Raw genomic sequence first — 97,390 nt, 5'->3', positions numbered from 1 at the left:
ACACCACGATCGACGGCACGCCGACCTGACGGGCAAGCAGGATGTGCTCGCGGGTCTGCGGCATCGGGCCGTCGGCGGCCGACACCACCAGGATCGCGCCGTCCATCTGCGCAGCACCCGTGATCATGTTCTTCACATAGTCGGCGTGGCCGGGGCAGTCGACATGGGCGTAGTGGCGCGCTGCCGTCTCGTATTCGACGTGCGCCGTCGAAATCGTGATGCCGCGGGCCTTCTCTTCGGGCGCCGCATCGATCTGGTCGTAGCGCTTGTATTCGCCAAAATACTTCGTGATCGCCGCCGTCAGCGACGTCTTGCCATGATCGACGTGGCCAATCGTGCCAATGTTCACATGAGGCTTGTTACGCTCGAATTTACCTTTTGCCATAGTCTCTTTCCTTGGACGGCCTTGACCTTCAGTTCAGTCGAATGCGGGGCGATTAGCGACTACGGCCGAAAAACACAAGTGCCTTGTGGCCGGGTGCGCTGTCCACTCGGTCTCAACCGATGATCCGATTGCGGGATGTGGCGCTGATATAGGAACGCGCGAGCGGAAATGAAATGGGGGCTGCGGGCTCCAGCACCTGTTTGCTATTCCCGCCCATGTCCTGTCCCGCCCATGTCCTGGCCTTTGCCTGCCGGATGTGCAGCCGGCGCCTGGCCCATTGCCGCTACGGCGGCGGTCTGATTTGGTTGCCCCATGCAATTCATACCGACCTCCATACGCGGCCCGCTGTTCATGATCGTTTCGACGGGGTCGTACCTCGTCAACGACACGATGATGAAACTCGCGACCGCGGGCTTGCCGTCCTATGAAGTGCTGTTCCTGCGCGGGGTCGCGGCCACGCTATGGGGCATGCCGCTGCTGTTCCTGCTGGGCTATGGCAGGCAGATTCCATTGATCTTCGACAAACGCGTGCTGCGCCGCAACCTGCTCGAGCTGGCGGCCATCCTTTGCTACGTCGTGGCGCTGGCCAACATGCAGATCGCCGATTCGACCGCGCTCGGGCAGATCACCCCGCTTTTGATGCTGGTCGGCTCCTCCATCCTGTTCGGCGAACGGATCGGCGGCGTGCGCATGGCGCTGATCGGGCTCGGCTTCATCGGTGCGCTTATGGTGGCCCAGCCGACCATGCAGGGCATCTCGGTCTATGCGTTGCTGGCGCTCGGCAACGCGGCATTGGCGGCGGCGCGCGATCTTGCGGGCAGGCGGGTCGCGGCCGAGGTGCCGGGCATGATCGTCGCCATTTCCGCCGTTGTGGTGGTGCTGATCGGCGCGGGCGCCGCGCATCTCGTTTCCGAGCGCTGGGTCATGCCGGAAGCCCGGCACCTGCTGCTCATGGCCGGCGCCGGATTCTTCCTGATCTTCGGCCATTTCTTCATCTTCATGGCCTATCGCGTCGGTCCGACCGGCGTGGTGGCGCCGTTCTACTACTGCTTCACCGTCTGGGCGGTCATCTCAGGCGTTCTGGTGTTCGGCCAGTTCCCGAATGCCCTGGCGGTCTGCGGCATCCTGCTGGTGGTCGCGAGCGGGCTGACCATCGTCTCGCTTGATGAACGCAAGCGCAGGCTGACCGTCGTCGCCTGACCTTCAAGTCAACGCGTCGAAGCAGGTTTGGCCGTCCTGCGGTCAGCCAGTCGGCAGACTGGTGCCTAAAGCGTTCGCTTGCCGGAGAACTGGTGATAGGCCCACAGCACGACCACCGCGCCGATGATGGCGACGATCAGGCTCCAGATGTTGAGGCCGGTCACACCCGTGGCGCCAAAGGCGCTGAAGATCAGCCCTCCGACGATGGCGCCGACAATGCCGAGCACGATATCCATGATCAAGCCCTGGCCGGTCTTGTTGACGATTTTGCTGCCGATAAAGCCGGCGATGACGCCGAGGATGATCCAACTGATAATGCCCATTTTTCCTCTCCATTCCCCGCCCGCCGATCATGGTCACATGATTGTCAAAAGCTCAAGCCAACTTGAAATTCCGCCCGCATGGTCCATTGTAGCCGGCGGGACGGGCTTGGCCGTTATGGAGGATTGACCTATGGGACTCTTTGACAACGCCGTACCCGGCGGCAACATCACCAAACCGCTGATGATCGCGCTCGGCGCGCTGCTGGTCGGAAAGATGCTGAGCGGCAGAAGCGCCGAACAGACGAGTGACGGAGAGACGGGCGAGCCCGCCCCACCTCAAACGCCAGCCCCCACCGGCACCACGGCCTCAGGGGATGGCGGCCTGCTTGGCGGACTGGGCGGACTGCTCGACAAGCTCAAGACTGCCGGCCAAGGCAATGTCGCTGACTCCTGGGTCGGCACCGGACAGAACCAGCCGATCAACGCCAATGATCTGGGCAAGGCGATCGGCCCGCAGGTCATTCGAGAGATCGCGCAAAGGACCGGACTGGACGAGCAGGAGTTGCTCAAGCAATTGTCCACAGCCCTGCCAGGCATTGTCGACAGACTGACGCCGAACGGACAGGTGCCGCAGCAACACCAGGTCGCGTCCGCCTTCAACAGCTAGACTTCTGCGCCTGCATCACGCGCAAACACGCCCGGCACCGCCTTGCGGCTGTCGGGCGTTGCTTCGACCAGCGCCGCGAACCGCCTGGCAGTCGACGCATCGACCGGCGTGTAGAGGGAAACCGAGAAATCACTGTCGCGGCCGCCCGGCTGCAGCGTGGCGAAATCGAACGCCATTGCGCCGACGAGAGGGTGCCGGATGGATTTCCGCCAGATCGGTGGCTCGGCGATGTCGTGGCTGTTCCAGCACGTGGCGAACGCTTCGCTTGCCGCTTCCAGTGACGAAACCAGGGCGGCCAGCACCGGATCGCGAGTCATGGCAACAGTGGCAAGCCGGAACTGCGCGACCGCCGAGCGCGAAACCTCCGGCCAGTCGACAAAGCGCTGCCGCCATTCCAGGTCGAGAAACAGCCGGGCGAGCAGGCTGCCGGACCACTCATCATTCGTCTCGAAATCCCCGAGCAGCACCGCCGCGGGGTGGTTCCAGGCGACGACCTGCCAATAGCGATTGACGACATATGCCGGGTGCGGCGCCAGCCCGTCGAGCAGGCTGAGCAACGGCGCGCTGGGCAGGCCTTGCTCGCCGAGCCGGTTTCGCCAGTCGAGATCGGGCCGCGCCAATTGGAACAGATAGGCCTGCTCGGACCGGCTCAGCTTCAGCACCCGCGCTAGCGAGCGAAGCACCTGCGGCGACGCGTTCACCTCCCGTCCCTGCTCGAGCCAGGTGTACCAGGTGGTGCTGATCCCCGCCTCGGCGGCGACCTCTTCGCGCCTGAGGCCCGGTGCCCGGCGGCGGCCATTGGCGCCATCGATCCGCGGCAAGCGGTCCCGCCGCTCGCGCAGGAAGCGGGCAAGCTCGTCGCGCCGTGGGCCGTCATACGTCATTCTGTCACCGTCAATACCAGTATAAGCGGTAGTCTTGTACCCCTTTAAAGGCAAGCTAGATTGCGGGCGATCGCCTGAAAGGATCGCCCATGCACCTCACCCGACGCTGGCTGTTTCCGCTCGCCGTCACTTGCGTCGTGTCCGGAAAGGCGTGGGCCATCGAGGCCCACAACGCAACCCAAAGGACACCACCAATGAACGCGCTCAATGAAATCCGTCAGATCGACTACACCGTCATCTTCGCCCGCGACATGTCCGCCATGCGGCACTTCTACGGGGATGTGATGGAATTTGAGCTGAAGCGCGAGCTTAGCGAACGCTGGATCGAATACCGAGTCGGCCTGAACACGCTGGCCTTGACCAGCCTCGGCATGATGTTCAACGACACGCCGCAGCAGCGGGATGCGCTGTCGCTGCAGCTGGCATTCCGGGTGGCGCCGGAGATGGTCGCTGCCTGCGCCGAGGCGCTTCAGGCCAAGGGCGTGCAGCCGGTCCTGCCGCTCACCGACCAGGAATGGGGCCACAGGACAGTGTTCTTCCGCGATCCGGATGGCAACGTTGTCGAGATATTCGCAGAGATCTGATGAGTGTTTGGAGCGGGTAGCGGGAATCGAACCCGCATATTCAGCTTGGAAGGCTGCTGCTCTACCACTGAGCTATACCCGCATCGTCCTCAAGGTTCGCGGGCTGGCAGTGGTGGAGAGGGTTGGATTCGAACCAACGTAAGCTAAGCTAACGGATTTACAGTCCGTCCCCTTTAACCACTCGGGCACCTCTCCAGCCTGCCGTCGAAGCCTTGCAACGAGGCATTCTCGCCGATCAGGTCGAAACCAGGGTTTTGTCCGAAATCAGCGAAGCGCCTTATGGCGGCAAGGCCAGTGGGTGTCAACCGCACCGCAAGGCAAAATGCGCTGAATTTGACAGCCTGCCCGGCAAGCCGGCTTTCTGCCTGTATCCATGGCCCGGCGACGCGGCTATAGAAGCCGGCCATGAGCAATGACAACACGCCCAAGACCGCCAAAGACACCCACTACGCCAAGCTGCGTCGCGCCCATCGCGACGAGAAGGCCGGCGGCGCGCCTGCCTTCCGGCCGCGCCAGCCGGTGCCGCCGGGCGAGAACGCCGCCGACGGGCTGGTGCGGCTTTATGGCCTGCACACGGTGCGCGCCGCGCTCGACAATCCGCGCCGGCGGATCAGAAAGATGTTGGTGACGCGCAATGCCGCCGAGCGGCTGGCGATCGCCGACCTCGCCGCTTTGCCGTTCAAGGCCGAACTGGTCGAGCCGAAGGACATCGACAAGATCACCGGTTCGGACGCCGTCCACCAGGGCGTGCTGATCGAGGCCGAGCCGCCGAAGCCCAAGCGCCTTGACGCGCTCGGCGATACCAAACTGGTGCTGGTGCTCGACCAGGTCACCGACCCGCACAATGTCGGCGCCATCCTGCGCTCGGCGGTCGCCTTCGGCGCCGGTGCGCTGATCACCACGGCCCGCCACAGCCCGCAGGAATCCGGCGTGCTGGCCAAATCCGCCTCCGGCGCGCTGGAACATATCGACCAGGTCGAGGTGAAGAACCTCGCCGACGCGCTGGAACAGCTGCACGAAGCCGGCTTCCAGACCATCGGCCTCGATTCGGACGGGCCGGCCGAACTCGAAACGAGTTTTTCAGGCGAAAAGATAGCCCTGGTGCTCGGCGCCGAAGGCAAGGGCCTGCGCCAGAAGACGCGCGAGACGGTGACGACACTCGCCCGCCTCGACATGCCCGGCGCCATCCGCTCGCTCAACGTGTCGAACGCCGCGGCGGTGAGCCTTTATGCGGCACGGAAGTTCCTTGGAAAGTGAATAGTGAATGCTGAATGGAAAGCGTTCTTACCGTCACCGTTCACTATTCACCCACTTCATGCCCCGCCATCCGCTCCAGCGCCCGCACCAGCGCCGAATGATCCTCTTTCGCCCCGCCATTCGCCGCGCACGAGTTGAACAGCTGCTGCGTCGTCGAGGTGTTGGGCAATGAGACGCCGAGCGCCTTGGCGCCTTCCAGCGCCAGGCTGAGATCCTTCTGGTGCAGTTCGATGCGGAAGCCCGGCGCGAAGGTGCGCTTTATCATGCGCTCGCCATGCACCTCGAGGATGCGCGATGCCGCCAGCCCGCCCATCAGCGCCTGCCGGACCTTGGCGGGGTCGGCGCCGGCTTTTGCGGCAAAGACCAGCGCCTCGGCGACCGCCTCGATGGTCAGGGCCACGACGATCTGGTTGGCAACCTTGGTGGTCTGGCCGACGCCGTTCGGGCCGACAAGCGTGACGTTCTTGCCCATCTTTTCGAACACGGGCTTGGCGCGCTCGAACGCCTTGTCCTCGCCGCCGACCATGATGGTCAGGGACGCCGCCTTTGCGCCGACCTCGCCGCCCGACACCGGCGCGTCAAGATAGTCGCAGCCGAGATCGTTGATTTTCTTGGCGAAAACCTTGGTCTCGATCGGCGAGATCGAGCTCATGTCGATGACCAGCTTGCCCTTGCTCAGGCCGGAAGCGACACCGTTCTCGCCGAACAGCACCTCGGCTACCTGCGGGGTGTCGGGAACCATGGTGATGATGATATCCGCGGCCTTCGCCACTGCCGCGTGGCCGGTGATGCTTCTCAAGCCCTTGGCGACGAGATCGGCCGGCGGCTTCGAGCGGTGGTCGCTGGCAATGACGGCGTAGCCGGCATCCAGGAGATGCCCCGCCATCGGCGCGCCCATGATGCCAATGCCGATGAAGCCGATGGTTTCCATTGTTTTCTCCTTTGTTGAGGCTGAGTTCCTTCGCGCCCCCTCTGGCCTGCCGGCCATCTCCCCCACTTGTGGGGAGATTGGCAGTTTCGGCGCCTCGCTCACCCTGCAATGTTGGGGAGCGAAAGCCGGGATGACGTCCGATCTCCCCACCTGTGGGGGAGATGGCCGGCAGGCCAGAGGGGGGCGCGAAGGAACGCGACTTCAATCGTAACAGCTAAGCCGCGGCACTCCCCTGCCCGTTAAGCTCCCGAAACCACCCCAGCCCAGCCTCCGTCCCCGCCTTCGGTTTGTATTCCGCTCCGACCCAGCCGGAATAGCCGATCCTGTCGATATGCTCGTAGAGGAAGGGATAATTGATCTCGCCCGTCCCCGGCTCGTGACGGCCGGGATTGTCCGCAAGCTGGATATGCGCGATGCGGCCGAGGTTGGCCTCGATGGTACGGGCGAGATCCCCCTCCATGATCTGCATGTGATAGATGTCGTATTGCAGGAACAGGTTCTTCGAACCGACGCGCTCGATCAGCGCCAGCGCCTGCTCCGAATAGTTCAGGAAAAAACCCGGTATGTCGCGCGTGTTGATCGGCTCGATCAAAAGCCGGATGCCGGCCTGCTCCAGTTTCTCGGCTGCAAACGCGAGGTTCTCGGCTAAAGTATTTTCCAGCACCGAACGATCCACGCCCTGCGGCGCGATGCCGGCGAGGCAATTGACCTGCTCGCAGCCGAGCGCATGGGCATAGCTGATCGCCTTGGCGATGCCTTGCCGGAATTCCGGCGCGCGGTCGGGCAAAACCGCGATGCCGCGCTCGCCGTTGCCCCAGTCGCCGGCCGGGAGGTTGAACAGCACCTGTGTCAGGCCGTTCTTCTTCAGCCGGGCCGCGACCACGTCAGGCGTATGATCATAGGGGCCGATATATTCGACGCCCTTGAAGCCGGCGCGGGCTGCGGCATCGAAGCGATCGAGGAACTCATGCTCGCCAAAGAGCATCGACAGATTGGCTGAAAAACGCGGCATTCTTTTTCTCCTTCTTCTGCTTGGCCCTAGGCGTGTTGAGATTCAGGTCGGGCAGAGTCGAAAACGGTGACTTTCGAAAACCGGAGCGGAACGTACTTTCTGTACGTGAGCACCGGACGCGCAGGAAGGCGCCGTTTGCAGGCCTGTCTCACCTGAATATCGGCGCGCCTAATCGAGCAACACAATCGCCGTTGGCGCATCCTCATGGCTTTCGGCAAGGTCCTCGAATTCGGTGATCTTGTCGATTTCCGTGCCCATGGAAATGTTGGTGACGCGCTCGAGGATGAATTCGAGCACCACCGGCACCTGGTATTCCTTCATCAGCCGCTGCGCTTCCTTGAACGCGCCGGCGAACTCTTCCGGTTTGCGCACCCGGACCGCCTTGCAGCCCATCGCTTCTGCGACCGCGACATGATCGACGCCGTAGCCGGCCTCCGGATCGTTGGCGCGGTTGACGTTCTCGAAGGCCAGGCTCACCTCGAAATCCATCGCAAAACCGCGCTGCGCCTGGCGGATCAGGCCGAGATAGGCATTGTTCACGACGACATGGATATACGGCAGTTTGTGCTGTGCGCCGGCCGCCAGTTCCTCGATCATGAACTGGAAGTCGTAGTCGCCCGACAGCGCCACGATGGAGCGATCCGGATCGGCGGCGCGCACGCCAAGCGCTGCCGGCAGCGTCCAGCCGAGCGGGCCGGCCTGGCCGCAATTGATCCAGTTGCGCGGCTTGTAGACATGCAGGAACTGCGCCCCGGCGATCTGCGAGAGGCCGATCGTGGTGACGTAGGTGGTGTCACGGCCGAACGCCTTGTTCATCTCCTCATAGACGCGCTGCGGCTTCAGCGGCACCTGCTCGAAATGCGTCTTGCGCTTCATCGTCTTCTTGCGGGTCTGGCATTCCTTCGCCCAGCCCGACCAGTCGCGCAGCTTTCCTGCCGTCTTCCATTCGGTGGCGACGTCGAGCAGCATCTTCAGTGCCGCACCGGCGTCCGAGACGACGCCGAGATCCGGCGCGAACACCCGGCCGATCTGGGTCGGTTCGATGTCGACATGGATGAATTTCTTGCCCTTGGTGTAGACATCGACCGAACCGGTGTGGCGGTTGGCCCAGCGATTGCCGATGCCAAAGACGAAATCGGCTTCCAACATCGTCGCATTGCCGTAGCGATGCGAGGTCTGCAGCCCGCACATGCCGGCCATCAGCCGGTGGTCGTCGGGGATCGCGCCCCAGCCCATTAGCGTCGGGATGACCGGCACGCCCGTTATCTCGGCGAATTCGATCAACAGATCCGACGCATCGGCGTTGATGATGCCGCCGCCGGCGACGATCAGCGGCTTTTCCGCGGCATTGAGCATCGCCAAGGCCTTTTCGGCCTGGGCGCGCGACATTGCCGGCTTGAACGGGACCAGCGGTTCATAGGCATCGATATCGAATTCGATCTCGGCCAATTGCACGTCGACCGGCAGGTCGATGAGCACCGGGCCCGGTCGCGACGAGCGCATCAGGTGAAATGCCTTCTGCAGCGCCATCGGCACGATATAGGGCTCCATGACCGTGACCGCCCATTTGGCGACGGGTGCGGCTATGGCGGCGATATCGACCGCCTGGAAATCCTCCTTGTTGAGCCGTGCCCGCGGCGCCTGACCAGTGATGCACAGGATCGGGATGGAGTCCGCCGCCGCCGAATAGAGCCCGGTGACCATGTCGGTGCCGGCCGGGCCCGACGTGCCGATGCACAGCCCGATATTGCCTGATTTAGCTCTCGTGTAGCCCTCGGCCATATGCGAGGCCGCCTCGACATGGCGCGCCAGGATGTGGCGGATCGAGCCCCTCGCCTTCAGCGCCGAATAGAACGGATTGATCGCCGCGCCCGGCACGCCGAAGCCGCAGGAAATGCCTTCCTTTTCGAGAACGAGAACCGCTGCATCGACAGCGCGCATCCTGGCCATGTCCAGCCTCCTCAAGATTGTTGGTTGGTTGACAATGCCAGTGTCGTTTTCATTTTTCAATTTTTTCAGAATAATTTTTCATTTCGAGAAAACCCCTTCTATACACTGATCCCATTGGCTTTTTCGTTTTCCATGAATCCGGCCATCAAAATTGATGAAAAAGTTTTTCATTGCGATTTCGGCGAAACCGGCGACAATGCCGCCATGGAAACCAGCGAAAAACGCCAGCGCGGCCGGCCGCGCGCTTTCAACGGTCCGTCCGAGGCCGGTTCTGTACAGTCGCTCGACCGGGCCTTGCGCATCTTGGCCATCGTCGCCGAAGGCAGCGGCCTGTCGCTGAGCGAGATTTCGGCGCGCAGCGAGCTTGCGGCGTCCACCGCCTATCGCATGCTGACGACGCTGCAGAGCCACGGCATGGTCGAATTCGATACATCGGACCAGCTGTGGTCGATCGGCGTCGAGACCTACCGCATGGGTGCCGCCTTCCTGCGCCGCCGCAAGCTGGTCGATCGCGCCCGCGTGGTCATGCAGGAATTGATGGAGAAGACCGGCGAGACAGCCAATCTCGGCGTCGCCGAGGACGATTGCGTCGTTTTCGTCAGCCAGGTCGAGACGCATCAGGCAATCCGCGCCTTCTTCCGCCCGGGCACGCGCAGCTCGTTCCATGCCTCCGGCATCGGCAAGGCGGTGCTGGCGCAGCTCGAGCCGGAACGCGTCGCCGCCATCCTGCGCAAGTCGGGCCTGCAGCGCTTCACCGACAAGACGCTGTCCGACATTTCGGCGCTGGCCCATGACCTGGCTGTCATCAAGCACCGCGGCTGGTCGGTCGACGACGAGGAGCGGCATCCCGGCATGCGCTGCGTGGCCGCCGCCATTTTCAACGAGTTCGGCGAGCCGATCGGCGGTGTCTCGGTCTCCGGACCGACGGTGCGGGTGACGATGGAGCGGCTGGACGAGATCGGGCCGCTGGTGCGCGACGCCGCCGCTGAGGTGACGAGGATGATCGGCGGGTTCCGATCATAATGCGGAGAACGCTTCAGCTTTTGCTCGCCGCTTCACTGTGCGGATGCGTGGCGACGGCGCCCGAGCCCGCCCCTGTCTCCCAGCAAGTCAGCGAGATTCCGATCTCGCTCGCTTTGGAGGAGACAATCACGATCGGAATTCGCCAGCATTTGCAGGATCCTGCGTCCGCCAAATTCGGGACGATGCGCGCCGGCGAGCGGACGCTCAACGGCCGCCGGGAAATCGTGGTCTGCGGCCATGTCGCCGCGAAGTCATCGTCCGGTGGTCATACAACAGACCAACCGTTCGCCGCCAAGATCTATCCGGATGAAGGAAGCAGCTTCGAACTCATCGCCATGGGCGATCAATCGCTGAATGCGAGCGGTGGTGTTGTCGGCACCTGCCATGCAGCCGGATTACCGATCTCCAAACCGTAGCTGACACTGCCACGCGCTCAAATGTAGGAAAGAGGGGCTGCGTACAGCCCCTCCTTCTTGTGGGGAGCCTCCTCTTAGAGGCGGCAATAGTGGCGGTAGCCGTCATAGCCGACATAGGTGTCGGAGTACGGATCGTAGCTGGCGTAGCGGTTGGCGCAGCGGCGGACGTGCCAGGAGCCACCCTCGTCGTCGACATAGACGGTGCGGGGCTGCTGGTTGAGTAGGCTGCCGAGCACGAACCCGCCGACGCCGGCGGCGATGCCGATGCCGATTTCGCGGTTGTGGTGATGGCTGTGGGCGGCCGAGGGCTGGACGGTGCCGACCAGCGAGGTGGCGGCGACGGTGCTGGCGATGAGGGCAGAAGCGATTTTGCGCGTGAACATGACGATCTCCTTGTTTCGTTGCGAGAGGCGATCCATCCGCCTCTTGATCATCTGTCGTTTCGGCGCGGAAAAAGGTTCGAAAGAATTTGGGATTTTCTTGAAGGCCGGAAATCAGCCGATGGAAACCAAGATCTGATCGATCGAGCGCTCAACGCAAAAAAGGGCGGCCGAAGCCGCCCTTCCGCGAGGCAGGTCGTCTCGCTCAAAGGAAGATGATCACCTTGCCGTGGTGATGATGATGCTTGTGGTGATGGTGCTTGTGTTGATGGTTCCACCACCAAGAGGGCTTGTCGTGGTGCTTGTGATGGTGGTGATGATGGCTGTGAGCGGAGGACGACTGCACGGTACCGGCGAGCGCGCCGGTGGCGACGAAGATGGCGACCAGGCCCGAAGTAAGACTGCGCTTCAACATGATGATCTCCTTGATCGAGGCGACCATTCGCCTCTGGAGATCAGTCGCGGTGACGTGGTGAAAGGTTCGAGGTTTTGAGCGAGTAGTGAGTAGTCAATGGTCCGAAAGGCGTTCGCCCATTCACCATTCACCATTCATCCCCATCCCAGTCACATGCCGCAGCCAAAACGCCATCGCGATAAAACCGACGATGGCGGCGATGCCGGTCCAGTCGACATTGGCGCTCTTCACGTCCCTGATGAGCTTTACCGCAAGCAGCCAGGCAATGACGACAAGCGGCAGGATGATGACAAGTCTGATCATGCGACACCCCGTTCGATGCGTTTGCACCTGAGAGATATGTAGGGATCGCATTGGCGGTTTTCAGCATGGCGGCCCGCCCACCTCGGCGGGGTCCATTAGCGATCGAAAACGGAGTTTTGTCTTTACTGGCGCACGAAATATGCTAACCGGAGCGCCGTGCCCTTGTAGCTCAGCTGGTAGAGCAGCGGTTTTGTAAACCGAAGGTCGGCGGTTCGATTCCGTCCGGGGGCACCACCTTTCGCTCTTCGAGCTTCGGGTGGCAGGCCACTCGAAGCTCGTTAGTCGAAGGAGGACTGCCGACGGTTCTATTCGGCGGAGCTGGCAGCACGACATCAGGCCAACTCGCAGCCGTCGGACCTTCTAGGAAAATGTGGCAGCCTGTATGGCTGCCGTATCGCCGAACGTGTTCCTCACCCTAACCGACCTGTAGACGTAGGCGGCCCAGATCCCTGTGACTATGAAGGATGCCAAAGGTGTAACCAGAGCTCCTCCGGCAAGCAAACGGTTTACCGGGACACCCAGAACAGTCGATATCCAAACTGTGTCCAGTACGAATAAGAGAGGGATCGCGAACCACAGACATATGAACAGCTGCGGAAAGCGGTGGCTTCGCCGCAGCATCGAAACAAGCACGACCAGCTGAAGCACCAGAAATGCCAGATTGAGGGCTGCCTCGCCATAGATGGCCAAGGCCCCGTTGGGCACTGTAACAAGCTGTTGGTAGGTTTTGACCAGACTGGCCATATCGACAAGTGTGCGCAACGGCGAAAGGGACAGGCTGATCGCCAGCAGGATCAGCCAGCCGCCGAACCCCACGAGGTCATCTGGGCTCTGTGAGGATTTGCGCGACGACCGGACGGCGAAGAAAACCGGCACGCCAATCAGCAACAGAAGTATCGCCCAATGCCACATTTACCCACCCTCGAATGCATCCCTGGGTTGTTTAGCTCGCACCTCTGGATTGTGCAAGCGTTTTTACAGAGATCAAGGCATCGTAGAGATTTTCGGGTTTAGGTTTGCAGAGGACGCTTTCGTCGCTCGCAATGGCCGCATCTCACCCCAAGTCAAAATGCCGCGGAAAGGCCTGGTGCAGCAGGAGCAGCATGGTCTTGCGCAGCACGTCGGTGTCGCGGCTGGACGGGTTGAGATGGTCCCAATACCAGGCGCCGTGAACCAGATAATTCAGGCTCTCCGACAGCGTGTCTATGTCGACGCCGGTGTAACCGCCGCTGCGCGAAATCTCGATCAGCAGTTCGCGCGCTTCGGCCGTGTAGGCGAGATCGCTGGGCAGGCCTATCTCGTTGTAGAGCTGCATGCTCTTGCGGTCGCTGGAGAACACGACGAAGACCGACACCCAATTCGGATGCTGGCGGGCAAAGCGTTGCGCGCAATCGACCGCGCCCAACACCCGCTCGACCGGCGACAGGCCGGGCGCCCGCACCAGCGTCAGCCACAGCGCGTCATATTGGTCGCTGAGATATTGCAGGACGGCTCGGAACAGGTTCTCCTTGCTGCGAAAATGAAAGACCACCAGTGCGTTGGACGAGCCGACATGCTCGGCGATGCGCTGCATGGTGACGCTGGCCAGCCCCTCCTCCGCGATGAGCTCGATTGTGGCGTCGATGATGCGCTGGATGCTCGCTTCGCCGCGCTCGCGCCGGCGGTCCTTGGGCGCAGCGTCGTTCGCCGCACCCTTGGCCGCCTTGCTTTTTCCCGCATCCGGAGTGGCTATGCGTTGCGCCATTGTCGTCAGGCCTTTCCCCGGCGGCCGAAACATCCCGCCGCTGCCTTGGCATGCCGGCGCCCTGCGGACTCACAGCGCCGGGCGTGTCCCGGCATTCGTGTACCACTGACCACGAGCCGTCTCATAGGCCATACCCGCCCGGAACACGTCAGCGTCGCTATAGGTGCGGCCGACAATCTGGATGCCTGTCGGCACGCCGTTGGCGGCGCGGCCCGACGGGATCGACAGAACCGGGCAGCGGCTCAGCATGTTGAACGGCGTCGTCATCACCCAGCCCAGCGACGGGTTCACCTCTCGTCCATTGATCTCGACCTTGCCTTTGGTCTGATCGAATTCCGCCGGCACTGCGGGAAGCGCATTGGTCGGGCAGATCAGCACGTCGTATTTTTCCAGCAAAGGCCCCAGCGTCAGGTACATCCTGGCCGCCACATCGAGCGTCGCGACAAAATCCGTCGCCTTCGACTTCTGCCCGTCCTGCGCGAACTGCCTGGCATAGCTGGTCATGTCCTTGCCGTTCTTGGCGAGCAGCGGCGACAGCGAGGCGCCGAAGAGATGTTCGAGATAGGCCATGCCGGCCTTGAGCACCTCGTCGCCCCAGCCGAGGTCCACCTCCTCGACGGTGGCGCCGAGCGAGCGGAACACATCGCAGGCAGCGAGCGTGTTCTTGCGCACGTCCGCATCCACCTCGAAGGACCCGAGATCCATGGAGAATGCGATCTTCCAACCCTTGATCGGCTTGTAGTCGAGCGGCAGGCGCAGTTTCGGGCGCAGCGTGGCGATGTCGAGCGGGCTCGGCCCGGCCATGACGTTCTGCAGCAGGATCGCATCCCCGACGTTTCGGGCCAAGGGCCCGGTGTGGCAGAAAAAATCGAGATTGAACGGCGGCTCATCGGGATTGCGGCCGTAAGGCGGCTTGAAGCCGACCAGGCCGCAGGCCGAGGCAGGGATGCGGATTGAGCCCGCTATGTCCGAGCCGGTTGCGATCGACGACGTGCCGGAGGCCAGCGTTGCCGCCGAACCGCCCGACGAACCGCCCGGCGTGAAATCCGGGTTCCAGGGGTTGCGCGTGACGCCCCAGCGCTTCGACCAGGTATAACCGGCGCAGCTGAATTCGGGCGTCGCGGTGCGGGCGTGGACGATGCCGCCGGCCTTCATGACACGCTCGTTCATGGTCGAGGTATGGCCGCCAATGGCGTCCCCGGACAGCAGCGAGCCATGCGAGGTCGGCTTGCCCTTGATGTAGCTCTCATCCTTGATGCCGATCGGCAGGCCCTCGAGCGCGCCGGTCCTGGCGCCTCTGGCGTATTTCGCCTCGGCTTTTCTGGCGAGATCCATCGCCTCGTCGAAATGCGTGAAGGTGAGGCAGTTGATCGTCGCCTTGGTTGCCTCGGCGCGGCGGATGGTGGCCTGCATCAGTTCCAGAGGCGACAGTTTCTTCGCCTTGAACAGCCGCAACGCCTCGCTGGCCGGCATGTAGCAAAGGTCGAGATCGGACATAAAAAATCTCCCGCGGCGGCTTTACGGCATCTGGCATTGGGGATGGCCGAGCCGCGATGCGCGGCCCGATGTTGGTCAGCTTCGGCCGGCGGCGCTGCTATTTCTGCAGATCGGTCCAGATCCTGGTGTAGAGCGCCTGGACGTCGGCGGGACAGGCCGACATGAATTGGCCCTTGTCGGCAAATTCGGCCGGAACATCCACTTCGGGCGCGCCCTTCATATCGGCCGGCAGGAAGGGCTCGGAGCCCTTGATGCCATTGGCGTAGTGCGCGAAGGCCGAGATCATCGCTGCATTCCTGGGGTCCATGATGAAATTCTGGAAGAGCTTGGCGTTCTCGACGTTCTTGGCATCCTTGAGCACCGCGACATTGTCCATCCAGATTGGAAAGCCCTCCTTGGGATAGCCGTAGACGATCTTGTCGTTCTCCAGCCGCTCGCGCAGCGATATGCCGTTCCAGTTGACGCCGGCGGCAATGTCGCCCCTGCCGAGACCGTCGACGGCCGCATAGTCGAGCGACAGCCATTTCGCTTTCGCCTCGATGAGCTTGTCATGCACCTTTTTCAAAAGCACCTTGTCGTCGGTGCAGTACTTACCGCCCTCATAGGCAATGGCGAGGAACATGATGTCTCCCATTTCGGGCACGACATTGATCTTGCCCACGAGTTCCGGCGGCGGATCGAGGAAAATCGCCGAGGTGTTCGGATCGCCCGCATAGACCGATTTGTTGACCGAGATGCCGGTCGTGCCCCATTGCCACGGCACCGAATATTTGCGGCCGGGGTCGAACGGCACGTCGACCCATCTCGGATCGACGTTTCTAAAGTTCTCCATCGTGTTGGGATCGGTTTCCAAGAGCAGGCCTTCGCTGATCCAGATCGGCATCACGCTGGCCGATGGAACGACGATGTCATAGCCGGAAGCGCCCTGGCGGACCTTGGCCAGAGCCGTATCGTTGGAGTCGTAGTCGGTGACGGTAACCTTGACCTTGTAGGTTTCCTCGAACTTCTTGATCAGGTCCGGGCTGGTGTAGTTGCCCCAATTGTAGATTTGGAGTTCGCCCTCGGCGCGGGCAATGCCGGTCATCGCCAGCAGCGACAGGCCGAGCGCCGTGGCGGTCGATTTCAACTGCATGCTTGTGTCTCCCATTGTTGGGACCGGCGGGATTGCGCCTCGAGTCCCTAAGTTCCCTTCGTCCTGGTGATCATTCACCGGCGAATGCCGGCTGACCAACTCGGTATCTCGGGCAACGGTATTAATTACTAAACATACAGTCAATATCTTTTAGCGACACAACTGCATCATCGGCACCGGCAGTGCGCCGGCGAAGCCGACATGATATGGTCAAGGTTGGGCCATTGATGAATTGGGGCAAGCCGTGGCGTGAGCGCCGCAGCCTGCAGGGCTTGGATCACGGTCATGCGCCTTTTTCTGGCGGTCGTGCTGCTGATGACCATGGCGCTCTTCTCCGCTGCGCGCGGCGAAGAGCGGATAGCGCTGGTTGTCGCCAATCCGGCCTATGAGGGCTCACCGGCAATCGCCAACGCCGACCTCAGTGCCGAACTCGTTGCAGCGACACTACGATCGCTTGGCTTCACCGTCCGGCAGGTGTCGGATGGCGACCGCGCCGATGTCGCGCGCGCCATGCATGATTTCGCCCAATCCCTGGCCAAACCGGACTCCGTCGGCATCTTCTACTATGTCGGCCACACCGCGCAGGCCAACGGCAGGAACTATTTACTGACGCGCGGCACCCGGATCGATTCAAAGGAAACGGTCGACCAGACGGCATTGCCCCTCGATCTGTTCATGCAGGCGCTCGAGGCAACCCCGACATTGAAGGTGGTTCTGCTCGACAATCCCGGCGATGGCCACAACCCTACTTCCGGCGTGATGCAGGGTCTGGCGGCGGTCGATCCCCTCACCCACGCCATCGTCGCTCTGTCGGCCAAACCCGGAACCGTTGCACTGGACGAAGCCCGCCCCGTCACCGTATTTGCCGATGCGCTCACCGCTGCGCTGGTCAAGCGCGGCGCGGACATAGCCATCATCCTCGCCTCGGTCAGGCAAACCACTATCGACAAAACGTCAGGCGCCCAGTGGCCATGGATGGCATATGGCCGCTCGGCAGACGCTGCCTTTGTGCTGACGCCGGACCAGGTGGCCGGCGCGGCACCGGCGCTGCCGCTTGTGCCGGAACCGGCACCGCCGGCGATGGCGAGCGGCGGCTACATCTCCGGGAGTGGCGGTTGGGAGCCTGATGGCAGCGACTACGCCGATGGCAGCGGTCAGGAGCCCTACCCCATGGACGTTGCACCGGGCTCCGGCAGTCCCGATGCCGCGATGGGCGACAGCGCCAAGGAGGCGGCGCTCTACGAGGAATACAAACGCCAGGAACAGCAGCGCCAATTGCAGGAAGAGCAGGCTCGGCAACGATACGAAGAGGAAAAGCAACGTCTTGAAGACGCAGCTGCGGCCGCTGCCCAGAACAATCTCGGCGGGACCTATCCGCAGGATGGCGGAGCCACCGGCGCCGAACCGCCCCCCGATAAGGCAGGGATCCCCCCTGAGGACGGCATGACATCGGCCCCGCCACCCGCGACCGGCGCCGAAAGTCCGCCGGAGGCGCAGGCGCCACCGACACCAGCGCCGCCGCCCATCGACCAGGCGCAAAGCCCTCCTTCCGGCGGCGCCCTTTCACAACCCGAGACGGGCGCTGTCGAGGTGGTGCGCCATCCAACCATCGATGCGCCGGATGAGATTGTCGCCGGCGAGACGGTGACCGTTTCGATCGCCCTCACCGAAGAGCAATTCACGCCCGAAGTGAAGGTGAAGGCAGCGCCGGGCTCGTCGGTGACGGAAGATGGCGCCCTGGCCATGGCGATGCCGGCGGGAACCGAGCAATGGCCGATCGATATCGATCTGTTCGCCTCCGGCTTCGATCTCGCTGACGGCGGCAAATGGAGCCGACGGACGACGCTCTACCGCCAGGGCGACAGCGACTTCGTCCGCTTCGACGTCAAGGCGCGGCCGATCGCCAAGGACAGCAAGCCGGCCCAGTTCATCGCGCGCATCTACAGCGCCGGGAGGTTCCTGGGATCGGCATCGCGGTCGGTTATCATTCGCCGCACCGCGCCTGTCGAGGCAGCCGCTCTGAGCGCCACAGCCGAACGCTCCGCAGCACCTGCCATGCTGATGCTGGCCGCAGCGGCGCCGCAGCCGGCGGTAACTGGCAATGTGACGCTCGGCGGCGCAGCCGGCGATGACGTCCCCGATCTCGACGTGACCATCCTCTATGACGATCCGAGCGGGCTGGGTTCGGGGCAGATCATCATCCATTCGCCGCATCTGGCCGGTCCGGTGACCGATACGTTCTCGACGCCACCTGAGATGGCGGCATGGCTGGACTCCGAATACCGCCGCCTGCTGCAGCTCGGATTGAGCCTGCGCGGCGCCGTTTCGCTGCAGCAGCCTGCCGCAAGCAGCGATACGGGGGCGCAAAAGCGCTTTGTCACGCTCGCCGCCGAAGGTTTTGGCGATGCGCTCTACCGCGACTATGTGCCGAAAGCGTTCAAGGACGTGTTCTGGTCGCTGCGCGGCAAAGGCGAGCTGCATTCGATCCAGATCACCTCGAACAGCCCGACACTGCCCTGGGAATTGATCCGCCCGCGCAGCGTCGACGGCGCCACCGCCGACGGTTTTCTCGGCATGGGCTATCGGCTGGCGCGCTGGGCTCCGCGCAGCAGTGCCTCACAGGTCGACAACCCGCTCGACCGCATGACCTTCACCGGCGTCGCGGCTGTCGCGCCCTCCTATGTCGACAAGCGCTCGCTGCGCTTCCAACAGGACGAGATCGCGGCGCTGAGCAAGCTTTACGGCTACCGCCGCTTCGATGGCGATTTCACCTCTTTCGAGAAACTGGTCGGTGAAGTCTCGACCGGTTTCATTCATTTCTCCGGTCATGGCGCGGTCAACCAACCGGGCAGCGGCCGGCCGGTCTTTGCCATCGATCTCGTCGATCAGTCGCTCGACCCGGATACATGGGCTGCGTTGGTCGCCACCGCGCATGGCAAGGGCAATCCGTTCTACTTCTTCAACGCCTGCGACACAGGCCGTTCCCAGATGCTCGGCGGCTTCGTGCAGGGCTGGGGTCCGGCGGTTCTGGCGGGCGGCGCTTCCGGCTTCATCGGCGGCATGTGGCCACTGACCGACCGCGCGGCAGCGGCCTTCTCGACCGATTTCTATGGTGGCATCAGCACGCGGATCAAGGACAGGCCGGTCTATCTGGCCGAGATCCTGCAGGATGTCCGCAGAGAATTCTACCAGACCGGCGATCCGACCTATCTCGCCTACACATTCTACGGCAACGCCAATCTTCAGATCGTCGCGCAGTGAGCGATGGATCGTCGTTGGCAGATTGGCTTCAGCCTACAACGCGTTTTGCGGGCATGGCACGCCGGCGTCGCCGCAGCGTGAGGCCGTCGGCCTGGAGCTCATGTCTTCGGAATGCCGTACAAGCTCAGCAAAGAGAAGGGCGAAGCTTCCCAGCATCAGGAAGACGATAATCAGGCGTGTCACCGGCAATATACAGGTCTCGACTGGCTAGCCCCCCAGCCACCCATCCTCTGTCGGCTAACATGATCGATCAGGCTTTACGAGTGCTTAAGCTCGCACTTAACCATCACATTCGCCGTTCCGGCGACATGAAGCGCGAGCCGCCGATTTCGTTTCGCCGCGGCCGCAACTGCGCCGACGATGCCTCCCTTTGCAGATGCGCTTGCCCATGCTACCCCACGCAACCGCCGCCGACCGCCATCGGCCGACCGCCATCGGAATGTCATGAGCAAAGCCAATTTCGCCTTCGTCTCCTCCGACACTGCCGATGCCAAGGCGGCGATGGAGAGCCTGTCGGCCCGCTATGGCCAGGCATCCTTCGACGACGCCCAGGTGGTGGTGGCGCTGGGTGGCGACGGCTTCCTGCTGCAGACCTTGCGCGACACGATGAGCACGGGAAAGAAGGTCTACGGCATGAACCGTGGCACCATCGGCTTCCTGATGAACGAGTACCGCGTCGGGGGCCTCACCGAGCGCATCGCGGCCGCCGTCGCCGAAACGATCCGCCCGCTGGAAATGCTGGCGTTGACGCATGAGGGCGAGACGGTTTCGGCACTCGCCATCAACGAGGTGGCGCTGTGGCGTCAGTCCTACCAGACGGCAAAGATCCGCATCACCGTCGACGAGCAGGTCCGCATCGAGGAACTGAACTGCGACGGCGTGATGATCGCGACGCCGGCCGGCTCCACCGCGTACAATCTTTCGGCGCACGGGCCGATCCTGCCGCTGGATGCGCCGTTGCTCGCGCTGACCCCGGTCAGCCCGTTCCGGCCGCGCCGTTGGCGGGGTGCCTTGTTGTCAAACAAGGCGACCGTACGCTTCGATATTCTGGAGTCGGAAAAGCGCCCGGTGAACACCGCCGCCGACCACACCGAGGTCAAGGCGGTGGCTTCCGTAACGGTCCGCGAATCGCCGACTGCGACGGCAACGCTGCTGTTTGATCCCAACCATTCGTGGAACGAACGCATTCTCGCCGAGCAGTTTCGCTATTGAGCCGGCGCAAAGAGTGACTACCTAATTAAGCATCGCGATTAAGCTTACGTTTTCACAATCGTGCCAATCCCGCCCGTTTCTGTTGACAAATCGCGGGCTTGCGCCTAATCGCAATACCAATCTTGCAGGCACGCTGTGCTTGCCGCGACGGATGCCGTTGCGCTTCCCCGAACCAGCCAAAGACAGCAACTCTTGTCCTCAGACACCACGACCGCTCTAGAAGCGTTGACCTTTTCAGACCTCGGCCTGTCGCCCAAGGTCCTTTCCGCAGTCACCGATGCGGGCTACACCGTGCCGACGCCGATCCAGGCTGGCGCCATCCCGCATGCCTTGCTCGGCAAGGATATTCTGGGCATAGCACAGACCGGCACCGGCAAGACGGCTTCCTTCGTGCTGCCGATGCTGACCCGCCTCGAAAAAGGCAGGGCCCGTGCCCGCATGCCGCGCACGCTGATCCTCGAGCCGACGCGCGAGCTCGCCGCGCAGGTCGAAGAGAATTTCATCAGATACGGCAAGAACCACAAGCTCAACATCGCGCTGCTGATCGGCGGCGTCTCCTTCGACGAGCAGGACAAGAAGCTGGAGCGCGGCGCCGACGTGCTGATCGCCACGCCCGGCCGTCTGCTCGATCACCGCGAGCGCGGCAAGCTGTTGCTCAACGGCGTCGAGATCCTCGTCATCGACGAGGCCGACCGCATGCTGGACATGGGCTTCATCCCCGACATCGAGCGCATCTGCGAGATGATCCCGTTCACCAGGCAGACGCTGTTCTTCTCAGCGACCATGCCGCCGGAGATCACCAAGCTCACCGAGAAGTTCCTGCATGCGCCGGTGCGCGTCGAGGTTTCCAAGGCGGCATCCGCTGCCACCAACATCATCCAGCGCCTGGTCAAGTCCGGCTCCAAGCCGTGGGACAAGCGCGAGACGCTTCGCAATCTGATAAAGGCCGAAGACGCCGAGCTGAAGAACGCTATCATTTTCTGCAACCGCAAGGTCGAGGTCGCGGAGCTGTTCCGCTCGCTGCTGAAGTATGATTTCGACGCCGGCGCCCTGCATGGCGACATGGACCAGCGCGCCCGCATGCAGATGCTGGCCAATTTCCGCGATGGCAAATTGCGCTATCTCGTGGCGTCCGACGTCGCCGCGCGCGGCCTCGACATTCCCGACGTCAGCCACGTCTTCAACTACGACGTGCCGATCCACGCCGAAGACTATGTCCACCGCATCGGCCGCACCGGCCGCGCCGGACGCTCGGGCAAATCCTTCACCATCGCCACCAAGTCCGACACCAAATACATCGACGCCATCGAGCGGCTGATCGGCAACAAGATCGAGTGGCATGACGGCGACCTGTCGACCGTGGTCGCCAGCGAAGGCGGCGAGGACGAAGCGCCCCGCCGTGGCCGTGGCGCTCCGCGCCGCGCCGGCCGCAAGGACGAGGACCGCAAGGCCCATGATCGCAAGGAGAGTGGCGAGCGCAAGCCGCGCGAACGCCATGCCAAGCGCAGCGACGACGCGCCAGCGGCAGATGCCGCGCGCGAGGAACAGCCGGTGGTAGCCGAGGCCGCGGTCGCCGACATCGGCGAACGGCATCAGCGCAAGGAAGCGATCCGCTCCGAAAACAGCGACCGCAAGGTCTCCGATCGCAACAACGAGAACCGCGCCCCGGAACGCGGCGACACAAGGCCGCAGCGCGCCAGCAACAGCCGCCCTGCCCGCGGCAACAACCGCGGTGAAGACAATGACGGCACCGTCGGCTTCGGCGACGACATGCCGGCCTTCATGAAGATCGTCGCCAAGGTCTGATTCCATGAGCCGCGGCGTCCCGAGGACGCGCGGCTTTCCTGGACGCGATTGGGATGCGAGATCTGGAGCCCGCTCAGGATCAATCAGCGCCATGCGCGGTAATCGCAAGACAGGCTCGATCTGCCCGATCTCTTCCGGCCTGGAGCGCTTCAAATACCCGTCGATGCTACAGGCTTTTGAGTTCCAGGCGGGATGCCAATAAATCCAGAAATGCCCGAACCTTGGCCGAAGATGACCGGCCTTCCTGCCACAAGGCATGGATCGGCACCGGTGCCGGCTCGAATTCCGTCAAAACCAGTTCGACGAGACCGTCGTCGACCAAATGTCTTATCTGCCACAGAGGCGAGAAGCCCAAACCCAGTCCGTGGATTGCGGCGGCATAGACCGAGGTCATCAGATTGGAGCGAAAAGCGCCTGCGACCTTCACGGTCCGGGGTTTCCCGTCGATCTGAAACGTCCATTCACCTGGACGCTCGTTAGCGGTTCTGATGATGCAACTGTGCTCACTCAGCTGGAAGGGATGGGCCGGCCGGTCGCACCGCGCGAAATAGGAAGGCGCGCCGAACACAACGCGCCGCAACGCTCCCAGGCGTTTGGCTTTCAAGTTGGAATCCGGCAAATCGCCGATGCGTATTGCCAGGTCGAGACCTTCGGCGCCAAGATCGGCAAATCCATCGGAAAGTTGAAGATCGACCTCGACCCGGGGAAATGTCCGCATGTATTCCGCGATGACAGGCATCAGGACGTTCGGGCCAAACAGAACCGGCGCCCCGATGCGCAGGACGCCTGCCGGCTCCGATCGTTGATTGATCGCCTGAAGTCTTGCGTCGTTTATTTCGTCGACCGCGGGTTTGATCCGGTTGAAAAAGGCTGCTCCGACTTCACTTGGTGTCGAGCGACGCGTTGTCCTGTGGATCAGCTCGACGCCGACTGATTGCTCCAGTGCCGCCAGGGACCGGCTGACCGACTGCAGCGAGCGGTTCAGCCGATGTGCGGCAGTCGTCAGACTTCCATGCTCGACGATCGCGATGAAAGCCTCGAAATCGTCCATCCGGCTCATGCATTCTCCCGACATTCGACATAATATATCGCAAAAACGGGTAATTGTAACGACAATTGCGACGTCGTACCTCTCTGCAAGTTGTCCCGCGAGGACAGGCTTGATGGAAGGAAATCGTCATGCAAGTAGCCAATCCAACTGTTCTGGTTGTTGGTGCCACAGGCCGAGTTGCGGGACTTGTCGTGCCTGAACTTGTCCGCCGCAATGCCAATGTTCGAGCGCTCGTTCGCGACCCTGCGAATGCCGAAAAGGCCCGGAAGGTGGGGGCATCCGAGGTTGCGACAGGAGATTTGCGAAATCGTCAGAGCCTCGAAAGGGCGGTCGCGGGCGTCGACGGCGTCTTTCACATTGGGCCGGCTTTTGCTCCCGATGAAGCAGCCATGGGCGTTGCCATGGTTGAGGCCGCCACGCGAGCAGGAGTTCGAAAGTTCGTCTTCTCGTCGGTGATCCAGCCTACCAATACGCGACTGAAGAACCATGCCAGCAAGGTGCCTGTCGAGGCTGCTCTCTACTCGACGACGATGGAATATACGATTCTGCACCCTGCCAATTTCATGCAGAACCTCGCAGCGGCCTGGCCGTCCGTCGTTGAACATGGTGTTTTCTCGGAACCGTTTCCAAAGACGGCGAAGCTGGCCCGCGTCGACTACCGCGATGTCGCTGAGGTGGCGGCGATCGCCCTAACCGAAGCGCGATTGTCCTACGCGACCCTCGATCTGTGCGCTGACGGCATGCACAGCCGGGAAGACATCGTTGCGATGATGAGTGAGGAACTTGGCAGACCCATCTCTTCTGGTGAGCCGACATTTGGCGAGTGGGCGGCCGAGGCACGCCTTCCCTACAATGACCGCCAAATGCAGGTGCTGGCCAAAATATACGCCCACTATGCCCACTATGGCCTTGGCGGAAACAGTCTGACATTGCGCGCCGCCCTGGGCCGCGAACCGCGTTCGTTGCGCGGCTTTATTCGAAACCTTGCCCAGCAAATGGCGCAGGCCGCCTGACTGCGCCCAGCCGCGCATACTTCCACTTTTCGAGAAGGAGATAGGTGATGCGACCGTCATCGCACAAGGTTTTGAAATCGAGGAAGCTACCGGCCTCCTACAATGCGCTGGTAATGCCATTCGTACTTTCCATCCTGATGTCGTGCATTGTTTCCGCGGTAGCGACGCTGATCAATGCGGGCTGGACAACCGGTTTCGTGGCGACCTGGCCGTATGCATGGGGAGCATCATGGCTAGTGGGCTTTCCAAGTCTGCTGCTGGTCTTGCCGATCATGCGCCGTATCGTTGCGGCAATTGTCGATCAGCCGACCTCGTAGGCCTTGATTACGGAGTCCGACATGCCAAACAAGAACGGCCCTTGCGGGCCGCTTTTACCTTCGACTGACGGCTCGCAGCGCCATTGTCGACTTCCGCGACCAGATACCTGTCTTCATGCGGGCAGCCTTCATGCGCGCCGGCCCTCATGCCGATCGTCGTCCGAGCCTGACTCCCGAGCGCTCTCAAATGCAGCCGGCCAGCTTGCACCCTTGGCAAGCTTCTATCCTGGCCCGTCCGTCACATCGGGCCGGGCATCATCTTGGTCGGTTTTTCCAGCATCGGAAACTCTGCCTTGCTGCATTTCACGTTCGGGTTGGTCGGACTGAACATGCCGTTCGGATTGTCTCTGAACAGCCAGGCATGAAGGTCGTAGTGGACGAACTCCCTCGGAATGAGCGGATAGTGCCCTTCCATCGGTCCCATGAAGGTCTGGCCAAATAGTTTTGGAGGTTCCTTGGTGTCTGGCGTCAGGGGCACCAGCCATTCCACGCCAACCAATTTCAAGCCTTTCTTGGTCGGCTCGTAGATCAGCACATTGGGGCGCATCGGATCGAGTTTCTGACCGACACTCGGGACGTTGACGAAATGGATGCCCATAGCGCCCTTCGGATAGTCCATTGCGCCCTCGATCCTGTCCCCGCTGTAATAGACGCACCCGACAGTCGACAGATAAAGGTCGCGGACGGCGACCGTGTAGTCTTCATATTTGGCGAGCGATTCCTTCAAAGCTTCGATGTCGGCTTTGTTGGCGTCCTCGGCTCGAGCCGTGGCCGCTGCGCACCAAGCGGAGACCAGACCTGTCAAAATGAGGACGCCGCAACGCCCAAGACGAGCTGTTCTTGTCATGCATTCCTCCCAGATTTCCTATCTGGCCGTGCAGGACCGGGGCCGACTAAGTGACTGCGCGGCCGTTTGTATCGCCCCATCCCCTCTGGAACCGCACCAATGCTAATCCCTTCCAAGGCCTCCGGAAAGGAATTATTAGAAATCTCTAATGCGTTAGACCTTTTGACGGACCACAGGAGCCCAAAAAGAAAGCGGCCCCTTGCGGGGGCCGCCTTCGCATTTCGATGCCGAACAATTCAGGTCAGCGGCGAAAGCTGGATCTCGACGCGCCGGTTCTGCGCACGGCCGGCCGCCGTTCCGTTGGACGCGATCGGACGGGTCTTGCCGAATCCGGTGACGGCGAAGCGGCGCGAATCGACACCTTGGCCTGAGAGATAGTTGGCGACCGCCAATGCGCGGCGCTGCGACAGATCGAAATTGTGTTCGTCGCCGCCGGTCGAATCGGTATGGCCGAACACGTCGACCGTGGTCTGCTTGAACTTCTTCAGCACCAGCGCAACCGAGTTCAGCACCTGGTAGAAGCCGGGCTTCACCGCATCCTGGTCGACGTTGAAAGTAATGTCGGACGGCATGTTGAGGATGATCTGGTCGCCGGTGCGGGTGACGCTGACGCCGGTGCCTTCGAGCTGGCGGCGCAGTTCAGCCTCGTTCTGGTCCATGGTCGCGCCGATGGCGCCGCCGGCCAGCGCGCCGATACCGGCACCGATCAGCGCGTTCCGGCGGTCATTGCCGCCGGCAAGCAGGCCGAGGCCCGCGCCCGCCAGGGCGCCAAGGCCGGCGCCGGCTGCGGTGTTCGAAACCTTCTGCTCCCCGGTGTACGGATCGGTCGTGGTGCAGGCACTCACCAGCACAGCCGTCGCAACGGCGACGAGCACAGTCTTTTTCATAAGGATCGTCCCTCTCCAAAGCGCGGCCTTTGCGGCTCGCGCATATAAGCCCTTCTCCGGTCTTGTAACATGAAATGCGGCGAAAAACCGAGCGGCGAAAGCGGCTTTTCCCCGCTCGCGCACACTTCTGCTTCGGCGGTTGGCGCTGGCCTACCAGAGGTTCTTGCCGTCAATGACGACCACCTCGACCTTATCGAGGTCGAAATCGTCGAACAGCCGCGAATTGACTGAGATCTTGGGATTGTCGAAGTCCGGTTTTCCGGTCGACCAGTCCGGCGTTTCGGTGAAGGTGCCGCAGCCGCAAATGGCGCAAAACCCGTGTTTGACGGTCTTCGATCCCCATTGATAGAAGGAGACGTTTTCCGGCGAGCTGGTGAGCTTGAATTGCGACGGAACGTAGTAAGCCCACAGCGAACCGCGCTTGGAGCAGAACGAGCAGGTGCATTGTGTTACCGTCTCGGGCGCCTGCGAGACCTCGAACGTCGTCGCCTTGCAATGACAGCTGGCCTTGATGGTCATGAAAAGCTTTCCTCTCCGTTGCCCGCCACCCATGCGGCAAGGCACCATAAAGGAAGGCTCCTGACAACTGTCTGTCAGCAGGCTCCGGTCGATCGAGCCGAGCGGCGCTCTGGCCGAAGCGGACCCGTCGTCACCTCCCAATCGTCGTCACCTGCCGATATAGGCGGCCAGTTCGTCCGGCGTCCCGTTTGGGAAAGCCTGTTTCAGAAAATCCAGGAACGCCGACACTCGCGCGCTGAGCAGCCGTCGGGAGGGGTAGAGCGTCCATAGAGAAATTTCGGGGCCGTCGATATCCCCCCAATTCACCAGTGTGCCGTCAGCCAGGTCGTGGGCCACCAACGAAATGGGAAGCCGTCCTGCGCCGATTCCGGCTCGCACCGCATCGCGGACCATGATGAGTGTCGACAAGGCGAGGACCGGCTCGATTCTAAGTGTTGCCCGGCCACCTGGTGTCTTCACCTGCCATGTTTGCCGCTCGCCTGTCCCGCGCGCAACGCCAGGAGCGGCGAGCCCATCGGTCGGGCGAGGAAGGTCCGGGCTCGCGACGACGACCAGGCGGTCGCGGAGAAACGCCCGTCCGACCAGGCTTTCATCGGGATCCGGATTGACCCGGATTACCAGATCGTAGCCTTCCTCGATCATGTCGACATGCCGGTCTTCGGTGGTCACTTCAAGCCTCACCTCAGGATACCTCAGGGCAAATCCCGCAGCGATCCTCCCCATTGCAGTCTGCGAAAAATGCAAAGGCGCGCTGATCCGCAATCTGCCCTTGGGTCTCTGACCGCCCGAGGCAATCGCCGATGCCGTCTCGTCCAGCTCGGCAAGCAACGCCCCCGTCCGCTCGAAGAGCGCCCGTCCTTCTTCGGTCAGCTTCAGGTTACGCGCACCCCGTTCGAACAGACGCAGATCGAGACTGCTTTCCAATTCGCCAACGCGCCGGGACAACGTTGCCTTGGGCCGGCCGGTGGACCTTGCCGCTTTGCCGAAGCCGCCATGGCGAGCCACGAGGTTAAAATCGGCAAGGGCTAAAAGATCCATGACTGTCCCACCAGTGAGACGACGTGTCTAAAATTGGCGTCTACTGGGCTCTTTGTGAGCCACACATATTGGGACTGTCAAGCAACCCAACAGGAGAAATTCCATGACCATTCTCGTTACCGGCGCCACCGGCAATATCGGCCGCCAAGTCGTCGAACAGCTCGCCAAGCGCGGCGCCGATGTGCGTGCTCTCGTGCGCGATCCGTCGAAAGCCAGTTTTCCGGCAGGCGTATCCGTCGTGCAAGGCGACTTTCTCGATGTCGATTCGCTGCGCAAAGCCATGTCTGGCGTTTCCACGCTGTTTCTCTTGAACGCCGTGGTGCCGGACGAATTCACCCAGGCTTTGATCGCCTTGAACGTCGCCCGATCGGCCGGCATCGAGCGGATCGTCTATCTCTCGGTAATCCACGCTGACGTCTATGTGAACGTGCCGCATTTCGCGGGCAAGTTCGGCGTCGAGCGAATGATCGAACAGATGGACTTCAAAGCTACGATCTTGCGCCCGGCCTACTTCATCCAGAACGATCTGACGGTCGAAGACGTCATCACCGGCTACGGCACCTACCCAATGCCGATCGGACCCAAGGGTCTCGCCATGATCGACGCCCGCGATATCGCCGAGATCGCCGCCCTTGAGCTGCTGCGTCGCGAACGGTCCAAGGAGCCGCTTGCGTTCGAGCGGATCAACCTCGTCGGTCCGCAGACACTGACCGGGACGGACATTGCCGCAATCTGGTCAGACGTACTCGCCCGCCCGATCAGCTACAGCGGCGACAATACGGAGGGTTTTGAGCAAAATCTCAAGCAGTTCCTGCCCGCCTGGATGGCCTACGACATGCGCCTGATGGGCGAGCGTTTCTTCACCGACGGGATGCTGCCCGAGGCCGGCGACGTCGAGCGCCTGACGGCACTTCTGGGTCGCCCACTGCGCCCGTATCGCGACTTCGCCTCGGCACTCGCTGCTTCCGTCTGACGCAAGCGCCTTCAGCACCACCAAGGCCGGCCTTCCGATGAGAACTGCCAACAGAACTCAGTAGGAACGCGGTGGCACGAACAGGCAGATCGTCTTGCCTGCGTCGAGGCCGGCCTGATGCGCGCACCAGTGGAAATCGCCGTCGGGTGAGTCCTTGACCCGCTTGTCGCTCATCGGAACGACCTCCCCCGTTCCGGCGATGACATAGCCCTCCGGCTTTTCCAGCACCTCGCCGGTATGGGTGGTGCGGCAGTCGTAGTTTGCGCAGCAGGCGAAGGGATAACTCCAGCCTTGCGGCTTCGCCGCCGTAGGCTTGGCGTCATGGGCGAAGGCGGGTGCGGTCAGCACCGCCGCAAGCATCGCGATTGCAAAGATCGGGGTCACGAACAAGGAAAACAGGAGTCGGCCAGCCGGTTGAACGGCTCTGGCCGATCGGAGAGTGGCAGCAGACATGGAAGCGTTCCTTTCAAACGAGCATCAAGCGTTTCGCTTGCCCGTTCCCGGAACGTGTCTTCCCAGTGGCCGGATCGTCAGGTCGCAGATATGCCGCGTCCGGCCATAAATGCTTTTTCTCTTCCAGCCCTCGGATGCTGGGCTGATTCCTAGGCTGGCGCAAGAAGTTGCTGCGCGAGGCCGCACATCTACGCCGCTATCTGCAACCGCTGACGAGATCCAAGGCCAGGCTCAACTCCCGGCAGACGGGCAACGAAACAACGGGATTGGCCGTATGTGGTTCCAGCCTATGCGTCGCCTGGACCGGCGATCACATGCCCTTCATATTGCGGCAAGTCGTCGGCGATGGTGAACCATGGCGCCTTGGAGCCGACGAAGATGTGCGCGGTCGGCCGGATCGTCGGATCGTCAACCAGCGTGCCCATGGCGACATGGACATAGGCGCCGTCGCGGACCAGCGAATACAGCAACGAGCCGCAGCGGCTGCAATGCGCATCGTGGCCGCTGTCATCGCCGAAATGGATGAGTCCGTGATGCCCTTCGGCAAGGGCAAGTTTCTCGCGCTCGATGCCGGCGAAAGGCTTGAAGGCGGAACCTGTGGTGCGCCGGCAGTTTGAACAATGGCAGTTGGCGGCATAGACGAACTCGTCCGCCACTTCATACTGGACCGCGCCGCAAAAACATTTGCCGGTGAGCCTGCGACTCATGGTTCCTCCTTCGCTCCCCGCCCAGGGATATGTCAGAACAAAGTCAGGCCGAGTCGAAAGTGGCGAAAGCGCAGGAATCAGCCATTCGCAGCCCGGCCTCAGCTGAATATGGACATATCCTAGTCGAGGTCGGCCACGGCTTCACCGGCACCGCCCTCGATGCGCTGCGACAACGAGGCTTCCATGAAGTCGTCGAGGTCGCCATCGAGCACGCTCGACGGGCTGGTGCTCTCGACGCCGGTGCGCAGGTCCTTCACCAACTGGTAGGGCTGCAGCACATAGGAACGGATCTGGTGACCCCAGCCGATGTCGCTCTTTGACGCTTCTGTGGCATTGGCCACCGCTTCACGCTTCTTCAGCTCTTCCTCGTAAAGGCGCGAGCGCAGCATTTCCCAGGCCTTCGCCTTGTTCTTGTGCTGCGAGCGTTCGGCCTGGCAGGCAACCGCGATGCCGGTGGCGATATGGGTGATGCGAACCGCCGAGTCCGTGGTGTTGACGTGCTGGCCGCCCGAACCGGATGAGCGGTAGGTGTCGATGCGTACATCCGATTCCGAGACGTCGATCTCGATCCTGTCATCGACGACCGGGTAGACCCAGACGCTGGAGAAGGACGTGTGGCGGCGCGCATTGCTGTCATAGGGTGAAATGCGGACCAGGCGATGAACGCCCGACTCGGTCTTCAGCCAGCCATAGGCATTGTGGCCCTTGATCAGGAGCGTGGCGGACTTGATGCCGGCTTCTTCGCCGTCATGTACTTCCAGCACCTCGACTTTGAAACGACGACGCTCGGCCCAGCGCGTATACATGCGCAGAAGCATCGAGGCCCAGTCCTGGCTCTCGGTGCCGCCGGCGCCGGCATGGACTTCGAGATAGGTGTCGTTGGCGTCGGCCTCGCCCGACAGCAGCGTCTCGACCTGGCGGGCCTTGGCCTCGCCCTGCATCGAGCGGAGGGCTGCTTCCGCCTCGGCGATCACGCTCTGGTCGCCCTCTTCCTCACCCAGTTCGATCAGGCCGATATTGTCTTCCAGCGCCTGAGTCAGGCTTTTGACGCCGGCGATCCCGTCTTCGAGGCCCTGGCGCTCGCGCATCAGCTTTTGCGCTTCCAGCGGATCATTCCAGAGGCTGGAATCCTCGGCGCGCACGTTCAGGTATTCAAGCCGCTTTATAGCCTGATCCCAGTCAAAGATGCCTCCTCAGCAGGGTGATCGCCTGCCTGATCTCGTCGACAATATTCTGCGTTTCCGCGCGCATGGCTGGTTGTTCTGTCCTGTTTTCGAAGTGGCGCTTGGGTCGGCGCGATACATAGGCACGGCATTGCTGCCTGTAAAGCGAAATGGGCCGGCTCAACAAGCCAGCCCATTCGACGTAAAAAATCAGGTCGTCAGTAGAGTCCGCCGCCGGGTGCCTGGATGGCTTCCGTTGCCTGCGGCGATAGCGGTCCGCCGGCGCCGTTGGACCCGTCGGCGCCCATGCCGATCACCCAATAGCTGTCGGCTGGGCCGGTGCCGGGCTTGAAGGCTTCGATGATGGTGCCGGGATCGCCCGACGCGGCACGCATGCCGGTCTTGCGGTTGATCGCGACCAGGTTCATGCCTTCCGGCACCTTGAAGTCGACATTCGGCGTGCCGTCCAGCGCAACGCGCATGAAGTCCTTGAAGATAGGTGCCGCCAGACCGCCGCCAGTGGCGCCATGGCCGAGACCGCGCGGCGTGTCGTAACCCATGTAGAGGCCGACGACGAGGTTCGGCGTATAGCCGATGAACCAGGCGTCCTTCTCGTCATTGGTCGTTCCGGTCTTGCCGGCGATGTGGCGGCCAAGCTCGGCGATGGTGGCGCCGGTACCGCGCTGGACGACGCCTTCCATCATCGAGGTGATCTGGTAGGCGGTCATCGGATCGAGCACCTGCTCGGAATTGTCGACCAGTTCCGGTTCGGGCTGGTTGTTCCATTCGGGCGCGTTGCAGCCTTCGCAGCCGCGCTCGTCCTGCTTGAACACGGTCTTGCCGTAGCGGTCCTGGATGCGGTCGATGAGCGAGGGTTTGATCGACTTGCCGCCATTGGCCATGATCGAATAGGCCGACACCATGCGCATCACCGTCGTCTCGCCGGAGCCCAGCGCCATCGGCAGATACGGCGCCAGATGGTCGTAGACGCCGAACCTCTCGGCATATTCCACCACCAGCTTCATGCCCATGTCGTTGGCGAGCCGCACCGTCATCAAATTGCGCGACTTTTCGATGCCGGAACGCAAGGTCGCGGGGCCTGCCACCGTGCCGTCATAGTTCTTCGGCGTCCAGGTCGTAGTGCCGCTCTGGATGGTGATCGGTCCGTCCATGATCACCGAGGCCGGCGTATAGCCATTGTCGAGCGCGGCCGAATAGACGATCGGCTTGAAGGACGATCCCGGCTGGCGCATCGCCTGCGTGGCACGGTTGAACTCCGACTGCGCATAGGAGAAGCCGCCGACCATGGCCAGCACGCGGCCGGTATGTGGATCCATGGCGATCAGGCCGCCCTCCACTTCCGGCACCTGGCGCAGCGTGTAGGCGCCTTCCGACCCTTCGTTCTTCTGCACGAAGATGACGTCGCCGGGCTGCAGTACATCGGCCGGAGACTTGGCCTTGACCGTCTTGCCATCGACCACATGGCGCATGGCAAAGCTCATGTCTTCCTTGCTGACGGCGCCTTCGATGCGTTCCTTGACGATATCGCCCGAAATCTGCCGCGTCGGCTGCAGGCCGATGGAAAGGCCGGTCGCCGAGCTGTCGAGCACGACGGCAAGCGACCATTCCGGCACGTCTTCCAGCCCCTTGACGTTGCCCAGCGCCACGCCCCAGTCGCCGGAGGCATCGATATGCGTCACCGGTCCGCGATAGCCGCGCAGCGTGTCGTATTTGAGCAAGCCGTCCTGCATCGACTTGCGGGCGATGAGCTGGATCTTCGGATCGAGCGTCGTGCGCACCGAAAGGCCGCCCTCATAGAGCGCGTTCTCGCCATAGCGCGAGATGATCTGGCGGCGCACTTCCTCGGTGAAATATTCACCCGCAAACAGATAGGAGCCGTTACGACGCGGCGTCACGCCGAGCGGCTCGGCCTTGGCCTTGTCGCCTTCCTCGCGCGTCACGTAGCCGTTCTCGACCATCTGGTCGATGACCCAGTTGCGGCGCTCGATGGCGCGGTCGGCATGCTTGAAGGGATGGTAGTTGTTGGGGCCCTTCGGCAGCGACGCCAGATAGGCGGCTTCCGCGACCGTGAGTTCGTTGACCGACTTGTCGAAATAGGTCAGTGCCGCGCCCGCAACGCCATAGGCGCCGAAGCCGAAGAAGATTTCGTTGAGATAGAGCTCAAGGATGCGGTCCTTCGAATAAGCCTGCTCGATGCGGAAGGCCAGGATCATCTCCTTGATCTTGCGCTCGTAGGTCTGGTCCGAGGACAAGAGGAAGTTCTTCGCCACCTGCTGGGTGATGGTCGAGGCGCCGACCTGGCGCCTGCCCGAACCCAGATTCTGCAGGTTGACGTAGATGGCGCGGCCAAGCCCGGTGATGTCGATGCCGGGATGGTTGTAGAAATTCTTGTCCTCGGCCGACAGGAACGCCGCCTTGACCCGGTCCGGAACCGCCTGGATCGGCAGATAGAGCCGCCGTTCGCGCGCATATTCGGCCATCAGCGAGCCGTCGGAAGCATGGATGCGGGTCGTCACTGGCGGCTCGTACTTGGCCAGGACCTCATAGTCGGGCAGGTCTTTCGACAGATGGCTGATGTATATCGCCACGCCCGCGGCGACCATAAGCGCCAGCGTCGTGCCGATACCAAAGAAATAGCCGATAAGACGAATCATGCCCGCTCCAGTCCGAGGTCCGGGAATTTCCTAGACGAAGCCGCCTTTCGCGCAAGCCTTCGCAACTGTCCCGATCCGTGATGGAAAACCCATGTCGCCACCATGTGGGCAAAATACGGCAGTGCCCGGTTTCGGCATCCCCCACCTGAAATAAAAGCGCCTGGTGTTGTCGTCGTGCAACGCTGCCTCCGGTCGTGGGCGGCGGCGACCATCTCAGCCTCCGGTTCCCGTTCCCATCTTGGCGGAGGCAAACAGGGCGACGGCGTTGGTGATGCTCTGCGCCGCCTTGCCGCGCCAGTCGGCGTCGAGCAGTTGCGCTTCATCCTTGGCGTTGGAGAGATAGCCGAGTTCCACCAGCACCGACGGCACATCGGGCGCTTTCAGCACTTTGAAGCCGGCCGAACGCTGCGGATTATTGATCAGGCCGACGCTGGTGGACAACTGGCCGACCAGAGTGTGGGCAAAGCTCATCGAGAAATTATGCGTCTCGCGGCGGATCAGGTCGATCAGTATGTCGGTGACTTCCTTGTTGTCGTCCTTGATCACCATGCCGGCGAACTGGTCGGAGAGGTTTTCACGGTCGGCAAGCGCCTGCGCTTGCGGATCGGACGCCTTGTCGGAGACGGTATAGACGGTGGCGCCTCTGATACCCTTGACGCTGATCGTGTCGGCATGGATCGAGATCAAAAGGTCGGCCTCGTGCTGCCGGGCGATGCGCACGCGGTCATCGAGCCGCAGGAACTCGTCGGTATCGCGCGTCATGAACACGTCGTAGTTGGCGACGGCGGCGAGTTTGTCGCGCAATTCGGTGGCGAAGGCCAGCGTCACGTTCTTCTCGATGGTGCCGTTGAGGCCTTCGGCGCCACCGTCGATGCCGCCATGGCCGGGATCGATGACGATGGTGAAGCGATGCCCGGGATTGGAGATCGGCCCTGTGCCGACCCTGGAGCCCTTGTCGGTGGAGACGGTCGAGCCAGTGGTCAGCGCCTGGTTGGCAAGGGCTTCGTCGAACTCGCGGTCGGAGGCTGCCGACATGTCGATGGCGATGCGATAGCCTGCGCCGTCCTCGTTCTTGAGCACCTCGAGCTTGTCGACCGAGAACGGCCCCTTGCCGGTCAGGATCAGCCGCGATCCCTCGCCCTGATCGCCATAACGCACCGCTTTGACCAGGCCGCGGGCCTTGGCGTCCTTCGCGCCAATGGCGAATCGGGTGCGCGGCAGGTCCACGACCAGCCGGTTGGGGCCGCGCAGCAGGAACCATTTGATGTCGGGCTCGCGGTCGAAATCGATGACGATGCGCATCTTGGTTGCGTCGCCGGCCATCTTGTAGGCGGTGGCGCCGAGTGGCGCATCGGCGGCGCGTGAAACCGGCGCAAAAGCAAGGCAAAGCGCCAGCAGCAACAGCACACCGGCAGCGCGCAGGAAACGGCCTGCACGGCCATGGCCCTTGTCTGTGGTGCCCGCCAGTCCCATTTCTTGCAGTCGCTCCTGGTTTGGCGCCTTGCGCCCGCGTGGTTGGTCGAAATGCCGGTCAGGCCGCAGACTCGATTAACGATTGGTATCCAGAGAAGGTTAACCAAGCCTTTTCATTGAGGATTAAGGCCTGTGCTTCCGTTACGGCACTGCTTTTTGCCGGCATCCGAAATCGGGGTTGCCTTCCACCCCGTCAAATCATAAAAGCGATGGTGGATCACTGCAATCCTGGAACCGCTTCTCCCGCAGCTTCCTGCTACAGGTCAGATGAAAGGCGGCTCCTTTCGCTTCCCGCGAAAAGGCTTCAGGTGATCGCGACGAATTTCGCAGGTGTGCGCCCGTGGCGGGGGAATCGCCTGCGTGAGGAAAACGGCCGGGTTTGTTCCCGTGCCGGCTCTGTATGAGCAAACAAGCTGGTCCGGTTCGTCCGGGCTTTGGTTCAAAAGGTTCTGCTGGTGACGATGGCTTCAAGCGCAATCATGGAAAGGTCCGCATCAAACCGCGCCATTGTGGCTGCGGGCGGCACCGCCATGGCGCTCAAGCGGCGTCCGGCGGACATTCAGACATCCGGCACCCACATCCCAGACACGCAGCAGCGGGCTTTGCCTCGCAAGCTGCGGCTGACGGCTGCCGGGAGGAAACGAAATAATGCCCAACAAAATGCTGATAGACGCCTCCCACCCGGAGGAAACACGCGTTGTCGTTATCCGCGGTAACCGTATTGAAGAATTCGACTTTGAATCTCAGGACAAGAAGCAGCTCAAAGGAAACATCTATCTCGCCCGCGTAACGCGCGTCGAACCTTCCCTTCAGGCAGCCTTTGTCGAATATGGCGGCAACCGTCACGGTTTCCTCGCCTTCAGTGAAATTCACCCCGACTATTACCAGATCCCGGTCGCCGATCGTCAGGCTTTGCTGCGCGCTGAAGCGCAGGAAGCCGAGGACGAGGAGAACGAGGACAATGACGGCGACGACCGCCAGAGCCGCGATCGCGGCCGGCGCGGCCGCCGGCGCGGCGGCAAGGGTCGTGAGCGGGGCGAACACAAGCGCGACGCCGGCGCCGATGATGAGAACGGCGAACATGGCGATGCCGGCAGCGATGCCGTCTCCGAAGCGCCTGCTTCCGAGCATGCCGCGGCCAATACCGCCGGGCATGACGATCATGCCGGGCATGGCGACAGCGAAGCCTCCGACGCCGAGACATCCGGGACCGAACCGTCGGAAGGCGGCCCGACATCGATCGCGGCAAGCGTCGAAGCGGATGTGATCTCCGAAGCTGTCCCTGCGGCGGAGCCGGGTGACGAAAGGTCGTCCAGCGAGGCAAGTGGCGAAGCCACCTCCGAGGACAATGATCGCGGCATGCTGGAAGAGGTGCAGTCCTCGCATCCGGACGACCACGAGATCGAATCCGTAGGCGCCGAGGATGCGCTGGAAGAGGTGCGCAGCCGCCGCAAGCCGGTGCGCCGCCAGTACAAGATTCAGGAAGTCATCAAGCGCCGGCAGATTCTGCTGGTGCAGGTGGTCAAGGAAGAGCGCGGCAACAAGGGCGCTGCACTCACCACCTATCTGTCGCTTGCCGGCCGCTATTCCGTGCTGATGCCCAACACCGCACGCGGCGGCGGCATTTCGCGCAAGATCACCAGTGCGGTCGACCGCAAGCGCCTCAAGGAGGTCGTTGCCGATCTCGAAGTGCCGCAGGGCATGGGCGTCATCCTGCGCACCGCCGGCGAAAGCCGCACCAAGGCGGAAATCAAGCGCGACTACGAATATCTGATGCGGCTTTGGGAAAACGTCCGCAACCTGACGCTGCAATCCACCGCCCCTGCCCTCGTCTATGAGGAAGGCAGCCTGATCAAGCGCTCGGTGCGCGACCTCTACAACAAGGATATCGACGAGATTCTTGTCTCCGGCGAGGAAGGCTATCGCGAGGCCAAGGATTTCATGCGCATGCTGATGCCGAGCCACGCCAAGGTGGTTCAGCCGTTCCGCGACACGACGCCGATCTTCGTGCGCAACGGCATCGAGGCGCAGCTCGACCGCATGCTGCAGCCGCAGGTGACGCTGAAGAGCGGCGGCTACATCATCATCAACCAGACCGAGGCGCTGGTCGCCATCGACGTCAATTCGGGCCGCTCCACCAAGGAGCACTCGATCGAGGACACCGCTCTCCACACCAACCTTGAAGCGGCGGAAGAAGTCGCCAGGCAATTGAGGCTGCGCGATCTCGCCGGCCTGATCGTCATCGACTTCATCGACATGGAGGAGAACCGCAACAACCGCTCCGTCGAGAAGCGGCTGAAGGATCACCTCAAGAACGACCGAGCCCGCATCCAGGTCGGCCGCATCTCGCATTTCGGTCTGATGGAGATGTCGCGCCAGCGCATCCGCGCCAGCGTGCTGGAATCAACCATGAAGCCGTGCCCTCATTGCGGCGGCACTGGCCATGTGCGCTCCGATTCGTCGGTGGCGCTGATGGTGGTGCGGGCGATCGAGGAATTCCTGCTCAAGGATTCGCGCAGCCACATCACGGTGCGAACCCCGGCGGCGACCGCTCTCTATGTGCTCAACCACAAGCGCGGCACGCTGGTGGAACTCGAAAGCCGCTTTGGCCTGACCATCACCGTCGAGGCCGATGATACGGTCGGTGTGCAGCACTACGCGATCTTCCGCGGCGCCATTGCCGAAAAGCCGGAAGGCTTTGTCGAAGCGCGAACCTTCCCGGCCTATGTCGAGCCGGAAGAGCCCGAGGACGAGATCGTCATCGAGGAGGAAGACGACGAGGTTGTGGTACAGGCCGAGCAGCCGCGCCAGGCGCAGCCGCAATCGCAGCAGCAGCAGCCGAGATCGGCTGAGGACGGCGAAGGCCGCGACCGCAAGCGTCGCAAGCGCCGCAGGCGGCGCGGCGGCAAGGATCGCGAACGCGAACATGGCGATCGCGAGCATGGCGCCGAAGGTGCTTCGGTTTCGGCGGCAAGCGACGACTTTGCCGCTGAACCAGGCGATGACGATGCAACACAGCAAGACGAAGCCCAGGTTGGCGCCGTCGAAACGGTGGAAGCATCAGATGACGCCCAGGGCAAGAAGCGCCGTCGCGGCAAGCGCGGCGGCAAGCGCAATCGTCGCGAAGACGGCACGGAGACCGAAGCCGGCGAAACCGCCTCGGTGGCCGAGGCCGCTGAAGTCGGAACGGCCGCAAGCGAGCCCGTAGCAGCCGTAGCGGTTGAAGAAGCAGCGGCTCCCGCCGCGGCGAACGACGACGCTCCAGCCGAAAAGCCGAAGAAGAAGCGCGCTTCAAGGGCAAAGAAGGCTGTGGTGGAAGTCGCCGATGAGACGGCGGCCGAGGCTGCACCGGAAGCTGCCGTCGAAGCAGCCGCCCCCGCTGCGGCCGATGCCGCCACGGAAACGACCGTCGACGACGAGCCCGCCAAGGCTCGCCCGTCACGGCGCAAAGCCGTGGCCGCGGATACCACCGCGGTGCCGGTGGTTTCCTCCAGCGTTGCCGACGAGGCAAAGGCCGAGGAAAAGCCGAAGCGCGCCGGCTGGTGGCAGCGGAAGGGCTTTTTCTAAGCTATTCAGCCGATTAAGATAGGTTCCTGACAAAAATCCCGCGCCGTTCAAACCACGGCGCGGGATTTTTGCATGCGCGAATGATGGAAGGCGTCAGGGGGCGAAAATCGACCAGTTCATCATCCTGGCCAGTTTTTCCAAGGCGATCGACCCCAGCTTGGAATTGCCGTTGGCGTTCAAGCCCGGCGACCATACGGCGAGTGAAGCCACACCCGGCACGATCCCCAATATGCCCCCGCCGACGCCGCTTTTTCCCGGAATGCCGACACGGAAGGCGAAATCGCCGGAGCCGTCATAGTGGCCGCAGGTCAGCATCATGGCGCCGATGCGCCGCGCCCGCTCGGCAGACACCACGGAGTGCCCGGTTGCCGGGTTTCTGCCGCCATTGGCGAGGAAGCGGCCGGCCAGCGCCAATTGCCGGCAGCTCATGGCGATCGCGCAATGGTGGAAGTACACGCCCAGCGACAGCTCGGGTGCATGGTTGAGATTGCCGAAGGATTTCATGTAGTTGGCAAGCGCGAAGTTGCGATAGCCGGTGGCGCGTTCGGAAGCCGCGACCTCGCGGTCGATGATGATGGTTTCGTCATCGGCAAGGAACTGGATGAAGCGCAGGATTTCGCCGATCGCCTCGCGCGGCTGGTGGCCGGCAAGCAGTATGTCGGACACGACGATGGCGCCGGCATTGATGAACGGATTGCGCGGAATGCCGTTCTCATGCTCGAGTTGCACGATCGAGTTGAACGGATTGCCCGACGGCTCGCGTCCGACACGCTGCCACAGCGCGTCGCCGACATTGCCGAGCGCCAACGTAAGCGTAAACACCTTGGAGATGGACTGGATCGAAAACGCCTGGTCGGCGTCGCCGGCGACCAGCACGCGGCCGTCATTGGTCACGGCGGCAATGCCGAATTTGTTCGGATCGACCTTGCCGAGCTGCGGAATGTAGGTGGCGACCTCGCCGCGATCGGAGCGCTCGGCCATCTCGGCGGCGACGTCGGCCAGCGCTTGTTCAAGATCCGGCATGCTCGTCCCCGCTATTTCAGCCAGCGCTCGATGCGCGCCATCGCCTCGACCATGTCGTCATGGCTGCCGGCATAAGAAAAGCGCATCGTGCGGTGGCCCTGAAGTGGATCGAAATCGCGGCCGGGCGTCGCCGCCACATGCGCCTCGGCCAGCATCTTGCGCGCAAAGGCCATGCTGTCATTGGTATGCCGGGTAACATCGCAGAAAGCGTAGAAGGCGCCGTCCATCGGCGCCGCCAAGGGAAATCCGAGTTCCGGCAGGCGCCGCATCAACAGCTCGCGGTTCCAGGCGTAGCGCGCCTTTACCGCTTCCAGCTCTTGCGTCGCCTTGAAGGCTTCGATCGCCGCGATCTGCGACAGTTCCGGCGGCGAGATGTAGAGGCTCTGGGCGATGCGCTCGATCGGCCTCACCAGAGCTTCCGGCAGCACCATCCAGCCAATGCGCCAGCCGGTCATGCAATAATATTTCGAGAAGGAATTGATCACCGTCACGCCTGAGCCATGGGCCAGCGCAGTGGTGTCGGGCGCGGCATAGGCCAGCCGATGATAGATTTCGTCCGATATCACCGCGATGCCGAGTTCTTCGGCTGTCCTCACCAGTGCCGACAACTCGTCGGCGGGAATGACCGCACCTGTCGGATTGGCCGGGCTGGCGAACAACACGCCCTTCAGTGGTTTTTCCCGGTGCGCCGATCTCAAATGTTCGGCATGAAGATAGGCGTCGCTGCCGAGCTCGATCTCGACGATCTCGATGCCGAGCGCGGCCATGATGTTGCGGTAGGCCGGATAGCCGGGTGCTGCGATGGCGACGCGGTCGCCGGGATCGAACATCGCGAGGAATGCCAGATTGAAGGCGGCCGACGATCCCGTGGTCACGGCGATCCGGTTCGGCGCGACATCGATCCCGTAATGGTCGCCATAATGCGTGGCGATCGCCTTGCGCAGATCCGCCAGACCGAGCGTGTCGGTATAGCCGATGCGTCCGATCCTCAGCGCATTTGCGGCTGCTTCCCTCGCGCCCACGGGCGCCGGATCGGATGGCTGGCCGACGGCCATGGAGACGACAGGCACGCCCGTCGCCTTCAGCCGGTTGGCTTCGGCCAGAATGTCCATGGCGTGAAACGGCTCGACTTCACCGCGGCGCGACAGCGAAACTACCATTTGACCTCCGTCCGGCCCGCCGCTCGAAGCCATGAACCGGCGGCAGCGCCGCACAAATGCCCGATTGATGTGAGGATCACAAGTTCGCCTAGTTTCGGTGCCGTGACTTTTCATCGTTCGCCCGCTCGTTTACCAGTGGACCTCATGCTGAGCCGACCCAAATCGACGATGTCCAAATCTTCCATCGGGAAGACAGCGCGCGGCTTCGCGACGCTTTTGCTTGCCGCCGCCGTCGCTGTCACCGGCTCGGTGACGGCCTTCGCGCAGGCGGTGCCGGTCGTGCGCGATGCCGAGATCGAGGCGCTGGTGCGCGACTATGCGCGGCCGATCTTCAAGGCGGCCGGTCTTGCCAATGACGGTGTCGATATCGTTCTGGTCAACGATCAGAGCTTCAACGCCTTCGTCACCGGGCGCCGGCTGTTCATCAACACCGGCGCGCTGATGCAGGCAGAAACGCCCAACGAGATCATCGGCGTCATCGCCCATGAGGCCGGCCACATCGCAGGCGGCCATCAGCAGAAATTGCGCGACCAGCTCGAGCGCGCCAAGACCATGGCCATCATCGCCACGCTGCTTGGCGCCGGCGCCATCGTTGCCGGCGCCACCACCAACAGCCGCGGCCTTGCCGGCGCCGGCATGGGCGTGGCTGCGGGCGGCGGCGAGATGGCGCAGCGCAGCATTCTTGCCTACCAGCGCACCGAAGAGTCGACCGCCGACCGCTCTGCCATCACCTATCTCAATGCCACCGGCCAGTCCGGCATGGGCATGCTGAAGACCTTCGCCCGCTTCCAGAGCGCGCTGTCGCTTTCCGGCACGCAGGTCGATCCCTACCGCATCAGCCACCCGATGCCGCAGGAGCGCATCGCCAATCTCGAAGTGCTGGTCAAGCAGAGCCCTAACGTCGACAAGGTCGATCCGCCGGCACTGCAGCAGCGGCACGACATGATGCGCATCAAGATCGCCGCCTATATGGGCGGCCAGGCCGCCGCCACGCGGCTGATCCGCAAGGCCCCGGGCAGCCTCGCCTCGCGCTATGGCGAAGCGCAGATGGCCTATCTCTACGGCAATCTGGGTGCAGCACTGACCAAGGCCAATGGATTGATCAAGGAACAGCCGAAGAACCCCTACTTCCAGGAAATGCGCGGCGACATACTGATGAAGGCCAACAAGCCCAAGGACGCCGCGGACGCCTATGCCAAGGCGGTCAGCCTCGATCCGGTGAGGTCGGGCCTGTTGCCCGTTTCCCTCGGCCAGGCGCTGATGGCCATCGGCACGCCCGACTCGCTGAAGAAGGCGGTGGTGCAGATCAACAACGGTCTCGGGCGCGACAAGGAAAACACGGTCGGATACCGCTATCTCGCCCAGGCCTATGGCGAGCTTGGCAACATTCCGGCGGCGGAACTCGCCACCGCCGAGGGCCACTTTTATTCCGGCGATTACACGAATGCGAAAATTTTCGCCATGCGCGCGCAAAAAGACTTGAAGCGCGGCGAGCCCGGCTGGATTCGGGCGCAGGACATCATAAACTACAACCCTTCAGGCAAACTCAAGAAATGAACCTTCCGGTCGCCCGCGGCGACTAGGATAGACCGGAACCGGTAAAGAGGATGAGACGATGAACAAGGCAATATTGCTCGGCACGACGGGAGTGGCGGCTGCTCTTGCCATGCTCGCTTTCGGGTTCGTCGCCGGCAGTCCGCAGGTGGCCAAGGCCGGCACGGCGCAGACCGTGCAGACCGCCTCTGCCGACACCAAGATCGATCGCACCGAGGTCGAGGGCATTATCCGCGACTATCTCCTGAAGAACCCCGAAGTGCTGCTTGAAGTGCAGGAGGCGCTCGAGGCCAAGCAGAAGGAAGAGCAGCGCATAGCCAGCCTCGGCGTCATCGAGAAGGCCAAGTCCGAGATTTTCAACTCGACCTTCGACGGCGTCGTCGGCAATCCGAAGGGCAAGGTCACCATCGTCGAATTCTACGACTACAATTGCGGCTTCTGCAAACGCGCCATCGACGACATGCAGGCTCTGACAAAGGCCGATCCGGAGCTGCGCTTCGTGCTCAAGGAATTCCCGATCCTCGGGCCGGATTCGCAAAAGGCCAGCGTCGTCTCGATGGCTTTCCACCTGATGCATCCGGAGAAATACGGCGAGTTCCACAACGCCCTGCTCGGCGGCCAGGGCCGCGCCACCGAGGCGGCGGCCATCAAGGTTGCGCTGTCGCTAGGCGCCGATGAGGCGAAATTGCGCGAGAAGATGAAGGATCCGACCATCACCGAGGCTTTCTCCAAGACCTTCGACCTCGCCAACAAGCTGGCCATCACCGGAACGCCTTCCTACGTGGTCGGCAATGAGGTGGTGTTCGGGGCGCTCGGCCAGGAAGTGCTGGCTGAAAAGATCGAGGCGGCGAAAGCCGCGCTCTGATCTTGCACGCGAGCCTATTTCTCACGGGCACATTTCCGCCTGTTGTGGACAGTGAAAGATCGCACTTGTGCTCTTTCCGCGGGCGGCTATGCCCATTATAGAAGGCCCTGCGCGCCGGCTTGAGGCCGGCGTCGGAAAAGGTCGGCATTTTTGAAAACGATTTTCGTCCTGAACGGCCCCAACCTGAACGCGCTCGGCAAGCGCGAGCCGGGCATCTATGGCGGCAAGACGCTTGCCGCGATCGCCGACGACTGCAAGCAGGCGGGCGCCGCGCTTGGCCTCGAGATTGATTTTCGCCAGTCGAACCATGAGGGCGACCTCGTCGACTGGATCCAGGAAGCCGGCGACAAGGCAGCCGGCATCGTCATCAATCCGGGTGCCTACAGCCACACCTCGATTGCCATTCACGACGCCATCCGCGCTGTCGCGCCGCTGCCCGTCGCCGAAGTTCACCTCTCCAACATCCACGCGCGGGAACCATTCCGCCACGTCTCCATGGTCGCGCCGGTCGCTGTCGGCATGATCTGCGGGTTCGGGCCGCTTGGCTACTCGCTGGCGCTGCAGGCGCTGGCGGCACGCCTATGACCGGCCCACAAACAGAAGGCTCGAAAATGTCGATAAAGAAGACCGGTGTTGACCAGCAACTGATCCGCGATCTGGCGGGCATACTGAACGACACCAATCTCACCGAGATCGAAGTCGAGCTCGGCGACCTGAAGGTGCGCGTATCGCGCCAGGCGCCGGCCGTCCACGCCATCGCCGCACCGCAGGCCGGTTATGCTCCGGCAGCGCAGCAGCCCGCGGCGGGCGCGGCTGCCGCACCAGCAGTGGCCGACCCGTCCAAGAACGCGGTCCCCTCGCCGATGGTCGGCACCGCCTATCTCGCGCCCTCGCCCGACGCCAAGGCCTTCATCGAAGTCGGCCAGAAGGTCAAGGAAGGCCAGACGCTGCTGATCATCGAAGCGATGAAGACGATGAACCAGATCCCTTCGCCGCGCGCCGGCACGGTGACGGCGATCCTGTTCGAGGACGGCCAGCCGGTCGAGTACGGCATGCCGCTCGTCGTGATCGAGTAGAGCGGGCCGGATGTTCCAGAAGATCCTCATCGCCAACCGCGGCGAAATCGCGCTTCGGGTGCTGCGCGCCTGCAAGGAACTCGGCATCCAGACCGTGGTCGTGCATTCGACCGCCGACGCTGACGCCATGCATGTCAGGCTCGCCGACGAAAGCGTGTGCATCGGTCCGCCGCCGTCGCGCGACAGCTATCTCAACATCCACCAGATCGTCGCAGCCTGCGAGATCACCGGCGCCGATGCCGTGCATCCGGGCTATGGCTTCCTGTCGGAAAACGCCAAGTTCGCCGACATTCTCGCCGCCCACAACATCACCTTCATCGGCCCGTCGGGCGACCACATCCGCATCATGGGCGACAAGATCGAGGCCAAGCGCACCGCAAAGCGGCTCGGCATTCCGGTTGTGCCGGGCTCCGACGGCGCCGTCACCGACCAGAAGGAAGCCAGGCGCATTGCCGCCGAGATCGGCTATCCCGTGATCATCAAGGCATCGGCAGGCGGTGGCGGGCGCGGTATGAAGGTCGCCCTTACCGAGGCTGACCTTGAGATCGCCTTGCAGACAGCGAGCACGGAAGCGGGAGCCGCCTTCGGCGACGATGCCGTCTACATCGAGAAATACTTGGAAAAGCCGCGCCACATCGAGGTGCAGGTATTCGGCGACGGCGCCGGCCGCGGCGTGCATTTCGGCGAGCGCGACTGTTCGCTGCAACGCCGCCACCAGAAAGTCTGGGAAGAGGCGCCCTCGCCGGCCCTTAACGCCGAGGAGCGCGCCCGCATCGGCAATATCTGTGCCAAGGCCATCGCCGACCTCGGCTACTCCGGCGCAGGCACCATCGAATTCCTGTACGAGAATGGCGAGTTCTACTTCATCGAGATGAACACGCGGCTGCAGGTCGAGCATCCGGTGACGGAGGCGATCACCGGCATCGATCTCGTGCACGAACAGATCCGCGTCGCCTCCGGCGGCGGGCTTTCAGTGCGCCAGGAGGACATAAAGTTCAACGGCCACGCCATCGAATGCCGCATCAATGCCGAGGATCCGCGTACCTTCACGCCTTCGCCCGGCACGATCACGCATTTCCACACGCCTGGCGGTCTCGGCATTCGCGTCGATTCCGGTGTCTATTCCGGCTACAAGATCCCGCCCTATTATGACAGCCTGATCGGCAAGCTGATCGTGCACGGCCGCAACCGCGTCGAATGCATGATGCGGCTGCGCCGGGCGCTCGACGAATTCGTCGTTGACGGCATCAAAACGACGCTGCCGCTGTTTCGCGACCTGGTCGGCAATGCCGATATCGCCAATGGCGACTACGACATCCACTGGCTGGAAAAGTATCTGGCCAAAGAGGAATAGCGCCCGAATTGCCGCTATGATGCCGCGATGACCCGCCCTTACGCACCCGGCTATCGCATTCCGACCGACCTCTTGCTCAAGGCCTATGCCTCGGGCGTCTTCCCGATGGCGGAGAGCGCTTCCGACCCGGAAGTGTTCTGGGTGCGGCCGGAGACGCGCGGCATCATCCCGCTCGACGGCTTCCACACGCCGAAGAGCCTGCGGAAGACGATCCGCAAGCACCCGTTCGACATCCGCTTCGATTTCGATTTCGAGGCGACGATCGACGGCTGCGCCGAAAAACGCGAGGAGCGCCGCTCGACCTGGATCAACGCGCCGATCCGCGAAGCCTATATCGAACTGCACCGTCTGGGGCACTGCCATTCGGTCGAGGCATGGCGCGAGGAACGGCTGGTCGGCGGCCTCTATGGCGTCTCGCTCGGTCGCGTGTTCTTCGGCGAAAGCATGTTCGCCCGGGAAACCGACGCGTCCAAGACCTGCCTGTATCATCTGGTCGAGCGGCTGAAGGCGCGCGGCTTTGCCCTGCTCGACACGCAATTCACCACTGAGCATCTCAAACGCTTCGGCGCGGTCGACGTGCCGCGCGTCAAATACGAGAAGATGTTGGCCGACGCGCTGAAGGGCGAAGCCGTTTTTTATCCCTGATCGGAGACCGAGCGGCCGAGCCGGCTCGACCGGTGAAAGGGGTCAGCCCTTCGCGGCTTCCATCGGCGTCTGCGAATGGAACATCATCTTCCAGCCGTTGACACGGTGGACATAGCCAGTGCTGACCAGCGCCGCGTAGGGCTCGCCGTTTTCCCGTGTCGCATGAGCCTCATAGGTCAGCATGATAATGTCGCTGCCGGGCTCGATGATACCCTTGAGGTCGATCTGAAGGTCGCGCCAGCGGTTGGGCTTGGTCGCGGTCTTGGCCAGATCGGCATTGTCCATTGCCTGTGCCATCTCAGGAAATGCCACCAGGCATTCTGTGTCGACATTGGCGGCGTAGTAAGCTTCGTCGCCCGTCCAGAACCCCTTTTCGAGTTCGAGCAGGTCGTCTTTGCTGGCCGTTATCCGTTTGCTGTCCGACATCAGAATATCCTCCAAGCGCATAAATGCGTCATCGTCCATGGCCCAACGCATAGTTGCCACCACGGTTCCGGAGGATCAGTTGGTGTTGGTCGCGTCAGGTTCCGTGGGGTCTGGCTGTTCGGCGGCCGGAGCAGCGGCGGGCTTTGGCTTGGACGTGTCGACCTTGGGCGTCTCGGCATTGGCCGCGTCGGGCGGCGGCACATCCGACTTCTGCTTGCAGCCCTTTAGCCAGACGTCATAGACGGCGTGCTCGACGGCGTTTAGGCCGGGGCTCTCGGCGAACATCCAGCCGGTGAAGATGCGGCGGATCTTGCGGTCGAGCGTGATTTCGTCGACTTCGACGAAGGAATCGGTCTTCGGCTCTTCATTCTCCGGCCGCGAATAGCAGATGCGCGGCGTCACCTGCAAAGCGCCGAACTGCACGGTTTCGTCGATGTAGACATCGAAGGTGATGATACGGCCGGTGATCTTGTCGATGCCGGCAAATTCGGCGACCGGATTGGTGATGCGATCGGAGATTGCGGGTGCTGCCGCAGGCGCCTGCGCCGCGGCAAACGCTGTCGGGAACATGGCGATAGCGCCAATTGCCGCCAGTCCGGCCATCGATGTCAGGCTGAAAATGTTCATGCGGAGATACCGGTGGTTTGGGCCCGGGTGATTCTGTCACGCCCAAGGCTATTCGCCGTTGTCATATCAGCAAGCAGCTAAACGCCAATTGTGGCGACAAAGGACCGGCCGGCGGTCAAGAACCAGGCGTCCACGCATCGTAGTCGCCCGTCACCTGCGGACGGTGCTGATTGGTGAGCACGGAACCCTTCGGGCGATAAGCCGCCGGTGTTCCCGTGAGGTTCGGCTCATGCGCCTTTTCCCATTCGCGCGGCCGATAGTCATCGCTTGGCGGCGCCACATCGACGCGGTGATGCATCCAGCCGTGCCAGCCCGGAGGGATCGCCGACGCCTCCGAATAATTGGCGTAGATGACCCAGCGGCGGGTGCGGCCTTCCGAATCGACGCCGCCTTCGTAGTAGACGTTGCCGGCCCCATCCTGGCCGACCTTGTTGCCGTGGCGCCAGGTGTGAAAACGGGTTCCCAGCGTCTGGCGGTTCCACCAGGTGAAAAACTGCAGAAGGAAAGTTTTCATTCAGATCCTCGCGGGGCGCACGGCGGTGCCAGCTTCCTGCTTATGGCGTCAGGACTCCGCGAAGGCAAGGGTTTTGCGGTGCCTGCGGCACTGACGGCATGCCGAAGCGCTCAGTGATTGGCCGATCCATTTCGCACCTGCGAACCGACGCTTGCCAAGCCGGCTGTGTGTTCCTAAAGCTCTCATCGTCGGCGCTGCCGCATGACCCCGAAAATCGAAATCGATTTTCGGAAAGGATCATGCGCAAACCAAAGTGCTACAGCGTCCTTTGCGCGTCCACGGGACGCGCGGCGCTGTAGTCAACGCCGGCTGCGGGAGGTGAGGAATGGCCCCAGCTGTCGCCAGGATCAGTGCGGAGACAATACGCGCCCGCAAGGGCGGCGTGCCGGTCGTATGCCTTACCGCTTACACCTATCCCGTCGCCCGCCTGCTCGACGATCATGTCGACCTTCTCCTGGTCGGCGACAGCGTTGCCATGGTGCTGCATGGCCACAAGACCACGCTTGGCGCGTCGCTGGAAATGATGATCGTCCATGGCCAGGCCGTGATGCGCGGCTCGGCAAAGGCCTGCGTGGTGGTCGACATGCCGGCCGGCAGCTACGAGACTTCGGCCGCGCAAGCCCTTGCCTCGGCGCGCCGCATCTCTGAGGAAACCGGCTGCCAGGCGGTGAAGCTGGAAGGCGGCGTCGACGTCGCCCTCCAGATCGCCGCAATCGTCGCGGCCGGCATTCCAGTGATGGGCCATATCGGCTTGCAGCCGCAATCGGTGGAAAAGGACGGTGGCTACAAGATCAAGGGCCGCACGCCGGAGAATGTGGCCGCGCTCATGCGCGACGCCGACGCGGTCGCAAAGGCCGGCGCGTTTTCGCTGGTCATCGAAGGCACGGTCGAGACCGTTGCCGCCGACCTCACCCGGCGCATTGCCATTCCCACCATCGGCATCGGCGCCAGCCGCGATTGCGACGGCCAGATCCTGGTCATCGACGACATGGTCGGCCTGACGGTCGACCGGGTGCCGAAATTCGTCAAGGAATACGCCGATTTGCGCAGCGCGGTCGCCGATGCCGCGGCGCGTTATGCGGCGGAGGTGCGCAGCCGCACCTTCCCCGGGCCGGGCCACGTCTTTTCAGCCGCGAGCGACAAGGACAAGGCATGAACCGGCCCCCCATAAGCCAGCCGCTCGTCGTCGACACCGTGCCCGGCCTTCGCGCGCAGATCCGCGAATGGCGGCGCGAAGGCCTGAGCGTCGCCATGGTGCCGACCATGGGCGCTTTGCATGACGGCCATATCTCGCTGGTCGGGGCCGCGCTCGCAACGGCCGATCGCTGCGTCGTCTCGATCTTCGTCAACCCGGCCCAGTTCGCCCCCACTGAAGATCTCGACAAGTATCCGCGTCAGCTGGCCCGCGATCTCGACCGGCTGACCGAGGCCGGCGCACAGCTTGCCTTCACGCCTACGGTTTCCGAGATGTATCCGGCAGGCTTTGCGACGAAGATTTCGGTCGGCGGCCCGTCTTCTGGCCTGGAATCGGATTTCAGGCCGACCTTCTTCGAGGGCGTCGCCACGGTCGTGGCCAAGCTCTTTCTGCAAGCCCTGCCCGACTACGCCATCTTCGGCGAAAAAGACTACCAGCAGCTTTGCGTCGTCCGAAAGCTCTGCCGCGATCTTGACCTTCCGGTGGAAATCGTCGGCGCGCCAACCGTGCGCGATGCGCATGGCCTGGCAATGTCGTCGCGCAACGCCTATCTCGACGCCGCCGAGCTCGACGTCGCGCGACAGCTCAATGTCATCTTGCGCCAGACGGCGGCAGCGCTCGCGGCCGGTGCCGATGAAAACGGCGTGACCGGTAAAGCCACTGCCGCGCTTCTCGAGGCAGGCTTCGACAGCGTCGACTATGTCGCCGCGCGCGAGAGCCTGACGCTCACCTCGTGGCGGCGTGACGGCGATGGCCGCCTGCTTGCCGCGGCGTGGCTTGGCAGAACCAGGTTGATCGACAATGTGGAAGTTTACTCATTTATTCCCTGAAAAATTCCAATTCCGTTCACTTTGATTTGTATCGCAGAGCGGCCCGAGCGCTCTTAGACAACGGCTCATCAGGTACGTTCTGGCCAGCCCGTAAGCGCTCACGATACACCGAACGCCGCTGTGAGACGTTTCACAGACGTAACCAAGCCGGCTATGTTGTGTGCGACCCCAGGCAGAGACAGTGTGTGACCTGCCACTACGCTGCAATCCTTACGAGGCTCTACGTGTCTGTCCAGGCCAACATAGTCGGTCGCGCCCTGCCGCAGATCGTCGAGGCAATCTACGATTCGATTGTCGATGTCGGCCGTTGGCCATCGACGCTTGAATCAATCTGCAAATTGGCGCTCGGCCGGCTTGCCATGCTGGCGGTCGTCGATACGGCGAGAAACTCGGCCCGGTTTTCGACTTCCTGCGGCGATCCGGTTCTGCTTGAGCCGCTGCAGCGCGACTACGCCTGCGAGGTGCCCTTTTTCAAGGCGGTGCCGAAGATGGAAGTCGACATACCGTTCACCGTCGACAGCGTCTACGCCCTGCAAGGCCCTGACGCCCGCCAGAACTGGCTCGAAAGCCGCATCGTGCGCGAGTGGGTGGAACCCAACCGTCTCGACGATTTCTTCTGGGTAGCGCTGATGAAGCAGCCGGCGCGCACCGGCACGCTGATGGTGGTTACCGACAAGGACAGGCCCCAGATTTCAGCCAGGGATATCGACCTGATGTCCACGCTCGCCCCCCATGTCCGGCGTGCGGTGACCATCGGCGACCTGTTCGAGGCCGAGCGGCGCAAGGCCGACGTCTTTCGCTCGATCCTCGAGAGCCTCGACCATCCGGTGCTGATCGTCGCCGACGATATGCAGATCATTTTCGCCAATCGGGCAGCCGAAGCCCTGCTCACCGAAACCGCCTCAGTGTCCTCGGTGCGCGGCCAGCTGTCCTTCGCTTATGCCAACGCCAACACCGCCATCGGCCGCGCCGTCCAGCTCGGCACGCGCGACGAATTCGCGCTCGGACCGTCCGGCATCAACATTCCGCTGGTGAAGGCCATGTCTCCGGCGGTGGCGCATGTCATGCCTCTGGCGCGACGCGACATTTCGGCCCGCATATCGCCGCGCGCCGCCGCGGCCATCTTCATTGCCGCCGCCGGCGCCACATCAGTGCCGGCGCTGGAAGCGATCGCTGCACTGTTCGGACTGACAGCAGCGGAAAAGCGTGTCGCCGGCCATGTCGCCGCCGGGCTGACACGGCGTGAAATCGCGGCTGCCAGCGGCGTCTCGGACGGCACCGTCAAATCACAGCTGGCGACGATCTTCGACAAGACCGCCACTGGCGACCAGCGAGAGCTGGAACTCCTGATGCGCGAATTGACGCCGCCGCTGCGCTCGGCCTGAAGCCATACTCGGAGCCAATCATCAAATTTTTCAACTATTTGCCGGTACGCAGGCGTAATCCACAATACCAAGCCGGCATCGTTGCAATTCGGCCAAAATCATGGTGCGGTTCTGCTCCGGTCCGGAGACGGTGCATCGTGCACGACCGGACGTGGAAACGATTTCCTGGGCGGTCCCCGAATTTGATACCGACACGAATTGAACGGCTGCTGCCTTACCTCTTCCTGCTGGCCCTGCTTTGCATCGCGCTCGCTTTCCGTCCGCTACTGCCGGTCGATGAGACGCGCTATCTCAGCGTCGCCTGGGAGATGTATCTCGGTGGACATGTCTTCGTACCGACGATGAACTTTGCGCCCTATCTGCAGAAGCCGCCGCTGTTGTTCTGGCTCATCGATCTCTCTTGGAACATCTTCGGTGTGAGCCGCGCGGCGGCGATGCTCGTCATCTTCGCTGCCTCGTCGCTGGTCATCTGGCTGACGACACTTCTGGCCAAAACCCTGTTTCCCGAGCGCCCGGAAATCGCCAGTCGCATCCCCTGGCTGGTGGCCGGCAGCACCGTCTTTGTCATCTATTCGACCCTGATCCTGTTCGACATGCTTTTGACGGCCTGTGTGGTCGCCGCACTGCTGGCGTTGCTGGGCTTCGCCAGGACCGGCAACCGCTGGCAGGCGGTGCTGGCGGGTCTCTTCATCGGGCTCGGCGTGCTGGCCAAAGGCCCGGTCGTGCTCATTCACATCGGCGCGCCCGTCCTGCTCTATCCCCTCTGGCGTGACCGGCGAGCCGGCCTTGCCCCTTTGCAGTTCTTTGCCGGAGCCGGCCTGGCAATTCTCGCCGCCCTTGTCCCGGTCGCCATATGGCTGGCGCCCGCGACCATCCTGACCAAGGGCAGTTTCGTCTACGATCTCGTCTGGAACCAGTCGGCAGGTCGGGTTACCGGAAGCCTGCACAATTCGCATGGCCGGCCGTTTTACTTTTACCTGATGCTGTTGCCGCTCATGTTCGTGCCCTGGGCCTTTATCCCCCCGGTGTGGCGGCTGAGGCCGGTTGCCCGGATACGCAGCCTGATCGACACCAAATCCCCGGATCTGCGTGCCCTGCGCCTGCTGTCGTTCTCGTTCATTGCGGTGCTGCTGGTCTTCAGCGCCATATCCGGCAAGCAGCCGCACTATGTCGTGCCGGCACTACCGTTCGCGACCATTCTGCTGGGCTACTTCATGGCTGAGATTTCAGTCGCCAGGCTGAGGGCGACGGCCTTTGTCATGCTTGCCCTTTTCGCCATCGGCCACGCCGCCGCCTCGGCGACCGTGTTCAAACGCTACGATCTCACGCCGCTGGCGAGCTTCATCGACGAACGAAAGGACGCCGACTGGGCCGTCGCTTACGACTATCAGGGCGAGGTCGGTTTCCTTGGGCGAATAGAGAAGCCATTCGAGAACGCCGACAAGCCTGAGGAATGGCTCAAGTCTCATCCCGGCGGCTACGTCATCGAAAAGCAATCGAAAGATCCGGGCACATCCGAACAGATCGCCTTCCGGCAGCCGGTGGAGCGCGGCTATCTGGTCGTGCTGAAGGGACAGCACTGAACGTTTCGTCGGACGCCTATCCCAGCGGCTTCTCGAAGATCAGCGCCGGCAACCCCGAACCGCCGCCGCAATCGGCTGTGCTGCCGACCGGCAAAAATCCCTTCGAACGGTAGAAGGCGATGGCCGGCACGTTGGCCTCTTCCACCTCGACCCGCAACCTGTTCGCCTCGGGAAAGCTGGCTTCGACCTCGTCCAGCAAGGCCTGGCCGATGCCTTGCCGCTGGCAGGCCGGCAGTACATAGAGCTGGTTCAGCAGCACGATCTTCGCATCCGTCGTTGCGGCGGCAAAAGCCATGCCGCCGATACGCTTGCCGTCATCGGCGACCAGGAATTCCGAGTTCGGCCTTGTCAGCCGCGCCTTGAGCGAGGCGATCGAATGCCAGTCATCGGTAATTTCGGTCACCCGCTGGGCGCCATAGATCGCGTCGTAGGTTGCGTGCCAGGTTTCGACCAGCAGCGCGCGGACGGCGGCAAGGTCACGTTCGCTGGCGGTGCGGACGAACATTGTTCTATTCGATACCGAGCTTGGCCTTGACCAGATCGTTGACCGCCTGCGGGTTGGCCTTGCCGCCGGTGGCTTTCATCACCTGGCCGACGAACCAGCCGGCCATGGTCGGCTTGGCGCGAGCCTGTTCGACCTTGTCGGGGTTGGCAGCGATCACCTCGTCGACCGCTTTCTCAATGGCGCCGGTGTCGGTGACCTGCTTCATGCCGCGGCTTTCGACCAGCTGGCGCGGATCGCCGCCCTCGTTCCAGACGATCTCGAACAGATCCTTGGCGATCTTGCCGGAGATGGTGCCTTCCTTGATCAGGTCGATCACGGCACCGAGCTGCTCCGGTGTTACAGGAGCATTTTCAATGTCCTTGCCGGCCTTGTTAAGCTGGCCGAGCAGGTCATTGATGACCCAGTTGGCGGCAAGCTTGCCGTCGCGGCCCGAGGCCACCTGCTCGAAATAGTCGGCGATCGGCTTTTCCGACACCAGGATCGAGGCGTCGTAGGTCGACAGGCCAAGTGAAGAGATCAGCCGCGCCTTCTTGTCGTCGGGCAGCTCCGGCAACTCCTTGGCCAGCGCGTCGACATAGGCCTGATCGAATTCCAGCGGCAAAAGGTCGGGATCGGGGAAGTAGCGGTAGTCATGCGCCTCTTCCTTGCTGCGCATCGAGCGCGTCTCGCCTTTGACGGCGTCGAACAGCCTGGTTTCCTGGTCGATCTTGCCGCCATCCTCGAGGATGGCGATCTGGCGGCGCGCCTCGAACTCGATGGCCTGGCCGATGAAGCGGATCGAGTTGACGTTCTTGATCTCACAGCGCGTACCGAATTCGCCGCCGGGCCTGCGAACGGAGACGTTAACGTCGGCGCGCATCGAACCTTCGTCCATGTTGCCGTCGCAAGTGCCGAGATAGCGCACGATGGTGCGCAGCTTGGTGACATACGCCTTGGCCTCGTCGGCCGAGCGCATGTCGGGCTTGGAGACAATCTCCATCAGCGCCACGCCGGAGCGGTTGAGATCGACATAGGACATGGTGGGATGCTGATCGTGCATCGACTTGCCGGCGTCCTGCTCCAGGTGCAGGCGCTCGATGCCGATCTCGATGTCCTCGAACTCGCCCTGCCGGTCGGGACCGACCGAAATGACGATCGTGCCTTCGCCTACGATCGGCTGCTTGAACTGCGATATCTGGTAGCCCTGCGGCAGGTCGGGATAGAAATAGTTTTTCCGGTCGAACACCGACTTGTGGTTGATCTGCGCCTTCAATCCGAGGCCGGTGCGGATCGCCTGCTTGACGCATTCCTCATTGATGACCGGCAGCATGCCGGGCATGGCCGCGTCGACCAGGCTGACATTGGCGTTGGGCGCCGCGCCGAAAGTCGTCGACGCCCCGGAAAACAGCTTTGCTTCCGAGGTCACCTGCGCGTGAACCTCGAGGCCGATGATGATCTCCCAATCGCCGGTGGCGCCGGGGATAAAACGTTTGGCGTCGGGCGTGCGGGTATCGATAAGGGTCATGGTGGCCTGCGCTTTTGGCTCGCGAAAACTTCGATTTTCGTGATTTGGGTATCGGTCTTCGCTAGTGCAAACCGCTTCGCGAGACAAGCGCCCAAAGCAGCGGGCTGGCCTTTTCAGCCGCTTTCGGCCGCTCGGCACCGATAGAATGAACGCCGCCGGCCGGTATTCCGGTCGGCGGTCTTTTCGTCAGGTCAGGCCGTTGCGATATAGGCCCTGATTTCGTCGGCCTCGCGCTCGACATCCTCGATGCGGCGCTTGACCACGTCGCCGATCGACACGATGCCGTCGAGCAGCCCATCCTTTTCCACCGGCAGATGGCGGAAACGGCCTTTGGTCATGATCTCCATCACCTCGTTGACCGTGTGGTTCTCGTTGCAGATCTTCACTTTCGGCGTCATCGCCGAGCGTACCGTTATATCAAGTGCGGCAGCGCCTTCCCTGGCAACGACCCGCACGATGTCACGCTCGGAAAGGATGCCGACGATCTTGCGATCGCCATTGGTGATGACCAGTGCACCGATCTTGTGGTCGGCCAGGATTCGAATGGCTTCGCTGAGCTTTACATTCGGCCCGAGCGTGAACACGTCATGGCCTTTTCTCTCGAGAATTGCCTTAACCGTCATGGCGTCCTCCTCCTCCTGCTTGGCTAGCCAGCTCCCGCCCTGACCGGCTTCACATAAGAGTGAACATCGTGCGCCGTGATCGGTTGCTTTTCAAGTGTGCCAGTGGGGTGTGCCAGTGGGGTGTGCCAGTGGGGTGCGCCAATAGAGTGCGCTAGTCGGGGGTGCGCTGGTCGTCGGGGATCTCCCATTCAGGCGCCCGCCAACGCCGGTCGAACCAGCGCAACCCGAAGAAGCCTGCGACGAGGCCGCCAATGTGCGCTTCCCAGGCGATCTGGCCGGGTTCTCCGAGCCCGAGACCGTAAAGGCCGGTGGCGAGATTGATGACCATCCAGGCGCCGAGAAAATTGACGACGCCGCGCATGCGCAAAACGATTGCGATCGGCAGCACGGGGCCGGCAAAGGCCGCCCTGCCGGAGGAGCGGTCGGTACGGAACCCGAAACGCGCCGCAGCACCCATCATGCCCGATATCGCTCCGGAAGCGCCGACCAGCGGCGCTTCGCCGTATGGATGGACCGCCCAGAACAGCACCACCGCGGCCAGCCCGGTGGCGGCGAAAAACAAGGCGAACCAGAACCAGCCGAGACGGTTGGCCAGCGGCGACCCGAAGGCGGCCAGCGCAACCATGTTGATGGCAATGTGGGCAACGCCGCCATGCATGAAGGCATAGGTGAAAGGACGGGTGAAGAGGAACCAGTCGAAACCGTATTGGCCGGTGTAGAGGACCGGAATGAAGGCGCCATCGGTGAGCAATGTTATCTGCTGCTCTTCGGTCAGCACATATTGCTGCAGCAGGAAGACGGCGACGCAGATGCCGATCACCGCCAGCACCACCGGTGGCAGGTTGAACACCGGCTCGCGGCGCGGCGGCGGCGCCTCCGCGGTCTGTTCGGTCTCCAGGGGGCCGGCCGGTTCGCTCATATGCACTGATCCAGGGATTTGCGTGTCGCGAGCATCTAGGCCATGCCCGGACAAATCACAAACTACGAATCACAAAGCGCGAATCACAAACCGCGAATCAAAAAGAAGCCGTCCAAGGTTTCCCTTGAACGGCTGGTCGAGCCCCCTGCTCCCCTAAAACTATTGACCGAAGTGCTGTTGGTCGTCGCGAAACGACCGCTTCTGGAGTGGTTTTGGTGTGCCATGGCGAGCCTGTGCGCGCAACGTAAACCACTTGTTAACCTTAACGTCCCCGACCCGTGAACAAGTCTTAACGACGCTGGCACGCATCCTGCTCCGGAACGCATGTAGGTCATCGGAGGGCGCCCTTTCTGTTCACCGATGGGACCATCAGACGGCAGAATGCGCGGAGTTTCATAGCATGAACCAGAACGGATCAATCGCGCTGTTCCATTATTGGAATCGCCTGCGTGGTGGACGTCCTGCCCCAAAGCGTTCGGAGGTCGAACCGGCCGACATCAAGGCGCTTTTGGCCGACACCTTCATCCTGGAAAGGGATACGCGCGGCGAAGCGGTGTTCCGGCTTGCCGGCACCAGGCTTTGCGCCGGCTACGGCCGCGAGCTCAAGGGGTTTTCGTTCCCCTCGCTATGGCGTGAGAAGGACCAGCGGCTGGTGTCGCGCCTCATTCACGGCGTTTTCGAGCAGAAATCCGTGGTGTCGATCACTTATGAGGGATTCAGCCGCAACGGCCGTTCCAACCACTTCGAACTGCTTGCGCTGCCGCTCGATGGCGGCGTCGAGAACCCGCGCTGCCTCGGCGTCATCAGCGCCGTGGAAAAGCCGTTCTGGCTGGGCGCCGACCCGATCACCGACGCGCTGATCGACGCCATCCGGGTCATCGATCCCGACAAGGAACCGATGTTCCTGAAAAACCGGCCGGAAATATCCGTTCCGTCGTTGGCTCCCGAACTCGAAGCGCCGGAGACCATCTCGGCGCTCGGTCGGTCGCGCCGTATCCGCCACCTCGTCGTGTTCGACGGCGGGCGCGAGCAATAGTCTCCAAGCCGGCGCTAATCTTAACTATCGGCGACCCACTTTTCTCCTTTGTTAACCTGCTTGGCTGTAGTTTTGGCCGAGATTCCACGCACGACGCGGGAATGCCAACGGGGTGTAGGCAGTCATGAGGTCAGCGGCGGTCGAATACGCACCGTCCCGCGCCGAAAGGCGTAACTTTCAGCGCGTCCGGGTCAAGATCTACGGGCGCTTCATGCTGGAGGACCGCACCGAACACCCTTGCCAGGTCGTCGATATGTCACCGGGCAATGTCGCGTTGCGCACCGAGCGCGTCGGCATGCCGGGCGAAAAAATCATTGCCTATATCGATCATATCGGCCGCATCGAGGGCGTGGTGACGCGCACTTCGCAGGACGGCTTTGCTATGACCGTCATTGCCTCGGATCGCAAGAAGGACAAACTGGCCGCGCAGTTGACCTGGCTCGCCAACAAGCATGAACTCGACCTGCCGGAAGACCGCCGCCACGAACGCGTGGCGCCGCGCAACCCGACAAGCGTGCTGCAGCTCACCGATGGGCGCCAGTATCAGTGCCGCATCATCGACCTGTCGCTGTCGGGCGCGGCGGTCGAGATCGACGTCAAGCCGGCGCTCGGCATCCAGGTCATGCTGGGCACCATGCGTGGCCAGGTGGTGCGTCATTTCGAGGATGGCGTTGCCATCGAATTCGCCGTCATCCAACGCCCGGAAACGCTCGATTCCGAGTTCAACGCCCCGCGCGCCTGAACGATCGGCAACAGGCAGCAAAAACGAACCGGCCCTGCGCGGCCGGTTTTTTGTTGCCGGCGTTCCGCCTGCCTCTCCAGCTTGTAGCGGCACGCAGCAAATCCACGGCTCCACCCGGAAATCCGCGCCCCGACACCGCGGGTTTACGCCGAGACCTGAACGATTTTATATTAAAATAGGTCAAATTTTACGCGTATTCTATTGAGCTTTTACTCAATGTCTATTTCGGGTTTTTGCGTCAAATAAATCCAACGCTGTCATTGTCTCCTCAAACGGGGAGACTGACGAATGGCAAAGACGTGGGGCAAGCTGTTGCTCTTGGCAATGGCGATGCAGCTTTCCGCTTGGGGAACGGCGCAAGCAGCAGGACCGGCCTACATGCACACTGGCGGCCGCACGACACAGCCGGTCGGTCACTACGAATTCTGCCAGAAGCTGCCGCAGGAGTGCGCTCAGCGCACGCCGAAGCAGGCACCGGTCGAACTGACCCGCAAGCTGTGGGCGGCGATCGTCGACGTCAACAATTCTGTCAACACCCGGATCGTGCCGCGCACCGACATGGAAATGTGGGGCAAGGAAGAGGTCTGGTCCTATCCCGGCAGCGGCTTCGGCGACTGCGAGGACTATGCGCTGGAGAAGCGCCGCGAATTGATGGCGCTTGGCGTTCCCGCCGGCAATCTCTTGATGACCGTGGCGCGCCAACAAAATGGCGACGGCCATGCGGTGCTGACCGTGCGCACCAGCCTCGGCGAGTTCATCCTCGATAATCTGGAGTCCAAGGTGCTGTCCTGGACCGACACAGACTACACCTACCTGAAGCGCCAGTCCGACCAGAATTCCGGCGTGTGGGTGACGATCAATGACGGTCGCGCCGACGCGGTTGCCAGCGTCCGCTAGGACGCCATCACAGAGGTCAAGCACATCGAATAATGCGACGTGCCTAACGAGAAAGCCCGGTCGAGTCCCCACCCTCCCCGTCCCCAACGACCGGGTTTTAAGGAGCCGGCCCCGTCCCCGGGCCGGCTCCACCATTTCAGACCATGATCCCGAACCGAAGGACCGCGGCAGCGAAAAGTGAGAACCGGTTTTTGCTGCGCTGACCTGCCGTTCGGAAAAGATCATCGTCAAACAGGAATAGAGTTCAGGCCTTCTTCAGCCCGGCCTTGAAGCGCTTGCCGTTGGCGACATAGTGCGCGGCCGAGCCGCGCAGCTTGGCGACCGCGGCATCGTCCAGCGTCCTGATCACCCGCGCGGGGGAGCCGACGATCAGGCAATTGTCGGGGAACTCCTTGCCTTCGGTGACCAGTGCGCCGGCGCCGACCAGGCAATTCCTGCCGATCCTGGCGCCGTTGAGCACGATGGCGCCCATGCCGATCAGGCTGTTGTCGCCGATCGTGCAGCCATGCAGCAAGGCGCGGTGGCCGATCGTGCAGCCCTGCCCGATCGTCAGCGGAAAGCCGGGGTCGGTGTGCATCACCGTATGCTCCTGGACATTGCTGTCGGCACCGATGACGATCGCCTCGTTGTCGCCGCGGATGACCACGCCAAACCAGAAGCCGGCATTGCGACCGACGCTGATGTCGCCGATCAACGTCGCGTCCGGCGCGATCCAGTTGCTGTCGGCATCCTCGAAACGGGGCGCTTTTCCGTCGATTGCGTAGGTCGGCATTTGCAGTCTCCGATTCGTCGCAGGCCGGGACAAACCCTAGAACAATCCGAGGAAAACCGCGTGCCGGTTTTCTCCCGCATTTGCCTCAAGGCAAATACCGCGCCAGCGATTCCACCAAAAGCAGAAGCGCACCAGGAGAGTTGATGCCCCAGGAGGCAATGGCGATCAGCACGATGCCCAGCACCAGCGCCCAGGCGATCACCGTGCAGCCGCAGGACATCAGCATGAGCGTGGAAATGCGGCCTTCGCGCCGCGCATCGAGCGCATCGTTGGCGAGCATGAACGGCCCGGCGCAAGCGGTCGTGGCCAGCGAGCGCAGGATGTACGCCGGCGACACATAAGGCTCGGCAAAGGCAAGCCGGCGGCCCGCCGCCAGTTCCATCACGGACCCAGCGAGCCCGCAGGCGGTGAGCCCGACGGCAAAAGCAAAGAGAACGGGTAGCAGCAGGCTCATCTTTACCTTCCGTTTACCATGAAATCGCACAGTCGCGTCCAGCGCAGCAAGAGCCATGCCGCGGCATGTGTGCCGCCTAGGGACAGAGGGCGGCGACTATGGGGATTGCGATGAAGCAGGCAGCGACCGCAGAAGAGTTCAACGTCGTCGATTCCGTGCTGATGAAGCGGGTGTTCTATGCTTTTGCCGCACTGGCGCTGCTGTCGCTGGCGATCAGCCTTGGCGGAAAATGGTTCGGCCGCTCGATCGCCATGGCCGGCTACACCGACGACATCACGGTCCACAGGGTAGTGATCGGCAACAATGTCATTGCCGTGCCGGCCAACGCCATCCGCTTCCTGCAGGCGCGGCGCGACGGCATCGCTTCGCGCCTCGACCTCTATCTGCGCTATCCCCAGATGGACGGCTACAGCGAAGCCGCCCGCGACGATTTCAACCACACGGGGGCCGCCAAAAACATCATCTTCCTGTCGTTTGAACCGCAGATGATGTCGCGCGACATGAGCGGCCGTTTCGCGCCGATCTATAGCGCGCTCATCAGCCAGCCCGGCGCGCCCGGCCCCGGCGGCACGACGATTTACGGTTTTACGGAAAAATCAGGCTATCTCAACGAGGTGCTCGCGGTCGCCGGCCGGGCCGGCAAGGACCCGTTCGTCGCCCGCTGCCTGAGCGGACCGAGCGCCGAGGAATCGCTGGCGCCCTGCGAGCGGGACATCCAGGTCGGCGACAGCCTCAGCCTGACCTACCGCTTTCCCCGGGAGTTGCTGGGCAACTGGCCGGCGCTTGACGCCGCTATCGTCGCCGAGGCCACGCGCGTCCTGAAGACCGGGCGCTAGCCTGCCTCTGTTCGGGCGAAGCGAAGCGGCGCAGAAGTTTACGAACGTTGGCGGGACAGCACCCCCCTCTGTCCTGCCGGACATCTCCCCCGCAAGGGGGAGATTACGCCCCCATCACTGCTTTCGCCAATTATCGAGGTTGCAGAAGAAGAGCCGAGGAACTGCCGATCTCCCCCCTTGCGGGGGAGATGTCCGGCAGGACAGAGGGGGGTGGGAAGGATCGCCGAGGCTTGCTCTTCATCTCCCCACTTCGTTGGAGATAGGCAACTCCGATCCCCAGTTCCGCGATCAGGCCAGATCGATGTCGAGGATCGCCATCGAGAAATTATAGTCGCCGTCGTCCTCGTCCTTGAAGACGATGCCGAGGAACTCGTCGCCGACATAGACCTCGGCCGAATCTTCCTTGCGCGGCCGCGCCTTCACCTCGAGTTTGGGATTCTGGAAGACGCGCTTGAAATAGGCGTCCAGCTTTCTGATTTCGTCCGGCTTCAAAAGTCTTCTCCGATCGTCGGGCTTGCTCGTTGGAACGCGCTTCTGGCACGTCGACAATGGCGATGTAAAGGCAAGCCGGTTGGATAGAACGCGAACCCTGGAGCCGGATGATTTCAGGTCGAATCCAAATCCGCCTCTAAATCAAGGAGGTAGAGCATGATGTCGTCCGAAAACCGCTTCACACTTTTCGGCATCATGCTCCAGAGGCAACGGCGCCGGCAACCGGACTCAGTCCGGCACGCCGGGTGTTGCAAATCAGATGTCGAAGCTGACGACCTGGTCCATCGACTGCGACGGCAAAAGCTGGTCCATCTGCCGCGAAGGCTGGTCGCAGCCGGTCTCGCCGACGACGCGGGCCGGTACGCCGGCAACCGTCTTGTTGTGCGGCACCGGCGACAGCACGACCGAGCCTGCCGCGATCTTCGAGCAATGGCCGATCTCGATATTGCCGAGAATCTTGGCGCCGGCGCCGATCAGCACGCCGTAACGGATCTTGGGGTGACGGTCGCCGCCGGCTTTGCCGGTGCCGCCCAGCGTCACGCCGTGCAGGATCGACACATCGTCCTCGATCACCGCCGTCTCGCCGACGACGAGGCCGGTGGCGTGGTCGATGAAGATGCCCTTGCCGATGCGGGCGGCCGGGTTGATGTCGGTCTGGAACACCGAGGACGAGCGGCTCTGCAGATAGAGCGCGAAATCCTTGCGGCCCTGATTCCACAGCCAATGTGCCAGCCTGTGCGTCTGGATGGCATGGAAACCCTTGAAATAGAGCACTGGCATGATGAAGCGGTCGCAGGCCGGATCGCGGTCGTAATAGGCCTGGATGTCGACACGAACGATCGACGACCATTCCTTGTCGTCGGCCAGCATCGACTTGAACGTCTGGCGGATGAGGTCGGAGCCGATGTCCTGATGCGCGAGCCGCTCGGCGAGCCGATGGATGACAGCTTCCTCCAGGCTCTCCTGGTTGAGGATGGTCGAATAGAGGAACGCCGCCAGAAGCGGGTCGCGGTTGACCGCTTCCATCGCCTCGTCGCGGACCGAACGCCAGATCGGATCGACCGGCTGCACCTTTGTGGGGCGGGAAATGCTGATGCTGTTCATCGACGTCTTGTCCTGCGTCCTGGCCGCTTGCCTATTCTCCGGCGGCACATATAAGCCAGATCATAGCACGATTGAACTCAATTTTCCTTAGTGCTCGGTGAAATGGATTTGGTTCACGGAAATTCAAGCCGCCATGGAAAACGAACCCTTGATCGACGCCCCGCTGAAACGCGCGCTTTGCCGGCTCTATCAAGCTCCGGATCGCCACTATCACAACCTCGCCCATATCGAGGCGTTGCTGGCGCTGGCGGACCAATATCGAGCATCGCTGCATGATTCCGGCGCCGTCGAAGCCGCAATCTGGTTCCACGACGCCATCTATGACAGCCGCGCCAAGGACAACGAGGCAAGGAGTGCGGCACTTGCGCAGGACAAACTTGCCGCCCGCACCGATCCGGAGCGCCTCGGCCGCATCGCGGCGATGATCGTCGCCACTGCCACGCATGAACTGCCCAGCCTTCAACCACGGGGCCTTGCCGATGAGAACGCCCTCCGCGACGCAGCGCTTTTCCTCGACATGGACCTGGCGATACTGGGTGCGTCAGCCGACGCTTTCGACGCCTACGAACAAGCGGTCCGACGCGAATATGGCTGGGTCGAGGAGCCTATGTGGCGCGCCGGCCGCGGCGCGATTCTCAAGACTTTCCTCGCGCGCCAGCATATTTTTCACTCGCAGGAATTCCGCCACAGGTTCGAGCCCCAGGCCAAGCAAAACCTGGCGCGGTCTCTAGAAACGCTCAAATCCTAATCCGGAAATGTCTCCATGCGCTGCGCATAGGCTTTGAAACCGGCGCGCCTGTAGACCGATTGCGCGGCCGGATGGTCGTATGTGTCGGTATGAAGCCAGACCCTTTGCGGCGCCCGCGACCAGATGGCGCGAAGCGCCTGGTCGAGCAGGAACGGGCCGAGCCTGCGACCCTGGAAGGCGGGAACCAGCCCGAAATGAACCAGCTCGACCTCAGGCTGGCCGACGCCGTTGAATTCGCACAGACCAGCGGCCACGCCCTCGACGCGCAGCACATGGATATGTGTCGAGGGCAGCGCCAGCAGGCGCTCGAGGTCTTCCGCCGGCATGCGCAGCCGCTGGTCCCACTGCACCGGCTCGCCGACAGCGCGGTAGAGGTCGATGTAAGCGGCGCTGTCCAGCCTTTCCGGCGCCACCGTGGTCGCTGCTGCAGGGCTGACGCGTGCAGGCGCCAAATCGCGCGGGCGCATCTCCATGTAGGTGACGAGAAGATCAACCAAAGCGGCACCGCCTCCGGCTGCAAGCCAGACGAAGATCGATCACCTGAAGGCGCCAACGGACTTGGTCGCCGCCCAAACAAAGAACAGGCCGATCACCAACGACAGCCCGTTGAGGAGGATACCGACGATGCCGAGGACATGATTGTCGTTTGAACGTCCCAGTGCCATCAAGCCAAAAACCACGCCGGTGATGTGCGCCAGCGGCGCCGCAACGAGAAACACCACCAGAAAAACCCCACCGAGGACGTTTTGAGCGGCCAGCGACGCCTCGCCTGGCATCAACGCCAGCGTGACCACCGCCGCAACATCCATTGCGAACGCCAGCAGGGCCAGGATCACCGAGCGTTTGCCCAAGCTGCTCCGCCCCACCACGCCGGGCATTGCTATCGTGCTTCTTCCCCATCCGGCCATTACTCGTCCCCGATCAGGTGAAAGCGCCGATCGTCGATGCCATTGCCACAAGCAGCAGGAAGCCAACCGCCAGGGAGCCGCCGTTGAGCAGGATGCCGACGACCCCAAGCACGCGGCTATCGTTCGAACGCACCAGCGCCATCAGCCCGAAAATCAATCCGGCAATATGCGCCAACGGCCCTGCCAGCAGGAAAACCGCCATGAAGAAAGCCGTGGCGATGTTCTGGGCACGCTCGGATGCGTGGGCCGGCAGCGCCACCATTGTGGTCAGCGCTATCACACCGGCACCGAAGGCGAGCAGCGCCAGGATGACGGAACGCTTGCCGAACATGCTTGTCACGACGGCGCCCGGCAGAGCGTCGGCGCTTCTTCCCCATTGAGCCATTGTTTGCCACCCCTCGCCGGCCGCCCAATCCATTTCGCCCGAAAAATCGCTTACCGGTTAAAGCGGATTTTCGGCATAAAACTCCAAAACCCGCTGCTTGAAGGTCTTGTCGCCCACAGCCAGCATATGGTCGCGGCCGTCTATGTGAAACACCTTGGCGTTCGGCATCAGCGCGGCGAGCTCGTCGGGCGAGCCGCCGATATCGTCTGTCGTCCCGACCGCAATCAGCGTCGGTTGGGCGATGCGCGTCATGTCGTGTTCGCTGAGCAGTTCGCGCGACGTGGCGATGCAGGCGGCCAGCGCGCGGCGGTCGCTGCGCGTCTGATCGGCAAAGGCGCGAAAGGAGCGGCCGCGCGGATGGCTGGTGGCGGCCGGATCGTCGGCCAGCAGCGCCTCGGCGATCGGGTCCCAGTCGCCGACGCCGTCGACCATGCCGATGCCGAGCCCGCCGAAGACCAGAGTCGCCACCTTGCCGGGATCCGACAGCGCCAGGAACGCCGCGATGCGCGCGCCCATCGAATAGCCCATGACATGCGCGCGGCCGATGCCGAGATGGTCGAGCAGGGCCGCCGCGTCCGAAGCCATTTTGGCTGGTGTGTAGTCGGCCTCGTCATAGCTTTTCGACGACGAGCCGTGGCCGCGATTGTCGAAGGCGATGGCGCGATAGCCGGCATCGTTCAGCGTCTTGAACCAGCCGGGCGATACCCAGTTGACATAGTGGCTGGAGGCAAAGCCGTGGATCATCAGCACCGGATCGCCATCGCCCGACGCCGGCTGGCGGTCGAGGAAGGCGAAGTCGAACCCGTCATGGGAGAAGAATTGCATCGGGAGCGGCTCAGCCGGCGCCGGGCGTGGGCGCGTTGCCCTTGTCCGATGGCGGCATGCCGGGGCCGGACACCGTGCCGACGGCCGGATGGCGCAGCAGATCGCCATAGTCGATGCCGTTTTTGGCGGCGGTGCCGGCCTTGAGCTCCAGCACGAAGCGCACTGGCACACCCGGCGAGATGACTGCATCGGACAATGGAGTGCCGTGCTTGACGGCCCGGACCTTGCCGTCCTGTCCAACAAAGATCAGGTCGAGCGGCATCGGCGTGTTGTGCATCCAGAAGCCGACCTGCTTCTGCATCTCGAAGACGAACAGCATGCCATGATTGTCGGCCATATCCTGGCGATACATCAGGCCGGCCTCGCGTTCCGAGTCGGTGTCGGCGACTTCGATGGAAAAGGATTTATTGCCCCCTTTCGTCGCCACGACCAAGGGTGTCGGATCGACGGGAAGGATCATCGCCTGACCGCCGGCGATCGTCTGCTGGGATGCGGTCGGCTGCCCGGAATAGAAGTAAGCGCCTGCGGCTACCGCAACGATGACGCAGAGCGCGCCCGCTGTCAGCCAGTTCCTGTACGCCATTGGAAATCCTCGACCAAAGACCATGATCCCTAAAAGTGGTCTCAGGTATTCGGATAAGATCGTGGTGAAACCAAGAAAGAGCCGTCCTGATTTCCTCAGGAGGGCTCGCGTCCTAATGCGCGACCGGCAAGGTGCCCATATCGGGGTGAATCTCGGCAGCCATGAGGCCCTTGTCACCGCGTCCGAAACGCACCAGCACGACCTGTCCGGGCCTGAGCTCGGTGATGCCATAGCGGCGCAGCGTCTCCATATGGACGAAGATATCCTCGGTGCCCTCGCCGCGCGTCAGAAAGCCGAAGCCCTTGGTGCGGTTGAACCACTTAACCAGCGCCCGCTCGAGCCCGCTTTCCGGCGTCACCGCCACATGGGTGCGCTGTTCCTGCATCTCGGCCGGATGGACCGCGGTGGCGGTGTCCATGGACAGCACCCGGAACGCCTGCAAACCACGGTCGCCGTGCTTGACAAGGCACACGACACGCGCGCCCTCCAATGCAGTCTGAAAACCGTCCTTTCGAAGGCAGGTGACATGGAGGAGGATGTCGCCCGAAGAACCGTCATCGGGTAGTATGAAACCGTAGCCCTTGGCCACGTCGAACCATTTGATGGCGCCGGCGATTTCGACAAGGTCGGCGGTATCGCCGCCACTGTCGCGCTTCAGGGCGTCGTCAAGGTTCTCATCCCGCCTCGTGAAAGAGGCCTTATCCCCCATAAGAACGCCCCCTTTTTTCAAGAAAACCGCAAGTGATTCTTGACATTAGATTAACACCGCCGCTTCCGGGGTGTGCAAGACCTGCCGTGCCTTTTTTCACGGTTGAATACAGGAATAGCTGACTTGTTGTTTGCCGGCGTCGCTGCCGACTGCAATGGCGATCCATCAAGGCGGTCAACCGGTCGGCAATTTGCATCGGATTTTGCCGAAATCGGCAACCACTTGTGTCCGGCGCTTTGTCAGAGCAATCTGATTTTTCCAAAACCGGTGACCACTTTTCCAGTCCGATGCTCGTTGCCCTTCGGCGGGGTGGACCTTATGTTGCCTCGCAACCCAAACATCCCCGAGGAAATCCCATGCGCTACCTCCACACAATGGTCCGTGTCGCCGACGTCGATGTCTCGCTCGATTTCTACTGCAACAAGCTCGGCCTTCAGGAAGTGCGCCGCTACGAAAACGAGCAGGGCCGCTTCACGCTGATCTTCCTCGCCGCCCCCGAGGATGTAGAAAGCGGCATCACTGAGAAGGCGCCGCTGATCGAACTGACCTACAATTGGGATCCGGAGGAGTACAAGGGCGGCCGCAATTTCGGCCATCTCGCCTATGAGGTCGACGACATCTACGCCACATGTCAGCATCTGATGGACAATGGCGTCGTCATCAACCGGCCGCCGCGCGACGGCAACATGGCCTTCGTCAAGTCGCCGGACGGCATCTCCTTCGAACTGCTGCAGAAGGGCCCGGCCAAACCCAAGGCCGAGCCGTGGGCATCGATGCCGAACACCGGCACCTGGTAGCGATCACGCCATCTTGAGCGAGGCGGCCGCGCCGACAAGCCGGCCGCCTTTGCCATTTCGACCAACGGCACCTATTTACCTGCCTGTCGCGCCAGCCAAGCAAAGCCAGTGCCTCATCCAGGAGAATTCGTTCATGCCGACCAGCCGTGCCGATGTCACCACCGCGTATGCCAGCCGCTATTTGCAGCAGTTGTGCAAGCACTGGGCGCACAAATTTCCCGTCGAGTTCGATCCGAACCACGGCACCATCGATCTGTCGCTCGGCCGCACTGTCATGGATGCCGATGCGGCAGCGCTGCATATCACTGTGTCGACGGAGGAAAGCGGATCGCTGGAGCGCATGCAGAGCGTCGTTGCCGATCACATCAAGCGCTTTGCCTTCCGCGAGGAGCTGACTTTCGAGTGGAAGCAGGCTCCGGCGACCTGATCTGCTGTCAGCCGCAACGCCGAACGCCGGAAGCTGCCAGCCTCGGGTGACGTTATGGCGTCACTTGGTTGCGACGCCGTCGGAACGACGGATCGATCAGAACTTGTAGTTCAGGCCGATCTTGATCGTATGGGCGTCGATCTTCACCTTTGCGTCGTTGCCCTCGATATCTGTCAAACGGACCTTACCGAAGTCGAAGTACTGGTATTCCAGCTTCGTGGTCCATTTGTCGGCGAAGGCCCATTCGACACCGCCACCGATCGTATAGCCGAAGCGGCCTCCGCTCCTCGATGCGCTGCTGTCCGGGTCGGGCACCCCGTCAAAATCGAAAGTATCGCCATAACTCATTTTGTAGTGAGTCGCCGCCGCGCCGCCCTTGGCGTAGATCAGCAGCCTGTCGGTGGCGTAGCCCAGACGTGCCGTCAGATCGCCATAGACGCCCAGTTTCGCCGATCCGAAATTGTCCGGCTCTTCGACGATAGTCCTGTCGCCGTCGAGGCCGAGATAGCCCAGATCGGCTTCGACGCCATAGACGAATGCTCCGGACTGCCAGTTGTAACCGGCCTGAACGCCGCCGAGGAAGCCGTCGGTATCGACGTCATGGGTCTGACCAAGCTCCTCGTCGAAGAAGGAATCCGTCTGGTCGACCGCGTCACCGCGTCCCCAGCCATAGCCGGCGTTGATGCCGACATAGCCACCCGACCAGACAAACCCTGCCGGTACGGTCTCAATCACGTCGGCGGCGAACGTCGCGCCGCAAGCCGAAATCAGGAAAGTGGATGCGAGAAGCAGACGTTTCATGAAACTCCCCAATGCAGTCGGAAAGAGCATAGCACAGACATGCAGTATTCATTAAGCTGCCCAGGCCGGAAAATCGGAAATTGTTGCAGAAAAACAACTGTTTAGCCGAGACTTAATTAGCATCGCGCCCGCAACGCAGATCTAAGCGATTCAAAGCGAACGCGCCATCTGCAGCAGCGCCAGCACCGACCGCCAGTTGCGCGCGGTGCCTGGCACTTTCAACGTGCGCGGGATCAGCCCGGCGAACACCGATTTGCCGAGCCCGTCTGGCGCCTTGAGGTAGAGCACGTCGCCCTTGACCTCGAAGCTTTCCGGGCCGGTGCATTTTTCGGCAAGCCTGGCGATCTCGTCCGCCGTCGGCTGGCGCTCCAGCGTATAGGCATGGAGCTTGGTCGGATCGCCGGCGACTTCCGGATAAGGATTCTCCTTCACCAGCCGTTCGAGCCAGGAGAGATCGCGCACCAGGATGCGCGAGTGAAAGCCCCATTTTTTCTCGAAGGCCGCCTCTATCTGTTTGGTCAGCGTGGCGGCGTCGCCCTTCGTGGCCCGGAACACGACATTGCCGCTCTGCACATAGCTGGCGACATCGGTGAAGCCGAGCGCCTCGAAAAACGCCCGCAACTCCGCCATCTTGACGATGCGGTTGCCGCCGACATTGATCCCGGAAAACAGCGCGACGAACACGGCACCGCTCATATGATGAACCCGGCCAGGGTCTCGTTGTCGGTGATGTCCTGATAGTGGACGCCCTCGGCCTCGAAATTCGCCTTCAGCAGGTCGAAATTGCGCCGGTCCCTGGTTTCGATGCCGATTAGCACAGAGCCGAAATTGCGTGCCGATTTCTTCAAATATTCGAAGCGGGCGATATCATCGTCGGGACCGAGCAGTTCGAGGAAGTCGCGCAGCGCGCCCGGCCGCTGCGGAAAGCGGATGATAAAATATTTCTTCAGCCCCTCGAAGCGCAGCGCCCGCTCCTTCACGTCGGGCAGCCGCTCGAAATCGAAATTGCCGCCCGACACCACCGCGACGATGGTCTTGCCGCGGATTTCCTTGCGCGAAAAATCCTTCAACGCGTCGATCGCCAAGGCACCGGCCGGCTCCAGCACCACACCTTCGATGTTGAGCATCTCGATCATGGTGGCGCAGAGCCGGTTCTCAGGGATCAGCCGCACCGCCTGAGCGGCGAACTCCTTGAGGTGGCGCAACGGCTCGCGGCCGATCTCGGCCACCGCCGCGCCGTCGACGAAATCGTCGACATTGGCGAGCCGGACGCGCTTGCCGCCGGCCAGGCTCTGATGCAGGCTCGGCGCACCGGCCGGTTCGCAAAAGACGTAGCGCGCGTCACGTTGCTGATCGGCGAAATAGTGCGTCACCCCCGCGGCCAGGCCACCGCCGCCGACCGGCAGCATGATGATGTCGGGCATGCGCGCGCCCGGCATCTGGCCGGCGATCTCATAGGCGACCGTCGCCTGCCCCTCGATAATGTCCTTGTGGTCGAAGGGCGGCACCATATGCGCGCCGGAACTTTCGGTGAATTCGAAGGCGGCGCGGTAGCAGTCGTCGAAGAAGTCGCCGACCAGCCTGATCTCGACGAAATCGCCGCCGAACAGCCGCGTCTTGTCGATCTTTTGCTGCGGCGTCGTCACCGGCATGAAGACCACGCCCTTCTTGCCGAAATGGCGGCAGACGAAGGCAAAGCCTTGCGCATGGTTGCCGGCCGAGGCGCAGACGAACAGCTCGGCCTCGTTGCCTGCGGCCAGCGCCTTGCGGAAAAAGTTGAAGGCGCCGCGGATCTTGTAGGAGCGCACCGGCGAAAGATCCTCGCGCTTCAACAGCACCCGAGCCCCCGTCTTCTTCGACAAATAGTCGTTTTCCTGCAGCGGCGTTTCGGGAAAGATCTCGCGGATCGCGGCTGCGGCGGTGGCGACACGGAAGGAGAAACTGTTCATGGCGCCGTCACCTCTGGATCGAATGGTTCGAAGGCGAAGCCTATTGCACAATTCGCCGTTTGCAGCCACCGATGCGGCGCGGCCGCTTTGGCGCGCCAGCAGGAAATCCACTGGAGCCATCCTCATGCCTGTTTCGGCTGTCGCCCTGAAGACCGTAGACCTTCCTGAATTCGGCGAGCCAACAGTGATGCCGCTAGTTCAGCGGCGGACCTACGAAGCGCGCATCGAGGCTCTGCTGGCGCGCGGCGCCGAGGCCGGGCTCGACGCCTTCGCCGTCTATGGCGACCGCGAGCACGCGGCCAATGTCGCCTATCTCAGTGGTTACGATCCGCGTTTCGAGGAGACGCTGCTGGTCATCGTTCCCGGCAGCCAGCCAAAGCTTCTCGTCGGCAATGAGGGTTGGGGCTATGCCGAAATCTGCGACGGGCCTTACGAGCGCGTCCTTTACCAGACCTTCTCGCTGCCGGCGCAGCCACGCGACCGCTCCGCCTCACTTGCCGACACTCTTGCCGCCTGCGGCCTGAAAGCCGGCCAGAAGATCGGCGCCATCGGCTGGAAGCCGTTCGGGCCCGGCGATGGCGGCGTTGGCGAGACGACGCTCGACCTGCCGTCCTTCATCGCCGATACGCTGCGCACACTGGCCGGCGACAGAGGCGCGGTGGTCAACGCCGCCAACCTGTTGATGAACCCATCCGACGGCCTACGCGCCATCAACGAGGCAGACCAATTGGCGTCCTTCGAATTCGCCGCGACCTTTTCCTCGCAGGGCCTGCGCAACGTGCTTGGGAATATTGAGCCCGGCATGAGCGAATTGCAGGCCGCGCGGCTGATGGGGATCAACGGCCTGCCCCTGTGCTGCCACCCGATGCTGTCCGCCGGCAGGCGTGCGCCCTACGGCTTGCCTAGCCCGCGCCTCGACATCATCAAGCGCGGCGATCCCGTCACCATGGCCTATGGCATCCAGGGCTCGCTCAACGCCCGCGCCGGCTTCCTGGTCGAGAGCGCGGCCGAACTGCCGCGCGAGATAAGCGACTATGTCGAACAGCTGGTAGCGCCCTATTTCGCCGCCGTCGTCGACTGGTACGAGACCATCGGCATAGGCGTTGCCGGCGGAGCGCTTTGGAAAGCCGTGCACGACCGCATAGGCGACCCGTTCTTCGGCGTCTCGCTCAATCCCGGCCATCTCGTCCATATCGACGAATGGATGCATTCGCCGGTGTTTTCCGGCTCGGACATCAAGCTGCGGTCCGGCATGGCGCTGCAGGTCGACATCATTCCGGCGACCGGAACCAGCTATTTCACCACCAACATCGAGGACGGTATCGCGCTTGCCGATGAGGCGTTGCGCGAGGAGATCGCGGCCCGCTATCCCGAGGCATGGCGCCGCATCGAGGCGCGCCGCGCCTTCATGGGCGATGTGCTCGGCATCAGGCTCAAGCCCGAGGTATTGCCCTTCTCCAACATCCCTGCGTTCCTGCCGCCATTCTGGCTTTCGCGCAACAGTGCGATGACCGTGGCTCGACGCTGACCACATTTCGGCTGGACACGACTTACTTCTGCCGCACTCTCACTGTCCGGGAGGTGCCGCGGGGGTATATGGGCCTTTTGGCCGGAGTGGAATTTTTGACGTGCGTTTGAAGACGATTTGCATTCTTGCACTTGCCCTGTTGATCGCCGGCTGCGGCGGCCGCAAAACCGAGGAACTGCTCGGCAGCGCCGTCATGTCCACGCCGGTGACCGAAATCTCGGGCAATCACTCGATCTTCATTGCCACCACACGCAAGAAATCCGACGATCCCAACAAAGTTTTCGACGGCGAACGCTCGGCGACGCTTAACTACGCCCGCGTCACCGTCACCGTTCCCGGCGTCCACCAGACCGGCCAGATCGAGCGCCGCTCGCGCGGCAAGTCGAACGACCCGGCGAAATACTTCATGGCTTCCGAGGTCGTCGGCTACGATGCGCAGCCTCAATTCTCAAGCGCGCTCAACGCCGACATCGCCGCGCGCGGCGGCCGCGTCATGGTCTTCGTGCATGGCTACAACACCGGCTTCGACGACGCGGTCTACCGCCTGACCCAGATCGTCCACGATTCCGGCTATCCCGGCACGCCGGTGCTGTTTTCCTGGGCATCGGGCGCCAGAACCACCGACTATGTGTATGACAAGGAAAGCGCCAGCGCCGCCCGCGATCAGCTGGAGGTGACATTGCGCATGCTGCAGCAGTCCGGCGCGCGGCGCATCGACATCGTCGCCCACTCGCTCGGAACCTGGGTGACCATGGAAACGCTGCGCCAGATGGCCATCACCGGCGACCGCGATCTCGGCGGCAAGCTCGGCGATGTCGTGCTGGCCTCTCCGGACATCGACGTCGACGTCTTCAAGAGCCAGATGCGCCGCTACGGCAAGCCGGACAAGCCGTTCATCCTGCTGCTCTCCGACGACGACCGGGCGCTGCGGCTCTCAGGCCTGATCGCAGGCTCGCGGCCACGCGTCGGCGACTACAAGGATGCCGCCGACCTCGCCGCTTATGGCGTCACCGTGGTCGACCTTTCCAAGGTCAAGGGAGGCGACAGCTTCAACCACACCAAGTTCGCCGACAATCCCGAACTGGTGAAGATGATCGGCCAACGGCTGCGCGAGGATGACGGCTTTGCCAGCGACCAGACGGTGACCGACCGCATCAGCGCGCTCGGACAATAAGGCTGTTGCCTTGCGGCGACCGTCGCCGCGTGAGGTCGCGAATGCCGCTCGGCCCGATCACTTTCAACTGGACCGGGCCGGTCTCTGCCTCTACGACATTGAAATCGGCGCCAATGCGCCAGCGGGAGCCCGCTTGAACGAGCGATGGAAGACTGTCCTGGTCCTTGCGTTCGCGCTAGCTGCCGCCGGCTGCGCCGGCCCCAACACCCATGACCTGTTGAACGAGACGACGGTTTCGGTGCCTGCCTCCGACATCGCGGCCACCCACGAAATCTTCGTCGCCACCACCCGCAAGCAGGCGACCAAGGACCCACGCCAGGTGTTCGATGGCGATCGCTCGCTGACCACCAGCTACGCCCGCGTCGACGTCACCGTGCCGACGGTCCACCAGGTCGGCGCCATCGAGCGCGCCAAGGGCTCGGCAAATTCGAACCCGGCCAAGCAATTCACCGCCACCGACGTCGTCCACTATGGCGACGCCTCGCAATTCGCCAAGGCCGTCGGTGCCAACATCACCATGAATGGCGACCGCGCGCTGGTCTTCGTCCACGGCTTCAACAACGGCTTCGACGATGGGGTCTACCGGCTGACGCAGATCGCCCACGACACCGAATATCCCGGCACGCCGATCCTGTTTTCGTGGGCTTCGAGCGGCAAGACCACGGGCTATATCTACGACAAGGACAGCGCCAACGCCGCGCGCGACGACCTCGAGGCGACGCTCAGGATGCTCGCCAAGACAAAGGTCAAGAGCATCGACATCATCGCGCATTCGATGGGAACCTGGGTGACGATGGAAGCGCTGCGCCAGCTCGCCATCACCGGCGACCGCGATCTCGACGGCAAGCTCGGCCGTGTCGTCCTGGCATCGCCCGATATCGATGTCGACGTCTTCAAGAAGCAGATGATCCGCTACGGCAAGCCCGACAGGCCGTTCGTCATCCTGCTTTCCGCCGACGACCGTGCTCTGAGACTGTCCAGCCTGCTATCCGGCGACAAGCCGCGCGTCGGCGACTACGGCAACGCCGCCGACATTGCCAGTTACGGCGTCGTTGTGGCCGACCTCAGCCAGATCAAGGGCGGCGACCGCCTGAACCACGCCAAATTCGCCGACAACCCGTTCCTGGTGCAATTGCTCGGCGACCGTCTGCGCGCTCCAGCCGGCCTGGCATCGGACGAACCCACGCAGGGCCAGATCGACAATCTCGGCCGAGGCCTCGGCAAGGCAGTCGGATCCGTCGCCGAGATCATCATCACCACGCCATTCAAGGTGCTGACCATCGCCACCGGCGGATGAGAGCCAAGCACCGGGGCTGATCTCAGATAAACAAACCGACCTTCTGGAACGTCGTCACGTCGATCAGGCCGACATCGGAAATCCTGAGCTCCGGAATGACGACCAGCGCCAGCAGCGAGTGCTGCATGTAGGCGTTGTTGAGCGAGCAGCCCATCTTGCGCATTGCTTCGGTGAGTTTCTCGGCCTTGGCCGCCACGATTTCGGCGCGCTCGTCCGACATCAGCCCGGCGATCGGCATTTCGACAAGCGCCAGTTCCTTGCCCTTTGAAAACAGCACCACGCCGCCACCGACCTCGCCCAGCCGGTTGACGGCCAGCGCCATGTCTTCCTTGTTGGTGCCGACGCAGATGATGTGGTGGGCATCATGTGCGACGCTCGACGCCATGGCGCAGTCGCCCATATAGCCGAAGCCTGAGACGAAGGCATTGGTGACGCCGCCGGTGCCGCGGTGGCGCTCGACCAGCGCGATCTGGCAGATGTCGTTGCGGCGGTCCATGGCGACCAGCCCGTCCTCGACCGGCAGGTCGGCCTCCAGCGCCCGCGTCGGCGCCTGGTTTTCGATCACGCCGATGACCCGCACCCGCACCTCGTTGGCGCCCTTGGGCGCCGCAATGTCGAAGTCGCCTGGCTTCAGCTTCTTGCCGAGCTTGACGGTGTTCTTCGCCGATTTGGGGTAATCATAGGCCGGAATGTCGATCTCGAGCTTGCCGCCCTTGGCCAGCCTGATACCGCGGCCATAGACCTCGTCGATGGTCATGGCGGCAAGATCGGAGACGATCAGCAGATCGGCCAGCCGTCCCGGCGCGATCGAGCCCAGTTCGCGCTCCAGCTTGAAATGCTGGGCGGTATTCAGCGTCGCCATCTGGATCGCCGTCACCGGCTTCAATCCCTGTTGGATGGCGTGGCGCACCACCCGGTCCATATGGCCTTCATGCACCAGCGTGCCGGAATGGCTGTCGTCGGTGCACAGGATGAAGTTGCGCGGGTCGAGACCGCTCTCGGTCACCGCCTTGATCTGCGAGGCAACATCGTACCAGGCCGAGCCCAGCCGCAGCATTGCCTTCATACCCTGGCGCACACGGGCGATTGCGTCCTCGGCGCGTGTGCCTTCATGGTCGTCCTCCGGCCCGCCGGCGACATAGCCATGGAACGGCAGGCCGAGATCGCGCGACGCATAGTGGCCGCCGACCGTCTTGCCCGCTCGCACCGTGGCGGCGATCTCGCCCGACATCACCGGATCGTTGGCCACGACACCGGGAAAATTCATCACTTCGCCGAGCCCGCTGATGTTTTCCCAGGTCATCGCCTCGGTGACATCGGCGACCGTCAGTTCGGCCCCGGCATGCTCCAGACCCGGCGCCGACGGCACGCAGGACGGCATCTGGACGTGCACGTTGATCGGCATGGCGACGGCCTCGTCATGCATCAGCCGCACGCCGGGTAGGCCCAGCACGTTGGCGATCTCATGCGGATCGATGAACATCGAGGTGGTGCCGTGCGGAATGACGGCGCGGCAGAACTCGGTGACCGTCACCATGCCGCTCTCGACATGCATATGCGCGTCGCACAGGCCGGGCACCAGATAGCGGCCGCCGGCGTCGACCACCTTGGTGCCCTGGCCGATGGCATGGCTGGCATTCGGCCCGCAATAGGCGAAGCGGCCGCCGGCAACGGCGATGTCGGTGCCGGCTATGATTTCGCCGGAGTGCACGTTCACCCAGCGGCCGTTGCGAATGACGAGATCGGCAGGCTTGCGCCCCGTCGCGACATCGACCAGATGCGTCGCCATCTCGGTCCAGGGCTTGGGTTTCGTCGCCGACGGCTGCTTCGCCATGAAAGACTCCTGTTTGCCCGACTGTGCCAAGCCGGCAAGGTTTTGGCCAGCGATCACGGACGAAATCCGGTCGATGAGAATTCGCCCGGGCGGATGCGCCGCACCTGCTCACCCCGAGGGCACGCATCAGCGGTGCGGTCATTCAGTTTGGCTTGTGCCGCCACTTATGCTACCATTCTGGCTATGGTGCTGATTTGCGCCGACGACCCGCCGCGAGGCGGGTTTTTGTTGTGATGAGCCCGAAACCTCCTGAGGTGAAGTCATGATCCGGTTCCTGAAAGCATTCGCCTTCGTCACCCTGTTCCTGATCTCGTCCGGCTTTGCATCCGCCGAGGAGCGTTGGCAGACCTTGCCGGAGCCGGCGGCGATGCCCAAACCGGATCAGAGCGGATATGCGCCGGTCAACGGCATTCAGATGTACTATGCCGTTTTCGGCGCCGGTGATCCGATTCTCCTGATCCATGGCGGCCTTGGCCATGGCGACATCTGGGCAAGCCAGGTGGCGACGATGTCCAAGACGCGCATGGTTATCATCGCCGACAGCCGCGGCCATGGCCGTTCTACCCGCACCGAGCAAGCTTACGGCTATGACCTCATGGCGTCGGACTATCTTGCGCTGCTCGACTATCTCAAGATCGACAAGACCGCTCTTGTCGGCTGGAGCGACGGGGGCATTATCGGCATCGACATCGCGCTGCATCATCCGGAGCGGCTGACACGGCTCTTTGCGCAGGCCGCCAACGTCACCACCGATGGCGTCGATCCGGGTGTGCTGACCAACAAGACCTTTGCCGCCTATATCGACCGCTCGGGCCGCGACTACAAGAAACTGTCGAAGACTCCCGACCAGTACGATGCCTTCGTGGCGCAGATCAGCCACATGTGGGAGTCGGAGCCGGCCTGGACCAAGGAACAGCTCGGCAAGATAACCACGCCGACCGCGATCGTTGCCGGCGACCATGACGAGGCGATCAAGCGCGAACACACCGAATACATGGCCTCCGTCATTCCGGGCGCCAAGCTCATCATCCTGCCCAACGCCAGTCATTTCGCCATGCTGCAGGCGCCGGACGAATATAGCCAGGCGGCGCTGGACTTCATTGACGCCAAATAGCGCCCCCAGCTAGAGCACCCAGCACAGCAACGGGTGCATTCCGATTGTTGAACAATGGGTTCCGTTTTGCGGCGAATAGGATTACCTTCCGACAAGGCGCCTTCTGAACCGCCTTTTCGGAGAACTCGATGCGCTGTCTGACGATTGCCAGTGCCGGATTTCTGATTGCTCTGGCCGGGCCGGCGTTCGCCGCCGACCCGATGGCGGTGCCGATGACCGAACCAGGCTTCGACTGGACCGGCTACTATGCCGGCCTGCAGGCCGGCTACGGCTGGGGCCAGTCCGACATATCAGTGACGGAAGGCGCGCCGTTTTCCATCTCGCCCGACATTGACGGCGGTTTCGTCGGGGGCCATGTCGCCGGCCTGTGGCAGTTCGACCAGGCAGTGCTCGGCGCCGAGGCGGAGCTCAATTATTCCGCCGTCGACGGTACGGCCGTATCAGGCCTTGGAAGCACATTCCGCACGGACATCAAGTGGTTCGGATCTGTCGACGCCAAAGCGGGCTTCGCCATGGACCGCGTGCTGGTCTACGGCGTCGGCGGCGTCGCCTTTGCCGGCATCGAAACTTCGCAAGTCGCGGGCGCGTCGTTCGCCGGCACACGCACGAATGTCGGCTGGACCTTGGGCGCCGGCGTCGACTATGCGCTGACCGACAAATTCATCGTCGGCGCGCAATATCGCTATTACGATTTCGGCTCCGAGCACTATGACGTGGCGGAACCCTTCAACGATCGCGATCAGGATGTGAAGCTGAACGCGGTCGGTATCAATCTCAGCTACAAATTCTGAGCCTTCTCGGCGACTGAGATTTTGGCAACAACCAATTGTTTTGAAATCACGAACCACCTTTCATGAGTCCGACACTCGGCAAAAGATGGCTTGACGGGTTTTCGCTGGCGTCTGAAAAGGGCTGGCCTGCGGACGTGGCGGAATTGGTAGACGCAAGGGACTTAAAATCCCTCGATCTCTGATCGTACGGGTTCGATTCCCGTCGTCCGCACCAATTGAAATGCTTAGGATTCGTTCTGTAAGAACTCACTGGCTACCATAGAAAAGGCTGACGCGGGTAGCCGTAGAGCCGGAATACAAAGCCGGGAACTGCCATGCTGGAGTTTTGGTGTTCGGTATTGGCTGCCGTAAGAACAGTGACGGGGCTGACTGCGCAACTGCGCTGAGCCAATCCCGAACTGGAAAGTAGCCCCTTCGGTCGTAAGCTCGGCAGTTGGGGATCTACTGCATCCGAAAAACGACGGTATCCGTGTCGCTGGATTTGCATCGAATGCCGACCAAAACGCCGAGTTCATAGTCATCGACGTGCCACGGTCGGAACGTCGACCACATCGCAGCGATCAAAAGCAATATTACAAGCGTGCTGGTAGCTCTTCATACGCTATGGAGCATGTCGACATCGAGGATGCCTTCCGAAGTACCGGAACTTACAATGAAGGCCGACATGAGAAATACCCGTCGTCCGGCCTTGACGGTCATTATGAGATCAGGATGTGGCCGCAGAACGGGAGCCGGCTGGGGCCGCAGCGGCCTCAACCCGGTGGGCATGCTCCGTCGCGATTTTAAGAAGAGTTGCAGCCGTTTCCTGTGGCGTCCAACCTTGCGCTTCTGACGCAGTCACCAAGGCCGCAAACGCGGCTTCTAATGCGACTTCACAGTTCACCTCACGGTCTGGGCTATCCTCTGGCAATATCGGGGGTTCGACGGATAGGGACATCGTGACTTCTTTCAAAGGGGAAAAACCCGCCGCCCCAGCCTTTTGCCACTCAAACATTTCAGCAAAGGATCATTCCAGCTATCAGCAGCGTGATTAGAACTGACAACGGCACGGCCAGAAGACCGACCAACTCAACATTTCTTGTGTTTTGTCGCTTGTCCATCTTCGTCGCCCGCATGTCGTTGGCTTTGGCATCTTGCCGTCAACGTGCAGCTGTTGGAACCAACCACAAGTGCCGCTGATCGGAGATTCAGTCGGTGCTGCATATTAGCAACACATTGTGGAACGATCGGGCGGCATCAGCCAATTGCTTTTGAATGCCGTTGCACTTGCTTCGTACGATTCCGTACAGTTTCCCCCATTGGGGGAGGCGGCCGATGGACCATGACGAGGAAGGCTACAGCATTGACGCCTTCGATTTCGATGTGGTGTGCGAGACCTTCAGGAGATCCGTTCGGGAGCTGAACCTGGCTGAAGAGCATTGGGTAGACCACGCGAAGGCGCTCCTACGGGAATTCACCGACAGCGCACCTGACGACGACATGATTAGCCGGATCGTCGGGCGCTAGTGGCCTATACAGCCCTAGTTGGTTAGAATCGTACCCCGGTCCTGCCACGGAAACCTTTTCCAAGGTTTGCCGCGTCATAGAGGCATCACAGAAGCTCTCGGAACAGATTGCCCAGCGCGGAGGCCTATTAACTAAAAAAGCTCGCCACCTTGAGGCAACGGGCATCGCCAATGCCCTCAGAGAGCCCTGCCTGGACGTGTGGCGTCCTGTCCGGCCCTCGCCATTGATTTCGTCGGCAAGCTTGTCTTTGGCCTCGTGATAGGTCTTGAAGTTGGCATCGGGATGGCAATCGCCGGCTGCCAAGGATGCCGGGCCGCTGGCCGACCTATCAGTTAGGCGTCCGTAGCCAGAGCGTTATAAAGCAGCAAACACGCCAGGATAGAAACGGCGCTGCCTAGCAGCTGGTCTGCCGTCAGGCCGGAAAAATAGACAAGATGAAACGTCACCATCGCTCTACCAATCACGGTTCGGAACACTGCCGAATTAACCGTTAGCCGACGCTAATGTTCCGCTCTGGACTCACTACCGCTTTGGAAGAATCCTGCCGCAGCGATCAGCGCCCCGCCGACCTTGATCTCAACGTCGGTGCCACAAGGCTTTCCTTCGTTCGCATGGTTCGCGGAGATTAGCACGATCGCATACTCTCATCTCATCCGGCGTCGTCTCCCTCACAAAGCAGCGCCGGTAAGGCTCGGCGACCTTCTTGTTTGTCCCGTGTGCCAAAGGAGGTCGCCGGGCCTGCCGTTGCTCATCTTTGCTGGTGGTTGCTCCTGATGCTGCGCTTGGCGCCGTCGCCCTACTGCTACCTGCGGGGTAAGGCCGGCGAGCCCTCTTGTCAGGCAGTCCGGCATGTAGGATTATAGTCCTCGTTGCGGCGACCCCTCAATGGAGAGCGCCAATGGCCAGAACCAAACCTTCGGAACAACTTTCCCGGGCTGAAATCGAGCGCTTCCTGGCGGCAGCCGAAGCGCTGCACAAGAGCATCGTCGGGCCGCTCCTGGCGTACCACGGCGAGCACTACCAAGCTCTACGTAAGGTCCATGGACCCCTGTTGAAGTCGATCGAGACCATCACCGGCCAGAGGGCGAAGTTCATCCAGTGGAACGGGACAGGACCGGCACAGCCCCGGGACAAGCCTCCGGGCTAAGTCTCCTCCCGGAAATCCAGCAGCTTGGCATGGCGAAGCTTCTCCTCGCCCTTTAGGAACCGCACGCGGCCGACCAGGCCCGGCTTTAGCCATTCGGCCTTGTCACTCTTGAGCCCTTTCGGCGCCGGCCCGCCAATCTTGCCTTGCACGCGGTCCCATAGGCGCTGGCGCTTGTCCGCCTTGAAGGTGACGAAGGCGCCGCCGGCATAGTGGCCTTTGTCGGCCATCAGCACCATGGCAGGCTTGCCGGCCTCGCGCTGCACGCCGATGATGTCCATCTCCTTTTCGGCATAGCACTTGATCTTGCGCCAGTTCGTCGTCGGACCCGACCGATACTTGCTGCCCTTCCGCTTAGAAACGATACCTTCAAGCCCAGCCTGGTCGACCAGATGAAAGACGGCGTCGCCAGTGCCCGGCATCGCTTCGCTGAACTGGATTCGGCCGCCGTCCGGGATCAACGCCCGGAGGATCTCGCGACGGTCTTCCACCGGCGTGTCCCGCAAGTCATGCCCGTTCAGATGCAAGAGGTCGAATGCTGGCAGATACAGATCGCGCGACGGCTTGCGGCTGGTCGCGGCTGATTGATGCGCATGGAAGTCGGATAGGCCAGCCTCATTGATCGTAATGGTCTCGCCGTCGATGATGAAGTCTTTCGCCTCGATCGCTTCCGCCTCACCGGCAAGTTGGATGTAGCGGCCCGTCCAATCATAACCGTTCTTGGTGATCAGCCGAATCCCGTCATCATCCTTGATGACCTGGGTGCGGTAGCCATCGAATTTGATCTCATGAATCCAATCATCGCCCATCGGCGGCGTGTCGACCAGTTCGGGTTCCATGGGCTTGATGAATTTCAGACGCATGCACTGACTCGCAGAACCACGACTTCAATTAGCTATCGCTAAATTAGTTCCGGAACATTTTAGACGAATTGGATGTTTGAAGGGCTATGAAGATCGAAGCCGACCAATGCCGGGCAGCGCTGACGCTCATCCGGCGCACAATGGAAGAGCACTGTCCTCCTGGCGTGCTGCCGAGCGAAGAGATGGTCAATGGGCTCTATGGTCCGGAACTGATCCATGAGGCGGAAGCCATTGCCGCCGGCATCGTCGCAACCATTGACCAGCTGCAATTGCCCGTGATGAAACCGCCGTCCCCTAGTATCAAATAGAGACCGACACAGGGAAGGTCGCTTGGCCGCCCGATGTGGGCTCGCAACGACCGGCGAGGCGATGCCGGCCTCACCAAGGGTTACAGCCCCTCGACCAGCAGCGAAGGCGGCTCGCGGCAGTGCAACGCCCGAAGTGTTTCGAGACGACGATGGCCACCGAGCGTAGCCAGCGCGCGTTGTGCTGCACAAGGACTGAGGCAGCGGCACGGCCGCCCGGGCTACTCCAAAGGCGGCTCTTCGCTCTGTGGAGCCAAAACGGTGATATCCATCCTGGCGATTGTCGATGCGGCGCGCCCCTGGGCGCCAGAATCCGTGTCGCCACTTTCTGCCGCCATTGCCTTGGCGCGATGTCCTACGCTGTCTGCGCTTTTGCCTGGCGCAAATCCTTCGCCCGGTTCTGTCTTTGCGGGTTTCGGTCGAGTTTCAGCTGCCTGCCGATGTTGGTTTCCAATCGCCGAGACCATTGATACCTCCCCTTGATGAGGCCGCGACTGTACCTGTCAAGGCTGTAGCGAGGCTGATCACTTAAGTGGTCGGGTTGCGCCCGCTCGTCGTGGCCCTCCGATCACTGGGCTCTCGATGCCTTGGCGCTCGCGGACGTCTGGCCGGGTGGGAAGTTCAAACTCAGCCGCCCTTTGCGGCACCGGCTTCGCCCGACAATCAGGAACGATTTCGCCCGCCATGTGTTACGCAATCATGAATCTCGCGGATCCCGGATCAACAATGGCAACCGATCTTTTCACGATGCAACTCGCTGATGCTCAGCAGCGCATCAAACAGACCGAGTTCGCGCTGGTACTCAGCGAGAAAATGGTGGCTGAGAACCTCGCTTTATCCAGCAGGATACGATCGGCGAGGCGGCGTGTCCTGAAGGCCGGAAGGCCTCTGGCGACAGTCGACTCAACAAGCTGAAAGAGTTCTTCAAATGATCTCGACCCAGTCGGGACGTGGGAGAGCTTGCCGGTAACCTTAGCGGTAATCGGCCGAGTCGCAGCAGGAAGCGCGCCGAAAACTTGCTCGATGAAGACTGCGGCGTCGCTATGACCGCTACGGCTCAGTTGAGGCAGCACTTCGAAATCACGGCTATTGACCTGCTGAGCTATCAGTTCCCCTCGATCTCTAATCGTATGGGTTCTCCGCACCACCCTTCGCTCTTCGAGCTTCGGGGTGGCAGGCCACCGAGTAGCCGTCAAACGTCGAGATAGCCGGCGGCGACCAGCGTTGCCTTATATCGTTGGGCAAATCGGCTGGGCAAACGACTGAGGTAAGCTGACGCGCCAATATCCCAATGCGCGCCCAGTTCGCGGTCGAAGGCAGCCGGGTCGAATTGCAGCAAGCCGCTGCGTGGGTAGACCGTGAATTCTCCGAAGATCGGCTCCCCCTCCTCCTCGTAGAAATCGACACGCACCATGTCGAACTCGCAGCCGAGCGCCTCGGCTGCCTCGATCATCCGCGCCAGGCTCTTGGGAGGGGGAATTTCCAGGCTCGAGTCGATCGCGCCCTGGACGATGTTCAGCGGGCGCCAATCGCGATCCAGGTGGGCGGTATTCTTGACCGTGGAACGGAAGGCGACGACGACAATGTAGGCGACGTGGCCAGCCAGCACACAGAATTTGTAGTCGACCGGGTCATAATCCTGGTCCTTGCCGACAAGCGCTTCGACGAAAACCCGCCGCTCTATGTGCGCATAGCTGCGCTCCAGCTTGCGGGCGCCATAGGTTTGGCCAAGGTATTCCGTCATCTCGGCAATGATCGCCTCCCGGTCGGCGTTGGCCGGATCGCGAACGATGACATTCATGGCGCAACCGTGGTTGCATTTGACGGCGTAGGGGATTTTCAGGTCATCGAAGGGGATCTGGCGCGGATCGTCGCCCTGCCACAGCACCTCAGGGATGGCGAGCCCGGGAAGCCGCTCCCTGACGATTTCCTTGGACTTGAGCTTGTCGAGAAGACCGGTAAAGCGAGGATCGTCATCGAAAATCTTGCGCCAGTGGATCTTTTCCGTGAACGTCACCGGGGCTGCAAAATTCGGCAGATGCCGCATCCGCTCAAGGAAACGCTGGGTCAACCGGCGGTAGCGGACAAGCAGCGCGGCGTTCAGCAACAGGAGAGATGCCCGCGCGCTGTTTCGCTTCAGCCATGCCTTTGCGCCACGCGCCATTCCGGTGTCCTTGCAACCTGCGCAACTTCATCCGCGAAGTGGACGTGCCACCCTGCCCGCAGCAGTGAGGCACGTCGAGCTTCGCCGAGCTAGCCCTTCATCGGGTACAGTTTCAAATGCTGGATCAGGATGATCGTCTTGGCGTCGATGATGCGGCCGTCTGAAATGCCGGCCAGCGCTTCATCAAGCCGCATTTCCAGAACCTCGATGTCCTCGCCCTCGTCGGCCGCGCCGCCGCCGGCCGAGATGCGGTCGGCGGGTGAATAGCGCGCCACGAAGAACCACAGCCGTTCGGTGACGCTGCCCGGGCTCATATAGGGGGAAAACAGCCGCTCGATGTTCTGTAGGCGATAGCCGAGCTCTTCCTCGGCCTCCTTGAGGATGGCGGTTTCGGGATCGTTTTTGTCGAGCAGGCCGGCGCAGGCCTCGATCAGCGGTTCGCGGTGGCCGGTGACGTAGGCAGGGTAGCGGAACTGCCGCACCAGAAGCACCGTCTGACGCTCGGGATCGAAAGGCAGGATCACCGCGCCGTCGCCACGATCGTAGGTCTGGCGAATCTGCGTCTCCCACTGCCCGTCGCGCCGACGGTAATCGAGAACGGTCTTCTTCAGGACCGCCCAGTCGTCGGACAGGACTTCCTCCGAGCGGATGCGGATACGATCTTCCATGATGAGCTCCAAGCTGTCGGCGCCATGGCGTAACCGCGAACGGTTTTGCGCGCAACCGAAACGGCGAAGCTTTCACCGCCACGTGTCTGGCGCCGGCAACTGCCATCGCCTAAATAGCTGCAGTCCCTCTCCGGAGTTTTTTTGATGACCGCAGCGCTTTTCCAGCCGATCGCCCTCGATGGCCTGACCTTTCCGAATCGTATCGCGGTTGCGCCGATGTGCCAGTATTCCGCCGAAGATGGCTCGGCCAGCGACTGGCATCTCTATCACTGGATGAACCTGGCGATGTCGGGCGCCGGCATGGTCACCGTCGAGATGACCGACGTCGAACGGCGCGGCCGCATCACCCATGGCTGCCTCGGCCTCTATTCCGACGACAACGAGGCGGCCGCCCGGCGCACGCTGGATGCAGCAAGGCGCGTCGCCGCGCCGGAAACGAAATTCGGCATTCAACTTGCCCATGCCGGCCGCAAGGCCTCCAACCGAAAGCCCTGGGAAGGCGGCGGCCCATTGCAGCCGGGCGAGGATCCCTGGCAGACCGTCTCGGCCTCGGCCATCGCCTATGACACCGGCTGGAATGTGCCGCATGCGCTGGAGGAGGATGAAATCCTGCAGCTTATCGAGCGCTTCACTCAAGCCGCGAGGCGGGCCGAGCGCGCCGGCTTCGACTTCCTCGAGTTGCACGCCGCGCACGGCTATCTGATCTTTCAGTTCCTGTCGCCGCTTTCCAACCAGCGCACCGACCGCTGGGGCGGCTCGCTGGAAAACCGCATGCGTTTCCTCATCGAGATCGCCAAATCGGTGAGGAAGGCAGTTCCAAACCTGATGCTTGGCGCCCGCCTGTCGGTAAAGGACTGGGTCGATGGCGGCTTCGAGGTCGACGAGGCGATCGAGGTGGCCAAAGCCTTGAAGGCGCTTAATGTTGCCTATATCTGCTGTTCGAGCGGCGGCAATTCGCCGTTGCAGAAGCTGCCGACCGGCGCCGGCTATCAGGTGCATCTGGCCGAAGCGGTGCGCAAGGGCGCCGGCATCCCGACACGGGCTGTCGGCCTGATCGACGATCCCTCGCAGGCAGAGGCGATCGTCGCCGACGGCCGCGCCGACATAGTCGCGCTGGCCCGCGCCTTCCTCGCCGATCCGCGCTGGGGCTGGCGCGCCGCCGCCACCTTCAGCGAGAAAATCCATCCCGCGCCACAGCTCGCCCGCTCGGTGACGACGATGCAGCATTGGATGAGGGGCTGAACAGGCTGCGCCGACGGTGGTTGCGCTGTCGTTCGCCGCGTCGTCTCCGGTCGGCGCGCAATATTGCGAACGCACGGTGCACGGCCTGTCCCTGGCACTACGATCTCGATACCGGCAGCGGGTTTCTCGCCGTGCGCGCACGGCCGAACTCGTCGTTGCGCATGATCGGGCAATTGTTCAACGGCGACCACACGGAGATTTTCGACCGCCGGGGCAACTGGTACCAGGTCGAAATCGGCGGACGGACCGGCTGGGCCAACGCCCACTGGCTGCGCAACGACTGCGGTTACTGAGACCAACGATTGCGGTTGGTGAGACGTTTGGGCGCAGGCTGACGGCCACTTTTGCAACCATATTGGCTGCTTTGCGTTGCGGCCATCATGGATAATAAACCTTTTGAAACCCCGGTCGTGGTCGAACTCGGCCATGTCGGCAAATATCGCCAGATCCGCAGCACCCAGGAAGCGGCGGAGTGTCTGATGACGGTGTGGCCGCTCAATCGCGGCCCGCGCCATCGTGATGCTCTCGACACTTGCCTCAAAGTGCTGGAAGGTTATCGTTCGACGGCCGATGCACGCAGGGCTTTGATCGAAGCGGCCAAGGAATCGGAAGTGCTGGTTCCCGAAGACCGGCTGCCAGACGCCAAATTGCATTGAAGCGCAGATGGCATTGAAAAACGGGCCGCATTGAGCGGACGGACGAACCGGAGGATTTCATGGCGAAGCTGACTTACAAGATCGTCGAGCACGACGGGGGCTGGGCCTACAAGGTCGGTTCGACATTCTCGGAGACATTCCCGACCCACCAAGATGCGCTGCGCGCCGCCGAGATCGCCTCGGCCGAACAGCAGATCGCCGGCGCCACGGACGGCATCCAGTATGAGGATGCCGAAGGCAAGTGGCACGACGAACTGGCCGACGGCCGCGACCGGCCGCAGACTGAAGTTTCCGACTGATCCTTGCCCCTCAGCTTTCGCTGCCGGCCGTGGATGCTCGCCTAAGCAATTCCCTGGGGAATTGCGTCAAAACAAACAGGCGGGACATCCTGCCGGTCAGTCGAAGCCGCGGCTTGATCACTTGCCGCAATATTGATCGTTCACGTTGGGCCTCACATTTCCGTAGGGTCCTGACGGGTCGGAGGCGCACGGCCCCGTAGCGCCATAGCCTTGGCTGCCGTCGGCATTGATGCTGCCGGTGGTGCTCTGGTCGACGGTCGATGACTGCTCGTTGCCGAACGGCCACCAGCTGTGATCGTTGGAATACGTGCCGTGCGATGACTGCGCCATCGCCGATGTGGCAAGACCGATCGTCAGCACGGATGCTGCAAAAACTTTCCTGTACATTGAATTACTCCGTATCTGCCGCCTTGGGTGCGACACGGGGTAAAACCGGATATCAGCCGAATGGTTCAGTGAAATTGTTGTGAGGCTGTGGTGAGGTCTTGGCCGGCGAATGTCCGCTCGGCAATGCGCTTGATGAAGGTGATGACGCGGTCCGGCTCGTCGAATTGCGGCATGTGGCCGAGGCCTTCGACCGTCTCGAAATCGAGCCCTTCGATCCTGTCCTTCATCGGCTCCCCATGTATGCGCATGGCGATGACGCGATCGGCTGTCCCGAAGAAAATCCCGGCCGGCATGGCGATCTCTCCATAGCGCTCTTCGATGCGGCCAAGATCCTCTTCGACCGCCACGAAATCGGTGGAGGTCGCATGGAAATGGACAGGCCTCAGCCCGAGCCATCCGCCGCCATTGATCATGTAGTCGGCGGGAACGGCCTGCGGCGAGAAGATGAACTCCAGTGTCTGCCGCGCATATCTGAGGCTTGTCGGTATCGCGACGGTGTAGGCCATGATCCAGCGCCAAAGCCGCGAACGGATATAGAGCAGGCCCGCTTTCTCGCGGACGCCGGCTTCCAGATGGGTCAGCGGCGCCAGCAAGGCGATGCCGGAAATCGCGCCGGGATGCTCCAAGGCCAGGGTCAGCGCGACGGCGCCCCCCAGCGAGTGCCCGACCACGAGCGGCCTTTCCAGCCCGAGTGTTTCGATGAAGCGCCTGATGATCTCGGCCTGTTCAGGCAGACGGCCGGTGGCTCCTCGCGCGCGAACAGAATAGCCCGATCCCGGCCGGTCGAGTGCAATGAGGCGGTAGCCAGGGCCAAAGCGCTCAAACAGCGTGTGGCGAAACTGGTGGAGCTGCGCGCCAAGTCCGTGCACGAACAGGATCGGCCGTCCCTCGCCCGTTTCGACATAATGGATGCGGCTGCCGTCGATCTCGACGAAGTTTCCGCTGGCCGGCACCAGCCTTTCGGCCTTGGCGGCAATCCAGAGCGTAGCGGCCACCAGGCAGGCCACGATGACGAGAGCCAGCACGGACAGGCCGGCGACAAGCCACAGCAGAATCGATACCAGCATGTTTCACCTGGGGAGCGGACCGGCGCGCACCATCACCCACTGACGAACGCTCGGCAAGGCAGATGGCGGCTTGTGTCGGCATTGCCGCCAGTTCGATGTCGCGCTATCTCAGGCGACCTTCTTTCTGCCTCAGGCGACCTTGTCTGCCAACGGGCCTGTTTGCCGGAGCCTTCCATGCCTGAAATCGTCACTGCCGCCATGCTTGTCATCGGCGACGAGATTCTGTCCGGCCGCACCAAGGATAAAAATATCGGCCACCTCGCCGATATCATGACGGCTATCGGCATCGACCTGAAGGAAGTGCGGATCGTTCCCGACGAGGAGGACGAGATTGTCGCTGCGGTGAATGCCGTACGCGCCCGCTACACCTATGTCTTCACCACCGGCGGCATCGGCCCAACGCATGACGACATCACCGCCGATTCCATTTCCAAGGCTTTTGGGGTGCCCTGCGAATACGACGCCAAGGCCTATGCCATGCTGGGCGAGAGCTATGCCGCGCGCGGCATCGAATACACCGAGGCCCGCAAGCGCATGGCGCGCATGCCGCGCGGCGCCCACCATATCGACAATCCGGTCTCCGTCGCGCCCGGCTTTCGCATCGGCAACGTCCATGTCATGGCCGGCGTGCCGGCGATTTTCCAGGCCATGCTCGACAATGTCGTGCCGACGCTGAGGGCCGGCACCAAGATGCTGTCGGCCACCGTCCATTGCCCGTTCGGCGAAGGCCTGATCGGCGGTCCCCTGGGCGACATCCAGAAGGCGCATCCCGACACCATCATCGGCTCCTATCCGAAATATGGCGACGGCAAATTCTGGACGGAGCTGGTGGTCCGCGCCCGCAGCCAGGAGGCGCTGGATTCGGCACGCAAGGACGTCGAGGCGATGGTGGCCGGCTTCACCGCCGCCAATTGACCCTGGGTTCGCGGACCATCGCCGGGCCGGAACCAAGCACCGCACTCCCACGTTTTCCCTCGGGCGCAGCACGCGCTGGCAGATTTGAGGGATTTCGCATGCGCTTCAAGACCATCGTCGCCATATTGCAGAACGAACAGGACGCCGAACGCGTGCTCGACTGCGCCATCCCGCTTGCCGACCGGTTCGAGAGCCATCTCATCGGCATCCATGCCGAAGCGCTGCCCGTTCCCTACACCTCGGCAACCGGCTTCCCCGACACTGAGTTCCTGCAGGTCTCCGCCGACATGAACCGCGAGCGCGCCGAGAAATTGCAGGCGCTTTTCGTTGGGCGGATCGAGAATTCCGGCCTTTCCTTCGAATGGCGCAGCCTCGAGAGCTTTTCCGGCGACAGCGCGCTGACGGGTATTTCCAGCGTGCGCGCCGCCGATCTGATTATTGCCGCGCAGCGCGAGACCGGGGGCGACACGAGCGCCGATGTCGACACGCTGGTTTACGATGCCGGCCGGCCAGTGCTGGTGGTGCCGCATGAGGGGCCGTTGGTCACCACATTCAAACATGTGCTGCTGGCCTGGAACGGCAGCAAGGAGGCGGCGCGTGCCGCCTTCGACGCGCTGCCCTTCATCATCGAGGCCGAAAAGACCGACATTCTGGTCATCGATCCGCCGGATACGCTGGATGACAACCCGGAAGCCGCCGGCGCCGAGATCGCCGCGGCACTCTCCAGGCATGGCGCAACGGTCAGCGTGTCGGTGCAGAAATCGGGTAATGCTTCGGTCGATGACGTCATCCAGACCCGGATCGCCGAGACCGGAGCCGACCTTCTGGTGCTCGGCGCCTACAGCCATTCCTGGCTGCGTCAGCTTTTGTTCGGCGGCGTCACGCGCACCGTGTTGCGCAGCGTGCCGGTTGCGGCCTTTTTGTCGCGGTAACTCCACAGACTGGCCCCGCCCTTGCCAATGCCCTGACTTTCCAGTTAATTCCGCGCGCATTCCACAATGGTGCGCGCGGAGTGCAGAATGTCCCTTCCCGAAAAAGCCTTTCCGGTCTCCTGGGACCAGTTCCACCGCGATGCCCGGGCGCTCGCCTGGCGGCTTGCCGGCGCCAACAAGGGACAGTGGAAGGCCATCGTCTGCATCACCCGTGGCGGCCTGGTTCCCGCCGCCATCATCTCGCGCGAACTCGGAATACGCGTCATCGAGACGGTCTGCGTCGCCTCTTATCACGACTACACCAGCCAGGGGCAGTTGCAGGTGCTGAAGGAGATCACCCCGGCGCTGCTCGCCGATGATGGCGCGGGCGTGCTGATCATCGACGACCTCACCGACACCGGCAAGACGGCAGGCATCGTGCGCGCCATGATGCCCAAGGCGCATTTCGCCACCGTCTACGCCAAGCCGAAAGGCAGGCCGCTGGTCGACACCTTTATCACCGAAGTCAGTCAAGACACCTGGATCTACTTTCCCTGGGACATGGGTTTTACCTACCAGAAGCCGATCGCCGACGATCACGCAGGCTGATTCGCGCCAGCCCCATTTCTGCCCAGACGGCCAAACCCGCCCCGTTTGCTATGAAAACAGGCACTGGAAGGGACAATATTCTGTCGAATCGACAGCTGTTGGCGGAGTTTGACGGGTCGGTGTGAGGTTTTTTACTTTTAAGACTTACACTTGTCGGTAAGATTCATACGGCGGCTAACGATTCTGAGGGCTGGGGTAGCTTTCACTGATGCTGACGACACCGGCGACACACGACCATCTGGCTGAAAGGGTCCGCAAGCTCTTCGGCACTTCGCCTTGTCGCCTGCAGGTTGCCGCTTTGCCATGGCGCAATAACGAAGACGGCGTCGAGATCATGCTGATCACCAGCCGAGACACCGGGCGTTGGGTGCTGCCGAAGGGCTGGCCCGAGGCCAGGGAGCCGCTCTGCGAGGCAGCGGCGCGCGAGGCGGGCGAGGAAGCCGGATTGCGTGGCAAGATTTCGCTTTTCGAGGCCGGTCGTTACTTCTACGCCAAGGCCCTCGCGCCCGGCGAGGAAGTCCCTTGCGAAGTGCTGGTGTTTCCGCTGCAGGTCGAGCACGTTGCCGACCGCTGGAAGGAAAAGCGCGCGCGCACCCGCAAATGGGTCAATGGGGCCGAGGCCGTACGCATGGTCAACGAGCCGGACCTCTGCCAGATCATCGCCCATTTCTGCGCCGATCCCGACAAGTTCGTCGTTAGAGCCTAGCTCACAGCCACCGCTGCATAGTCCTGCGCGCCCGCACCGGTTCTTGCCCCGATTCCGGGCTCGGTGCTTCGCTCCGCGCGCCAGCAATCCGACACTATAAATCCCTCCCCTTCAGGCCAAGCTTAGCCACAGCTTGACATGCAGGCATTTACCTGCATATTGTGTCTTCAAGATGAGTGAGACCGATGGACGCCGACAAGGTTTTCAAAGCGCTGGGCGACCCGACCCGCAGAAGGCTGCTCGATCTTCTGTGTGAGAAGAACGGCCAGACGCTCGGCGAGCTTTGCGAAAATCTCGACATGGCGAGGCAATCCGCCACGCAGCACATCGATCTGCTGGAAGCGGCCAATCTGATCAGCACGGTCAAGCGTGGCCGCGAGAAGCTGCATTTCATCAACCCCGTGCCGCTGCACGAAGTCTACGAGCGGTGGGTGCGAAAATTCGAACGGCAGCGGCTGAGCCTGCTGCACGACCTGAAACAAGAACTCGAAGGAGACGACCAATGACCCGGGAAACCACCAGTTTTGTCTACGTGACCTACATCAGATCGACGCCACAAAAGGTGTTCGAAGCCATCACCAGGCCCGATATCGCCAAGCGCTACTGGGGCCACGAAAACGTCTCCGACTGGAAGCCCGGCTCGAAATGGGAACACATCCGCGCCAATGACGAACGGACCGTCGAACTCGTTGGCAAGGTCGTCGAAATCTCGCCGCCAACCCGGCTGGTCATGAGCTGGGCCAACGCCTCGCAGGCCGACGATCCGACCAAGCACAGCCGGGTGACGTTCGCCATCGAGGAATACGACACCATGGTCAAGCTGACCGTCAGCCATGACGAGCTCGAAGCCGGCAGCGGCATGGCCAAGGGCATCAGCCAGGGTTGGCCGGCCGTGCTGTCCAGCATGAAATCCTTCCTCGAAACCGGCACAGGCATCGACCTGTTCGCCAAGCCGAAATCGGCCTGAAGCAACCGCGGAGAACTATGATGACCAAGCACTTTACCGGCGGCTGCGCCTGCGGCGCGATCCGCTATGAGGCCAGCGGCGAGCCGATCTTTCAGAATCACTGCCAATGCCTCGATTGCCAAAAGCGCAGCGGTACTGGCCATTGTTCCTATGTGACCTTCGGCCGGCGCGCTGACGTAAAGATCACCGGCGAGCCGAGCACGTGGCGGATGATCGCCGACAGCGGCAATGAAAAAGCCCAGGCCTTTTGCCCGACCTGCGGCACGCCGGTCTACGTAACGTTCGTCGCCATGCCGGAGGTGACGGCTATCCAGGCCACGAGCCTCGATGATCCCGGCCAGTTCGACCCGCAGGCGGTCACCTACACCGTGCGCGGCCACGCCTGGGACACGATCGACCCAGCGCTTCAGCCATTCGAGCGAATGCCTGGATGAACCAGGCAGAGCCCTATCCCTCGGATAGGGCTCTGCGTTCAGCTCAGATCACCAGGCCCTTGGTCAGTTCCAGCGCCTGCCGCTCGAACAGGCGGCGGTAGATGCCGCCCTTCAGCCGGATCAGCTCGTCATGCGAGCCTTCCTCGACGATCTTGCCACGGTCGAACACGAGCAGCCTGTCCAGCGCCCGCACCGTCGACAGACGGTGAGCGATGACCAGCGTCGTGCGGCCAACCATCAGCCGCTCCATCGCCTGCTGGATCAGTACTTCCGATTCCGAATCGAGGCTCGATGTCGCCTCGTCCAGGATCAGGATGCGCGCATCCGCCAGGAAGGCGCGCGCGATCGCCACCCGCTGGCGCTCGCCGCCCGACAGTTTCACGCCGCGTTCACCGACCAGCGTGCCGTAGCCCTTCGGCAGGCCGGTGATGAAGTCGTGCGCGCTGGCGAGCTTGGCGGCATGCTCGATCTCGGCCTGCGTGGCGTCCGGTCGGGCATAGGCGATGTTTTCCGCCAGCGAGCGGTGGAACAGGATCGGCTCCTGCTGGACGATGGCAATCTGCGCGCGCAGCGACGCCTGTGCAACCTGGGAGATGTCTTGGCCATCGATCAGGATCCTGCCGCCGCTGACATTATAGAGACGCTGGATCAACTTCACGAAGGTCGTCTTGCCCGAGCCGGAATGACCGACCAGTCCGACCCGCTCGCCCGCCGCTATCTCCACCGAAAAGCCGCGGTAGAGCGGCAGGCGATGGCTGCCATAGTGGAAGGTGACGTTATCGAAGGCGATGTGGCCATGAGTGATCCGGATCGGCTTGGCGCCGGGCCGGTCCTCGATGCCGAGCGGTTGCGACTGGAAATCGACCAGTTCCTCCATGTCGTTGACCGAACGCTGCAAATTGCGGATATGCGTGCCGATGTCCCTGAGGTAGCCCTGCAGCACGAAGAACGAGGTCAGCACGAAGGCGACATCGCCCGCACTTGCCTGGCCCCAGGCCCACAGCATCAGCGACAGGCCGATTACTGCCGTCCGCAGCACCAGCAGCATGGCGCCTTGCGTCGTGCCGTTGATGGTGCCGCGCACCCAGGTGCGGCTGGTCCGCGCGCGCCATTTGGCGACGACCTTGGCAAGCCGCGTTTCCTCACGCGTCTCGGCGCCGAAACCCTTGACCACGGCATTGCAGCTCACCGCATCGGCAAGCGAGCCGCCAAGCCGCGTATCCCAGCTGTTGGCGAGCCGTGCCGCGGGCGCGACATAGCCGAGCGACAGCAGCGCCGTCACCGTGATGAACAGCACCGAGCCGACTGCCACGACCAGCCCCATCAGCGGCCAGAACCAGCCGAGCAGCAACGTCGAGCCGACCAGCATGGCGACCGACGGCAACAACGCAATCAGGATGGTGTCATTGAGCAGGTCGAGAGCCCACATGCCGCGCGTGACCTTGCGCACCGTCGATCCGGCAAAGCTGTTGGCGTGCCAGTCGGTGGAAAAACGCTGGACGCGGTGGAACGCGTCGGCGGCGATGTCGGCCATCATCTTCAATGTCAGTTCGACAATGCCCATGAAGGCGAGGTTGCGCAGCACCACGCCGGTCAATGCCAGGGCGATGAGCGCAAGGAAGGCCGCCATCGCCGCATTCCACGCGACAGCATCTGCCGCCGCATTGCTGGCGACGGCATCGACCAGCCGGCCGGAATAGAGCGGCGTCAAGACGTCGGCCAGGGTCGACACCAGGAAGCTGCCCATGATCAGCGAAAGCCGCCACGGCTGGCGCCGCCAGTGGCTGAGCGTGAAGCCAAGAACGCTGCGAAAGGCGCTTGCACGCAGATCGATTCGAAGACGAGCCATGATGTCATCCGGGCGCAAATCTGCCCGGTCCCGGTAAGGTCTGAAAAGTGAAAACCGCGCTGGGCAATTCGCCCGGCTGCGGAGGTTCGGCATAGGTGGCGGCGCGCCCCGGTTTGTCGGGTGGCGACCGGCATCGGCAGAAGCCTGTACTCGACCCGGCATCGGTGCGAAGGGCAAACCTTCGCCGGACGCCAAGTGAGACCTAGGCTTCGCGGCCTCGCATTACCATGTGAAATACTGCCATTCAGACCTCCCGCAAGACACTTGCGGAGCAGTCCTTATAGAGACGCCATGAAGGATCGCCAAGGCCGGGCACGTGGCAAAGCGTAACTGGTCCAACCAGTGAGGTTATTTTGCAACAACAGCCGGTCAACCCCCTCGCTATGCCTCATTCCGGGTTGCGATCGAGGCGCATGTAGCGGCCGTCGGTCGATGCCTTAAAGCCCAGCTTCTCATAAAGGCCATGCGCGTCACTGGTCGACAGGCTCCAGTGCGAGACCGTGCTGAGTTCAGGGTGGTTGATGAGCGCCCGCACCAGTTGCGTGCCAATGCCTTGGCCGCGATGCTGCGGCCAGATGATGATGTCGGCGAGATAGGCAAACACCGTACGGTCGGTGATGGCCCGGCCAAAACCGACTTGGTTCCCATCGATATAGGCCGCGGTGCAGAACGAGTTGGCAAAAGCGCGGCGATGAAACTCATCGCTGCGGCCGGCGCCCCAATAACTCGCCATCAACAGGTCGGAGGTCGCCCGGAAGTCGATCCGTGACATGTCGAAGCTGATCTCACAGTCGGGCATGGTGCCTCGCAAAGAATGAGGGCGGCCGAATTTCGGTCCGGCCCGTGGTTTGGTTACCGACCTGGCGCGCTTACGGCACCACGAGATAGGCCTTCTGGTCGGCGATCGCGATGGTCACGTCGGTGCCGGAATTGAACTCGACGAAATCGAGCTCCATCCCGTCGCTGAAGATGACGCCGCCCCTGCTCTGCCGCGAAGAAACCACCAGCGGCCGGTCGCGGGTGATGACGCCATGCACAAGCGACACGCCGGTCGTGTTGCTCGGAAACGGTTCGCGCACCGAAAAGAACAGCTGCTCGCCTTCGCGATCGTAGCCTTGCGGCGGCACGGTCGGCACCGCGGTATCGCCATAAGCGGCAGCCAGTCCCGCGGCGCCCGCCATCACGGAACGCAGCCAGCCGGTAGAGCCGGCGCCCGTGGAGATGATAATGCCGCTCGACGACTGGCGCTCGGTCCTGCCGCCATAGGTCAATTCGTAGCGCGCCGAGACATGCGTCGAGGCGCCGACGAACAGATCGTTGAAGGCGATTAGCCGGCGTCCGTCATTGGAGCGCGCTTCGGCCATCACCACCGCCTGGCGCTTCGCCTTGCCGGCTATCGTCAGGCGGAGGACCTTTTCGGTATCGTCGGCATTCCACGGCAGCAGCACGCCGTCGAAAAGCGCCGGGTTCGGGTTGATGCCGATCAGCGGCTGGTACGGGAGGTACTTCGCGGTGTTGGACACCAGCCCGTCCTGACCGAGCGCGATCACCACGTCGGACCCGAATTCGAACTGCGGTACCAGTTCTCGGTCGAGCCGCAACTGCTTGAGGCCTTGGGGAAGCGAACCCATCACCCGGTCGAGCGCCTGGTGATAGACGTCATGCGCCGCCTTGACCGGGTCGAAATTCATGCCGGCCTGCC

General features: G+C 62.4%; 104 protein-coding genes and 4 tRNA genes (1 of these 108 only partly in view). 52 read left to right on the top strand and 56 right to left on the bottom strand.

What is annotated here, in order from left to right; all coding sequences use genetic code 11:
• A partial coding sequence (locus tag NKJ77_RS18380) for a GTP-binding protein (protein ID WP_352499665.1) occupies positions 1-385 on the bottom strand: 385 nt, incomplete at its 3' end.
• 312 nt (positions 386-697) lie between these two features.
• Between NKJ77_RS18380 and NKJ77_RS18375 the strand changes: the two genes are divergently transcribed.
• Positions 698-1,585 carry a DMT family transporter gene (locus NKJ77_RS18375; RefSeq protein WP_023681464.1) on the top strand — a complete coding sequence of 296 codons (888 nt, stop codon included), beginning with the start codon at positions 698-700 and terminating at the stop codon, positions 1,583-1,585.
• Between the two features lie 65 nt (positions 1,586-1,650).
• On the opposite strand, the gene NKJ77_RS18370 is transcribed toward NKJ77_RS18375, so the two are convergent.
• The gene (locus NKJ77_RS18370) at positions 1,651-1,908 is read right to left on the bottom strand and encodes a GlsB/YeaQ/YmgE family stress response membrane protein (RefSeq protein WP_023688411.1); all 258 of its coding nucleotides are present in this window, start codon (positions 1,906-1,908) and stop codon (positions 1,651-1,653) included.
• A gap of 130 nt (positions 1,909-2,038) precedes the next feature.
• Between NKJ77_RS18370 and NKJ77_RS18365 the strand changes: the two genes are divergently transcribed.
• Positions 2,039-2,515 (top strand): YidB family protein, encoded by a 477-nt coding sequence (locus NKJ77_RS18365; protein WP_023833241.1) that lies wholly within the window; start codon positions 2,039-2,041, stop codon positions 2,513-2,515.
• On the opposite strand, the gene NKJ77_RS18360 is transcribed toward NKJ77_RS18365, so the two are convergent.
• A complete protein-coding gene (locus NKJ77_RS18360; protein ID WP_352535564.1) occupies positions 2,512-3,399 on the bottom strand; it encodes a helix-turn-helix transcriptional regulator in 888 nt (295 codons plus the stop codon). The genes NKJ77_RS18365 and NKJ77_RS18360 overlap by 4 nt on opposite strands.
• A gap of 194 nt (positions 3,400-3,593) precedes the next feature.
• Here NKJ77_RS18360 and NKJ77_RS18355 point away from each other — a divergent pair, with 194 nt between their 5' ends.
• Positions 3,594-3,983 carry a VOC family protein gene (locus NKJ77_RS18355; RefSeq protein WP_023829540.1) on the top strand — a complete coding sequence of 130 codons (390 nt, stop codon included), beginning with the start codon at positions 3,594-3,596 and terminating at the stop codon, positions 3,981-3,983.
• A gap of 8 nt (positions 3,984-3,991) precedes the next feature.
• Here the strand turns inward: NKJ77_RS18355 and NKJ77_RS18350 are convergent.
• Positions 3,992-4,065, bottom strand: a tRNA-Gly gene (locus tag NKJ77_RS18350).
• 28 nt (positions 4,066-4,093) lie between these two features.
• Positions 4,094-4,178 (bottom strand) — tRNA-Tyr (locus tag NKJ77_RS18345).
• A 210-nt stretch (positions 4,179-4,388) separates the two neighbouring features.
• Here NKJ77_RS18345 and rlmB point away from each other — a divergent pair.
• Entirely contained in the window at positions 4,389-5,240 is an 852-nt protein-coding gene (gene rlmB, locus NKJ77_RS18340) for a 23S rRNA (guanosine(2251)-2'-O)-methyltransferase RlmB (RefSeq protein WP_023833238.1), read from the top strand.
• Positions 5,241-5,283: 43 nt separating this feature from the next.
• Here rlmB and NKJ77_RS18335 read toward each other — a convergent pair whose 3' ends face one another.
• From NKJ77_RS18335 to gcl, 3 genes are all read right to left on the bottom strand, one after another.
• Positions 5,284-6,171 (bottom strand): 2-hydroxy-3-oxopropionate reductase, encoded by an 888-nt coding sequence (locus NKJ77_RS18335; protein WP_352535563.1) that lies wholly within the window; start codon positions 6,169-6,171, stop codon positions 5,284-5,286.
• A gap of 214 nt (positions 6,172-6,385) precedes the next feature.
• Entirely contained in the window at positions 6,386-7,183 is a 798-nt protein-coding gene (gene hyi, locus NKJ77_RS18330) for a hydroxypyruvate isomerase (RefSeq protein ID WP_023715773.1), read from the bottom strand.
• A gap of 168 nt (positions 7,184-7,351) precedes the next feature.
• Positions 7,352-9,133, bottom strand: coding sequence for a glyoxylate carboligase (gene gcl, locus NKJ77_RS18325; RefSeq protein ID WP_352535562.1), 1,782 nt, complete (start codon positions 9,131-9,133; stop codon positions 7,352-7,354).
• Between the two features lie 204 nt (positions 9,134-9,337).
• On the opposite strand from gcl, the gene bhcR reads away from it, so the two are divergent.
• Both bhcR and NKJ77_RS18315 read left to right on the top strand, forming a co-directional pair.
• Positions 9,338-10,156, top strand: a complete 819-nt coding sequence (bhcR, locus tag NKJ77_RS18320) for an HTH-type transcriptional regulator BhcR (protein WP_023825604.1) — start codon at positions 9,338-9,340, stop codon at positions 10,154-10,156.
• Positions 10,157-10,203: 47 nt separating this feature from the next.
• A complete protein-coding gene (locus NKJ77_RS18315) occupies positions 10,204-10,572 on the top strand; it encodes a hypothetical protein (protein ID WP_352535561.1) in 369 nt (122 codons plus the stop codon).
• A 74-nt stretch (positions 10,573-10,646) separates the two neighbouring features.
• Here the strand turns inward: NKJ77_RS18315 and NKJ77_RS18310 are convergent, their stop codons facing one another.
• The 3 genes from NKJ77_RS18310 to NKJ77_RS18300 form a co-directional block, all read right to left on the bottom strand.
• Entirely contained in the window at positions 10,647-10,955 is a 309-nt protein-coding gene (locus NKJ77_RS18310) for a BA14K family protein (protein WP_023667455.1), read from the bottom strand.
• Positions 10,956-11,157: 202 nt separating this feature from the next.
• Positions 11,158-11,367 carry a hypothetical protein gene (locus tag NKJ77_RS18305; protein WP_023688402.1) on the bottom strand — a complete coding sequence of 70 codons (210 nt, stop codon included), beginning with the start codon at positions 11,365-11,367 and terminating at the stop codon, positions 11,158-11,160.
• Between the two features lie 120 nt (positions 11,368-11,487).
• The gene (locus tag NKJ77_RS18300; protein WP_023667458.1) at positions 11,488-11,670 is read right to left on the bottom strand and encodes a hypothetical protein; all 183 of its coding nucleotides are present in this window, start codon (positions 11,668-11,670) and stop codon (positions 11,488-11,490) included.
• Positions 11,671-11,828: 158 nt separating this feature from the next.
• Between NKJ77_RS18300 and NKJ77_RS18295 the strand changes: the two genes are divergently transcribed.
• A tRNA-Thr gene (locus NKJ77_RS18295) sits at positions 11,829-11,904 on the top strand.
• A gap of 126 nt (positions 11,905-12,030) precedes the next feature.
• Here the strand turns inward: NKJ77_RS18295 and NKJ77_RS18290 are convergent.
• From NKJ77_RS18290 to NKJ77_RS18275, 4 genes are all read right to left on the bottom strand, one after another.
• Positions 12,031-12,558 (bottom strand): DUF2569 family protein, encoded by a 528-nt coding sequence (locus NKJ77_RS18290; protein ID WP_245260196.1) that lies wholly within the window; start codon positions 12,556-12,558, stop codon positions 12,031-12,033.
• A 166-nt stretch (positions 12,559-12,724) separates the two neighbouring features.
• The gene (locus tag NKJ77_RS18285) at positions 12,725-13,414 is read right to left on the bottom strand and encodes a TetR/AcrR family transcriptional regulator (protein WP_023725772.1); all 690 of its coding nucleotides are present in this window, start codon (positions 13,412-13,414) and stop codon (positions 12,725-12,727) included.
• Between the two features lie 69 nt (positions 13,415-13,483).
• A complete protein-coding gene (locus tag NKJ77_RS18280) occupies positions 13,484-14,911 on the bottom strand; it encodes an amidase (RefSeq protein WP_023688399.1) in 1,428 nt (475 codons plus the stop codon).
• 97 nt (positions 14,912-15,008) lie between these two features.
• Positions 15,009-16,043 (bottom strand): extracellular solute-binding protein, encoded by a 1,035-nt coding sequence (locus NKJ77_RS18275; protein ID WP_023688398.1) that lies wholly within the window; start codon positions 16,041-16,043, stop codon positions 15,009-15,011.
• 285 nt (positions 16,044-16,328) lie between these two features.
• Between NKJ77_RS18275 and NKJ77_RS18270 the strand changes: the two genes are divergently transcribed.
• The 3 genes from NKJ77_RS18270 to NKJ77_RS18260 all read left to right on the top strand — a co-directional run bounded on the left by NKJ77_RS18270 (position 16,329) and on the right by NKJ77_RS18260 (position 22,322).
• Positions 16,329-19,304, top strand: coding sequence for a caspase family protein (locus NKJ77_RS18270; protein ID WP_352535560.1), 2,976 nt, complete (start codon positions 16,329-16,331; stop codon positions 19,302-19,304).
• A 444-nt stretch (positions 19,305-19,748) separates the two neighbouring features.
• A complete protein-coding gene (locus NKJ77_RS18265; protein WP_023715779.1) occupies positions 19,749-20,516 on the top strand; it encodes an NAD kinase in 768 nt (255 codons plus the stop codon).
• 192 nt (positions 20,517-20,708) lie between these two features.
• On the top strand, positions 20,709-22,322 hold the full coding sequence (locus NKJ77_RS18260) for a DEAD/DEAH box helicase (RefSeq protein ID WP_352535559.1): 1,614 nt from the start codon (positions 20,709-20,711) through the stop codon (positions 22,320-22,322).
• 166 nt (positions 22,323-22,488) lie between these two features.
• Here NKJ77_RS18260 and NKJ77_RS18255 read toward each other — a convergent pair whose 3' ends face one another.
• A complete protein-coding gene (locus NKJ77_RS18255; protein WP_023691233.1) occupies positions 22,489-23,382 on the bottom strand; it encodes a LysR family transcriptional regulator in 894 nt (297 codons plus the stop codon).
• Positions 23,383-23,501: 119 nt separating this feature from the next.
• Here NKJ77_RS18255 and NKJ77_RS18250 point away from each other — a divergent pair, with 119 nt between their 5' ends.
• Positions 23,502-24,386: an NmrA/HSCARG family protein gene (locus NKJ77_RS18250; RefSeq protein WP_023691232.1), complete on the top strand. Its 885-nt coding sequence runs from the start codon at positions 23,502-23,504 to the stop codon at positions 24,384-24,386.
• A gap of 47 nt (positions 24,387-24,433) precedes the next feature.
• The gene (locus tag NKJ77_RS18245; RefSeq protein ID WP_352535558.1) at positions 24,434-24,703 is read left to right on the top strand and encodes a DUF2798 domain-containing protein; all 270 of its coding nucleotides are present in this window, start codon (positions 24,434-24,436) and stop codon (positions 24,701-24,703) included.
• Positions 24,704-24,941: 238 nt separating this feature from the next.
• On the opposite strand, the gene NKJ77_RS18240 is transcribed toward NKJ77_RS18245, so the two are convergent.
• From NKJ77_RS18240 to NKJ77_RS18225, 4 genes are all read right to left on the bottom strand, one after another.
• Positions 24,942-25,550 carry a hypothetical protein gene (locus NKJ77_RS18240; protein WP_023708481.1) on the bottom strand — a complete coding sequence of 203 codons (609 nt, stop codon included), beginning with the start codon at positions 25,548-25,550 and terminating at the stop codon, positions 24,942-24,944.
• Between the two features lie 236 nt (positions 25,551-25,786).
• Positions 25,787-26,437: a YiaD family glycine zipper/OmpA-like lipoprotein gene (locus NKJ77_RS18235; protein WP_023667470.1), complete on the bottom strand. Its 651-nt coding sequence runs from the start codon at positions 26,435-26,437 to the stop codon at positions 25,787-25,789.
• Between the two features lie 150 nt (positions 26,438-26,587).
• Positions 26,588-26,956, bottom strand: a complete 369-nt coding sequence (locus tag NKJ77_RS18230; protein ID WP_023667471.1) for a GFA family protein — start codon at positions 26,954-26,956, stop codon at positions 26,588-26,590.
• 147 nt (positions 26,957-27,103) lie between these two features.
• Positions 27,104-27,994, bottom strand: coding sequence for a LysR family transcriptional regulator (locus tag NKJ77_RS18225; RefSeq protein WP_352535557.1), 891 nt, complete (start codon positions 27,992-27,994; stop codon positions 27,104-27,106).
• Positions 27,995-28,097: 103 nt separating this feature from the next.
• Here NKJ77_RS18225 and NKJ77_RS18220 point away from each other — a divergent pair, with 103 nt between their 5' ends.
• A complete protein-coding gene (locus tag NKJ77_RS18220) occupies positions 28,098-28,967 on the top strand; it encodes an NmrA/HSCARG family protein (protein WP_023715785.1) in 870 nt (289 codons plus the stop codon).
• Between the two features lie 57 nt (positions 28,968-29,024).
• On the opposite strand, the gene NKJ77_RS18215 is transcribed toward NKJ77_RS18220, so the two are convergent.
• The 5 genes from NKJ77_RS18215 to NKJ77_RS18195 form a co-directional block, all read right to left on the bottom strand.
• A complete protein-coding gene (locus NKJ77_RS18215) occupies positions 29,025-29,420 on the bottom strand; it encodes a hypothetical protein (RefSeq protein WP_023667474.1) in 396 nt (131 codons plus the stop codon).
• Between the two features lie 287 nt (positions 29,421-29,707).
• A complete protein-coding gene (locus NKJ77_RS18210) occupies positions 29,708-30,127 on the bottom strand; it encodes a GFA family protein (protein WP_023830711.1) in 420 nt (139 codons plus the stop codon).
• A 119-nt stretch (positions 30,128-30,246) separates the two neighbouring features.
• Positions 30,247-31,378, bottom strand: a protein-coding gene (prfB, locus tag NKJ77_RS18205; protein ID WP_155922402.1) for a peptide chain release factor 2 whose coding sequence is annotated in 2 segments (ribosomal slippage) — positions 30,247-31,311 and positions 31,313-31,378 — 1,131 coding nt in all. Because the reading frame shifts where the segments join, the coding sequence is not laid out codon by codon here.
• A 130-nt stretch (positions 31,379-31,508) separates the two neighbouring features.
• On the bottom strand, positions 31,509-33,965 hold the full coding sequence (locus tag NKJ77_RS18200) for a penicillin-binding protein 1A (RefSeq protein WP_352535556.1): 2,457 nt from the start codon (positions 33,963-33,965) through the stop codon (positions 31,509-31,511).
• 213 nt (positions 33,966-34,178) lie between these two features.
• Complete coding sequence (locus NKJ77_RS18195; protein WP_023830709.1) at positions 34,179-35,438, bottom strand: N-acetylmuramoyl-L-alanine amidase; 1,260 nt, start codon at positions 35,436-35,438, stop codon at positions 34,179-34,181.
• Between the two features lie 648 nt (positions 35,439-36,086).
• Between NKJ77_RS18195 and NKJ77_RS18190 the strand changes: the two genes are divergently transcribed.
• Positions 36,087-39,005 carry a ribonuclease E/G gene (locus NKJ77_RS18190; protein WP_023830708.1) on the top strand — a complete coding sequence of 973 codons (2,919 nt, stop codon included), beginning with the start codon at positions 36,087-36,089 and terminating at the stop codon, positions 39,003-39,005.
• 93 nt (positions 39,006-39,098) lie between these two features.
• On the opposite strand, the gene NKJ77_RS18185 is transcribed toward NKJ77_RS18190, so the two are convergent.
• Both NKJ77_RS18185 and NKJ77_RS18180 read right to left on the bottom strand, forming a co-directional pair.
• Complete coding sequence (locus NKJ77_RS18185) at positions 39,099-40,028, bottom strand: glutaminase (protein WP_023830707.1); 930 nt, start codon at positions 40,026-40,028, stop codon at positions 39,099-39,101.
• A gap of 11 nt (positions 40,029-40,039) precedes the next feature.
• Positions 40,040-41,188: a pyridoxal phosphate-dependent aminotransferase gene (locus NKJ77_RS18180; RefSeq protein WP_023830706.1), complete on the bottom strand. Its 1,149-nt coding sequence runs from the start codon at positions 41,186-41,188 to the stop codon at positions 40,040-40,042.
• Positions 41,189-41,332: 144 nt separating this feature from the next.
• Here NKJ77_RS18180 and NKJ77_RS18175 point away from each other — a divergent pair, with 144 nt between their 5' ends.
• From NKJ77_RS18175 to aat, 6 genes are all read left to right on the top strand, one after another.
• Positions 41,333-42,745: a M48 family metalloprotease gene (locus NKJ77_RS18175; RefSeq protein WP_023702473.1), complete on the top strand. Its 1,413-nt coding sequence runs from the start codon at positions 41,333-41,335 to the stop codon at positions 42,743-42,745.
• A 58-nt stretch (positions 42,746-42,803) separates the two neighbouring features.
• A complete protein-coding gene (locus tag NKJ77_RS18170; protein ID WP_023667484.1) occupies positions 42,804-43,607 on the top strand; it encodes a DsbA family protein in 804 nt (267 codons plus the stop codon).
• A 150-nt stretch (positions 43,608-43,757) separates the two neighbouring features.
• The gene (gene aroQ / locus NKJ77_RS18165) at positions 43,758-44,192 is read left to right on the top strand and encodes a type II 3-dehydroquinate dehydratase (RefSeq protein ID WP_023667485.1); all 435 of its coding nucleotides are present in this window, start codon (positions 43,758-43,760) and stop codon (positions 44,190-44,192) included.
• Positions 44,193-44,218: 26 nt separating this feature from the next.
• Positions 44,219-44,683 carry an acetyl-CoA carboxylase biotin carboxyl carrier protein gene (gene accB, locus NKJ77_RS18160; protein WP_023681496.1) on the top strand — a complete coding sequence of 155 codons (465 nt, stop codon included), beginning with the start codon at positions 44,219-44,221 and terminating at the stop codon, positions 44,681-44,683.
• Positions 44,684-44,693: 10 nt separating this feature from the next.
• Positions 44,694-46,037 carry an acetyl-CoA carboxylase biotin carboxylase subunit gene (gene accC, locus NKJ77_RS18155; RefSeq protein WP_023681497.1) on the top strand — a complete coding sequence of 448 codons (1,344 nt, stop codon included), beginning with the start codon at positions 44,694-44,696 and terminating at the stop codon, positions 46,035-46,037.
• Positions 46,038-46,064: 27 nt separating this feature from the next.
• On the top strand, positions 46,065-46,682 hold the full coding sequence (gene aat, locus NKJ77_RS18150; protein WP_023681498.1) for a leucyl/phenylalanyl-tRNA--protein transferase: 618 nt from the start codon (positions 46,065-46,067) through the stop codon (positions 46,680-46,682).
• A 42-nt stretch (positions 46,683-46,724) separates the two neighbouring features.
• Here the strand turns inward: aat and NKJ77_RS18145 are convergent, their stop codons facing one another.
• The 3 genes from NKJ77_RS18145 to NKJ77_RS18135 form a co-directional block, all read right to left on the bottom strand.
• On the bottom strand, positions 46,725-47,108 hold the full coding sequence (locus NKJ77_RS18145; RefSeq protein WP_023702474.1) for a hypothetical protein: 384 nt from the start codon (positions 47,106-47,108) through the stop codon (positions 46,725-46,727).
• Between the two features lie 75 nt (positions 47,109-47,183).
• The gene (locus NKJ77_RS18140; RefSeq protein WP_023667490.1) at positions 47,184-47,735 is read right to left on the bottom strand and encodes a DUF2155 domain-containing protein; all 552 of its coding nucleotides are present in this window, start codon (positions 47,733-47,735) and stop codon (positions 47,184-47,186) included.
• A gap of 115 nt (positions 47,736-47,850) precedes the next feature.
• Positions 47,851-48,249: an NADH:ubiquinone oxidoreductase subunit NDUFA12 gene (locus NKJ77_RS18135; RefSeq protein ID WP_023667491.1), complete on the bottom strand. Its 399-nt coding sequence runs from the start codon at positions 48,247-48,249 to the stop codon at positions 47,851-47,853.
• Positions 48,250-48,574: 325 nt separating this feature from the next.
• Between NKJ77_RS18135 and panB the strand changes: the two genes are divergently transcribed.
• The 4 genes from panB to NKJ77_RS18115 all read left to right on the top strand — a co-directional run bounded on the left by panB (position 48,575) and on the right by NKJ77_RS18115 (position 53,242).
• Complete coding sequence (gene panB / locus NKJ77_RS18130; RefSeq protein ID WP_023702475.1) at positions 48,575-49,405, top strand: 3-methyl-2-oxobutanoate hydroxymethyltransferase; 831 nt, start codon at positions 48,575-48,577, stop codon at positions 49,403-49,405.
• An 11-nt stretch (positions 49,406-49,416) separates the two neighbouring features.
• Positions 49,417-50,274, top strand: coding sequence for a pantoate--beta-alanine ligase (gene panC / locus NKJ77_RS18125; protein WP_023706622.1), 858 nt, complete (start codon positions 49,417-49,419; stop codon positions 50,272-50,274).
• A gap of 224 nt (positions 50,275-50,498) precedes the next feature.
• The gene (locus NKJ77_RS18120; protein WP_023830705.1) at positions 50,499-51,659 is read left to right on the top strand and encodes a helix-turn-helix transcriptional regulator; all 1,161 of its coding nucleotides are present in this window, start codon (positions 50,499-50,501) and stop codon (positions 51,657-51,659) included.
• Between the two features lie 182 nt (positions 51,660-51,841).
• The gene (locus NKJ77_RS18115; protein ID WP_050589846.1) at positions 51,842-53,242 is read left to right on the top strand and encodes an ArnT family glycosyltransferase; all 1,401 of its coding nucleotides are present in this window, start codon (positions 51,842-51,844) and stop codon (positions 53,240-53,242) included.
• Between the two features lie 16 nt (positions 53,243-53,258).
• On the opposite strand, the gene NKJ77_RS18110 is transcribed toward NKJ77_RS18115, so the two are convergent.
• The 4 genes from NKJ77_RS18110 to NKJ77_RS18095 all read right to left on the bottom strand — a co-directional run bounded on the left by NKJ77_RS18110 (position 53,259) and on the right by NKJ77_RS18095 (position 56,793).
• Complete coding sequence (locus NKJ77_RS18110; RefSeq protein ID WP_023830703.1) at positions 53,259-53,747, bottom strand: GNAT family N-acetyltransferase; 489 nt, start codon at positions 53,745-53,747, stop codon at positions 53,259-53,261.
• 4 nt (positions 53,748-53,751) lie between these two features.
• The gene (gatB, locus tag NKJ77_RS18105) at positions 53,752-55,251 is read right to left on the bottom strand and encodes an Asp-tRNA(Asn)/Glu-tRNA(Gln) amidotransferase subunit GatB (protein ID WP_023681506.1); all 1,500 of its coding nucleotides are present in this window, start codon (positions 55,249-55,251) and stop codon (positions 53,752-53,754) included.
• A 191-nt stretch (positions 55,252-55,442) separates the two neighbouring features.
• Positions 55,443-55,874, bottom strand: a complete 432-nt coding sequence (locus NKJ77_RS18100) for a CBS domain-containing protein (protein ID WP_023667498.1) — start codon at positions 55,872-55,874, stop codon at positions 55,443-55,445.
• A 151-nt stretch (positions 55,875-56,025) separates the two neighbouring features.
• Positions 56,026-56,793, bottom strand: a complete 768-nt coding sequence (locus NKJ77_RS18095; RefSeq protein ID WP_023681507.1) for a rhomboid family intramembrane serine protease — start codon at positions 56,791-56,793, stop codon at positions 56,026-56,028.
• A gap of 400 nt (positions 56,794-57,193) precedes the next feature.
• Between NKJ77_RS18095 and NKJ77_RS18090 the strand changes: the two genes are divergently transcribed.
• The 3 genes from NKJ77_RS18090 (at position 57,194) to NKJ77_RS18080 (ending at position 59,468) form a co-directional block, all read left to right on the top strand.
• Entirely contained in the window at positions 57,194-57,829 is a 636-nt protein-coding gene (locus tag NKJ77_RS18090; protein ID WP_023828641.1) for a PAS domain-containing protein, read from the top strand.
• Positions 57,830-57,953: 124 nt separating this feature from the next.
• Complete coding sequence (locus NKJ77_RS18085; protein WP_023667501.1) at positions 57,954-58,571, top strand: PilZ domain-containing protein; 618 nt, start codon at positions 57,954-57,956, stop codon at positions 58,569-58,571.
• A gap of 288 nt (positions 58,572-58,859) precedes the next feature.
• Positions 58,860-59,468 (top strand): transglutaminase-like cysteine peptidase, encoded by a 609-nt coding sequence (locus NKJ77_RS18080; RefSeq protein WP_023830701.1) that lies wholly within the window; start codon positions 58,860-58,862, stop codon positions 59,466-59,468.
• Positions 59,469-59,712: 244 nt separating this feature from the next.
• Here NKJ77_RS18080 and NKJ77_RS18075 read toward each other — a convergent pair whose 3' ends face one another.
• Entirely contained in the window at positions 59,713-60,240 is a 528-nt protein-coding gene (locus NKJ77_RS18075; RefSeq protein WP_023830700.1) for a gamma carbonic anhydrase family protein, read from the bottom strand.
• 85 nt (positions 60,241-60,325) lie between these two features.
• Positions 60,326-60,694: a DUF6949 family protein gene (locus NKJ77_RS18070; RefSeq protein ID WP_023830699.1), complete on the bottom strand. Its 369-nt coding sequence runs from the start codon at positions 60,692-60,694 to the stop codon at positions 60,326-60,328.
• A 110-nt stretch (positions 60,695-60,804) separates the two neighbouring features.
• Between NKJ77_RS18070 and NKJ77_RS18065 the strand changes: the two genes are divergently transcribed.
• Positions 60,805-61,530: a hypothetical protein gene (locus tag NKJ77_RS18065; protein WP_023805266.1), complete on the top strand. Its 726-nt coding sequence runs from the start codon at positions 60,805-60,807 to the stop codon at positions 61,528-61,530.
• 288 nt (positions 61,531-61,818) lie between these two features.
• Here the strand turns inward: NKJ77_RS18065 and NKJ77_RS18060 are convergent, their stop codons facing one another.
• Together NKJ77_RS18060 and cysE are read right to left on the bottom strand one after the other, a co-directional pair.
• Positions 61,819-62,022 carry a DUF3126 family protein gene (locus tag NKJ77_RS18060; protein WP_006200852.1) on the bottom strand — a complete coding sequence of 68 codons (204 nt, stop codon included), beginning with the start codon at positions 62,020-62,022 and terminating at the stop codon, positions 61,819-61,821.
• 255 nt (positions 62,023-62,277) lie between these two features.
• Entirely contained in the window at positions 62,278-63,126 is an 849-nt protein-coding gene (cysE, locus tag NKJ77_RS18055; RefSeq protein WP_023695384.1) for a serine O-acetyltransferase, read from the bottom strand.
• Between the two features lie 133 nt (positions 63,127-63,259).
• Between cysE and NKJ77_RS18050 the strand changes: the two genes are divergently transcribed.
• A complete protein-coding gene (locus NKJ77_RS18050) occupies positions 63,260-63,874 on the top strand; it encodes an HD domain-containing protein (RefSeq protein ID WP_023830698.1) in 615 nt (204 codons plus the stop codon).
• Here the strand turns inward: NKJ77_RS18050 and NKJ77_RS18045 are convergent.
• From NKJ77_RS18045 to NKJ77_RS18020, 6 genes are all read right to left on the bottom strand, one after another.
• A complete protein-coding gene (locus NKJ77_RS18045) occupies positions 63,871-64,371 on the bottom strand; it encodes a GNAT family N-acetyltransferase (protein ID WP_352535555.1) in 501 nt (166 codons plus the stop codon). The genes NKJ77_RS18050 and NKJ77_RS18045 overlap by 4 nt on opposite strands.
• A 39-nt stretch (positions 64,372-64,410) precedes the next feature.
• Positions 64,411-64,725: a hypothetical protein gene (locus NKJ77_RS18040; RefSeq protein WP_023688368.1), complete on the bottom strand. Its 315-nt coding sequence runs from the start codon at positions 64,723-64,725 to the stop codon at positions 64,411-64,413.
• Between the two features lie 70 nt (positions 64,726-64,795).
• Positions 64,796-65,167: a hypothetical protein gene (locus tag NKJ77_RS18035; protein WP_023695388.1), complete on the bottom strand. Its 372-nt coding sequence runs from the start codon at positions 65,165-65,167 to the stop codon at positions 64,796-64,798.
• A gap of 57 nt (positions 65,168-65,224) precedes the next feature.
• Positions 65,225-65,992 (bottom strand): alpha/beta fold hydrolase, encoded by a 768-nt coding sequence (locus NKJ77_RS18030; RefSeq protein WP_023688366.1) that lies wholly within the window; start codon positions 65,990-65,992, stop codon positions 65,225-65,227.
• Between the two features lie 10 nt (positions 65,993-66,002).
• Positions 66,003-66,575 (bottom strand): DUF192 domain-containing protein, encoded by a 573-nt coding sequence (locus tag NKJ77_RS18025; RefSeq protein ID WP_023815354.1) that lies wholly within the window; start codon positions 66,573-66,575, stop codon positions 66,003-66,005.
• 112 nt (positions 66,576-66,687) lie between these two features.
• Positions 66,688-67,284, bottom strand: a complete 597-nt coding sequence (locus NKJ77_RS18020; protein WP_031194802.1) for a cold-shock protein — start codon at positions 67,282-67,284, stop codon at positions 66,688-66,690.
• Positions 67,285-67,640: 356 nt separating this feature from the next.
• Here NKJ77_RS18020 and NKJ77_RS18015 point away from each other — a divergent pair, with 356 nt between their 5' ends.
• Together NKJ77_RS18015 and NKJ77_RS18010 are read left to right on the top strand one after the other, a co-directional pair.
• Positions 67,641-68,081, top strand: a complete 441-nt coding sequence (locus NKJ77_RS18015; RefSeq protein ID WP_023830695.1) for a VOC family protein — start codon at positions 67,641-67,643, stop codon at positions 68,079-68,081.
• 133 nt (positions 68,082-68,214) lie between these two features.
• Positions 68,215-68,508, top strand: a complete 294-nt coding sequence (locus tag NKJ77_RS18010) for a DUF2218 domain-containing protein (protein ID WP_023830694.1) — start codon at positions 68,215-68,217, stop codon at positions 68,506-68,508.
• Between the two features lie 96 nt (positions 68,509-68,604).
• Here NKJ77_RS18010 and NKJ77_RS18005 read toward each other — a convergent pair whose 3' ends face one another.
• From NKJ77_RS18005 to ilvA, 3 genes are all read right to left on the bottom strand, one after another.
• Positions 68,605-69,309 carry an outer membrane protein gene (locus tag NKJ77_RS18005; protein ID WP_023830693.1) on the bottom strand — a complete coding sequence of 235 codons (705 nt, stop codon included), beginning with the start codon at positions 69,307-69,309 and terminating at the stop codon, positions 68,605-68,607.
• Between the two features lie 150 nt (positions 69,310-69,459).
• Positions 69,460-70,005: a DUF1697 domain-containing protein gene (locus NKJ77_RS18000; protein ID WP_023830692.1), complete on the bottom strand. Its 546-nt coding sequence runs from the start codon at positions 70,003-70,005 to the stop codon at positions 69,460-69,462.
• Positions 70,002-71,258, bottom strand: coding sequence for a threonine ammonia-lyase IlvA (ilvA, locus tag NKJ77_RS17995; protein ID WP_352535554.1), 1,257 nt, complete (start codon positions 71,256-71,258; stop codon positions 70,002-70,004). Before ilvA ends, NKJ77_RS18000 begins: the two co-directional genes overlap by 4 nt.
• A 124-nt stretch (positions 71,259-71,382) precedes the next feature.
• On the opposite strand from ilvA, the gene NKJ77_RS17990 reads away from it, so the two are divergent.
• The 3 genes from NKJ77_RS17990 (at position 71,383) to NKJ77_RS17980 (ending at position 75,257) form a co-directional block, all read left to right on the top strand.
• Positions 71,383-72,786 carry an aminopeptidase P family N-terminal domain-containing protein gene (locus NKJ77_RS17990; protein ID WP_031194799.1) on the top strand — a complete coding sequence of 468 codons (1,404 nt, stop codon included), beginning with the start codon at positions 71,383-71,385 and terminating at the stop codon, positions 72,784-72,786.
• Between the two features lie 100 nt (positions 72,787-72,886).
• Entirely contained in the window at positions 72,887-73,960 is a 1,074-nt protein-coding gene (locus tag NKJ77_RS17985) for an alpha/beta hydrolase (RefSeq protein ID WP_023691199.1), read from the top strand.
• 133 nt (positions 73,961-74,093) lie between these two features.
• Entirely contained in the window at positions 74,094-75,257 is a 1,164-nt protein-coding gene (locus NKJ77_RS17980; protein WP_031194797.1) for an alpha/beta hydrolase, read from the top strand.
• A 22-nt stretch (positions 75,258-75,279) separates the two neighbouring features.
• Here NKJ77_RS17980 and ade read toward each other — a convergent pair whose 3' ends face one another.
• Positions 75,280-77,091, bottom strand: a complete 1,812-nt coding sequence (gene ade / locus NKJ77_RS17975; RefSeq protein ID WP_023830688.1) for an adenine deaminase — start codon at positions 77,089-77,091, stop codon at positions 75,280-75,282.
• Between the two features lie 262 nt (positions 77,092-77,353).
• On the opposite strand from ade, the gene NKJ77_RS17970 reads away from it, so the two are divergent.
• The 5 genes from NKJ77_RS17970 to NKJ77_RS17950 all read left to right on the top strand — a co-directional run bounded on the left by NKJ77_RS17970 (position 77,354) and on the right by NKJ77_RS17950 (position 81,649).
• On the top strand, positions 77,354-78,205 hold the full coding sequence (locus NKJ77_RS17970) for an alpha/beta fold hydrolase (RefSeq protein WP_023830687.1): 852 nt from the start codon (positions 77,354-77,356) through the stop codon (positions 78,203-78,205).
• Between the two features lie 128 nt (positions 78,206-78,333).
• The gene (locus NKJ77_RS17965; RefSeq protein ID WP_352535553.1) at positions 78,334-78,996 is read left to right on the top strand and encodes an outer membrane protein; all 663 of its coding nucleotides are present in this window, start codon (positions 78,334-78,336) and stop codon (positions 78,994-78,996) included.
• 128 nt (positions 78,997-79,124) lie between these two features.
• Positions 79,125-79,210, top strand: a tRNA-Leu gene (locus tag NKJ77_RS17960).
• A 1,100-nt stretch (positions 79,211-80,310) separates the two neighbouring features.
• Positions 80,311-80,502 (top strand): hypothetical protein, encoded by a 192-nt coding sequence (locus NKJ77_RS17955; protein WP_023667524.1) that lies wholly within the window; start codon positions 80,311-80,313, stop codon positions 80,500-80,502.
• An 898-nt stretch (positions 80,503-81,400) separates the two neighbouring features.
• Positions 81,401-81,649 (top strand): hypothetical protein, encoded by a 249-nt coding sequence (locus NKJ77_RS17950; protein ID WP_023695401.1) that lies wholly within the window; start codon positions 81,401-81,403, stop codon positions 81,647-81,649.
• Here the strand turns inward: NKJ77_RS17950 and NKJ77_RS17945 are convergent.
• Positions 81,646-82,509: an ATP-dependent DNA ligase gene (locus NKJ77_RS17945; RefSeq protein ID WP_023805282.1), complete on the bottom strand. Its 864-nt coding sequence runs from the start codon at positions 82,507-82,509 to the stop codon at positions 81,646-81,648. The genes NKJ77_RS17950 and NKJ77_RS17945 overlap by 4 nt on opposite strands.
• A gap of 86 nt (positions 82,510-82,595) precedes the next feature.
• Between NKJ77_RS17945 and NKJ77_RS17940 the strand changes: the two genes are divergently transcribed.
• Both NKJ77_RS17940 and NKJ77_RS17935 read left to right on the top strand, forming a co-directional pair.
• Positions 82,596-82,817: a hypothetical protein gene (locus tag NKJ77_RS17940; RefSeq protein ID WP_023681532.1), complete on the top strand. Its 222-nt coding sequence runs from the start codon at positions 82,596-82,598 to the stop codon at positions 82,815-82,817.
• Between the two features lie 723 nt (positions 82,818-83,540).
• Positions 83,541-83,729, top strand: coding sequence for a hypothetical protein (locus tag NKJ77_RS17935; RefSeq protein WP_023688348.1), 189 nt, complete (start codon positions 83,541-83,543; stop codon positions 83,727-83,729).
• 277 nt (positions 83,730-84,006) lie between these two features.
• Here NKJ77_RS17935 and NKJ77_RS17930 read toward each other — a convergent pair whose 3' ends face one another.
• Together NKJ77_RS17930 and NKJ77_RS17925 are read right to left on the bottom strand one after the other, a co-directional pair.
• Positions 84,007-84,978, bottom strand: coding sequence for an ATP-grasp fold amidoligase family protein (locus tag NKJ77_RS17930; RefSeq protein ID WP_023830684.1), 972 nt, complete (start codon positions 84,976-84,978; stop codon positions 84,007-84,009).
• 89 nt (positions 84,979-85,067) lie between these two features.
• Positions 85,068-85,646 carry an NUDIX domain-containing protein gene (locus NKJ77_RS17925; RefSeq protein WP_023688346.1) on the bottom strand — a complete coding sequence of 193 codons (579 nt, stop codon included), beginning with the start codon at positions 85,644-85,646 and terminating at the stop codon, positions 85,068-85,070.
• 144 nt (positions 85,647-85,790) lie between these two features.
• On the opposite strand from NKJ77_RS17925, the gene NKJ77_RS17920 reads away from it, so the two are divergent.
• The 4 genes from NKJ77_RS17920 (at position 85,791) to NKJ77_RS17905 (ending at position 87,843) form a co-directional block, all read left to right on the top strand.
• Positions 85,791-86,888, top strand: coding sequence for an NADH:flavin oxidoreductase/NADH oxidase (locus NKJ77_RS17920; RefSeq protein ID WP_352535552.1), 1,098 nt, complete (start codon positions 85,791-85,793; stop codon positions 86,886-86,888).
• A gap of 131 nt (positions 86,889-87,019) precedes the next feature.
• Positions 87,020-87,181, top strand: a complete 162-nt coding sequence (locus tag NKJ77_RS17915; RefSeq protein WP_245266062.1) for an SH3 domain-containing protein — start codon at positions 87,020-87,022, stop codon at positions 87,179-87,181.
• An 84-nt stretch (positions 87,182-87,265) separates the two neighbouring features.
• Positions 87,266-87,544 (top strand): DUF982 domain-containing protein, encoded by a 279-nt coding sequence (locus NKJ77_RS17910; protein ID WP_032891817.1) that lies wholly within the window; start codon positions 87,266-87,268, stop codon positions 87,542-87,544.
• 59 nt (positions 87,545-87,603) lie between these two features.
• Positions 87,604-87,843 (top strand): DUF2188 domain-containing protein, encoded by a 240-nt coding sequence (locus NKJ77_RS17905; protein ID WP_023667535.1) that lies wholly within the window; start codon positions 87,604-87,606, stop codon positions 87,841-87,843.
• Between the two features lie 117 nt (positions 87,844-87,960).
• Here NKJ77_RS17905 and NKJ77_RS17900 read toward each other — a convergent pair whose 3' ends face one another.
• Together NKJ77_RS17900 and NKJ77_RS17895 are read right to left on the bottom strand one after the other, a co-directional pair.
• Positions 87,961-88,230, bottom strand: a complete 270-nt coding sequence (locus NKJ77_RS17900; protein WP_023830681.1) for a hypothetical protein — start codon at positions 88,228-88,230, stop codon at positions 87,961-87,963.
• A gap of 65 nt (positions 88,231-88,295) precedes the next feature.
• Positions 88,296-89,297, bottom strand: a complete 1,002-nt coding sequence (locus NKJ77_RS17895) for an alpha/beta fold hydrolase (RefSeq protein ID WP_023830680.1) — start codon at positions 89,295-89,297, stop codon at positions 88,296-88,298.
• A 174-nt stretch (positions 89,298-89,471) separates the two neighbouring features.
• On the opposite strand from NKJ77_RS17895, the gene NKJ77_RS17890 reads away from it, so the two are divergent.
• The 7 genes from NKJ77_RS17890 to NKJ77_RS17860 all read left to right on the top strand — a co-directional run bounded on the left by NKJ77_RS17890 (position 89,472) and on the right by NKJ77_RS17860 (position 93,839).
• Positions 89,472-90,212, top strand: a complete 741-nt coding sequence (locus NKJ77_RS17890) for a competence/damage-inducible protein A (protein ID WP_023830679.1) — start codon at positions 89,472-89,474, stop codon at positions 90,210-90,212.
• A 98-nt stretch (positions 90,213-90,310) separates the two neighbouring features.
• Positions 90,311-91,144 carry a universal stress protein gene (locus NKJ77_RS17885; protein WP_023681540.1) on the top strand — a complete coding sequence of 278 codons (834 nt, stop codon included), beginning with the start codon at positions 90,311-90,313 and terminating at the stop codon, positions 91,142-91,144.
• Positions 91,145-91,231: 87 nt separating this feature from the next.
• Positions 91,232-91,732, top strand: coding sequence for a xanthine phosphoribosyltransferase (gene gpt, locus NKJ77_RS17880; RefSeq protein WP_023667540.1), 501 nt, complete (start codon positions 91,232-91,234; stop codon positions 91,730-91,732).
• A 208-nt stretch (positions 91,733-91,940) separates the two neighbouring features.
• Complete coding sequence (locus NKJ77_RS17875; RefSeq protein WP_023830678.1) at positions 91,941-92,438, top strand: NUDIX hydrolase; 498 nt, start codon at positions 91,941-91,943, stop codon at positions 92,436-92,438.
• A gap of 185 nt (positions 92,439-92,623) precedes the next feature.
• Entirely contained in the window at positions 92,624-92,944 is a 321-nt protein-coding gene (locus NKJ77_RS17870) for an ArsR/SmtB family transcription factor (RefSeq protein WP_023830677.1), read from the top strand.
• Complete coding sequence (locus tag NKJ77_RS17865) at positions 92,941-93,405, top strand: SRPBCC family protein (protein ID WP_023681542.1); 465 nt, start codon at positions 92,941-92,943, stop codon at positions 93,403-93,405. The genes NKJ77_RS17870 and NKJ77_RS17865 overlap by 4 nt, the downstream gene beginning before the upstream one ends.
• A 20-nt stretch (positions 93,406-93,425) precedes the next feature.
• Positions 93,426-93,839, top strand: coding sequence for a GFA family protein (locus tag NKJ77_RS17860; RefSeq protein WP_023725741.1), 414 nt, complete (start codon positions 93,426-93,428; stop codon positions 93,837-93,839).
• 43 nt (positions 93,840-93,882) lie between these two features.
• Here the strand turns inward: NKJ77_RS17860 and NKJ77_RS17855 are convergent, their stop codons facing one another.
• The 3 genes from NKJ77_RS17855 to NKJ77_RS17845 form a co-directional block, all read right to left on the bottom strand.
• Positions 93,883-95,688 (bottom strand): ABC transporter ATP-binding protein, encoded by a 1,806-nt coding sequence (locus tag NKJ77_RS17855; protein ID WP_023830676.1) that lies wholly within the window; start codon positions 95,686-95,688, stop codon positions 93,883-93,885.
• 388 nt (positions 95,689-96,076) lie between these two features.
• Complete coding sequence (locus tag NKJ77_RS17850) at positions 96,077-96,487, bottom strand: GNAT family N-acetyltransferase (RefSeq protein WP_023830675.1); 411 nt, start codon at positions 96,485-96,487, stop codon at positions 96,077-96,079.
• A gap of 70 nt (positions 96,488-96,557) precedes the next feature.
• Positions 96,558-97,390 carry the 3' portion of a diacylglycerol kinase catalytic domain-containing protein gene (locus NKJ77_RS17845; protein WP_196815043.1) on the bottom strand. The gene runs 118 nt beyond the window's last position, so the window shows 833 of its 951 coding nt (coding positions 119-951); the start codon falls outside the window, past its right edge; the stop codon is at positions 96,558-96,560.

The organism is Mesorhizobium sp. M0052, assembly GCF_040323255.1.
In the GTDB taxonomy this organism is placed as follows: domain Bacteria; phylum Pseudomonadota; class Alphaproteobacteria; order Rhizobiales; family Rhizobiaceae; genus Mesorhizobium.
This window is presented reverse-complemented; position numbering and strand designations above follow the sequence as displayed.

Excerpts from the sequence above, each read along its gene's own strand:
- NKJ77_RS18375 (WP_023681464.1), top strand. The coding sequence starts at position 698 with ATGCAATTCATACCGACCTCCATACGCGGCCCGCTGTTCATGATCGTT.
- NKJ77_RS18370 (WP_023688411.1), bottom strand. The coding sequence starts at position 1,908 with ATGGGCATTATCAGTTGGATCATCCTCGGCGTCATCGCCGGCTTTATC.
- NKJ77_RS18365 (WP_023833241.1), top strand. The coding sequence starts at position 2,039 with ATGGGACTCTTTGACAACGCCGTACCCGGCGGCAACATCACCAAACCG.
- NKJ77_RS18360 (WP_352535564.1), bottom strand. The coding sequence starts at position 3,399 with ATGACGTATGACGGCCCACGGCGCGACGAGCTTGCCCGCTTCCTGCGC.
- NKJ77_RS18355 (WP_023829540.1), top strand. The coding sequence starts at position 3,594 with ATGAACGCGCTCAATGAAATCCGTCAGATCGACTACACCGTCATCTTC.
- rlmB (WP_023833238.1), top strand. The coding sequence starts at position 4,389 with ATGAGCAATGACAACACGCCCAAGACCGCCAAAGACACCCACTACGCC.
- NKJ77_RS18335 (WP_352535563.1), bottom strand. The coding sequence starts at position 6,171 with ATGGAAACCATCGGCTTCATCGGCATTGGCATCATGGGCGCGCCGATG.
- hyi (WP_023715773.1), bottom strand. The coding sequence starts at position 7,183 with ATGCCGCGTTTTTCAGCCAATCTGTCGATGCTCTTTGGCGAGCATGAG.
- gcl (WP_352535562.1), bottom strand. The coding sequence starts at position 9,133 with ATGGCCAGGATGCGCGCTGTCGATGCAGCGGTTCTCGTTCTCGAAAAG.
- bhcR (WP_023825604.1), top strand. The coding sequence starts at position 9,338 with ATGGAAACCAGCGAAAAACGCCAGCGCGGCCGGCCGCGCGCTTTCAAC.
- NKJ77_RS18310 (WP_023667455.1), bottom strand. The coding sequence starts at position 10,955 with ATGTTCACGCGCAAAATCGCTTCTGCCCTCATCGCCAGCACCGTCGCC.
- NKJ77_RS18305 (WP_023688402.1), bottom strand. The coding sequence starts at position 11,367 with ATGTTGAAGCGCAGTCTTACTTCGGGCCTGGTCGCCATCTTCGTCGCC.
- NKJ77_RS18300 (WP_023667458.1), bottom strand. The coding sequence starts at position 11,670 with ATGATCAGACTTGTCATCATCCTGCCGCTTGTCGTCATTGCCTGGCTG.
- NKJ77_RS18285 (WP_023725772.1), bottom strand. The coding sequence starts at position 13,414 with ATGGCGCAACGCATAGCCACTCCGGATGCGGGAAAAAGCAAGGCGGCC.
- NKJ77_RS18280 (WP_023688399.1), bottom strand. The coding sequence starts at position 14,911 with ATGTCCGATCTCGACCTTTGCTACATGCCGGCCAGCGAGGCGTTGCGG.
- NKJ77_RS18275 (WP_023688398.1), bottom strand. The coding sequence starts at position 16,043 with ATGCAGTTGAAATCGACCGCCACGGCGCTCGGCCTGTCGCTGCTGGCG.
- NKJ77_RS18270 (WP_352535560.1), top strand. The coding sequence starts at position 16,329 with ATGCGCCTTTTTCTGGCGGTCGTGCTGCTGATGACCATGGCGCTCTTC.
- NKJ77_RS18265 (WP_023715779.1), top strand. The coding sequence starts at position 19,749 with ATGAGCAAAGCCAATTTCGCCTTCGTCTCCTCCGACACTGCCGATGCC.
- NKJ77_RS18255 (WP_023691233.1), bottom strand. The coding sequence starts at position 23,382 with ATGAGCCGGATGGACGATTTCGAGGCTTTCATCGCGATCGTCGAGCAT.
- NKJ77_RS18250 (WP_023691232.1), top strand. The coding sequence starts at position 23,502 with ATGCAAGTAGCCAATCCAACTGTTCTGGTTGTTGGTGCCACAGGCCGA.
- NKJ77_RS18245 (WP_352535558.1), top strand. The coding sequence starts at position 24,434 with ATGCGACCGTCATCGCACAAGGTTTTGAAATCGAGGAAGCTACCGGCC.
- NKJ77_RS18240 (WP_023708481.1), bottom strand. The coding sequence starts at position 25,550 with ATGACAAGAACAGCTCGTCTTGGGCGTTGCGGCGTCCTCATTTTGACA.
- NKJ77_RS18235 (WP_023667470.1), bottom strand. The coding sequence starts at position 26,437 with ATGAAAAAGACTGTGCTCGTCGCCGTTGCGACGGCTGTGCTGGTGAGT.
- NKJ77_RS18230 (WP_023667471.1), bottom strand. The coding sequence starts at position 26,956 with ATGACCATCAAGGCCAGCTGTCATTGCAAGGCGACGACGTTCGAGGTC.
- NKJ77_RS18225 (WP_352535557.1), bottom strand. The coding sequence starts at position 27,994 with ATGGATCTTTTAGCCCTTGCCGATTTTAACCTCGTGGCTCGCCATGGC.
- NKJ77_RS18220 (WP_023715785.1), top strand. The coding sequence starts at position 28,098 with ATGACCATTCTCGTTACCGGCGCCACCGGCAATATCGGCCGCCAAGTC.
- NKJ77_RS18215 (WP_023667474.1), bottom strand. The coding sequence starts at position 29,420 with ATGTCTGCTGCCACTCTCCGATCGGCCAGAGCCGTTCAACCGGCTGGC.
- NKJ77_RS18210 (WP_023830711.1), bottom strand. The coding sequence starts at position 30,127 with ATGAGTCGCAGGCTCACCGGCAAATGTTTTTGCGGCGCGGTCCAGTAT.
- NKJ77_RS18200 (WP_352535556.1), bottom strand. The coding sequence starts at position 33,965 with ATGATTCGTCTTATCGGCTATTTCTTTGGTATCGGCACGACGCTGGCG.
- NKJ77_RS18195 (WP_023830709.1), bottom strand. The coding sequence starts at position 35,438 with ATGGGACTGGCGGGCACCACAGACAAGGGCCATGGCCGTGCAGGCCGT.
- NKJ77_RS18190 (WP_023830708.1), top strand. The coding sequence starts at position 36,087 with ATGCCCAACAAAATGCTGATAGACGCCTCCCACCCGGAGGAAACACGC.
- NKJ77_RS18185 (WP_023830707.1), bottom strand. The coding sequence starts at position 40,028 with ATGCCGGATCTTGAACAAGCGCTGGCCGACGTCGCCGCCGAGATGGCC.
- NKJ77_RS18180 (WP_023830706.1), bottom strand. The coding sequence starts at position 41,188 with ATGGTAGTTTCGCTGTCGCGCCGCGGTGAAGTCGAGCCGTTTCACGCC.
- NKJ77_RS18175 (WP_023702473.1), top strand. The coding sequence starts at position 41,333 with ATGCTGAGCCGACCCAAATCGACGATGTCCAAATCTTCCATCGGGAAG.
- NKJ77_RS18170 (WP_023667484.1), top strand. The coding sequence starts at position 42,804 with ATGAACAAGGCAATATTGCTCGGCACGACGGGAGTGGCGGCTGCTCTT.
- accB (WP_023681496.1), top strand. The coding sequence starts at position 44,219 with ATGTCGATAAAGAAGACCGGTGTTGACCAGCAACTGATCCGCGATCTG.
- accC (WP_023681497.1), top strand. The coding sequence starts at position 44,694 with ATGTTCCAGAAGATCCTCATCGCCAACCGCGGCGAAATCGCGCTTCGG.
- aat (WP_023681498.1), top strand. The coding sequence starts at position 46,065 with ATGACCCGCCCTTACGCACCCGGCTATCGCATTCCGACCGACCTCTTG.
- NKJ77_RS18145 (WP_023702474.1), bottom strand. The coding sequence starts at position 47,108 with ATGTCGGACAGCAAACGGATAACGGCCAGCAAAGACGACCTGCTCGAA.
- NKJ77_RS18140 (WP_023667490.1), bottom strand. The coding sequence starts at position 47,735 with ATGAACATTTTCAGCCTGACATCGATGGCCGGACTGGCGGCAATTGGC.
- NKJ77_RS18135 (WP_023667491.1), bottom strand. The coding sequence starts at position 48,249 with ATGAAAACTTTCCTTCTGCAGTTTTTCACCTGGTGGAACCGCCAGACG.
- panB (WP_023702475.1), top strand. The coding sequence starts at position 48,575 with ATGGCCCCAGCTGTCGCCAGGATCAGTGCGGAGACAATACGCGCCCGC.
- NKJ77_RS18110 (WP_023830703.1), bottom strand. The coding sequence starts at position 53,747 with ATGTTCGTCCGCACCGCCAGCGAACGTGACCTTGCCGCCGTCCGCGCG.
- gatB (WP_023681506.1), bottom strand. The coding sequence starts at position 55,251 with ATGACCCTTATCGATACCCGCACGCCCGACGCCAAACGTTTTATCCCC.
- NKJ77_RS18100 (WP_023667498.1), bottom strand. The coding sequence starts at position 55,874 with ATGACGGTTAAGGCAATTCTCGAGAGAAAAGGCCATGACGTGTTCACG.
- NKJ77_RS18095 (WP_023681507.1), bottom strand. The coding sequence starts at position 56,793 with ATGAGCGAACCGGCCGGCCCCCTGGAGACCGAACAGACCGCGGAGGCG.
- NKJ77_RS18090 (WP_023828641.1), top strand. The coding sequence starts at position 57,194 with ATGAACCAGAACGGATCAATCGCGCTGTTCCATTATTGGAATCGCCTG.
- NKJ77_RS18085 (WP_023667501.1), top strand. The coding sequence starts at position 57,954 with ATGAGGTCAGCGGCGGTCGAATACGCACCGTCCCGCGCCGAAAGGCGT.
- NKJ77_RS18080 (WP_023830701.1), top strand. The coding sequence starts at position 58,860 with ATGGCAAAGACGTGGGGCAAGCTGTTGCTCTTGGCAATGGCGATGCAG.
- NKJ77_RS18075 (WP_023830700.1), bottom strand. The coding sequence starts at position 60,240 with ATGCCGACCTACGCAATCGACGGAAAAGCGCCCCGTTTCGAGGATGCC.
- NKJ77_RS18070 (WP_023830699.1), bottom strand. The coding sequence starts at position 60,694 with ATGAGCCTGCTGCTACCCGTTCTCTTTGCTTTTGCCGTCGGGCTCACC.
- NKJ77_RS18065 (WP_023805266.1), top strand. The coding sequence starts at position 60,805 with ATGAAGCAGGCAGCGACCGCAGAAGAGTTCAACGTCGTCGATTCCGTG.
- cysE (WP_023695384.1), bottom strand. The coding sequence starts at position 63,126 with ATGAACAGCATCAGCATTTCCCGCCCCACAAAGGTGCAGCCGGTCGAT.
- NKJ77_RS18050 (WP_023830698.1), top strand. The coding sequence starts at position 63,260 with ATGGAAAACGAACCCTTGATCGACGCCCCGCTGAAACGCGCGCTTTGC.
- NKJ77_RS18035 (WP_023695388.1), bottom strand. The coding sequence starts at position 65,167 with ATGGCTCAATGGGGAAGAAGCGCCGACGCTCTGCCGGGCGCCGTCGTG.
- NKJ77_RS18030 (WP_023688366.1), bottom strand. The coding sequence starts at position 65,992 with ATGCAATTCTTCTCCCATGACGGGTTCGACTTCGCCTTCCTCGACCGC.
- NKJ77_RS18025 (WP_023815354.1), bottom strand. The coding sequence starts at position 66,575 with ATGGCGTACAGGAACTGGCTGACAGCGGGCGCGCTCTGCGTCATCGTT.
- NKJ77_RS18020 (WP_031194802.1), bottom strand. The coding sequence starts at position 67,284 with ATGGGGGATAAGGCCTCTTTCACGAGGCGGGATGAGAACCTTGACGAC.
- NKJ77_RS18015 (WP_023830695.1), top strand. The coding sequence starts at position 67,641 with ATGCGCTACCTCCACACAATGGTCCGTGTCGCCGACGTCGATGTCTCG.
- NKJ77_RS18010 (WP_023830694.1), top strand. The coding sequence starts at position 68,215 with ATGCCGACCAGCCGTGCCGATGTCACCACCGCGTATGCCAGCCGCTAT.
- NKJ77_RS18005 (WP_023830693.1), bottom strand. The coding sequence starts at position 69,309 with ATGAAACGTCTGCTTCTCGCATCCACTTTCCTGATTTCGGCTTGCGGC.
- NKJ77_RS18000 (WP_023830692.1), bottom strand. The coding sequence starts at position 70,005 with ATGAGCGGTGCCGTGTTCGTCGCGCTGTTTTCCGGGATCAATGTCGGC.
- ilvA (WP_352535554.1), bottom strand. The coding sequence starts at position 71,258 with ATGAACAGTTTCTCCTTCCGTGTCGCCACCGCCGCAGCCGCGATCCGC.
- NKJ77_RS17990 (WP_031194799.1), top strand. The coding sequence starts at position 71,383 with ATGCCTGTTTCGGCTGTCGCCCTGAAGACCGTAGACCTTCCTGAATTC.
- ade (WP_023830688.1), bottom strand. The coding sequence starts at position 77,091 with ATGGCGAAGCAGCCGTCGGCGACGAAACCCAAGCCCTGGACCGAGATG.
- NKJ77_RS17970 (WP_023830687.1), top strand. The coding sequence starts at position 77,354 with ATGATCCGGTTCCTGAAAGCATTCGCCTTCGTCACCCTGTTCCTGATC.
- NKJ77_RS17965 (WP_352535553.1), top strand. The coding sequence starts at position 78,334 with ATGCGCTGTCTGACGATTGCCAGTGCCGGATTTCTGATTGCTCTGGCC.
- NKJ77_RS17955 (WP_023667524.1), top strand. The coding sequence starts at position 80,311 with ATGGACCATGACGAGGAAGGCTACAGCATTGACGCCTTCGATTTCGAT.
- NKJ77_RS17950 (WP_023695401.1), top strand. The coding sequence starts at position 81,401 with ATGGCCAGAACCAAACCTTCGGAACAACTTTCCCGGGCTGAAATCGAG.
- NKJ77_RS17945 (WP_023805282.1), bottom strand. The coding sequence starts at position 82,509 with ATGCGTCTGAAATTCATCAAGCCCATGGAACCCGAACTGGTCGACACG.
- NKJ77_RS17940 (WP_023681532.1), top strand. The coding sequence starts at position 82,596 with ATGAAGATCGAAGCCGACCAATGCCGGGCAGCGCTGACGCTCATCCGG.
- NKJ77_RS17935 (WP_023688348.1), top strand. The coding sequence starts at position 83,541 with ATGGCAACCGATCTTTTCACGATGCAACTCGCTGATGCTCAGCAGCGC.
- NKJ77_RS17930 (WP_023830684.1), bottom strand. The coding sequence starts at position 84,978 with ATGGCGCGTGGCGCAAAGGCATGGCTGAAGCGAAACAGCGCGCGGGCA.
- NKJ77_RS17925 (WP_023688346.1), bottom strand. The coding sequence starts at position 85,646 with ATGGAAGATCGTATCCGCATCCGCTCGGAGGAAGTCCTGTCCGACGAC.
- NKJ77_RS17920 (WP_352535552.1), top strand. The coding sequence starts at position 85,791 with ATGACCGCAGCGCTTTTCCAGCCGATCGCCCTCGATGGCCTGACCTTT.
- NKJ77_RS17905 (WP_023667535.1), top strand. The coding sequence starts at position 87,604 with ATGGCGAAGCTGACTTACAAGATCGTCGAGCACGACGGGGGCTGGGCC.
- NKJ77_RS17900 (WP_023830681.1), bottom strand. The coding sequence starts at position 88,230 with ATGTACAGGAAAGTTTTTGCAGCATCCGTGCTGACGATCGGTCTTGCC.
- NKJ77_RS17895 (WP_023830680.1), bottom strand. The coding sequence starts at position 89,297 with ATGCTGGTATCGATTCTGCTGTGGCTTGTCGCCGGCCTGTCCGTGCTG.
- NKJ77_RS17890 (WP_023830679.1), top strand. The coding sequence starts at position 89,472 with ATGCCTGAAATCGTCACTGCCGCCATGCTTGTCATCGGCGACGAGATT.
- NKJ77_RS17885 (WP_023681540.1), top strand. The coding sequence starts at position 90,311 with ATGCGCTTCAAGACCATCGTCGCCATATTGCAGAACGAACAGGACGCC.
- gpt (WP_023667540.1), top strand. The coding sequence starts at position 91,232 with ATGTCCCTTCCCGAAAAAGCCTTTCCGGTCTCCTGGGACCAGTTCCAC.
- NKJ77_RS17875 (WP_023830678.1), top strand. The coding sequence starts at position 91,941 with ATGCTGACGACACCGGCGACACACGACCATCTGGCTGAAAGGGTCCGC.
- NKJ77_RS17870 (WP_023830677.1), top strand. The coding sequence starts at position 92,624 with ATGGACGCCGACAAGGTTTTCAAAGCGCTGGGCGACCCGACCCGCAGA.
- NKJ77_RS17865 (WP_023681542.1), top strand. The coding sequence starts at position 92,941 with ATGACCCGGGAAACCACCAGTTTTGTCTACGTGACCTACATCAGATCG.
- NKJ77_RS17860 (WP_023725741.1), top strand. The coding sequence starts at position 93,426 with ATGACCAAGCACTTTACCGGCGGCTGCGCCTGCGGCGCGATCCGCTAT.
- NKJ77_RS17855 (WP_023830676.1), bottom strand. The coding sequence starts at position 95,688 with ATGGCTCGTCTTCGAATCGATCTGCGTGCAAGCGCCTTTCGCAGCGTT.
- NKJ77_RS17850 (WP_023830675.1), bottom strand. The coding sequence starts at position 96,487 with ATGCCCGACTGTGAGATCAGCTTCGACATGTCACGGATCGACTTCCGG.